Consider the following 88,574-nt stretch of genomic DNA (forward strand, 5'->3'; position numbering starts at 1 on the left):
GCCTCGGCGTCGTCGAAGAAGCCCGCCCCGGCGCGCAAGTCCGCCGTCGCGAAGAAGCCTGCGGCTGCTGCCGCCGCGCGCAAGCCCGCCGCCGCGAAGAAGCCCGCGGCCCCCGCGAGCAAGCCGGCCGCGAAGAAGCCGGCCGCGCGCAAGCCTGCCGCCGCAGCCCTCACCGGCCTCTCGGTGGCGCAGCTGCGCGAGCGGGCGAAGGCGGCCGGCGCGACCGGCTACTCGCGCCTGACGAAGCCGCAGCTGATCGAGCTGCTGGAGCGCTCCTGATCCACACGCCGCGACGGCACCCGCGCTACCGCCGGTTCACCTCCCGTCCACCCGTCGCCCCTAGCGTGCGGAGGCGTCGAGAGGACCCGAGTTCTGTGACTGGTGAGTCGATCCGTGACCGCTGAGACCGCATCCGCGTCGGCGGCCGCCGACCCCGAGCCGTCGCCGATCCTCGGCTCGCTCGACCTCGCGGCCCCGCCGCGCACCCTGCTCGACGTGCTGCGCGACACGGCGCAGCGGCATCCCGAGGCCTCGGCGATCGACGACGGCGAGCTCGCGCTCAGCTACCGCCAGCTCATGGCGCGCGTCGTCGCCCTCGCGGCGGCACTGCGCCAGGCGGGCGTGCGCCGCGGGGACCGCGTCGGCGTGCGCATGCCCTCGGGCAGCCACCGCCTCTACGTCGGAATCCTCGGCGTGATCGCCGCCGGCGCCGCCTACGTGCCGGTGGATGTCGACGACCCGCAGGAGCGCGCCGATCTGGTGTTCGGCGAGGCCGGTGTCGTCGGCGTGCTCACGGGTGACGGCGACTACACGCCGAGCGCCGGCAGCGCGAGCGGAGCTACCGCCTCCTTGCTCACGAGCACCGGCGCCGCGCATCCCAGCACCTCCGCGGTGCCGGTCATCGACCCGCCGACGCTCGACGACGACGCCTGGATCATCTTCACCTCCGGCTCGACCGGCACCCCCAAGGGCGTCGCCGTCAGCCACCGCTCGGCGGCCGCGTTCGTGGATGCGGAGGCCCGCCTGTTCCTGCAGTCCGAGCCGCTCGGCCCCGGCGACCGGGTGCTGGCGGGCCTCAGCGTCGCGTTCGACGCGAGCTGCGAGGAGATGTGGCTGGCCTGGCGCAGCGGCGCCTGCCTCGTGCCGGCCCCGCGCGCCCTCGTGCGCACCGGCATGGACCTCGGCCCCTGGCTCGTCGCCCGCAACGTGACGGCCGTGTCGACCGTGCCGACCCTGGCCGCGCTCTGGCCGGCCGAGACGCTCGAGAACGTGCGCCTGCTGATCTTCGGCGGCGAGGCCTGCCCGCCCGAGCTCGGGGAGCGCCTCGCGGTCGAGGGCCGCGAGGTCTGGAACACCTACGGCCCCACCGAGGCGACGGTCGTCGCCTGCGGCGCCCTGCTCGACGGCAGCGCCCCGGTGCGCATCGGCCTGCCGCTCGATGGCTGGGAGCTCGCGGTCGTCGGCGACGACGGACTCCCGGTCGCCGAGGGCGGCGTCGGCGAGCTGATCATCGGCGGCGTCGGGCTCGCCCGCTACCTCGATCCGGCGAAGGATGCCGAGAAGTACGCCCCGCACGAGGGTCTCGGCTGGGCGCGCGCCTACCGCTCGGGCGATCTGGTGCGCTTCGAGCGCGCGGGCCTCGTGTTCCAGGGCCGCGCCGACGACCAGGTGAAGATCGGCGGACGCCGCATCGAGCTGGGCGAGGTCGAGGCGGCTGTGCAGGCGCTCGACGGCGTCTCGGCGGCGGCCGTCGCCGTGCGCGAGACCGGCGCGGGCACGAAGATCCTGGTCGGCTACACGGTTCCCGCCGATCCGGAGGCGTTCAACCGTGCGGCGGCGATCGCCCGCCTGCGCGAGGAGCTGCCGGCGGCGCTCGTGCCACTGCTCGCGATCGTCGACGATCTGCCGACCCGCGTCTCGGGCAAGGTCGACAAGAACGCCCTGCCGTGGCCGCTGCCGTCGGCGGGCGGAGGCGAGGAGCCCGATGATTCGGCCCTCGATCCCGCAACGCGCGAGCTGGCCGGCCTCTGGCAGTCGGTCCTGGGCGTGCCCGTCACCGAGGCCGACGCGAACTTCTTCGAGCTCGGCGGCGGTTCGCTCGCGGCCGCGCAGCTCGTGACGCGGGTGCGCGAGCTCGACCCCGAGTTCACGGTCGCGCAGGTGTACGAGCATCCACGTCTCGGCTCGATGGCCGAGGAGCTGGCCGAGCACCTCGACGCGCGCGCGGCCGACGGTGGCGGAACAGCCGGCGGCAGCGGCGGTGCCCGCGAGTTCCACCGCACGACCCCCACCCCGCGCTGGTTCCTGACGGCGCAGACCCTGCTGGGCGCGCCGCTGCACATCCTCGCCGGCCTGCGCTGGCTCACCTACCTGTTCACGGCGACGACGATCCTGCACCTGTTCGGCGGCTTCGACGCGCTGCCGAGCATCCCGCTCGGGCTGCTGGCGATCGCGCTCGTGCTCTTCGTGACCCCGTTCGGGCGCATGGCGATCGCGGTCGTGATCGCCCGCGTGCTGCTCGCAGGCCTGCGCCCGGGCGACTACCCGCGCGGCGGCGGCGTGCACCTGCGGCTCTGGATGGCGGAGCAGGGCGCCGCCCTGGTCGGCGCCGCGAGCCTGTCGGGCGCCCCCTGGATCAGCTACTACGCCCGCGCCCTCGGCGCGAAGGTCTCGCGCGACGTCGACCTGCACGCGCTGCCCCCGGTGACCGGGATGCTCAGCATGGGCCGGGGCGCGGCGGTCGAGCCCGAGGTCGACCTCACCGGCTGGTGGATCGACGGCGACATCGTGCGCGTCGGCGGCATCCGCATCGGCGCCGGCGCGACCGTGGGAGCGCGCAGCACGCTCGCACCCGGAACCCACCTCGGCAAGCGCTCGGAGATCGCACCCGGCTCGAGCGTCTTCGGCCGGGTGCCCTCGGGTCAGCTCTGGGCCGGATCGCCCGCCGCGCGCATCGGCTCGGCCCGCGCCTGGTGGCCGGCCGAGCGCCCCGAGCGCCGCAGCCGGTGGATGCTCGCCTACGGCGCCTCGTCGATCGCGATCTCGTTGCTGCCCGTGCTCGCCATCGCGGCCGGTGCGGTCGTCGTCGCGGCGTTCGTGCGCGACGCGACCTCGGCGGGGCAGATCGTGCTGGGCGCGCTCGCCGCGCTCGTGCCGGCGACCCTCGTGACCGGCGTCGTGGCCGCGGGGCTCGTGCTCGCGGGCGTGCGACTGCTGGCGATCGGGCTGCGCGAGGGCGTGCATCCCGTGCGCAGCCGCATCGGCTGGCAGGCCTGGGCGACCGAGCGGCTGCTCGACCTGGCGCGCACGCTGCTGTTCCCGATCTACTCGAGCCTGTTCACCCCGATCTGGCTGCGGATGCTCGGCGCGAAGGTCGGCCGCGAGGTCGAGGCCTCGACCGTGCTGCTGATCCCCTCGATGACCGAGATCCGCGATGGCGCGTTCCTCGCCGACGACACGCTCGTGGCGCCCTACGAGCTCGGCGGCGGCTGGGTGCGCATCGCCCGCGCGCAGCTCGGCGCCCGCTCGTTCCTCGGCAACTCGGGGATCGCAGGCGGAGGACGCAAGGTGCCCCGCGACGCCCTCGTCGCGGTGCTCTCGGCCGCGCCGAGCAAGTCGAAGGCGGGCTCGTCGTGGCTCGGCTCGCCCGCCATGCGACTGCGACGCCAGGTGAACGAGGGCGACCTCGCGCGCACCTTCGCCCCGCCCGCGCACCTGCGCGTCGCCCGCGCGCTCTGGGAACTCGGCCGCATCGTGCCCGTGCTGCTCACCTGCGCGATCGGCCTCGCGGTCGTGCTGACCCTCGCCGCGATCACGGTCGCGTGGGGGCTCGGCTGGGCGATCGTGCTGTCGGGGCTCGTGCTGTTGGCCGCCGGGGCCGTGGCCGCGGCGCTGTCGACGGCCGCCAAGTGGATGCTGGTGGGTCGCATCCGCGCGGGCGAGCATCCGCTCTGGTCGTCGTTCATCTGGCGCAACGAGGTCGCCGACACCTTCGTCGAGATGATCGCGGCGCCGTGGTTCGCGACGACGGCGATCGGCACGCCCGCGCTCAACGTCTGGCTGCGCAGCCTGGGCGCGAGGATCGGCCGCGGGGTGTGGTGCGAGAGCTACTGGCTGCCCGAGGCCGATCTGGTGGTGCTGGGCGACGGATCGACGGTCAACCGCGGGTGCGTCGTGCAGACCCACCTGTTCCATGATCGGATCATGAGCATGGATGCCGTCGCCCTCGACCCCGGAGCCACCCTCGGCCCGCACAGCGTGGTGCTGCCCGCCGCCCGCATCGGCGCGCACGCGACCGTCGGCCCCGCCTCGCTCGTCATGCGCGGCGAGTCGGTGCCCGAGGGCAGCCGCTGGAGCGGCAACCCGATCGGGCCCTGGCGCGAGGTCGTCGTGGCGCCGTACTCGGCCCAGCCTTCCGGCCGATGACGGGCGCTCTGCGCTCGGCGATCTCGGGCGGCGTCGATCCCTACCTGCCGGGCATCGGCGACGACGGCTACGCGGTCGATCAGTACACCCTCGACCTCGACTACCGGGTGGCCGCGAACCGGCTCAGCGGCTCGGCGGAGATCTCGGCGATGGCGCTGCGGGCGCTGCCGCGCCTCCGCTTCGACCTGTCGGGTCTGCGCGTCAGCCGGGTGCGGGTCAACGGCCTCAAGGCCCGCCACACGCAGACGCCGCACCACCTCACGGTCACGCCGGCGACGCCGATCGCGGCCGGCGACCGCGTCACGGTGCAGATCGACTACGCGGGCTCGCCCCGCTCGCGGCGCAGCACCTGGGGTCCGGTCGGCTGGGAGGAGCTCGACGACGGGGTGATCGTGGCCGCGCAGCCCTCGGGCGCCTCCACCTGGTTCCCCTGCAACGACCACCCGAGCGACAAGGCCCACTACGACATCCGCATCGTCGCGGATGCCGGCTACACGGTCGTCGCGAACGGCCGCCAGGTCTCGTCGCGGCCGAGCGGCGGGCGTCGCGCCTGGCATTTCGTGCAGGAGCAGCCGACCTCGACCTATCTCGCGACCGTGCAGATCGGGCGCTACACGAGCACGAAGGTCGATCTCGACGGCGTCGCCGGCCACCTGGTCTATCCGCCGGCGATCGCGCCGCGGGTGAAGCACGACTTCCGCGAGCTGGGCGCCATGATGGCGCTCTACCGCCGCCTGTTCGGCGAGTACCCCTTCGACGGCTACACGGTCGTCGTCACGGCCGACGAGCTCGAGATCCCGCTCGAGGCGCAGGGCGCGGCGATCTTCGGCGCGAACCACGCCGCCGGCGACGACGCCTGGAACCGGCTCATCGCGCACGAGCTGGCGCACCAGTGGTTCGGCAACAGCGTCGGCGTGAGCGCGTGGGAGCACATCTGGCTCAACGAGGGCTTCGCCTGCTACAGCGAGTGGCTGTGGTCCGAGGATCGCGGCGGCCCCACGGTCGAGGAGTGCGCGCGCCAGCACTACGGCGGCCTCGAGGAGCAGCCCGAGGACATCGTGATCGGCGCGCCCGGCGCGGCCGACATGTTCGACGACCGCGTCTACAAGCGCGGCGCTCTCACCCTGCACGCGCTGCGGCGGCTGCTCGGCGACGACGCCTTCTTCGCGCTGCTGCGCGACTGGTGCGCCGACAACCGCTACGGCTCGGTCGGCACGGTCGACTTCCTGCATGCGGCATCGGCCGCGGCCGGCTCCGGGCGGGGCGGCGCGGTGCGCGAGCTGCTCGAGAGCTGGCTGTTCGCGACGGCGCTGCCGGCGTTCCCTCGGGGCTGAGCGCTCCGGGCTGAGCGCTCCGCCTGAGCTTCTCGGCCGAGCTAATCGCCGTCGGGCACCGCGAGGCTGACGAACAGCTCCTCGTCGTCGAGGTCGAACAGCCGCCAGGCCGGGCCGGGGCTCGACCCGGGCACCTGGATGCGCGCTCGCGCGGTCTGGCGCGGCAGCGGCGAGAACACGACATGACGCGGGTCGACGCGCAGCCCGCGGCCGTCGCCCTTGAGCACGGCCTCGATGCGCGTCCAGCGCAGCATCGGCTCGCCCCGCCCGGGAGCGATCTTGCCGATCGCCTCCACCCGGTCGGGCCGGGTCACCCGCAGCTCGGCGTCGACGCCGATCGCCCGTTCGCGCAGCGACGCCGCCACGACCGTCAGGTCGCCGGCATGGCTGATGCTGACGGCGGCCGGCAGAGCGGCCGTGGCCGAGATCACGAGCGCGGTCGGCCGACCGTGGTCGCCGCCGCAGAACGCGCAGCTCGTGTCGAGGATCACCGAGCCGGCACGCACATCGGCCAGCTCGGCGACCAGCTCGCGCGCGGCCGCGCGGGCCCGCTCGCGCCGCTCGGCGGGGTCGTCGGCGGCGGCGATCACCACGACGCGCACGCCGTCGGGGGTGTCGAGCTCTCGCAGCGCATCCACCCTCGAACCCTCTCACGTGCACATCTCTAGAGTGAGCGGGTGCGTTTCGAACCCGCCCTGCAGATCGCCCTCGTCGACGGGATCGGCGAGATCGAGCCGGGCGCCGACCTGCCGGCGCTGATCGCGGAGGCGGTGGCCGAGGCGGTGGCCGACGGCGACATCCTGGCCGTCACGTCGAAGATCGTCAGCAAGGCCGAGGGGCGTCTCGTGGCGGCCGACGACCGCGAGCAGGCGATCACCGACCAGACCGTGCGGCTCGTCGCCTCGCGCCGCAATCCCGAGACCGGCCACGTGATGCGCATCGTCGAGAACCCGCTCGGGCTCGTCATGGCGGCGGCGGGCGTGGATGCGAGCAACGTGCCCGAGGGCATGATCCTGCTGCTGCCCGAGGACCCCGACGCGAGTGCCCGCGCGATCGCCGCGGCCGTGCGCGAGCGTTGCGGCGCGCGCATCGGCGTGATCGTGACCGACACGATGGGCCGCGCCTGGCGCGTCGGGCAGACGGATGCGGCGATCGGCGCCGCCGGGGTGCGCGTCGTCGACGACCTGCGCGGCACGACGGATGCGAACGGCCGCGTGCTCGACGTCACGGTCGCCGCCGTCGCCGACGAGATCGCGGCCGCCGCCGACCTCGTGAAGGGCAAGGCCAGCGGGCGGCCCGTCGCGATCGTGCGCGGGCTCGGGCATCTGGTCGGCGACGCCGACGGAGCGGACGCGCTGTCCGGGGCACGCACACTCGTGCGCACGGGCGAGGGCGACCTCTTCCGGCTCGGCGCCGAGGAGGCCCGCGCGGAGGGCTACGCGGCGGGCTGGGCCGCCGGGCGCGCGGCGGGAGAGCACCGGGATTGAACCGGCACTGATCCGTGCCGGGGATGCTCACCGCATCCAGGGCGGATCTACAGGGCGGATCTACAAGGCGGATTTGCAGGGCGCGCAGAGCGCACACCGTGACAGACTCGGCAGACCATGACGTCGCCGAATCCTCACGACCAGGACCAGCGCACCACCCCGAACCCGTACTCGCCCGACGGGGTCGCGCACGCGGAAGCGATCGCGGCCGAGCAGGCACGCGCGCAACCCGAGACGATCGTCTCCGACGGCGTCCTCGCCGCCGACGCCTTCCAGACCCTCTCCGACCGTGTGATCAGCGCCGTCGAGACCGTGATCGACGGCAAGCGCGACGCCATCACGACCGCACTCACCGTGCTGCTCGCCGAGGGGCACCTGCTGCTCGAAGACGTGCCCGGCGTCGGCAAGACCGTGCTGGCCCGCGCGCTCGCCTGCAGCGTCGACTGCAGCGTGAACCGCATCCAGTTCACCCCCGACCTGCTGCCCGCCGACATCACCGGCGTCAGCGTCTACGACCAGACCCGCCGCGAGTTCGAGTTCAAGCCCGGTCCCGTGTTCGCGAACATCGTCATCGGCGACGAGATCAACCGCGCGAGCCCGAAGACCCAGTCGGCGCTGCTCGAGAGCATGGAAGAGAAGCAGGTCACGGTCGACGGCCGCAGCTATCCGCTCAGCGCCCCCTTCGTCGTGATCGCGACGCAGAACCCGATCGAGATGGAGGGCACCTACGCCCTCCCCGAGGCCCAGCGCGACCGCTTCATGGCCCGCATCAGCATGGGCTACCCGGATGCGGCCAGCGAGGTCGCGATGCTGCGCACCCGCGAGACCGAGAACCCCCTCGAGCAGCTGCGCCCCGTCGTCGACCTGGCCGGACTGCTCGGCATGATCCGCACCGTGCGCCATGTGTTCGTGAGCCCGGCGATCGAGCACTACGCCGTCGCGATCACCTCGGCCACCCGCACCGACCGCGAGCTGCGCCTCGGCGCGAGCCCGCGCGCCACCCTGCAGCTCGTGCGCGCCGCCAAGGCCCGCGCCGCGATCGCCGGCCGCGACTTCGTGCTGCCCGACGACATCGACGCGCTCGCCGTGCCCGTGCTCGCGCACCGTCTCTTGCCGGCGCGTGCCGTGGGCGGCTCGGCCGCGCTCGGCATGGAGGGCCTCGGCGAGGTCGTCTCGCGCATCGTCTCGATGATCCCCATCCCGCTCGGCGCGGGGCGCTGACGGCAGCGAGCCGAGAGCGCACCCCATGGCCCGTCGCCCCGACCGCACCCGCTCGGTGTGGACGACCGTGCGCGGAACCGTGACGCTCGTGATCGGGGCGCTCGTCATCCTGTTCGCCTACTTCGGCGCGTGGCCCGAGGCTCTCGTCGCCGGCGTCGCCGCGCTGCTGCTGTCGCTCGTCGGACTGCTGACCGTGCGCCTGACCCGGCCCAAGCTGACCGTGACGCGCGAGTTCAGCCCGCCGATCGTGTCGGCCGGAACCCCGGTGCGGGTCGTGCTGGGCATCGCCAACGCGGGCGCCCGCTCGACGCCGCCGGGGGAGTGGAATGACAGCCTGCCCTGGCACGAGTCGCAGCGCCCGCAGCCGCTGCCCGCGCTCGGCAGCACGATGGAGCAGGTGGCCGCCGGCGCAGGCTCGGGACGCCGCGCACGGGCGATCGCCTTCGAGTACGAGCTGCATCCCGAGCAGCGCGGCGTCTACCCGGTCGGCCCGCTCGCCGTCGAGCACCGCGACCCCTTCGGCATGGCCCGGTCGGTCACCGCGCAGGGCGGCCGCGACGACCTCGTCGTGGTTCCCGAGCTCGTGAGCCTGCCGCCCGGCGCGCTGTCGACGGCCGAGGCCGAGGGCAACGCCCTGCTCGTGCAGCGCCGCGTCACCGGCAACGACGACGACCTCACGACCCGCGAGTACCGACCCGGGGATGCGCTGCGCCGCGTGCACTGGCGGGCGTCGGCCCGCCACGGCGAGCTCATGGTGCGGCAGGAGGAGCAGCGCAGCTATCCGAAGGTGCGCCTGCTGCTCGACACCCGCCGCGACGGATACTCCGACGCCGCCCCCGATGGGCTCGCCGACAGCGCCGCCGACGAGAGCGAGAGCTTCGAGTGGATCGTGCGCTTCTTCGCGTCGCTCTCGCTGCACCTCTTCGATCGCGGATTCGACGTGCAGGTGCACGAGACGGCCGAGCCGCAGGTCGCGACCTTCGGCGACCGCTGGGAGGGCATGCAGCGCGACCAGCGGTTCCTGCGCAGCCTGGCCGGCATCCACCTGGTGACCACGACGTCGCGCGAGGCGCCCGAGCCGCCGCCGACCTCGGATGCGCCGGGCCCGGTCTTCGCCCTGCTCGCATCGCCCAGCACGCCCACCCTCGACTGGATGCGGCGACAGCGCCGGCCGGGCGAGGCGGCGGTGGCCTGGATGCTCGGCGGCCACAACGACGACGCCCGCGAGGTGCTGCGCGCCTCGGGCTGGACCGTCGCGAACCCGGCACTCTGGGACGACCCGGTCGAGGCCTGGCTGCAGGCCCACGAGATGTACGGGATCTCGCGTGGTTCTCGCTGACGGCCGCCGGACCGCTCCCGCCCCGCGTCCGAGTGGCGACGGCCGTGCGAGCGGTCCCGATCGCCGCCGCCGCATGCCCGGCACGAGCTCCTGGCCCGACTCGCTGCTCGGCCTGCTGGCGCTGAGCGTCGCTCTCGCGGCCCTGCATCCCCTGCTCTCGGGCATCGGCTGGTGGATCGCGGGCGTCTTCTTCGCCGGGATCGTGATGGGCGTCGCCGCGCTCGCCCGCCTGCTGCTGCGCAGCGTCATCCTGCCCCCGCTGCTCGGTGTCGCGGTCGGGCTGCTCGCCGTCGTCGGCGTCTTCCTGCGTGGGCAGGCGCTCGCCGGCTTCGTGCCCACCGCCCGCACCTTCCGCGCCGCGGGGGCGCTCGCCGACCAGGGCGTGCGCTCGATCGCCGAGCAGGCCGTGCCGGCCGAGCCGGTGCCCGGCATCCTCTTCCTCATCGTGCTCGGGGTCGTCGGACTCGCCTTCGCGATGGACCTGCTCGTCGTCGCCACGCGGACTCGCGCGCTCGCCGCGCTGCCGATGCTCGCGCTGCTGATGGTGCCGATGCTCGTGCTGGCCGGCAAGTCCGACGCCCTGGTCTGGATCGTCGCGGTGCTCGTCTACCTCGTGATCCTGCGCCGCGGCGCGCGCCCCACCTCGCGGCTCGCGACCGGTGGCATCGCGGCCGTCGTCGTGCTGGGCTCGCTGCTCATCCCGAACCTGCTGCCGCCCGTCGCGCAGACCGGCGGCGCCTCGGGCGGCCTCGAGACGCGCGTCAATCCGCTCGTCTCGCTCGGCCAGGATCTGCGCCGCGGCACCGCCGTGACCGCGCTCGAGTACCAGACGACCAGCAGCGAGCCGATGTACCTGCGCCTCGCCACCTACGACAGCTTCACCGGCGAGACCTGGTCGCCCACGGTGCCCGACGAGCAGGATCTGCGCAGGCTCGACGGGCTGCCGAGCGCGATGGGGCGTTCGAACGAAGTGCCGACGAACGACGACGAGGTGCGCATCCAGGTGCAGCGCGTGGGCGGGCAGTGGGCGCCGGTGCCGTATGCCGCGACGAGCATCCGGGGTCTCGACGGCGACTGGCGCGCCGACGCCAACGGGCTCACGGTGCGCTCGGGCGGCGCCGACATCAACGGCGCCCGCTACACGGTCGACTTCGAGTACCCGACGGTGACCCCCGAGGAGCTCGTCGCGACGAGCGACGACGGCGTCGGCCGCTACGACTTCGACGTGCGGCCCTACCTGGCGACCCCGTCCGGCATGGATGCGGTGATCGCCCAGACCGCGCTCGAGGTCGCCGGCGACCAGCCCTCGGCCTGGGATCAGGCGATGGCGCTGCAGGACTGGTTCCGCAGCGACTTCACCTACTCCGAGGAGACCCCGGTCGACGAGGACTACGACGGCTCGGGCGTCGGTGTCATGCCGGAGTTCCTCGAGGTGAAGTCGGGCTACTGCGTGCACTTCGCCTCGACCATGACGGTCATGGCGCGCACCCTCGGAATTCCGGCGCGCATGGTCGTCGGCTTCCTGCCCGGTGATCGCGTCTCGACCGACGAGAACGACGTCGTCACCTACCGCACGTCGTCGCACGAGCTGCACGCGTGGCCCGAGCTCTACTTCGAGGGCTACGGCTGGCTGCGCTTCGAGCCGACGCCGAGCCGCGGCGACATCCCCGCCTACGCCGTGCGCCCCGGCGACGACAGCGCCGAGACCGACCCCAGCGCCGAGCCGAGCGACACCCCCAGCTCCACGCCCTCCGACGCGGCCTCGCGTCCCGCCCGCGACGACACCCCCGCCGACAGCGCGGCCGCGCAGGCGCAGCGCAGCGCCGAGGGCGCGGTGCAGGCGGCCGGCATCGTGCTCGGCGTCATCCTCATCGTGCTCGTGCCCTTCCTCGTGCGGCGCGGCATCCGCCTGCGGCGCTTCTCGCGCATCCGACGCGGCCGCGACCCCGCGCAGGCGGCCTGGACCGAGCTGCGCGACACCGCGCGCGACCACGGCTGGGATGCGCTCGAGACCGAGAGCATCGAGCGCCTGACCGCGCGCCTCGTCGACGGGATGCGCGACGACGAGGCCCAGGCCGTGCGTCGCCTGGCGCGCGGCGTCGAGCGCACGGCCTACGCCCGCCCGGATCGCTCTGCCGTGAGCGTCGAGGACCTCGACGCGGCCCTGCACGCGATCGAGCGCGACACGCCCGCGGCGCTGCGGGTGCGCGCGGCGCTCGTGCCGGCGTCGCTGTTCCGGCGGGTGCTGGCGGTGGCGGACTCGTAGGTCTCGCCCGCGCCGTTCGGTCTACCTCAGCGGGCTCGCCGCGAGCACGGGCCTCCCCGTGTTCGGATCCGCCAGCCAGGATGCGCGCACCCCGTAGACCTCGGCGAGCAGCTCGGGCGTCAGGGTGTCGAGTGGCGCGCCCTCGGCGACGACCCGGCCCTCGTGCAGCACGACGACGTGGTCGGCCCACGCGGCCGCGAGCCCGAGATCGTGCAGCGCGGCCAGCACGGCCACGCCCTCGCCGACGAGCCCGCGCAGCAGCGTCAGCGCGGCGAGCTGCGCGGCGATGTCGAGGTGGTTCGTCGGCTCGTCGAGCAGCAGCAGACGCGGATGCTGCGCGAGCGCCCGCGCCAGCAGCACCCGCTGACGCTCCCCGCCCGACAGGCGGGTGATCTCGCGCCCGCGCAGGTGGTCGATTCCGGCGGCGGTGATCGCCGCATCCACGGCCGCCGCCGCATCGCGGTCAGGTCCGCCCAGCAGCGCGCCGTAGGGGGTGCGACCGAGCCCGACGACCGACTCGACGCTGAGCGGCAGCTCGGTGCCGGCATCCTGCTCGACGAAGGCGAGTCGGCGGGCGCGCTCGCGCCGTCCGAGTGCGGCGAGGTCGGCGCCGTCGAGGTGCAGGCTGCCCGCGGCGGGACGCTCGGCGCCCGCGATCGCGCGCAGCAGACTCGACTTGCCGGCGCCGTTCGGCCCGACGAGCGCCGTGAGCGCGCGCGGGGGAGCCGTGAAGGCGGCGGCGTCGACGACGGAGCGATCGCCGATGCGCACGGTCAGGCCCGCGACGGCGAGGCCGGGCGACGCAGCGCCCGCGCCGGTGCCAGCGCCCGTGCCCGTGCCAGCGCCGCTCACGCCTCGCTCCGCCGCCGCGCGAGCAGCAGCGCGAACACGGGCGCCCCGATGAGCGCCGTCACGATGCCGACCGGCAGCTCCCGCGGCGCGAAGGCGCTGCGGGCGAGCGTGTCGGCCCAGATCAGGAACACGGCGCCGACCAGCGCCGAGAGCGGCAGCAGCGTGCGGTGCCCCGGCCCGACCACGAGCCGGATCGCGTGCGGCAGCACGAGCCCGACGAAGCCGATCGACCCGCTCACCGCGACGAGCGCGCCGGTCAGCAGCGCCGTCGCGCCGAGCAGGATCCAGCGGGTGCGCTGCACGCCGATGCCCAGACTCGCGGCCGTCGTGTCGCCGAAGGCGAAGGCGTCGAGGATGCGCCCGCTCAGCAGCAGCGGGAGGCCGATCACCAGCACCGCCACCCCGGCGATGCCGACCGCCGGCCAGCGCGCCCCCGCGAGCGAGCCGAGCAGCCAGCCGAGGATCTCGCGGTAGCTGTCCTGCTCCGCGCTCCAGAAGATCGCGAAGCTCGTCGCCGCCCCGGCCAGACTCGACACGGCGACACCGGCGAGCACCGTGCGGGTCGGCGTGATCGCGCCGAGGGCGCCCGCCAGCCCGAGGGTGGCCGCGAGCGCGAGCAGCGCCCCGCCGAACGCGGCGACCGGCAGCACCACGGCGACCCCGAGCAGGATGACCGACACCGCCCCGAGCGACGCCCCCGACGAGAGGCCCAGCAGATAGGGGTCGGCGAGCTGGTTGCGGGTCAGCGCCTGCATCACGGCGCCGGCGATCGCCAGCCCCGCGCCGACGGCCGCCGCCGTCAGCACCCGCGGCACGCGCAGCTGCCAGACGATGCCGTCACGCAGCCGGTCGAGCGGGTTCGCTCCGATCAGCTCCCGCGGCACCCCGAGGTGCGACAGGATGCTGCGCAGCACGTCGCCCACGGCCAGGTCGGCCGAGCCGATCGTCGTCGCGACCACGATCGACGCCGCGAGCGCGAGCACGAGCAGCGGCGCCAGCACGGCGGTGCGGCGGCGCGCGCGGCGGCGCGCATCCACCTCGGGCCTGCCGCCCCGGGGTGCCGCCGTGCTCGCGATCGTCGCCATGCTCGCCTCAGAACTCCAGCTTCGCCAGCTGCGTCGCCAGCGAGCCCGCCGCCTCGACCGAGCGCACGCCGGCCTCGCTCGCCGCGAAGGGCAGCGTCAGGTAGCGGTGGTTCTTCACGGCCGACAGGTTCGCGGTCGCCGGGTTCGTCTCGAGCTGCTCGATCTTGCTCTTCGCCGTGTTCCAGTCGGCGTCGATCAGCACGATCACGTCGGGGTCGGCATCCACGATCGACTCCCAGCCGAGCGAGGTCCAGGTCTGCTTCACGTCGCCGGCGACGTTGCCGAGGCCGACCGCCTCGAGCACCATCTCGGGCGCGCCCGTGCCGCCGCCGACGTAGGGGGTGTCGGTGCCTGACGAGTACCAGAGGGCGGTCAGGCCGCGGTCGTCGGGCTGGATGCCGGCGAGCTGCTTCTTCTGCGCCGCCACCAGCTTCGTCGCGGTCGACTCGACGCCGAAGATGCGGCCGGCCTCGTCGATCTCGCTGAACACGTCGTCGAAGCCGAGCTTCGCCGGCGCGCCCTGGCTGCGGCAGGCGGCCGGCTGCACATAGCTCGCGATGCCGAGCTGCTGCAGCTCGTCGCGGGTGCCGGCGGCGTCGGCGCTGAACGCCGACTCCCAGCCCGAGTAGACGAGATCGGGCTCGAGATCGAGCACCGACTCGGGGCTCGGCATCTGGTCGCTCACGTCGTTGCGCTCGGGCGCATCCTTCTTCCACTTCGACGGCACGGCCCCGTCCTGGAAGGCGGTGCCGACGATCCGGTCTCCGACGCCGAGCGCCAGCATCATCTCGGTCGACGTCGACTTGACCGTGATCACGCGCTGCGGCGGCGCGGCGATCGTCTCGTCGAAGCCGCAGTTGTCGAGCGTGACGGCCGCGGCGCTCGCGCTCGAGTCCGGCGACGTCGAGCTCGACGCGGTCGCGCCGGAGGACGCGCATCCGGTCAGCAGACTCAGGGTCGTCGCGGCGACGGTCACGGCGGTCAGCGCGGATGCGGCGGGCACGGCGCGGAGGCGAGTGCCGCCGGGCGCGGCAGCGGTGCTCGGAATCGCGGCGGTGGATCGGGGGAGGGCGCGCAGTCGCACGGGGGACCTCTCGGTGGTGCCCGACCGACGATCGATCGCGCGGCGGGCAGGGGCGGACGGCGGACGCGAAACGGCCCGCAGGATCCGTGCCGCCCGAGAGCCGGGGCGGCGCACCGGACGCCAGAGTGGCGACCGGGGGTGCTGTCAGCGTAGCGGCGCGGGGGAGCGGCGCGCCGGTCGCGACGGGACGCTGCTCGCCCGATCCGGCGCGGCACGTCGGCGGCGCGCTCGGGCGCGGGAGAGGATGGGGGCATGCAGTGGCAGGTCATCGTCCCCGTGAAGCCCGCGGTCCAGGCGAAGACCCGACTCGGGGCGGATGCGCGCCTGGCCCGCGCGATCGCCCTCGACACGATCGCCGCCGCGCTCGAGACCCCCGAGGTCGACCGGGTCACGGTCGTGACCGGCGACGTGCGCCTCGCGGCGGAGCTGACCGAGGGATCCGACGCGACGCCTGATCGCGTGACCGTGATCCCCGAAGCCGAGGCGACCGGCATCGCCGCGGCGATCGCCCTCGCCCTCGACCAGATCGACGAGGATTCGCCGCGCGCCGTGCTGCTCGGCGATCTGCCCGCCCTCTCGCCCGCCGACCTCGGCACCGCGCTGCGCGCCGCCGAGCGCGTCGAGCGGAGTTTCGTGCCCGACCGCGACACGGGCGGCACGACCCTCGTCACCGCCGGCCCCGGCGTCGAGCTGCTCAGCCGCTTCGGCGACGGCAGCGCCGTGCGGCACGCCGCCCTCGGGCTCGTGCGCCTGCACGTGCCGCGCGACTCGACCCTGCGCCGCGACGTCGACACCCCCGATCAGCTCGACGCCGCCGCCGCGCTCGGCCTCGGCGTGCGCACACGTCAGGCGCTGCAGAACCCCGAGTCCTGACCGGGGCGCTACCCGCGGCGCGATCCGCCTCAGCGTCCGGCGAGCTCCAGCGCGTCCGCGACGAGCTGCACGCCCGTCGGCTCGTCGCGCAGCCACAGCGGCACCGCCGCCGAGCGGATGCCCTCCGCCTCGAGCGCGGGCACCGCATCCGCATCCACCTCGTCGACCAGCCAGGCGTCGAGCACGCCGTCGTTCCCCATGCCGCGCGCCCCCAGCAGCCGCGCGACCGCCGCCGCCGACGTCGGCACCCCGATCACGTCGAGGCAGGCGTCGGCCATGCCGCGCACGACCGCGCCGCCGATGATCGGCGAGATGCCGACCACGGGCGCCGGTGTCGACTGCAGCGCCGCGTGGATGCCCGGGATGTCGAGGATCGTGCCGATCGACACGACCGGGTTCGACGGCGCCAGCAGCACCACGTCGGCGTTCTCGATCGCGTCGAGCACGCCCGGCGCCGGGGCCGCGCCCGCCAGGCCTCGGCGCTCGAAGCCGTGCGTCACGACCGTCGCGCGGTAGCGGGTCCACCACTCCTGGAAGTGCACGACGCGCTCGACGGCGCCGGCCTCCGACTCCGGGTCGTCGATGCGCACCCAGGTCTCGACCTCGTCGTCGGTCGCCGGCAGCAGCCGCACGCCGAGATCCCAGCGCGACGTCAGCCGCGGCACGATCGAGCTCAGCGGAACCCCCTCGCGCAGCCACGCCGACCGGGCGATGTGCGCGCCCAGATCGAGGTCGCCGAGCGTGAACCACGGCCATCCCGCACCCCACTCGCGCAGCTCGGCCGACACCCGCTCGGTCTCGCCCACGCGGCCCCAGCCGCGCTCGGTGTCGTTGACGCCGGCGAGCGCATACATGATCGAGTCGAGATCGGGCGTGATGCGCAGCCCCACGTGCCACATGTCGTCGCCGGTGTTGACGATCGCCGTGATCTCGGCGTCGGGTCGGTGGACGCGCGCCCACGCCCGCACCGCGGAGAGGAAGCGGGCGCCGCCGACGCCGCCGGCGAGCACGGTGATGCGCGAGGGGAGGGGGAGCACGACGCTCACCCTAGGCGCAGGCCGGCGGCTGGTGCTGCCCGGCCCGCGCAGGCGGAACCGCCGCGCCCGGCGTAGGATCGAGCGCTATGCCTGCCTTCCGAGCCACGCCCTACACCGTGCCGGTGCACGACGTGATGCACCGCCCCGGCGAGATGCGCGAGCACGAGCTCGTCATCACCCTGCCCGAGCGTCTGGGCGAGGGCGCGGCGAGCGTTCCCGAGGGCTCCAAGCTCACGATCGACCTGCGCCTGGAGGGCCTGCACGACGGCGTGCTGGTCACCGGCGAGGTGGATGCGACGGCCCACGGGGAGTGCGGACGCTGCCTCGACCCGGTCACGATCCCGGTCGAACTCGAATTCCAGGAGCTTTTCGCGTATTCTCCTGACGAAGCTTTCGACTACTCGGTTCGCGATGATCACGTGGATCTCGAACCGGTGGTGCGGGATGCGGTGGTGCTGTCACTGCCGTTCCAGCCGGTCTGTCGGCCGGACTGCCCGGGCCTCGACCCCGAGACGGGGGAGAAGCTCACGGCCAGCCCGGATGCAGATGAGCGTGCGGTCTCCGACCCGCGCTGGGCGGCTCTCGAAGGATTCCGGGCAGCACACGATGACGTTGACGACGCCGCAGGCGTCGCAGGACAGGACGCCGCAGGCGTCGCAGAAGAGAAGGAATAACCATGGCTGTTCCCAAGCGCCGCCAGTCGCGAGCCAACACCCACGCCCGTCGTTCGCAGTGGAAGGCCACCGCGCCGACCCTGGTGAAGACCGTCGAGAACGGCCGCGTCACCTACAGCCTCCCGCACCGCGCCAAGGTGGTCGAGGACTCGGCGGGCACCCCGCTGTTCCTCGAGTACAAGGGCCGCAAGGTCGCCGACGTCTGAGTCGCCCCTCTCCGGGCTTCTCTCGTCGGAGTCGACGACGTCCACGTCTTCTGATGCTGCCGCCGCGAGCGTGAGTGCTCTCGGCGGCATCGTCGTGCCCGGGGATGCGGGCGCGGGCTCCGTGGATGCGGTGGCCGCCGAGCGCGCCGAGCTGACCGCCGCCCTCGGCCTCGTCATCGACGCCGAGCTGCTGCAGACGGCGCTGACGCACCGCTCCTACGCCTACGAGCACGGCGGCGTTCCGCACAACGAGCGCCTCGAGTTCCTCGGCGACTCGATCCTCGGCCAGGCCGTGACGGTCAAGCTGTTCCGCGAGAACCCCGACCTCGACGAGGGCGAGCTCGCGAAGCGGCGCGCCAGCCTCGTCTCGACGGTCGCGCTCGCCGAGATCGCCCGCGGGATCGGCCTGGGCCGCTTCCTGCTGCTCGGCCGCGGCGAAGAGCTCACGCGCGGCCGCGACAAGAACTCGATCCTCGCCGACACGGTCGAGGCGATCATCGGCGCCGCCTATCTCTCGGCCGGCCCCGACGCCGCGACCGCTCTCGTGCTGCACCTCGAAGAGCCGCTGCTCGCCGACCCGGAGCGCTTCGGCGCCGCGATGGACCCGAAGACGAGCCTGCAGGAGCTGGCCGCCCGCCGCGGCCGCGGCCTGCCGCACTACTCGGTGACCGACAGCGGCCCCGACCACGACAAGCGCTTCACCGCCGTCGTGCGCCTCGGCGACGAGGACCTCGCCGAGGGCTCCGGCACCAGCAAGAAGCAGGCCGAGATGGCCGCCGCGCTGGAGGCGTGGACGCGCCTGCAGGCCGGCCGCTGAGCCGGGCCGTCCTCCGCACCGTGACCGAGCGCATCCATGCCTGAACGGGCCGAGCATGCCTGAACTGCCCGAGGTCGAGGTCGTGCGCGCCGGCCTGGCGCCCGCCGTCTCCGGCGCCGTCGTCGAGCGCGTCGAGGTGCTCGACGAGCGCTCGCTCAAGCGCCACGCCGGCCCGAGCGAGGACTTCGTCGACCGCCTCACCGGCGCCACGCTCGCGCCGCCCTCGCGTCGCGGCAAGTTCCTGTGGGTGCCCATCGAGTCGGCATCCGGCGAGGCCAGCGCGCGCACCGAGGCGCTCGTGGTGCACCTCGGCATGAGCGGCCAGGTGCTGCTGCGCACCCCCGACGCGCCCCGCGACCGACTGACCCGCATCGTGCTCGACGTGCGGCATCCCGAGCACGGCCCGCTGCGCGTCGACTTCGTCGACCAGCGCATCTTCGGCTCGATGGCGGTGGATGCGCTGCTCCCGACCGCGGACGTGCCGGCCGAGCGCATCCCGAGCCAGGTCGCGCACATCGCCCGCGACCCGATGGACCCGCACTTCGACGACCGGCGCTTCCTCGCGGCGCTCGCCCGCAAGGACACCGGGATCAAGCGCGCGCTGCTCGACCAGACGCTCGTGAGCGGCATCGGCAACATCTACGCCGACGAGGCGCTGTGGGCCTCGCGCATCCACTACGACCAGCCGACCCGCGCGCTCAGCCGTGCGAAGGCGACCACGCTGCTGGCCGAGGTGCGCCTCGTGCTCGGCAAGGCGCTCGCCGAGGGCGGCACGAGCTTCGACGCGCAGTACGTCAACGTCAACGGCGCCTCGGGCTACTTCTCGCACTCACTCAACGCCTACGGTCAGGCGGGGGAGCCGTGCCCGCGCTGCGGCCGCGCGATCGTGCGCGAGCAGTTCATGAACCGCGGCTCGCACTTCTGCCCCTTCTGCCAGCGCGTGCGAGCCGCCCGCCCCGTGCGCTCGTGACATCGCGGATCGCGTTCGGCGCGGCTCTGATGGCCGCGCTCGCGGTGCTGCTCTGGGGCTCACTCGCCTTCGCGACGTGGCAGGGGCGAAACCCCGACTTCGACTGCCAGCAGAGCCTGAGCGTTCCCGACGACACGATCCCCGAAGGCGCGTCCGGCCACTGGTCGCCGTGGCCGCCCATCGGCCGGACGTGCTCCTATCCTCGCGAGGCCGGCGGCACGATCGAGGTGCCGCCGGAGCCGAGCCTGACCGTCGTGTTCTCCGCCGCCCTCGGCAGCAGCGTGCTCGCCGTCGCCCTGGCTGCGACGTCGCTGGCGATGGGGAGACGGTCGAGGGGCGTCGCGGCGCGGGCTGACCGGCTCAGTTGAACGTCGGCCCGACGGTCGGCTGCGGCAACAGGATCACGAAGACCGCGAAGGCGACCACGGTCACGCCGCAGAACAGCGCCGCTCTCGTGCGCGGCGGCGTGAACGGCACGGCTCCGACCGATGCGCCGATCAGCGCCGACCCGAAGAGCAGCACGATCCACGCAGGAAGCAGGTACTGGTTCTCCGGGAACCTCACCGGGCCGACGAGCACGAACCAGCGGCAGGCGCCCCAGAGCACCACGTCGATGGCGAGCGCCAGCGGCACGGTCCACAGGAGGTGGACGATCCGTCCGTCGACGCTCGACCAGCCTCGTTCCGCAGTCTGACGGACGGGTGTCTCCCCGATGCTCGACATGACGGGATCCTCGGTCAGAACGCTCGGGAGCACACTGCCCCCGACCGAGGGGCCGCCCTAGGCTGACTCCATGAGCGCCGTCGGAGTCGTCGTGTCCATCCTCTGCAAACCGGGTCGCGGCTCCGAGCAGATCGCCGCGTTCGACGAGGTCGCCCCGCTCGTGCGCGCCGAGGACGGCTGCCTGCACTACGAGCTGCACGAGGTCGTCGGCGACCCGGATCGCTTCGTGATCATCGAGTGGTGGGCGTCGGCGGAGGCGCTCGAGGTGCACGGAACGGCGCCGCACATCGTCGAGCTGGGCAAGCGCACGCCGCTGTTCCGCGCCGAGCCGGCGACCCTGACGCGCATCGAGCCGGCGCACCGCATCCCGAGCTGACGGAGGGCACGCTCGCGATGGGTGCGACCCTCGAGGGCCCAGGTCAATCGCGCTAGAATCGTGTACATGACCACGATCTCTGTCGCGGATGCGCGCAACGGCCTGTCGCAGCACATCGAGTCCGCTGCGTCGACACACGAGCGGTTCGACATCACGCGCAACGGATCGCGGGTCGCGGTGCTGCTCGGTGCCGACGATTTCGACGCGCTGCTGGAGACCGTGGACATCCTGAGCAGCTCCGACGAGATGGCGGCGCTGCAGTCGGCGATCCGCGAGATCGAGTCGGGAGACGTCTTCTCCGGCGATGAGGTCCGCGCCGCGCTCGCCGCGCGCCGGTCCGGCTCGAACCCGGACGCGACTCCCGCCGCGTGAGCGACCGCTACGAGGTCGTCTTCTCGCGTACGGCGAAGCGCGCGATCGCCGAGGAGCTGCCCGAAGGCGTCGCCGCAGCGGCGCTCGAGTTCATCCTCGGCCCGCTCGCCGAGAACCCACGCCGCGTCGGCAAGCCGTTGCGCAGCCCGTTCGAGGGCCTGCACTCGGCCCGCCGCGGCGAATATCGCGTGATCTACCGCATCGAGGATCGGAAGCTGATCGTGCAGGTGGCGAGCGTCAGTCACCGCCGCGACGCGTATCGCTCCTGATCTCGCGCCTCCCGGCGGCGAGTTGCCCAGTTCTGTCGCATTCCGAGGGCGGAACGCGACAGAAGTGGGCAACTCGCAAGGGGTGTGGAGGCCGGAGCCCGGCGCCCGCCTAGCTGCGACCCAGCGCCGCGAAGCGGAACTTGTACGTCGCGTCGAGCGTGTCCTTCAGGCCGGTCACGCCCTTCACCGCGACGACGGTCTCGCGACCCTGCAGCAGCGGGATGATGCCGGCCGACTGGGCGACGAGCGTCTGCATGTCCTCGATCGCCTGGGTGCGCGCCGCCGCGTCGGAAGCGGTCGCCTCCTTCTCGAGCGCCGCGTCGATCTCGGGGCTGGTGAGCCCGTTCGACACCGAGCCGCCGGTCGAGGAGTAGCCCGAGCGCAGGAAGTTGTCGGGGTCCGGGTAGTCCGGGAAGAACCCGAGCTGGTAGGCCGGGTAGCTGTCGCGCTGGCCGACGTAGCTCGTCCACTCGGTCGACTGCAGTGCCACCGTGAACAGATCCGACTCCTCGAGCTGCGACTTGATCGTGGCGTACTCCGTCGACGAGTCGGGACCGTAGTGGTCGCTCGTGTACTGGATGGGCAGGTCGACCGGGGTGCTGACCCCGGCATCCTCGAGGATCTGCTTCGCCTTGGCGACCGAGGGCTTCGCGCCGTACTGGTCGGCGAACGCCTCCGTGGCGCCGTTCTGGCCGTCGAGCACGAGGCTGTAGGCGGGCGCGTAGGTGCCCTTGAACACCGAGGTGGCGAGCTCATCGCGGTCGATCAGCGTGGCGACGGCCTGACGGATGGCGAGCTTCTGCGCGTCATCGGCGCCGGGCTGCGCATCCTTGTTGAAGACCAGGAAGCGCACCGAGCCACCGGGGCCCGAGACGACCTGCAGCTTCGAGTCCTTCTCGAGCGAGGCGACATCGGTGGAGGTCAGCGAGCGGTAGGCGACGTCGATCTCCTCCTTCGAGATGTCGAGCTTGAGGTTCGACGAGTCGGCGTAGCTCTTCAGCACCACGTTCGCGGTCTTCGGCGCGTCGCCGTCGTACTCGCTGTTGGCCGTCAGCGAGAGCAGGCCCTTCTTCGAGTAGTCGGCGATCTTGTAGGGGCCCGAGCCGATCACGTCGGCATCGGCGAGCAGCTCGTCGGCGGGGAAGACGTCTTCATCGACGATCGGACCGCCCATGCTCGTGAGCACGAAGGGGAAGGTCTGGTCGTTCGGGGTCTTCAGGGTGAAGACGACGCCGAGCTCGCCATCCTGCTTCACGCTCTCGATGCCCGAGAGCAGCGGCGCCGGACCGCTGTCGGCGTTGATCTTCACGGTGCGCTCGAACGAGAACACGACGTCCGACGCGGTGAGGTCGTCGCCGTTGCTGAACTTCAGACCCTTCTTGAGCGTGCAGCTGTAGGTCGTCGCGTCGTCGAAGCCGCACTCCTCGGCCGCCTCGGAAACGGGAGTCGTGTTGCCCGGCTCGTAGCTCAGCAGGTGCTGGTAGATCTGGTTCTGCGGCGTGAAGCTGCCGCGATCCCAGGCGCCGGCCGGGTCGAGCGAGACGATCGCGTCGGTCGTGCCGATCACGAGCTGGTCGCCGGCGGCGCTGTCGGAGCCGGCGGCGCAGGCGGTGAGCGCGAGCGCCGTGGCGCTCACGGCGAGGGCCGCGGTCGCGGCGCGGAGCAGGGGTCGGGTCATCTCGGGGTGCTTTCGATCGGGGTGGATGCGGTGGTGCAGTTCGTGGAAGCGGGCCGGGCCTACGCGCCGCGCAGCGCGTCGACCTCGCGCCGCGCGGGCATCGCGGCGGCGACGGCGGCCTCGTCGGTGACGTCGTAGTCGACGCCGTCGAAGCGGTCGGGCCGGTACAGCTCGGGGTCGCCCGCGCTCGGCGCGGCGCCGGTGACGAGCTCGGCGGCGAGGCGTCCGAGACCGGGACCGTGCGTGACGCCCGACTCGTTGTCGCCCGCGACGACCCAGAGGCCCGCGGCCTCGGGCACGGGGCCGACGATGAAGCGGCGGTCGGCGGTCATCGACACGATGCCCTGCGTCCACTCGGCCGTGTCGGCGTAGTCGCCGCCCGCGGGGATGAGCGCCGCGAGCCGGGGCGCGAGATCGGCGCGCATCGCGTCGATCAGGTCGGTGCGCTGCGGCCGGCGTTCGGCGGGCACATCGCGCGAGCCGAGCGCCTCGTAGCCGCCGCCGTGACCGTAGGTGAGGCCGCCGCGGTGCTCGCGCACCCACAGCCCCTGCAGCTCGGGCAGCATCAGCGTCGGGATCTCGCCGAGCCCGAACGGCTGGGTCGTGAGGCGCGAGGCGAGCACGCGCGCGAACGGCAGCTGGCGGCCGAGCGGCGCGAGCAGGGCGTTCGTCCACGAGCCCGAGGCGAGCACGACCTGGCCGGCGCGCAGCTCCTCGCCGGCGGCCGTGCGCACGCCCGTCGCGCGGCCGTCCTCGACGAGAACCGACGTCACCGCGGTGCAGCTCTGCACGCGCACCCCGGCGCGCACGACCTCGGCGGCGAGCGCGAGCGCCGCATCCGGGGCGCTGATCTGGATGCCGGCCGGATGCAGGAAGCCGCCGGTCACGGCCGCGGCCGACAGCCCCGGGATGACCTCGGCGGCCTCGTCGGGCGTCAGCAGCCGGGCGCCCTCGGGTTTCAGCGGGTGGCGGTCGAAGGGCAGGATGTGGTCGCGGTACCCCGCGTCGGTCACGCTCAGCCAGGCGTTGCCGCGGTCGCGGTAGCCGATGTCAGCCGTGCGGGCGAGCTCGCGGTAGAAGTCGATGCCGTACTGCTCGAGGTCGCGCTCCGATTCGTTCCAGTACCAGGCGTAGCCGGCGGCCCAGAGGCCCACGAAGCCGGCGCCGGCGGCGGTCGTGCCCGAGGCGGGCGTGCCCTCGTCGACCACGAGCACACGGCGACCGGCGCGCGCGAGGTGCAGCGCGGTCGAGAGTCCGAAGAGACCCGAGCCGACGACGAGCACGTCGGGCGGCGCATCCGGGTGCTCGACGCTGCCGCTGAGCGTGCTGCCGACGGCGGGGACGTGCGTGCTGGCGTCGGCGGACGACATGGCTGACCTCGGATTCGCGCTCGGGGCCGGTGCGCCGTCGGACCGACAGGTGTTGTGCTGCGGTCAGGCTAGCGGCGGACCCGGGCGCGCCGGGAAATCCTGTGACGCCGTGTGACGGTGCGAGACGCGCGGCGACGTCAGTTCAGGTCGAGCCGCCACGCACCTTCCGCCGCGACCGGCACGAATCCGACCGCCTCGTTCACGTCGAGCATGAAGCGGTTCTCCTCGGCGTTGAAGGTCAGCACGGCCGGATGCCCGGGCCGCTCGCGCTGCAGCTGATCGAGGTTCGCGACCTTGACGAGCATCCCGAGCCGATGCCCGCGGTGCTCGCGCAGCACGATCGTGTCCTCCTGCGAGACCGGGCGGCTCGGGTCGGCCGCGGCCTCGAAGTAGGTGAATCCGGCCAGCTCGCCGCTCGGCAGGTGCCGCGCGGCCGCGGCGATCCACTCGGTGCCCGACTCGGCCTGCTCGGCCTCCTCGTCGATGAGCCGCTCGACCGTCCACGGGTCGTCGGGCTCCTCCATGCCCGCCGAGGGCGCATCGGCCATGGCCGTCTTGAGGTGCACGACCTGCTCGCGCCACTCGGGCGGCGTCGCGCCGATCCAGGTGACGACGTCGTAGTCGGGCCCGGATGCGGCGCGGCCCGCCGCCAGGCGCTCGGCCAGCTCGTCGGCCGGCATGGGCAGCGGCACGGCGCTCGCGCGCTCGACCTGCTCGAGGCGGGCGCCGCGGCTCAGCGCGAAGCGCACGCTCGCGTGGTCGGCGGGCACTCGGCCGACGCCGGTCGGCGGCACCAGCACCTCGACGCCGGCGGCGACAGCGTCATCGTCGACGATCGGCGTCGCCGCCCAGGCCAGCATCTTCGTGACGCCGACGGCGCGCTCGAAGATGCTCGAGCCGGTCGGCGAGGGCGGCTCCGATGCCCTGGCGCCGCGCATCCTCGACCACCGACACGTGCACGAAGGCGGTCTCGGGGCTCGAGACGGGGCTGTGCGCGGCGCCGCGCCCGACGACGCGGCCGTCGAGCTTCGCCAGCAGCATCCGCCGGCGCTCCCAGCGCTGGTTGCGCCAGCTCGGCAGCGACTCCTCGGCCGCGCGCCGATCGGCGGCCGGCCCGAACGACTCGAGCTCGATGGCGTTCCAGATCTCGACCGCCGCTCGGAAGTCGTCGCCGCCGGGCGCATCCAGGGTCTCGGGGATGCTCAGCTCGACGATCTCGAGCCCGGCGGGCGGCGTCGTGGTCGACGGGTCGGCGGGCGTGGCGGGGGTCATCGCGGGATCCTCTCGCTGCCCGGTGGTGGAGCGGGCAGCGGACCAGGATGCGCCGGAACCGTTCCCCAGCGCAACCTCCATCGTGCGACAGCGTCCGCTGGCACCCGCGGGGCGACCCGGCCGATCCCCGTGATTCCGGTAGGTTCGACGGATCGTCCGAGCCGCGCCGTGCGGCCCCGACGACGGTCGTGAGACGGGAGCAGCGTGTACCTGAAGAGCCTGACCCTCAAGGGGTTCAAGTCCTTCGCGCAGCCGACCGTCTTCGCGTTCGAACCGGGCGTCACTTGCGTCGTCGGGCCCAACGGCTCGGGCAAGTCGAACGTCGTCGATGCGCTCGCCTGGGTCATGGGCGAGCAGGGCGCCAAGACCCTGCGCGGCGGCAAGATGGAGGACGTCATCTTCGCGGGCACCTCAACCCGTGGTCCCCTCGGCCGCGCCGAGGTGACGCTGACGATCGACAACAGCGACGGCGCGCTGCCGATCGAGTACGCCGAGGTGACGATCTCGCGCACCCTGTTCCGCAACGGCGGCAGCGAGTACGCGATCAACGGCCAGAACTGCCGCCTGCTCGACGTGCAGGAGCTGCTGAGCGACTCCGGCCTCGGCCGCGAGATGCACGTCATCGTCGGCCAGGGCCAGCTGGATGCGGTGCTCCACGCCTCGCCCGAAGACCGCCGCGGTTTCATCGAAGAGGCCGCCGGCATCCTGAAGCACCGTCGCCGCAAGGAGAAGACGGTGCGCAAGCTCGACGCGATGCAGGCGAACCTGACGCGTCTGAGCGACCTCGCGGGCGAGATCCGGCGTCAGCTGAAGCCGCTCGGCCAGCAGGCCGAGGTGGCGCGCGAGGCGCAGACGATCGCCGCGGTCGTGCGCGACGCCCGCGCCCGCCTGCTCGCCGACGAGGTCGTGACGCTGCGTCAGCAGCTCGGCGAGATGTCGAAGAGCGAGAGCGAGCGCAAGACCGAGCGCCTGGTGCTGCAGGAGCAGCTCGACCAGGCGAAGCTGCGCCAGGCCCGCCTCGAGCAGTCGATGAGCGGCGACGAGGTGGATGCGCACCGCCGTCTGGCCTTCGGGCTCGAGCAGGCGCAGGACCGCCTGCGCTCGCTGTCGTCGATGGCGACGCAGCGGCTCACCCTGCTGAGCCAGCAGTCGGAGCTGCCCGGCATGACGCAGACCGTCAGCACCGCGATGATCCAGGATGCGCGCGACGAGGCCGTGCGCCTGCAGGGCGAGGTGACGGTCGCCGAGGATGCGCTGGGCAAGTCGGGCGCCGTGACCGCGACCGCGCGCGCGAACCTCGACTCGCTCGACGAGGAGATCAGCGCCCAGAGCGCGCTCGTGTCGCAGCACGATCTCGAGCAGGCCCGCCTGGGCAGCCAGGTCGAGCTGGCGACGTCGCGCCTGACGGCCGCGCAGCAGCAGGTCGAGCGTCAGCGCACGGCCGCCGCGCAGGCCGAGGAGCGGCGCGAGCAGGCCCGCGCCGAGTTCCACGTGGTCGACGGCGACGAGGCCGCGCCCGAGGGCGACGCGCAGATCCTGGCCGAGCAGGTCACGGTCGCCGAGGCCGAGGTGCAGCGTCTCGACGACGAGGTCGACGAGCTGCGGGATGCGCTGCACGCCGCCGAGCGCGAGCGCGACGCCCTGGCAGCCCGCGTGAGCGCGCTCACGATGGCGGCGGATTCGCGCAGCGGCTCGGGCGCGATCGCCGAGGTCGACGGCATCGGCGGGCTCGTCAGCGACGCGATCAAGGTCGAGGCCGGCTGGGAGGCGTCGATCGCCGCCGCGCTCGGCTCGCTCGCCGAAGCGGTTCTGGCCGAGAGCCGGGATGCGGCGCTCGCCGCCCTGCAGCACGTGCACGGCACCGACGCGGGCCAGGTCGAGATCGTCGTCGCCGACGCCCGCGCGATCGACGCGCCCGCGGGGCTCCCCGACGGAGCGCGGGCCGCGGTCGATCTCGTCGACGCGCCCGACGGCATCCGGGGCCTGCTCGCCCGCGTCGTGATCGTCGACGACCTCGACGCCGCGCGCGCCGCCTGGCCGGCCCTGCGCGAGCACGACGGCGTGACGGTCATCACGCGCGACGGCGACGTGCTCGGCGAGCACGTGCTGCGCGGCGGCACCGGCGGCGCCCGCAGCCGGCTCGAGCTGCTGGCCGAGCGCGACGACGCGCAGGAGCGCCTCGTCGAGGTCTCGACGCAGATCGAGCGCAGCGGCTTCGAGCTGGGGCAGCGCCGCGAGGCGCTCGCCACGGCCCGCACCGCCGCCCGTGAGGCCGCGACCCGGCAGAAGGAGTTCGACGCCGAGCTCGCCGCCCGCAGCGAGGCGCTCGGGCGCTCGCGCGTGCAGCTCGAGGCGGCCGAGGCCGAGGCCGAGCGTCTGAGCGACGGCATCGCCGCGCTCGCCGAGGCCGTGCGCGAGGCCGAGAAGGCCGCCGAGCGCGCGACCAGCGCCCACGACGAGCACGCCGCGACGCCCCGCCCGATCCTGGATGTGTCGGCTCGCGACGGCATGCTCGCCGAGCTGGAGGAGGCCCGTCAGCGCGAGGTCGAGCTGCGCGTCACGCTCGAGACCGCCCGCGAGCGCGTGCGCGCCCAGCACGCCACCGCCGAGCAGCTGCAGAAGCAGCTCGAGGCCGAGCGTGCCGCCGCCGAGGAGGCCGCCCGCGTCGCCGTGCTGCGCCGCCGCCAGATCGAGACCGCATCCTCGGTGCTCGCCGCGCTGCCGCCCGCGATCGACGTCGCCGACCGCTCCGTCGCCGAGGCCCGCGCGCAGCTCGCCGTCGCCGAGCGCGAGCGCGCCGAGCAGAACGAGGAGCTGAGCGGGCTGCGCTCGGCCGAGTCGGGCCTGCGTGAGAAGCTCGCAGGACTCAACGAGAACGTGCACAGCCTCGAGATGCAGGCCTACGAGAAGAAGCTGCACCTGTCGCAGCTGCTCGAGCGCGCCGCCGGCGAGCTCGGCCTCGATGAAGACGTGCTGGTCGCCGAGTACGGGCCCGAGGTGCCGGTTCCGGTGGATGTCGTGGTGGCGGCTTCGGCGTCGCAGAAGACCGCAGAGAGCGATGCGGAACGGGAGACTGCCGAGCCCGAGCAGGAGCCCGAGCCCGAGCTCGACGTCGATGCGCCCGTCGAGGCTACCGGCGGTGCCGCCCCCGTCCGCGGCATCCCCTTCATCCGCCGCGAGCAGCAGACCCGCCTCGCCGCCGCCGAGCGCAAGCTCGGCCTGCTCGGCCGGGTCAACCCGCTCGCGCTCGAGGAGTTCGCCGCCCTCGAGCAGCGCCACAAGTTCCTGACCGACCAGCTCGCCGATCTCACCAAGACCCGCAAGGACCTGATGACGATCATCGAGGAGATCGACGAGAAGATGCAGGACATCTTCGCGTCGGCCTTCGACGACACGAAGGCGGCGTTCAACCGCGTCTTCCCGATCCTGTTCCCGGGCGGCACCGGCAGCATCCTGCTCACGAACCCGGATGACATGCTCACGACCGGCATCGAGGTCACGGTCAAGCCGGCGGGCAAGAAGATCGAGCGGCTGTCGCTGCTCTCGGGCGGTGAGCGCTCGCTGGCCGCGGTCGCGCTGCTGATCGCGATCTTCAAGGCCCGCCCCAGCCCGTTCTACATCATGGACGAGGTCGAGGCCGCCCTCGACGACGCCAACCTCGGCCGCCTGCTGACGATCTTCGACGACCTGCGCCAGAGCTCGCAGCTCATCGTCATCACGCACCAGAAGCGCACGATGGAGATCGCCGACGCGCTCTACGGCGTCAGCATGCGCCAAGACGGCGTGAGCGCCGTCGTCGGCCAGCGCGTGCAGACCGAGGCCGAGCGCGAGAAGGCCCGCGCCGAGCTCGGCCGCGACCTCGACTGAGCGCGCGACCGCGCCTCGACACGGCATCATGACGGCATGAGCCTCGATCGCGAGACCCGCCCCCTGCCCGGCGTGGCCGGCCGCATGCGCCGGATGCTCGGCCGCGACCCGCACGAGTCCGAGCGCGCGGCGACCCCGCTCGAGCTGCTGTTCGATCTCGCGTTCGTCGTCGCCTTCGGCATCGCGGGCGAGCAGATGGCGCACGCGCTCGCCGAGGGGCACCTCTCGACGGCACTCGGCGGCTTCGGCTTCGGGATGTTCGCGATCGTCTGGGCCTGGATCAACTTCTCCTGGTTCGCCTCGGCCTTCGACACCGACGACTGGGTCTACCGGCTCACGACGATGGTGCAGATGGTCGGCGTCGTGATCCTGGCGCTCGGGCTCTCGGACGTCTTCCACTCGCTCGACGAGGGCCACAGCGTCGACAACACGGTCGTCGTCGCCGGCTACATCGTCATGCGCGTCGCGATGGTCGCGCAGTGGCTGCGCCTCGCCGCCCAGTCGCCCGAGCATCGCGGCACCGCGCTGACCTATGCGGTGGCGATCGCGATCGCCCAGGTCGGCTGGATCGCGCTCGCCGCGCTGCACCTCGAGCTCACCCCGACCCTGATCGGCATGATCGTGCTCTACCTGGTCGAGCTGGCCGGGCCCGTGATCAGCGAGCGCCGCGCATCCACGCCCTGGCACCCGCATCACATCGCCGAGCGCTACGGACTGCTCGCGCTCATCGCCCTCGGCGAGGGCGTGCTCGGCACGGTTGCGGCCGTGCAGCCGATCATCGAGGAGCAGGGCTGGTCGGGCGACGCGATCGTGCTCGTCACGGCCGGCGTCGTGCTCACCTTCGGCCTGTGGTGGGCGTACTTCGCGGTGCCGTTCGGCGACCTGCTGCACCGGAAGCGCAGCGGCGCCTTCGCCTTCGGGTACCTGCACATCATCGTGTTCGCGGCGATCGCCGCTGTCGGCGCGGGGCTTCACGTCGGCGCCTACGTGATCGAGGGCGAGGCGCACGTCGGCTACGGCGCGGCCGTGCGGGCGGTCGCGATCCCCGTCGCGATCTTCCTGATCGGCTACCTGGCGATCGCCGACATCCTCACGCGCCGGGTGTCGCCCGCTCAGCTCGGGATGCTCGCCCTCGCCGTCGGCGTGCTCGTGCTGGCCGTGGCGCTCTCGGAGACCGGCACGCCCTTCGCGCTCGACATCCTGCTCGTCGCCGCGGCGCCGTGGATCGTCGTGATCGGCTCCGAGACCTTCGGGCGCCGGCACCTGGAGCGGCACCTGGCGGCTTCGTAGGCCGGGCAGATCAGGCGGGGCGGCCCACGAGCGTCGCGAGCTCGTGCGCACCGAACCAGCCGTGCATCCACGCCCCGATGCGCACGGTGCCGTCGTCGGCGACCGCGAGGCGCGCGGTGAGCGTCTGCGGCGTCGCCGTGAGGTGGATGCGCAGCAGCCACGAGTCGCCGATCCACGCCGCGCTGGCCGCGGCGGGCGTCGGCGCCCCGCCCTGCGTGAGGGAACCCGCGAGCGCGGACTCGGGATTCTCGGCCCAGGCGCCGGAGCCGATGCGCAGGGTCTCGGTGCGGGTCTCGGTCTCGATCGTCATCGTCCAGCCGCCGGTCTCGTCGGCATCGATCCGCAGTGCGCGCAGTCCGGCCGGCCCCGCCTCGACCTCGACGCGTCGACCGAGCAGGCGCGCGGCTGCGGGGGAGGAGCTCGCGCCGTGCTGCGGCGGCAGCGTGAGCGCGGCGAGCTGCGCCCTCAGGCGAGCCTGCGCATCCACACCGCCGGCGGCGACGGCGGTGCTCGTGGCGCCGCCGATGCCCGGCGTGTCGAACCCCGGCAGCAGGTGCTGCCACACCGCGTCGAGCACGGCCGCCATGTCGTCGAGTCCGGCTGTCGTGACGATGACCGCGTCAAGCTCGGGCAGCGCGACGATGAACTGCCCGAAGGCGCCGTCGGCACGGCAGGCGCCGTGCGAGGTCTGCCAGAACTGGAAGCCGTAGCCGAGCTCCCAGTCGCCGAGGGGTGCACCAGGATCCGACGGAACCGCCATCGTCTCCACATGCCACGACGTCGCCTCGTCGATCCACGCCGCGTCGACCAGCTGCCGGCCGTTCCACGATCCGCGCTGCAGCAGCAGCTGCCCGAGCAGAGCCAGCTCCTCGGTGCGCAGGTGCAGTCCGCTGCCGCCGAAGTCGACGCCGTCGGCGCTCGCATCCCACTCGCGCGTCGTGATGCCGAGGGGCTCGAACAGGCGCGGGGCGACCCAGTCGAGCAGCCGCTCGCCGGTCAGCCGCTGGATGATCGCCGACACCAGGAAGGTCGAGCCGGTCGAGTAGACGAACCGCTCACCGGGCTCGTGGTCGAGCGGCTCGTTCAGCACGAAGCGCACCCCGTCGGCGATCGCACCGGAGCGCACGCCGTCGAAGTCGGGCTCCGCGCATCCGCGGGTCATCGTCAGCAGGTGCCGCACGGTCAGCCGGCGCTGCCGGGCGCTCGGCTCGGCCGGCGCGTGGTCGGGCAGCAGGTCGAGCACGGCGTCGTCGAGGTCGAACAGGCCCTCGTCGAGGGCGATGCCGACCGCGAGCGCCGTGACGCTCTTGCTGACCGAGTTGAGCGTGTGCGGCAGCTCGGCGCGATACGGCGCCCACCATCCCTCGGCCACGACGTGCCCGTGCCGCACGAGCATCAGGCTGTGCACGGCCCCGGCCTGACCCGAGCCGGCGTCGCCGCCGCCGATGCGGCCCAGGGCGGATGCCAGCGCGGCGATCGCGCTCGGGTCGACTCCCTGCGCGGCCGGGGCCGAGCGGGGAAGCGAACCCGGGCGGGTCGTCGGTGCGGCGTCGGTCAGGAGGCCACCTCGACGGCGGCGCCGTTGACGGTGAGCACGGTCGCGGCGCTGGGCCGGTCGGCGCTGCGCGCGTCGTCGCCGATCTCGACGAGCGACACCGTCGCGTTCTCGATCGTGTCGACCTTGTAGCCCACGATGTCCGAGAGCGTGTAGCGGATGATCGTGCCGTGGCAGACGACGATGACGTCCTGCCCCGGGTGGTCGGCGCCGATGCGGGCCAGCGCGCGGTGGCCGCGCTCGACGACCGAGTCGAGGGTCTCGACGCTCGGCTCGCTCTTGCCCGGCCACAGGCGCTCGACCTCGCTCTCGGTCACGCCCTCGAGCACGCCGTAGTCGCGCTCGATCAGCTCGTCGTAGGTTCCGCCGAGCGGCACGCCGAGCTCTTCGGCCACGATCTCGGCCGTCACCCGCGCGCGGGCGAGCGGCGAGCTGACCACGACCGACCAGGCGACGCCCGCGTCGCGCAGCACCGCCACCGCATCCTGGGCCTGACCGCGGCCGGTCGCGTTGAGCGGGGTGTCGCTCGAGCCCTGCAGCAGACCCTGCAGGTTCCAGTCGGTCTGACCGTGGCGGATCAGCGCGAGCGTCGTCACGCCGACTCGACCTCGAGCTCGACCACCAGCGGCTCGCCGCCGAAGGTGTGCACGACCCAGCCGTTCTCGCCGGCGCTCAGTCGCGACGCCGAGGCGTTGGGCAGGAACCCGAGCTCCTGGCCGCTGAGCTCCATCAGCACGGTGCGGATGATCGTGCCGTGCGCGGCGACGATCACGTCCTGTCCGGCGAAGTCGTCGGCGACCTGCTCCAGCGCGCCCAGCGCCCGCACCTTCAGCAGGGCGTCGCTCTCGCGGCCCTTCGGGTCGCGGTTCGGCCAGCGGCGCAGGGCCTCCTCGACCGCGACGCCCTCCGCGTCGCCGAAGTGCTGCTCGAACCACTGCGGGTAGGTGCGCACGAACGGCACCTCGAGGCGCGCGGCGATGATCTCGCCGGTCTCGCGGGCGCGGATCGCGCTCGAGCTGACGACGGCGGCCCAGTCGTGCTCGCCGGCGGCGCGCTCGGCGACGAAGAGCTCGGCCGCGTCGCGGGCCTGCTGACGCCCGGTGTCGTTGAGGGGGATGTCGCTCGAGCCCTGCATGCGGTGGGCGGCGTTCCAGTCGGTCTCTCCGTGGCGGACGAGTGCGATCACGTGGATGTCTCCTTCAAGTCACCCCATTCTCCCGGATGCGCGGTGAACGGTTGCCGGGAGGCGCGTGAACGGGGCTCTCGGCGCTCGCGCTCGTCAACGCTCGGTGCGGCCCGCCGCGAGCCGCACCGCCACGATGCGCGCGAGCGCCCGCAGCTGCACGATCCCCGCGATGAGCAGCGGGATGCCGAACACGGCGAAGGCGGCGCCGAGCGCGGGATCCCGCACGGCCACGGCTGCGCTCGCCGCGCCGGTGAGGCCCAGCACGACGCACACGATCCCGCCCACGGCCCGCCAGAACACGAAGGGCTCGAAGGCGAACAGCCGCGCGGCGTCGGGGTCGTCGGCGCCGAGGCCGCGCAGTGAGCCGTAGCGGCGCATCCACCACTCCCAGGCGCGGACCATGCGCGCGTTCGACCAGGCCAGCAGCGCCAGGAGCAGCGCGGGGAGCAGCTGCAGCGCGAGTGCGCCGGCGACGCCCGAGATCGCGCTGAGCAGCAGAGTCGCGATGCTGAGCGCCAGGGCGACGGCGCCGAGCAGCACCCGCCGCATCCCGAGCCCGCGATGCAGCAGCCGGATCGCCGCGAGCGCATCGGCCGGTGCGCCCGCGTGCCGCTCGGCGGCCTCCACGACCGCCTCGACCCGGCGCGGCACCGGCGCGGTGCCGGCGCGGCGTGCAGCGCGCCCTGCGGCGTCGTCGGCGTCGGGGATCATTCCGTCACTGCAGGCGGGCGGGTGCGCGAGATCATGCCGAGCGGATCCGGATTCGGAGGGGATGATCAGCTCGTGTGCTCGAACGCGGCGAGCACGGCGGTGCCGACCTGCGCCGCGTCGTCGAGCATGAACTCCACTCGGTGCTCCAGCAGCGGGGTCATCCCGGCCGCCGTGCCGCCGTTCTGCTCGGGCGTGACCTTGATGAGCCCTGGCGTTCCCTCGGTGACGATGAACACCGACACCGAGCGCAGTCCGCGGATGTACTGCGCGTAATCGTCGAAGCCGAACTCGTCGAGAAGCGGCTTCGCCGGCGTCGAATCCCGCGTCAGCGGCGGCAGATCGTCGCGCGAGCGGTGCATCGCCGCGATCACGGCGGCGCCCAGGGCCTCGGCGCCGGACCCGGCCGGCAGACGGGTGATCGGTCCGTCGAGCACCCACGGGCCGCCGGCCCGGGACTCGGTCATGACGACGTACTCGCCGTCGGGGCGGCGATCGACGCTGGCGAGCTGGCGTTTCATGGCATCTCGATCTTAATGAGGGTCACCGGGGGCACCTTCCCCGCCGCGTACTCCGCCATCCTCGCGAACACCGCCGCCTGGCTCGCCGTCTCGCCCGGCGGGATCGCGACCTCGAGCGCGCGGTGCGAGATGTCGTCGACGTCGATCCGGGTGCCGTCGAATCGTGCGCCGTTGAAACCGCCCACCTTGTCGATGTACTCCGTCAGCCGGCGCTCGAGATTGCCGTCGACGGCGTAGGTCTTCGCTTTCAGGTCGATGCTCTTGATGCTGGTCACCGTCTCGGTCGCCGCGTCGAACCTGTCGATCGTCGGGAACGACCTCGGCAGGTTGCCACCCAGCTCCGCCTCGATCTCGAGCCCGCGCGTGAAGGGGTGGCTCTGCCAGAAGCTGCGCACCGGCGTGGGCGTCGCCCGCACCGGCGCACCCCCGGCGCGGTTCGGGATGAACTTCGCGAACGCTGCCGCCGCCCGCTCGAAGACCTCGATGAGCTGCTTCGCCAGCCCCGACAGCTTTCCGATGCTGCGCACCAGCGCCGTCACGAACCGCCCGACCTTCGCGGCGAGGGCGCTCACCCGCGCCGTCACCTGCGCGACCGCCGCCGGCGCCCCCACGCCGAAGGTCGCCGCGGTGGTGATCGCGGCGCTGATCACGCTGCCGACGATGCCCGCGAGAGCCTCGCGGGTGATGTCGTGAACGGCCTTCACGATCGTCGAGGCGATCTGCATGCCGGTTCCGATGGCGGTGGCCCAGTCGGCGGAGGCGGCGATCGCCGTCGCCGCGTCGGCGCGGCTCGCCCGATAGGCGTTCATCGTCGCGCCCGCCAGATTGGAGGCCTTCGCGAGCGAGTCCTGCAGCTCGACTCCGGTCTGCTGCAGGTAGGCGGCGACGTTCTGCCAGGTCTGGGCGAAGCCGGCGACTTCGCCCGCGTCGCCGGTCAGGTCGTTCATCCACCCCTTGAGCGGCTCCAGGTGCTCGAGCACCCAGCTCAGGCCGTAGGAGATGAGCGAGCCGATCGGATCGATCGCCAGCGCCGCGGCATCGAGCGCCATCGAGAAGGCGCCGATCCCGCCCTCGACCCAGTCGCCGTTCTGGATCGCGTGCGCGACCGTCTCGCCGTCTTCGACGACGCCGAGACCCGTCAGCGGTGTGCTCATCTCGACGGGCGCCGCGACGAGCTCCGGGGCGTCGCTCACGAGTCCGACATCCCCGCACCCAGCGCGCGCAGACCCTCGACCGCCCCGGCTTCGAGCCGATCGAAGTCGTCGACGGTGGCGCGCAGGGCCTCCGCCTCCCGCTCGAGCATCGACTGCGCCTCGACCAGGGTGCGGTCGGCCATCGCGGTCACGCTCTGCGCGATCGGCACCAGGAAGGCGCACATGATGCCGAAGGCCCCGCCTCCGAGGTCCATCGAGCCGACGGCGCCGCGCGCGTGCGCGATCGCTTCGGCCGCGCGCTCGGAATCGCGCGCCTGCGCGAGCAGCGTTTCGGCGTCGATGCTGATCTGCTCGCTCACCGGAGCCCTGCCTCCGGCGCCGCGCGAGGGGTGCTTCCGTCATCCTCGTCGGGCTCGCCGAGGTCGCCCAGGCGGCTCTCGTACTGACCCCGCAGCTGATCGACGAGACCGCCGCCGATCGACGACTCCGTGAGCCGCACGGCGGCACGAGCGGCCCGCTTCTGCGCGGCTGCCGAGGCCTCGAGCACGAGCTTCTCGAGCTGCTCGGGCCCCGATCGCAGGCTCTCCGCGGTGATGGCCACGCCCTGCAGTCGACCCGAGGAGTCGACCCGCACGGTGACCTCGCCGCCCGACGACGATCCCGCGGCTTCGATGCTCTCGATCTCGGTCACCAGCCGGGTCGCCGCGTCGGAGCGCGCCTGCGCGGCGAGCACCTGGCGTTCCACCTGCGCGACGATCTCGTCGGGGTCGCCGGACCAGAGTCGTGCATCGCTCACGATGTCACCCTAACGAGGGGTGCTCGGATCTGTCAGCCCCCGCAGCGCCGCCAGGATCCGGTGATCACTCGCCGGGGCGGCCGAGGAGGCGGTGCTGGATGGGGTCGCGCAGTGAGTGCGCCACGTTGATGCGGGTCGTCGCGATGAACAGCACGACCCCCTCGATCGCGAGCAGAGCACCCGCCGCGAGCATCCCGACTCCGGTCCCGACCGCGTCGGTCGCCAGCGCGCGACCGCCGATGCTGAGGAACATGATCGCGCCGAGCAGCGCCAGGGCGGCGACCGCGATCCGCCAGAACAGGTAGGGCTCGAAGACGTGCAGGCGAGCGCTGAGGGCATCTCCGGCGCCGCGCTGCCGCCGCCCGCCATGCCGGTCCTGCAGCGCGCGCGCGAGCGCCCGGCTCAGCACGCTGCCGCTGCGGGCGAAGGGCACGAGCCCCGCGACCGCGCCGCCGAACAGCAGGGCGCCGACGACGGCGGTCGCCACCCCGACCCAGGCGAGGCCCGAGGTAGCCCCGGTGAGTCCGGCCGCCAGCACCAGCGCGCCCAGCACCGCCACCAGGGTCAGCCCGACCTCGATCAGCAGCCGGGATGCACGGCCGTAGTCCTTGCGCAGCGCCTCGACGTCGCCGCTCATCGCCGGCGTCGCCAGCCGCTGTCGTGACGCGGGCAGGATGAGGCGGAACGGCATCCGGTCAGCCTAGGGAACGGCGAGCACCGCCCACGCCGTAGGCTCGGCGCATGGCTTCCTGGTCTCTCGGCGGCGCGCTGCGCGGCATGTTCGCCAAGCCCACGATCGACGCGACCACGTGGGAGGACCTCGAGGATGCGCTGATCGGCGCCGACTTCGGCCCCGATCTCACCGAGCAGATCGTCGACGAGCTCCACGCGAAGGTCGACCGCTATCGCACGACCGACCCGAAGGACCTGCAGCGGATGCTGCGGGAGACGATCGAAGAGCGTCTCGCCCGCCTCGACCCGACGCTCAAGCTCAGCGAGCGCCCCGCGGTCGTGCTCGTCGTCGGCGTCAACGGCGTCGGCAAGACCACCACGATCGGCAAGTTCGCCCGCTTCCTCGTCAACGCCGGCCGCACCGTCGTGGTCGGCGCCGCCGACACCTTCCGCGCCGCCGCCGTCGAGCAGCTCGCGACCTGGGCCGAACGCGCCGGCGCGACCGTCGTGCGCCCGCAGCAGGCGGGCCAGGATCCGGCGTCGGTCGCCTTCCAGACCGTCGAGCTGGCCAAGAGCCAGGGCATCGAGATGGTGCTGGTCGACACGGCCGGCCGCCTGCAGACCAAGAGCGGGCTGATGGACGAGCTGTCGAAGGTGCGCCGCGTGATCGAGAAGCAGGCGCCCATCAGCGAGGTTCTGCTCGTGCTCGACGCCACGACCGGGCAGAACGGACTCGCCCAGGCCGAGGCGTTCATCCAGCACGCCGGCGTCACCGGGCTCGTGCTCACCAAGCTCGACGGCTCGGCCAAGGGCGGCTTCGTGCTGGCCGTGCAGGAGAAGACGGGCATCCCGATCAAGCTCATCGGGCAGGGCGAGGGCATCGGGGACCTGACGGGCTTCACGCCGCACGTCTTCGCCCAGCAGCTCGTCGGCTGAGGGTCGCCCGCGAGAGCCGCGCCGTGTCGGCGGCCCGACCTACTCTGCCCGCATGGCCGAGGGAACGAACGAGAACCCGCACACCTACCCGCAGGGCGTGCCCTGCTGGATCGACACCGAGCAGCCCGACCCCGAGGCGGCCGCCCGCTTCTACGGCGAGCTGCTCGACTGGACCTTCGTCGAGGCGATGCCGCCGGGAGCGCCCGGCAGCTACCTGATCGCCCAGGCGGTCGGCGGCGACGGCGAGCGCAAGGATGCGGCGGCGATCGCGCCGGCCGCGGATGCCGGCGCCGACGACGCCGACGCCACGTGGACGACCTACATCGCCGTCGACGACGCCGACGCGATGGCCGCGCGCGCCGCGGAGCTCGGCGGCGAGATCGTCGAGCAGCCCGTCGACGCTGGCCCGGGCGGCCGCTACGCGACCGTGCGCGACCCCGGCGGCGCGGTGTTCCGGCTCTGGCAGGCGCGCCGCCGACTCGGCTCGCAGATCAACAACGCCGCCGGCAGCTGGAACTTCAGCTACCTGCACGTCGCCGACCCGGCCGCGGTGCTGCCGTTCTACCGCGAGCTGTTCGGCTGGCAGGTGTCCGACATGGGTCCGGATGCGGGAGCCATGATCGGCGTGCGCGGCTACGGCGACCACCTCCAGGCGACGGTCGACCCCGACATCCGCGTGCGTCAGGCCGACGCGCCGCCCGGGTTCGCCGACGTCGTCGCGCAGGCCGAGCCGAGCGCGCCCGGCGAGACGCCGCAGTGGCACGTCGCGTTCTCGGTCGCCGACCGCGACGCGAGCGCCGCCGTGGCCGAGCGGCTCGGCGGCACGGTCGTGTCGCGCGAGGATGGCGTGTGGACGCTCGCCGCGCGCATCCGCGACCCCTGGGGCGCCGAGTTCACGCTGAGCCAGTTCACGGGTCCGGGCGACTGAGACGCGCCGGCCCGCGGCGCCGACCGGCTACCAGCCGAGCACCTCGCCCGGGTGGCTCAGCCGCCACCAGGCATCGGGCTGGCGGATGCCGCCCTGCAGCACCACCGGAACCGTCTCCGAGCGCGCTCCCGCCGTGTAGGTGACGGTGCCGACCTTCTCGCCGTCGCGGCCCGTCTTCAGGGCGGTCGTCGTCAGTTTCGCCGTGATCGGAGCATCCGACCACGTCACGATGTTCGCGCCGCCGTCGAGCACCATCTCGGCCTTCGCGCCCCAGGCCGTGCGGTAGCTGCCGACGACCTCGCCCTTCGCCGCGAGCGGCACCGAGTGGAACCCCGCCTGCAGCGCCCCGAGCCAGTCGCGCACATCGGCGACGATCTGATCGCGATTGCTGCCGAGCACGACGCCGATCACCGTGAGCGGCTGGTCGACGCCCGTCACCGGCACGGTGGCCGAGAACAGCAGGTTCGTGCCGTAGTCCTCCAGCGTGCCCGTCTTGATGCCGTCGACCCCGTCGACCCCGAGCAGCGGATTCGTATTCGAGAAACCCTGCACCGGGGCGAAATCGAGACCCGTCTTGGCGACGATCGCCGTGAGCGCCGCATCCGCCTTGACCAGGCGGCCGAGGGCGATCAGGTCGCTCGGAGTGCTCGTGTTGCGTGCGTCCAGGCCCGTCGGCTCCGAGAACGTCGTCGCGTTCAGCCCCTGCTTCTTCAGCCACGAGCGGGCCGCCGACAGGAACGCCGACTGCGATCCGAACGCCCAGGTCGAGACGGCCTCGGCGTAGTTCGACGCCGAGGCGACCAGCATGGTCTCGATCGCGTCGTGCTCGCTCATCTGCGTTCCGGTCGGCATCGGCGCGATCGTCGCGTTCAGCAGGTAGTACTTGTCGTAGAGGTCGTGCGCGGCCTTGTCGAAGGTGATCGTCGGACCCGTCCCCGAGCTGCCGAGCGGCTTGCGGTCGAGCACGACGAGCGCCGTGACGAGCTTGCTGATGCTCGCCATCGGCTTCGCTGCGTCGCCGCCGCCGGCCTGGAAGACGCCGGCCGCGTCGGGGCCGAGGAACTCGTCGGCGCCGCTGACCGACACCGCGAACTCGCCGCGCACCGCCGGCCACGCCACGGCGCCGCCCGGCTCGGGCTTCGGCGCGGTCACGACGCCCTTCGGCAGGGCGAGCGGGGCGTTCAGCGCGGCCGAGACGTAGCCGCCGACGAGCGCCGCGATCACCGCGATCGCGACGACTGCGCCGATCACCTGCCGCCGGCGACGCCGGCGCCGGCGCCCGGGCTCCGCCGGGTCGTCGCCGTGGTCGGCGGCGGAGCCGGGATCGCGCTGCTCGGCGCGGCGCATCATCCAGTCGAGGCGGTCGAGATCGTCGTGGGGCACTGCGGTGGATCCGTTCGGAGGGAAGAGCCTGGCGCATCTCGAGGCTCCGTCGCACTCTAGGCTCGCGCGCCGAGGCCGTCGTCGGGGCTGGCCCTGCCGCCCGATCGTCGGCTCAGCAGGGCGGGGCTCGGCGGGGCTTCGCGACGGTTCCGGATGCGCGACCCGCGTCTCCCGCGATGCCGACGGCATCCGGGGTTCGAGACCCCCGAACGGGGTACATCCGGTGGGGCGAAACGCCCACCCGGGGCTGGCAAGCGCCCGGGAGGGGCCGGAGAAGAGGCCCGCGCGCGATCCATGCGCGTGCATCGAGTGTCAGCGTCGAGGCATGAGAACAGCTCCTGCGTCGATCGCCCTGCTCCTGCTCCGCGTCGTGCTCGGCGTGGTCTTCATCGCCCACGGCTGGCAGAAGCTCGCCACCCAGGGCATCCAGGGAACCTCCGAGGGCTTCGCCCAGATGGGCGTCCCGCTGGCCGAGATCGCGGGCCCCGCCGTGATCGCCCTCGAGATCGGCGGCGGCGTGCTGCTGATCCTCGGCCTCGCCACTCGCGTCGTCGGCGCCCTGCTCGCGATCGACATGATCGTCGCGTGGGCGCTCGTGCACGCGGGCTCCGGATTCTTCGCGCAGGACGGCGGCTTCGAGTACGTGCTCGTGCTGACCGTGATCGGCGCCGCGCTCGCCGTGGCCGGCCCCGGCACGATCGCGCTCGACGCGGCCGTCGGCGGCGCCGTGCGGTCGCGCCGCACCCGCCGCGGACTCACACCGGCGCGCGCCTGACCCCGCTCCGACGGCGACGTCCCGTCGCCGGACCTCACGGCCTCAGCCCTCGATCGGGCTCACGACTCGATCGCGCTGAGGCCGCGATGCACGTCGGCCAGTCCGCGGTACTGCACGGCGTTGCGGGCGATGCGGTCGCGCATCCCCTCGTCGGTGATCTCGCCGCGCACCTTGGCCGGCACGCCCGCGGCGATGTGGTCGTCGGGCACCTCGTGTCCTTCCAGCAGCACCGCGCCGGCGGCGAGCAGTGCCCGCGCGCCGAGCTTCGACCCGCTGAGCAGCCGCGAGCCCATGCCGACCAGGGCGCCGTCGCCGATGGTCGTGCCGTGGATGATCGCCGCGTGCCCGATGCCGACGCCCGCGCCGATCACGGTCGGGTTGCCGAGATCGGTGTGCACGACCGAGTTGTCCTGGATGTTGCTGCCCTCGCCGAGGTCGATCCACTCCAGGTCGCCCCGCAGCACGGTGCCGTACCAGACGCTCGCGTGCGCGGCGATGCGCACGCGGCCGATGATCGTGGCGTTCGGGGCGACGAATGCGGTCGGGTGGATCTCGGGGGTGTCGCCCTCGAAGGGCAGGATCAGCGCCATGGGCCGAGCCTAGGGCGGGCGATGCCGCTCCTGGAGCGGGCGATGCCGCGCGCGCCCGGCGCCATCATCCGCCCCGCGTAGAATCGGCGGATCATGGCCGCTTTCGCCTCCCTCTCCGATCGCCTCACCGCGACCTTCCGCAACCTGCGCACCAAGGGCAAGCTCACGCCCGCCGACGTCGACGGCACCGTGCGCGAGATCCGCCGCGCGCTGCTCGACGCCGACGTCGCGCTCGAGGTCGTGAAGCAGTTCACCGGCACGGTGCGCGAGCGCGCCCTCGGCGACGAGGTCAACAAGGCGCTCAACCCGGCGCAGCAGGTCGTGCAGATCGTCAACGAGGAGCTCGTGGGCGTGCTCGGCGGGCAGCAGCGCCGCCTCGAGTTCGCGAAGCAGCCGCCGACCGTGATCATGCTCGCCGGCCTGCAGGGCGCCGGAAAGACGACGCTCGCCGGCAAGCTCGCGAAGCACCTCAAGAAGGAGGGGCACACGCCCCTGCTGGTCGCGAGCGACCTGCAGCGCCCCAACGCCGTGACCCAGCTGCAGGTCGTCGGCGAGCAGGCCGGCGTGCCGGTCTGGGCGCCCGAGCCGGGCAACGGCGTCGGCGACCCGGTGACGGTCGCCCGCGACGGCGTCGCCGAGGCGCGGCGCCGCCAGTTCGACACCGTGATCGTCGACACCGCCGGCCGCCTCGGCATCGACGCCGAGCTCATGAAGCAGGCCTCCGACATCCGCAAGGCCGTCGACCCCGACGAGGTGCTGTTCGTCATCGACGCGATGATCGGACAGGATGCGGTGACGACCGCGCGCGCCTTCCAGGAGGGCGTCGACTTCACCGGCGTCGTGCTGTCGAAGCTCGACGGCGACGCCCGCGGTGGCGCCGCCCTCTCGGTCGCCTCGATCACCGGCCGACCGATCATGTTCGCCTCGACGGGGGAGGGACTCGACGACTTCGAGCCCTTCCACCCCGACCGCATGGCGAGCCGCATCCTCGACCTCGGTGACATCCTCAGCCTCATCGAGCAGGCCCAGCAGGCCTTCGACGAGGAGCAGGCGCGCGAGGTCGCCGAGAAGTTCGCGACCGACAGCTTCACGCTCGACGACTTCCTCAAGCAGATGCAGCAGCTCAAGAACATGGGCTCGCTGAAGGGGATGCTCGGCATGCTGCCGGGCGCGCGCGGCATGCGCGAGCAGCTCGACAACTTCGACGAGCGCGAGATCACCCGCACCGAGGCGATCATCCAGTCGATGACGCTGAAGGAGCGCCAGCAGCCCAAGCTGCTCAACGGCTCGCGCCGCCTGCGCATCGCCAAGGGATCGGGCACGACCGTCACCGAGGTCAACGCGCTCATGCAGCGCTTCGAGCAGGCCTCGAAGATGATGAAGACCGTCGCCAAGGGCGGGATGCCGCAGGTGCCCGGCATGGGGCCCATCCCAGGCATGGGCGGCGGCCGCGCCTCGGCGAAGAAGGCCGCCCAGGCCAAGAAGAAGGGCGGCTCGAAGAGCGGCAATCCGGCGAAGCGCGCGGCCGAGAACGCGGCGATCGCCTCGGGCAAGCCGACCGGCCCCACGACCGCGGGCGGCTCGGGCTTCGGCCTCGGCGGCGGAGCCGGTGCCGGGGGCGCGGGCGGCGCGAACGGGCAGCCGAGCGACGACGACCTGGCGGCGCTGGGCAAGTTCCTCGGCCGCTGAGCGCGCCGCGGGCGCCTCGGCCCGGGGCCGAGGCGACCTGCTCTGAGGGGTGAACCGGGGGGAGTCCGGGATGCCACGGAACCCGACAGGTGTCGGGGTGAGGTAGTCTCAGCTCGCCGGTGCGTCCTCATCGGCGATTCACAGCATCCCTCCGCCCGAAAGAGAACAGCTCCGTGCGCTCCCGCTCCCGCCTCCTGCTCGTCCCCACCCTCCTCGCCGCGGCCATCGCGCTCGCCGGCTGCTCGATCGGGGGCGGCTCGTCGGCCGACGACTCCGGCTCCTCGAAGTCCGACTCGAGCTCGTCGAAGGACGACGCCAGCCCCGCCGCCGACGACACCGCCGCCTCGGGCGGCTGCCCCGCGTCGATCACGACGGCGCTGAAGTCGCAGACCGACTCCTCGACCACCACGGCCGAGGGCACCGTCGACGACCTCGCCTTCCCCGGCGACCCGGCGCTCGTCGCCGAGGCCTGCATCCTCACCGTCGACACCGGCGCCGGCACCTCGGTCATGGCCTTCGTGCCCGGCGAGGCCGACGCGGCCGCCGGCATCAGCGCGGCGATCGAGACCGCCGGCTTCACGGTGCTGACCTCCGACGAGAACAGCACCTTCTACACGAAGGACAAGGAGAGCTGGATCGTCGCGACCAGCGCCGCCAGCAACCCGCTCTCGTCGGCTTTCGGCGACAAGTTCTCGGGGCCGATCATCACCGTGATGCACATCGTCACCACCTGATCGGCTGCTGATCGCGCCATTCCTGCGAGGGGATGCCCGGCCCGCCCAGCGGTGCCGCGCATCCCCTCGCTAGCGTGTGGCCATGACCACCAACCGCCCCGTTCGCATCGGCGTGCAGGTTCAGCCGCAGCACGCGCTCTACCCCGACATCCGCGACACCGTGCGCGCCCTCGAGGACCTCGGCGTCGACATCGTCTTCAACTGGGACCACTTCTATCCGCTGAGCGGCGAGCCCGAGGGCCTGCACTACGAGTCGTGGACGATGCTCGCCGCGATCGCCGAGCAGACCGAACGCGTCGAGCTGGGCGCGCTCGTCAACTGCAACTCGTACCGCAACGCCGACCTGCAGGCCGACATGGCCCGCACGATCGACCACATCAGCGCCAAGAACGGCACCGGCCGTTTCATCTTCGGCACCGGCTCGGGCTGGTTCGAGAAGGACTACGACGAATACGGCTACGAATTCGGCACCGTCGGCTCGCGCCTCGACGCCCTCGCCGAGTCGCTGCCGCGCATCGAGGCCCGCTGGGCGAAGCTCAACCCCGCGCCGACCCGCGAGATCCCGGTGCTGATCGGCGGCGGCGGCGAGAAGAAGACCCTGCGCCTGGTCGCGAAGCACGCCGACATCTGGCACAGCTTCGCCGACCCCGAGACCCTGCAGCACAAGATCGGCGTGCTCAAGGAGTGGTGCGCCAAGGAGGGTCGCGACTTCGACGAGATCGAGCTCTCGAACGAGCAGCGCCAGAAGGACCTCGGCCTCGCCGACCAGCTGCACGAGGCGGGCGTGACCCTGTTCACGATCGGCATCGGCGGCCCCGACTACCCGCTCGAGCAGGTGCGCGACTGGGTGCGCTGGCGCGACGAGCTGAACGGCTGACCCGGCCGGTCGCCGCCTCGTGCTGAGGTGAGCCCTCGGCGTCAGACCGTCGAGGGCTCGCCCGTCGCGAACTCCGCGACGAGCGCCGCGACCACCGCGCGGGTGTCGCCGCCGTGCGCCTCGGCGATGCGGCGCTGGCGCTGGTAGCTGGCGCCGCGATCCAGGATGAGCTGCACATCCGCCAGCTCGCCGGCGCAGTCGAGACGCTCGGCGATCGGCGCGAGCCGCTCGAGGGTCTCGGCCAGGTGCTCGGTCACGAGCCGCTCGTCGCCCGCGCGATTCACGATGACGATCGCATCCAGGCCGTAGCGCGCCCCGCGCCACTTGTTCTCGCGCACGAACCACGGGGGCATCGACTCGAGGTCGCCGCCCGCGTCGAGCGTCTGCTCCGCCTCCTCGATCAGGCACTGGGCGAGCGCCGTCAGCGCGCCCACCTCGCGCAGGGTCGACAGCCCGTCGCAGAAGCGGATCTCGATCGTGCCCCACTTCGGCGAGGGCCGCAGATCCCAGCGCAGCTCGGAGTGGTCGTCGATCACCCCGACATGGGTGAGCTCGGCGACGATGCGCTCGTACTCCTCCCAGGCACCGAGCTGCGGCGGGAGCCCCGCGGTCGGCAGCTGCTGGAACATGAGCGCGCGGTTCGAGGCGTAGCCAGTGTCGATGCCCGTCCAGAAGGGGCTGGATGCCGACAGTGCCTGGAAGTGCGGGTAGTAGGTGAGCAGGGCGTTGAGGATCGGCAGCACGCGCTCGCGGCGGTCGACGCCGACGTGCATGTGCACGCCCCAGATCAGCAGCTGGCGGCCCCAGTACTGCGTGCGGTCGATGAGCGTCTGGTAGCGCTCCTTGCCGGGCGTGACCTCCTGGTGCTGCCACAGCGCGAAGGGATGCGTGCCCGAGCACATCAGCTCGACGTCGAGCGCGCGGGCGGCGTCGAGCGCGGCACGTGACTCGCCCGCCAGATCGGCCACCGCATCCGCGACCCGGGCGTGCGGACCGCTGACCAGCTCGACCGTGTTCGTCAGGAACTCGCCCGTGGCGTGCGGGAAGGCGGAGTCGTCGCTGTCGAGCGCCGCGAGGATCGCGGGGGCGGCCCCGGAAAGGTCGCCGGTCGCGCGATCAATGCACTGCAGCTCCCACTCGATGCCGACGCTCGAGCGGGGCGAACCGGCGAAGGGGATGCCCATGGCCCGAGTCTGGCAGGAGACCGCGCGCGGATGGCGCTTCTGCGTCTTCGGATGTCGTCGGCTCTCCCTAGCGTTCTGCTGTGAGCACGAACGACGTCCCCTCCTCAGCCGGTATGCGCCGCGAGAAGCTGCTGCTCGGCGGCGCGATCATCTTCACGGTGCTCGCGTGGGCGAGCGCGTTCCTCGTGATCCGCGGCGTGGCCCCGCACATCCACCCCGGCGGCCTCGCCTTCGGCCGACTGCTGGTCGGCGCCGTCACGCTCGCCGTGCTGCTCGCGTTCTCGCGGCGCTGGGTGCGCCCCACCGGGCGCGAGTGGGCGCTGCTCGCCGGTTACGGCGTGCTCTGGTTCGGCCTCTACAACGTCGCCCTCAACACGGCCGAGACCACGCTCGACGCCGGCACGACCGCGATGATCGTCAACGTCGGCCCCATCCTCATCGCGCTCGGCGGCGGCCTCATCTTCCACGAGGGCATCTCCCGCTGGCTCGCGATCGGCTTCGTCGTCGCCTTCGCCGGCATCGTGCTGATCGGCATCGGCAGCGGGGCGCACTTCGGCGACCTGAGCGGGATGCTGTGGTGCCTGGTCGCGGCCGTCACCTACGCCGCGGGCGTGCTCACGCAGAAGCCGACGCTGCGACGGCTGCCGGGCATCCAGGTCACCCTGCTCGGCTGCCTGATCGGCGCCGTCGTGACGACGCCCTTCGCCGGGCAGCTGGTCTCCGGCGTCGAGGGCATCGCCGCGGGAGATGCGCCGCCCGCCGCGCTGGTGGGCATCGTGTACCTCGGCGTCGTGCCGACGGCTCTCGCCTTCACGACCTGGGCCTATGCGCTCGGCCGCGTCCCGGCCAGCCGCCTTGGGATCAGCACCTACGTCGTGCCGCCGATCGCCGTGGTGCTCGGCTGGGTCGCCTTCGGCGAGGTGCCCGCGCCGCTCGCGCTCGCCGGTGGCGTGGTCTGCCTGGTGGGCGTCGCGCTGAGCCGTCGGCGCTCGCGCCCGGCGGTCGTCGTGGCGGAGCAGGCGCCCGTCTCCGAGGCGGCGCCCGGGCGCTGAGCGCGAGCTCGCGTGGCGATCCCCGCCGCGGCGCTCAGCGCAGCACGCGACGCCGGTGCCGCGCGGGCGAGTGCCCGTAGCGGCGCCGGAACGCGTCGATGAACGCGGTCGGAGCGGAGTAGCCGACACGGGCGGCGACGCTCGTGACGGGCACACCGCGCTCCAGCAGCGGCAGCGCCGCGCTCAGCCGTGCCGCGCTGCGCCACTGCGGGAACGTCATCCCCGTCTCGGCCCGGAAGCTGCGCTGCAGCGTCTTGGCGCTCGTGTGCACCAGGGCCGCCCACTCCTCGAGGCTGCGCGCCGAGTGCGGCTCGGTCAGCAGCGCCTCGGCGACCTGGCGGGCGCGGTCGTCGTGCGGCAGGCACAGCGCCGCGGCCGCGGTGATCAGGCTCGGCAGCAGCTCCCGCACCTGCGCGCGCACCGGCTCGGGGTCGCGGTGCTCGCTGAGGCCCGGCTGCAGCAGCTCGCGGCAGAGCCGGTCGAGCTCGGCCGTGCGACGCACGGGCGCGGTGCGGCGCACCAGGTCGGGCGCATCGACGATGCCGATCGGGAGGGGGAACACGAGGCTGTCCTCGCGGGGGAGCACCTCGTGCTCGACCCCGGCCGGGATCCACAGCGCGGTCTCGGTGTCGACGCTCCAGGTGACGCCGTCGATGCGGATCGCGCTGCTCCCGCTCGCGACCCAGGTGAGCTCGTCGCCGTCGTGCACCGTGAGGGTCGTCGCCAGCATCCTGCCTCCTCCGCCTCGTCGGCGCCGTTCGTCCGTCGGTCTCGGGGCGTCGTCGGCCGAGTTCCGTCCAGTCAGCGGAGGGTCGCGTCCAGACAGCCGAGCTCCGCGATCTTAGGCGAGCCTAACCTGATCTCGACCCCGGGAGATGCTCTGTGACCCTGCCCTCGACCTCGCTGTCGGCCCTCGACCTCGCGCCGAGCCGCGCCGGCATCCGCACCGTGACCCGGCCGCTGCGCCGCCGCGTGCTGACCGTCGTCGCCGTGCACGACATCAGCGCGAGCCTGGTGCGCGTCGTGCTGGCCGGCGAGGCGGTGGATGAGACGACCCTCGCGCCGTTCGCGCCGGTCGACCACGTCAAGCTGTTCTTCCCGGATGCGCAGGGCGAGCTGCACCTGCCCGAGGTCGTCGACGACCGCCCGGCGCACCTCGACCGCACGCGCGCGATCTTCCGCGACTACACGGTGCGGGATGCCGATCCCGACGCGGGAACGCTCACGATCGACTTCGTGCGGCACGACCACGGCCCCGCCGGGCGGTGGGCGATCGCGGCGCGACCCGGCGACGAGATCGGCGTGCTCGGGCCCCGCGGCTCGCACGTGTATCCCGACGGCCACGCCCGCTACGTGCTGGTCGCCGACGAGACGGCGATCCCGGCGCTCGCGCGCTGGCTCTCGGCACCGCTCGCCGAAGCCGAGGTGCACGCGGTCGCCGTCGTGGCGAGCGCCGACGACGTGCCCGAGCTGCCGTCCCCGCCGCTCGGTCAGCGCCGCAGCATCCAGGTCGTCACCGCACCCCAGTCGGAGCGAGCGGAGGCGCTCGCCGCCGCGGTGAAGGCGCTCGACCCCGCGCATCCCGACACCTTCTGGTGGATCGCCGGCGAGGCGGGATCGATCGCCCCGCTGCGACGGACGCTGCGCGACGCCGGCGTCGACCGCGGCCGACGCGACATCGACGGCTACTGGCGCGTCGGCGTCGCCAACCTCGACCACCACGTCGAGGACGACGACTGAGCCGGTCCTGACGCCGCACCCGGCGGTCTCGGCTCGCCGCCGTGCCGCGACCGCGAGCGCCCGCATCCATCGCACCACTCCTGCAGCACCACCCCCACAGAACCGAGGTACCCATGTCCCACGCCCGACCCCGCCTGCGCACCGCGCTCGTCGTGCTCGCCGCCGCGACCGCCCTCGCGCTGACCGGATGCTCGGCCGAGACCGTCGACGCCGGCGACTCGGCCGACAGCGGCTCCTGGCCGCGCACGATCGAGCACGAGAACGGCAGCACCGAGATCCCGGCGAAGCCCGAGAACATCGTCTCGACGTCGATCACCCTGACCGGCACCCTGCTCGCGATCGACGCGCCCGTCACCGCCACCGCGACGACCACGCCGAGCGAGATCACGGATGACGACGGCTACTTCGCGCAGTGGGCCGACGTCGCCGCCGACCGCGACGTCGTCGAGCTCTACCCCGACCTGACCTTCGACGAGGAGGCCGTGATCGCCGCGGCCCCCGACCTGATCGTGGTCTCGGCGTCGGGCGCCGACTCGACCGTCGAGCAGTACGACCAGCTGAGTGCGATCGCGCCGACGATCGTGCTCGACTACGGCTCGCACACCTGGCAGGAGCTCGCCGAGCAGCTCGGCGAGGCGACCGGCCACGAGGACGAGGCCGAGGAGGCCGTGAGCGACTTCGATGCGCGCGTGGCCGAGGTGGCCGATGCGATCACCGTGCCGGAGGGCACCGCGAACGCGATCGTCTGGAACGGCACCGAGAACGACACGGCTTTCGCCAAGCCCGAGGGATCGCACGGCAAGCTGCTCGAGGCGCTCGGCTTCGACATCCAGGGCGCCGACGACAGCCTCGACACGAGCACTCAGAGTCGCAACGACTTCGCCTTCGTGTCGATCGAGAACGCGGTGGGCGCGCTGACCGGCGAGACCGTGTTCCTGATCAGTGGCGGCGACGCGAAGGTCGACGACCTGAAGAGTGCCGCGGTCATGGCCAACGCCCCCGCCGTCGCCTCCGGTGCGCTGCACCCGCTCGGCGACACCTCGTTCCGCATCGACTACTACAGCGGTCTGCAGATCGTCGACGCGGTCGAGAAGCAGTTCGGGTGAGACGAGGTCTCATCCTCCTGATCGGGATGCCGGTGCTGGCCCTGCTGGGCTGCGCCGGCATCCTGATCGGATCGCGGGTCATCGACCCGGCCACGGCCTGGCAGGCGCTGACCGCCTTCGACCGCGCCGATGACGCGCAGCTGATCGTGCGCGAGCTGCGGGTGCCGCGCACCCTGCTCGCGATGCTCGTCGGCGCCGCGCTCGGCGCGGCCGGGGCGATCATGCAGGCGCTGACCCGCAACCCGCTCGCCGAGCCGGGCCTGCTCGGCATCAACGCCGGGGCGGGCGCCGCCGCCGCGACCGGCATCGGGCTCGGCTTCACGGTCGGGGCCTTCGGCCACGTGCTCTTCGCCTTCGCCGGCGCCGCGATCGCCGCGGTGCTGGTCGCCGCGCTCGGCGGGGCGTTCGGCGCCGGCTCCGATCCGGTACGGCTCACGCTCTCGGGCGCGGCCCTCAGCGTCGTGCTCGGCGCCTACACGCAGGCGCTGCTCATCAACTACCCCTCGGTATTCGAGGACTTCCGTTTCTGGGTCGTCGGCTCGCTGCAGGGGCGCGACTGGGAGCTCGTCCCGGCCGCCGCGGCGGTCATCATCCCGACCCTGATGGTCGCTCTGCTGCTCACCCGCTCGCTCAACGCCGCCGCCCTCGGCTCCGACCTCGGCCGGGCCCTCGGCGCCGACCTGCGCCGCACCTGGATCGTGTCGGCCCTCGTGGTGATCGTGCTGTGCGGCGCCGCGACCGCCGCGGCCGGGCCCATCGGGTTCCTCGGCCTCGTCGCGCCGCTCGCCGCGCGCCAGCTCGCGGGCCCCGACTACCGCTGGATCGTGCCGCTGTCGATGGTCGGCGCCGCCGCGCTGCTGACCGCGGCCGACGTCGTGGCGCGCGTGGTGACCCCGCCCGCCGAGACCCGCACGGCCATCCTCATGGCGCTCATCGGCGCGCCCGTGTTCATCGCGGTCGTGCGCCGCCGCCGGCTGGTGCGGCTGTGAGCGGGGCGACCTCGCGCTCCTGGCGCGCCTGGCGCTCGCCGGGCGACGCGCTGTCGTGGCGCTGGCGGCCGCGCGCCCTCGTCGTGGCGCTCGTGATCGCCGCGCTGCTCGTGCCGCTCGGCGCCGTCGTGCTGACGACCGGCACGCTGCGGATCGAGCTCGGCGACGTGCTGCCCGCCCTGTTCGGGCAGGGCGAGACCGCGGATGTGCGGGTGCTGCAGCTGATCCGCGCGCCCCGCCTCGTCGCCGGTCTGGCCGTCGGGGCCGCACTCGGCATCAGCGGTGCGCTGTTCCAGTCGCTCTCGCGCAACCCGCTCGGCTCTCCCGACATCGTGGGCTTCCTCACCGGCGCCGCGAGCGGCGCGATCGTGGCGATCCTCGTGCTGGGCGCACCGCCGCTCGGCATCGCGGCGGCCGCCGTCATCGGCGGGGTCGTGACCTCGGCGCTCGTCTACGTGCTCGCGTTCCGCCGCGGCGCGACCGGCGGCTACCGCCTGGTTCTCGTCGGCATCGGCGCCGGCGCGCTGCTCGGCGCCCTCAACGACCTGCTGATGACCCGGTCGGCCGCCGAGAACGCGATCGTGGCGCAGCTCTGGCTCACCGGCACGCTCAACGCCCGCACCTGGGCGCACGCGCTGCCGGTGCTGATCGCCGTGCTGGTGCTCCTCGTGCCCGCGGTCGCCCTCGCGCGCGGCCTCTCCGCTCTGGAGCTCGGCGACGACGTCGCCACCCAGTCGGGGATGCGCGTCGAGGCCGTGCGCATCGGCACCCTCGCGGTCGGCATCGGCCTGGCGGCGCTCGCCGTCGCCGCGGCCGGACCCGTCTCGTTCGTCGCGCTCGCGGCCCCGCAGATCGTCAAGCGCCTGAGCGGAGGGGGCGGCCCGTCGATCGTCGGATCGGCGCTGCTCGGCTCCGCGCTGCTCGTCGGCGCCGACGTGCTCTCGACGACCCTGCCGCTGCCCGTCGCCGTGCCCGTCGGGCTCATGACGGGACTGCTCGGCGGCATCTACCTGATCTGGCTGCTCGGCCGGGGGCGCCGGTGAGCGCCCACGACGACGGCCGCCGAGGAGGGACCATGACCACCGCATCCACCCGCCTCGAGGCGCGCGACGTGACCCTCGGCTATGAGCAGCGCGTGGTCGCCGAGGGGCTCACGCTCGCTGTGCCCGACGGGCGCGTGACCGTGATCGTCGGGCCGAACGCCTGCGGCAAGTCGACCCTGCTGCGAGCGCTCGCGAGGCTCCTCGCCCCGTCGGCGGGCACGGTCGTGCTCGACGGCGGCGATGTGCGCGGCTACCGCACCAAGGAGGTCGCCCGGCGACTCGCGCTGCTGCCGCAGGCCGTCGAGGTGCCCGACGGCATCTCGGTGCTCGATCTCGTGGCGCGCGGGCGCTTCGCCCATCAGCGAATGCTGCGGCAGTGGTCGCGCGACGACGCGACCGCGGTGCGGGCGGCGATGGCGGCGACCGGCGTCGACGAGCTCGCCGATCGCGGCGTCGGCGAGCTCTCGGGCGGGCAGCGGCAGCGCGTGCTGCTCGCCATGGTGCTGGCCCAGCAGAGCGGGCTGCTGCTGCTCGACGAGCCGACGACGTTCCTCGACCTCGCCCATCAGTACGAGGTGCTCGAGCTCTGCCGCCGCCTCAACCGCGAGCGCGGCGACACGATCGTGGCCGTGCTGCACGACCTCAACCAGGCTGCGCGCTACGCCGACCACCTCGTGGTCATGTCGGCGGGGCGCATCGTCGCCGAGGGACCACCGGCCGAGCTGCTGGATGCGGAGCTCGTCGAGCGCGTCTTCGGTCTGCCCGTGCAGGTGATCGCCGACCCGGTCACGGGGTCGCCGCTGGTCATCCCGCTGCCGGGATTGGATGCTGGAGCTGGTCCGGGCGCCGGCGCTGCCGCGCACGCGGGCGGCGCGCCGTGATCGGCACCGCGCTGCGGGCCACTGCGACTCCGCGCGATTACGACGGCGGCCCGCTGCGCATCGACAGCGCCGCCCTCCGCGCTCTACGGGCGGGTGTCCCGCTCGACGAGATCGCCGCCGCCGGACACCATCCGGGGGAGTGGCCGGTCATCGGCCCGCTCGTCGAGCGCGAGGGCGTGCGCCTGCGCGAGGTGACCTTCGTGGCCGACGACACCGGCATCCCGACGCTCGTGCACCTCAACGGCATCACGGATGCGCACCGCCGCGACGTGCGCCCCGCGCTGCTGCACCCGGTCCCCGGCCGCGACCTGCGCGCCCTCGCCTACCTGCTGCCCGAGGGGCTGACGGCCTCGTACCGGATCGCCGCGGTGCCCGAGCTGCCGGTCGACGCGGGCTCGACCCGCGAGGGGTGGATGCGCGTCCACCGTGCCGGCCAGCCCGACCCCCGCAATCCGCACGGCATCCGCACGCCGCTCGGCGGCGCCTCCTCGCTGCTGCGGATGCCGGGGTGGGAGCCGCATCCGGCGCGGGCGTCCGCACCGCTGCGCGACCTCGCCACACGAGAGCTGCGCATCCCGGGCCCGTCGGGCGAACGCTCGGTCTGGGTCATCACTCCGCGCGCCGAGCCGGTGCCCGACACCCTGCTCGTGCTGTTCGACGGCGACACCTGGATGGACGCCGGCATCGAGCGCCTGCTCGCCGCCCGCACCGGCCCGGCCGTCGCGGTCGCCGTGGTGTCGTCGATCTCGCTCGCCGTGCGCTCGGCCGAGCTGCCGCATCTTGCCGTCATCGCCCGCGTGCTCGCCGACGAGGTGCTGCCGGCCGTCGCGTTCTCGCTCGGCCGGCGTCACGGCTCCGAGCAGGTCATCGTCGCGGGGCAGAGCTACGGCGGGCTCGCCGCCGCTGCGCTCGTCGCCCGGCATCCCGAGATCACGCGCACCGGCATCGTGCAGTCGGGCTCGTTCCACTTTCGCGCGGCGGCCGCCGATCATCCTCCGGCCGAGCGGCCCGGTGACCTGGTCGAGTGGATGCGCGATCGAGCGCTCAGCGGCCGTCTCGTCGTGCAGGTGGGCACCGAGGAACCCGACCTGCACCGTCTCGCCCGCGAGTTCGTCGCGGTCGCCGAGAGCGCCGGGATGGACCTCAGCTCGCGCCTGGTCGCGGGCGGTCACGACTACGCGTGGTGGGTCGACGGGGTGCTCCACGCGCTCGATGAACTGCTCATCCGGAACGTGGTTGGAGCACAGCCCCGGGATCTGTCAGAATAGGCAGTCGAGTCTGCGCGCCGTCCGACCCTCTATCCGACCCGCTGCAGGCCCCATCAGAGCCTCGCGTCCGAGCGTGCACCCCACGAGCACGGCCGCTGTTCGACTTTCAAACACTCACCACTTTGGAGAATCGTGGCTGTCAAGATCCGCCTGAAGCGGCTCGGTAAGAAGTTCGCCCCGTACTACCGCATCGTCGTCGCCGACTCGCGCACCAAGCGCGACGGTCGTGTGATCGAGGAGATCGGCAAGTACCACCCGACCGAGAACCCCTCGTTCATCGAGGTCGACTCGGAGCGCGCGCAGTACTGGCTCGGCGTCGGCGCGCAGCCGACCGAGCAGGTCGCCGCCATCCTCAAGCTCACCGGCGACTGGGGCACCTTCAAGGGCGACAAGAACGCCAAGTCGACCGTCCAGGCGCCCGAGGGCAAGGTCGAGTTCGTCGCCGACGAGAAGAAGAAGGCCGTTCTCAAGCCCAAGGCCGAGAAGAAGGCCGAGGAGGCCCCCGCGGCCGCCGAGGCTCCGGCTGAGGAGGCGCCCGCCGAGGATGCCGCCGCCGAGACCGCGACCGACGCCGACCAGGCCTGATCGTCGTGCTCGCTCCCGCGCTGGAACACCTCGTCAAGGGGATCGTCGATCACCCCGATGACGTCCGCGTGGACTCGATCGACTCCTCGCGCGGCGAGGTCCTCGAGGTGCGTGTGCACCCCGAGGACCTCGGTCGCGTGATCGGGCGCTCGGGACGCACCGCGAAGGCGCTCCGCACTCTCGTCACCGCCCTCGCCGACGGCCGCCGTGTGCGCGTCGACGTCGTGGACACCGACGAGGCGTGAGTCCCCGCAAGCCTCCCCGCCCGCCCCGCACGCAGCTGCGGGTCGCGCGCCTGGTCAAGGCCCATGGCCTCAAGGGCGCGCTCAAGCTCGAGCTCTACACCGACGACCCGGAGCGGCGTTTCACGCCCGGCGCGTCGTTCGCGCTGCAGGTGCCGACCTCGTCGTCGTGGCACGGCAAGTCGCTCGAGCTCGCCGAGCTGCGCTGGTACAACGGCAGCCCCGTCGGCTTCTTCGTCGACGTCGACGACCGCACGGCCGCCGAGTCCCTCGTCAAGGCTGTGCTCTGGATCGATCACGACCCGGATGAGCTCACCGACGAAGAGGACGCCTGGTTCGACCACCAGCTCGTCGGTCTCGCCGCCGTGCGCGACGGCGAGAAGCTCGGCCAGGTCGCCCGTGTCGAGCACCTCCCCGCGCAGGACCTGCTCGTGATCGCGACCGACGCCGGCGAGGTCATGGTGCCGTTCGTCAAGGCGATCGTGCCGAGCGTCGACATCGACGCCGGCACGGTCACGCTGACCCCGCCGACCGGCCTCTTCGAGGAGCTGCCGGCCGACGACGACGCCGAGGCCCCGGCAGCCGGCGACGAGGCGGCCGACGACGCGGCGAACGGCAACCGGCGCCCGCCGGCGCCGCGCCGCCGCACGGCACGCCGCCGTCCCGCCGCCGACAGCTCCAGCTCGGACGACGCTTCGGCCGCTGCCCAGACCGGCGCCGACGCAGCCGACGCCGACTCCGCCGAGTAGCGCCCTGCCGCGCGGCTACGCTGGGCCGGTGCGCGTCGACATCTTCACGATCTTCCCGGAGTTCTTCTCCGTGCTCGACGTCTCGCTGCTCGGCAAGGCCCGCACGAGCGGACTCCTCGACCTCGGCGTGCACGACCTGCGCGAGTTCACGACCGACCGTCACCGCAGCGTCGACGACACGCCCTACGGCGGCGGCGCCGGCATGGTCATGAAGCCCGAGCCGTGGGGGCAGGCCCTCGACACGGTCGTGACGGCCGCATCCACGGTCATCTTCCCGAGCCCCGCCGGCGAGGTCTTCACCCAGCGCCGCGCGCGCGATCTGGCGACCCGCGAGCACCTCGTCTTCGCCTGCGGCCGCTACGAGGGCATCGACCAGCGCGTGATCGACGACACCGCCGGCCGCGCCGAGGTCATCGAGCTGAGCCTCGGCGACTACGTGCTCAACGGCGGCGAGGTCGCCACGATGGCCGTCGTCGAGGCGGTCGGACGACTCGTCCCGGGCGTCGTCGGCAACCCCGAGAGCCTCACCGAGGAGAGCCACGAAGACGGCCTGCTCGAGTACCCGAGCTACACGAAGCCGGCCAAGTGGCGCGGGCGCGAGGTGCCGGCCGTGCTCTTGAGCGGGCACCACGCGCAGATCGCGGCCTGGCGCCGCGAGCAGCAGATCGAGCGCACCCGCCGCGTGCGGCCGGAGCTGCTGCCCGAGGAGCTGCGCTAGCGAGCCCGACCCGAGGCCGGCCCGCCGCGAGCGTCAGCTCGAGCGCGCCGTCAGGATGATCGGCCCGTCTTCGGTGATCGCGACCGTGTGCTCCCAGTGGGCGCCGCGCGAGCCGTCGGCGCTGCGGAGAGTCCAGCCGTCGGGGTCGGTGAAGATCTCGTCGGTGCCGAGCATGAACCAGGGCTCGATCGCGAAGACCAGGCCCGGACGCAGGGGGAGTCCGCGCTTGCGGCGGCCGTCGTTCGGCACGTGCGGGTCGCCGTGCATGACCCGGCCGACCCCGTGGCCGCCGAAATCGAGGTTGACCTCGAGCCCCGCATCCGCCGCCACGTCGCCGATCGCGGCCGAGATGTCGCCGATGCGCTTGCCGACGACCGCCTGGGCGATCCCGGCATCCAGCGCCTGCGAGGTCACCTCGATCAGGTCGAGGTCCTCCTGCCGCGCCTCGCCGACGACGAGCGAGAGGGCCGAGTCCGAGACCCAGCCGTCGACGCTCGCCGCGAAGTCGAGGCTGAGCAGATCACCATCCTTCAGCCGGTAGTCGTGGGGGAGGCCGTGCAGCACGGCGTCGTTGACCGAGGTGCAGATGACCTTGCCGAACGGCGAGGCGCCGAACGACGGGTGGTAGTCGATGTAGCAGCTCTCGGCGCCGGCCGCGCGGATCAGGTCGTGCGCGAGCTCATCCAGCTCGAGCAGGTTCACGCCGACCGCGGCGGCGTCGCGGGTGGCCTCGAGCACGCTGGCGACGAAGGCGCCCGCGGGGCGCATCTGCTCGATCTCGGAGGGGGTGCGCAGTTCGATCACCCCGAGAGCCTAGCCGCCGAGGGCGCGGGCGACGCGGGATGCGCGGCCCTCGCTTTGCCAGAACGCCCGGTCATCTGGCAAACTGATCGCTTGTGCCCGGCGCGGCTCTGCCACAGGGGAGCCCGGATCATCGGAGCACACGACTTCTTCCCTTACTTCTACCGCGTGCGACCTGTGGCGGGCGCAGAGAGCGATATCGAAATGCACCTCCTCGACGCCGTCGACGCTGCATCCCTCCGGTCCGACGTTCCGGACTTCCGCCCCGGTGACACCATCAAGGTGCACGTGAACATCATCGAGGGCAGCCGCTCCCGCATCCAGGTCTTCCAGGGCGCCGTCATCGGCCGCTCGGGCGAAGGCGTGCGCGAGACCTTCACGGTCCGCAAGGTCAGCTTCCAGGTCGGCGTGGAGCGCACCTTCCCGGTGCACTCGCCGGTCATCGACCACATCGAGATCGTCACCCGCGGTGACGTCCGTCGCGCCAAGCTCTACTACCTGCGCGAGCTGCGCGGCAAGAAGGCCAAGATCAAGGAGAAGCGCGACGCCTGAGCGTCCCGCTGAACCGCGCATCGCGCCCGCATCCTTCCGAGGATGCGGGCGCGAGCTCGTTAAGGCGCGGCGCGATGCGGCTGCGGCGCGGCGCGATGCGGCTGCGGCGCGGCACGGCCGGCGCCGGTGCGGCGCGGGGTGCGTCCCGAGCCGATTGCCGGGATGCGCGGCCTATGCTTGCCGGGGGCCGCTCCGGCCCGCACGACCCAGGGGAGCGCATGAGCACGGCCGACGAGAGCGCGAGCGCATCCGAGAACAGCGTCGGCGCCGACGACGAGGTCGTCGAGCGCCCGGTGCGCCGCGGAACCGAGCCGCGAACGGCCCACCTCGACAAGCGCAAGCCGCGCGGCTGGAAGCTGTTCCTGCGCGACCTGGTCGTGATCGTGGTCGCGGCGGTCGTGATCTCGTTCCTGATCAAGACCTTCCTGATCCGCTCGTTCTACATCCCGTCGGAGTCGATGGAGTCGACCCTGATCGTGAACGACCGGGTCATCGTCAACGAGCTGCAGCCGAAGGCCTTCGGCCTCTCGCGCGGCGACATCGTCGTCTTCAAGGACCCGGGCGGCTGGCTCGACGGCACGACCGCGACCGAGCAGCCGACGGGCGTCGCCGGATTCTTCAACGAGGCCCTCGGCGTGATCGGCCTCACCGCGCCCGACAGCGACGACCACCTCATCAAGCGCGTCATCGGCCTGCCGGGCGACACGGTCAAGTGCTGCAACAGCCTCGGCCAGATGACCGTCAACGACGTGCCGCTCGACGAGCCCTATGTGAAGCTGCCCGACGGCACTTCCCGCGTCTCGGCGATGGACTTCGAGGTGACGGTGCCGAAGGACTCGCTCTGGGTCATGGGCGACAACCGCTACAACTCCAAGGACTCCCGCTACAACCAGCAGAACCCCGGCAACGGCTTCGTGCCCTACGACAACGTCGTCGGGCGGGCGTTCGTGATCAGCTGGCCGACCAGCCGCTGGACCTGGCTCGACGACTACCCGCTGACCTTCGAGGGCGTGCCCGACCGTTCGTCGTCGGCGAAGTCGGCATCCGGATGACGTCCGCCGTGACGCTCGCCGGGTCGACCGGATCGACGACGGGGCTGCCGCGACGATGACCGTCGTCGATCCCGACCTGCGCTTCGAGAAGAAGCTGCTGCGCGAGCGCGCCGAGCTCGTGATCGGCGTGGATGAGGTGGGTCGCGGCGCGATCGCCGGTCCGGTCGCGGTCGGCGTGAGCGTGATCGATGCACGGGTGGCGCGCATCCCGGTCGGTCTGCGCGACTCGAAGCTGCTCAGCGAGAAGCGGCGCGAGCAGCTGCATCCGCTCGTGCAGCGCTGGGCGCGGCATTCGGCCGTCGGCGTCGCCTCGAACGAGGAGATCGACCGACTCGGCATCATCGCCGCCCTCGGTCTGGCGGGGACGCGGGCGCTCGCGTCGGTCGTCGACGGCGGCGTGTCGCTCGGCGGAGCCCGGGTCATCCTCGACGGCTCGCACGACTGGCTGACGCCGGCCCTGGGCGCCGCGGGACTGAGCGGCGCGGGCGCCCCGACCGGTCTCGCCGTCACGACCCGCGTCAAGGCGGACATGACCTGCGCGAGCGTCGCCGCGGCATCCGTTCTCGCGAAAGTGCAGCGCGATCGCTTCATGATCGAGTCGCACGCGCGCCTGCCCGAGTACAACTGGGTGGCCAACAAGGGCTACGCCTCCTCCGACCACTACGCGGCGATCGACCGCGTGGGTGCGAGCGATCTGCACCGCTGGTCGTGGCTGCGCCAGCCGACGCTGCTCGACCTCTGAGGCGGCGCCGCCGACGGCCGCGCCGGTGCACGGCGTCGGGCCTGTGCACGGCGTCGGCGACACCGTCGCGGCGGAACTAGACTGACGCCGATGGATGACGAGGATCTCGACGACTACGACCGCGAGGTCGAGCTCGCCCTGTATCGCGAGTACCGCGATGTGGTCGGGCAGTTCAAGTACGTGGTCGAGACCGAGCGGCGCTTCTATCTGGCCAACGAGGTCAGCTTCGAGCGCAAGGACACCGAGCACGACTTCTACTTCGAGCTCGAGATGAAGGACGTCTGGGTCTGGGACGTCTACCGCGCCGACCGCTTCGTGAAGAGCGTGCGCGTGCTGACCTTCAAAGACGTCAACATCGAGGCGCTGGGCGAGCGGGAGCTCGAGCTGCCCAAGGAGCTCGCGATCGACGAGTAGGCGGTTCCGCCTCCTCGGGTGACGGCGCTGCGCGTCGGCGGTGCTCCGTCGTCAGCAGGCGCCCCACAGACCCGCTCCGGATGCGCGCGCCCGAGCCTCGGCATCCTGGAACTGCTGCCATCGCGCGTGCCGATCGCGATACGCCTCGGCGGCACCCTCGTCGACGAGCTGCAGGTTGATCAGCGTCCCCGACGTCGCGGACCCCGCAGCGGGCGCGTCGGCGGCCGGGACCCACAGATAGCGCAGCAGGCGCCCGTAGCGGTCCGCGTCGCCCTGCGTCGGGTCCGGCTCGAGCCGCACCGCCGTGCCGACGGGGAGCAGCGCGTGCGCGCGGTCGCTCGCCTCGGGACCCCAGCACTCGACCGGGCTGTTCGGCTTGACCGTCTCGGGGGTGTCGATGCCCGCGAGCCGCACCGTCTCGTCGTCGGTGCGCCCGGCGCGACGCACGACGACGGTGTCGCCGTCGACGACGCGCACGATCGTCGCCGCCTCGGCGGAGGCCGGCATCGCGGTGTCCGAGCCGACAGCCGGACCGGACGGCGTGGTCGGCGGCGCGCTCGGCGTCCTGCTCGGCCCGGCGCCGGCGCCGGCGTCCGATCCGGAACTCGTGCCGGTTCCGAGCACGCTGACCAGGTCGTCGAGCTTCAGCGCCCCGGTCAGCACGCCGATCACGACGAGCGCGACCGCCGCGACGAGCACGATCATGCGCCGGTGTCGACGAGTCATCCGCACCTCCATCTCGATCATGGCGGATGCGGCCGACACGGCCTCGCGGTCGCTCTCTCCGCGCGCTCCTGTTCGTAACTCGGGCTTCGCCGCTGCGGCGGATACGGGTGCCGCCGGGCCCGCCGCGCCCGCCACCCTCGACCCATGGCAGCGAAAGACGAGCTCGGACGCCACGGCGAACGCCTGGCCGAGCAGCACCTGACCGGGCGCGGCATCCGCGTCGTCGACCGCAACTGGCGGTGTCCGCTCGGCGAGATCGACCTGGTGGCGCGCGATGGCGACGACGTCGTGTTCGTCGAGGTGAAGACGCGGCGGGGCGTGGGCTACGGGCATCCACTGGAGGCGATCACGGCCGTCAAGCTCGCACGACTGCGCCGGCTCGCGGGGGCCTGGTGCGCCGCGCATCCCGAGGTGCGGGGATCGGTGCGCATCGACGCGATCGGCATCGTCGCCGTGCGCGGCGCGGAACCCCGCATCGAGCACCTGCAGGGGGTGTACCGATGAGCGTCGCCCGCACCCGCGCGATCGCCCTGCTCGGCATCGAGGGCGCGATCGTCGAGGTGGAGGCCGACCTGCAGCAGGGCGCGCTGCCCGGCTTCTCGCTCATCGGCCTGCCCGACACCTCGCTCGGCGAGGCGCGGGAGCGGGTGCGCGCCGCCGCGGCGAACTCGGGGCATCCGCTCTCGCCGAGGCGCATGACGATCAACCTGTCGCCCGCGTCGCTGCCGAAGCACGGCTCGGCCTTCGACCTGGCGATCGCCGTCGCGGCACTGGCCGCCGAGGGCGTCGTGTCGCCCGAGTCGGTCGAGCGGGTCGCGCACCTCGGCGAGCTCGGGCTCGACGGCCGTCTGCGGCCGATTCCCGGCGTGCTGCCGGCCGTGCTGGCCGCGGCTCGCGCGGGCGTCGAGACGGTCATCGTGCCGAGCGGCGACGAGCCCGAGGCCTCGCTCGTGCCGGGCATCCGGGTCGTCGGCATGCCGAGCCTGCGCGAGACGTTGATCTTCCACGGCGCCGAGCTCGAGTCCGAGCCGGTCGAGCCGATCCTCCGCGCGCTCGGCGGCGACGACGACACGGCGACGACGCGCACGGAGGAGGCGCTCGACCTCGCCGACGTCGCGGGCAACCGGGAGGCGGTCGAGGCTCTGCGCATCGCCGCGGCCGGCGGACACCACCTCTTCCTGCTCGGACCACCCGGAGCCGGCAAGACGATGCTCGTCTCCCGGCTGCCCGGCATCCTGCCCGACCTCAGCGCCGAGCAGGCGCTCGAGGTGGGATCGCTGCGCTCGCTCTCGGGTCTGCCGCTCGGCGCGAGCCTCTCCCACCGGCCGCCGCTCGAATCGCCGCATCACACGGCGACGACGGCCTCGATCGTGGGCGGCGGGTCGCGGGCGATCCGTCCGGGCGCCGCGGCGCGCGCATCCCACGGCGTGCTCTTCCTCGACGAGGCGCCCGAGTTCTCGCCGGCGACCCTGGATGCGCTGCGCCAGCCGCTCGAATCGGGCACGCTGACCGTGCATCGCGCCAGCGCGACCGCGCGCTTCCCTGCGGCGTTCCAGCTCGTGCTGGCGGCGAACCCGTGCCCCTGTGGCCAATCCGGCGCTCCCGATGCCGAGTGCGTCTGCACGCCGACGGCGCGACGGCGCTACCTGCAGCGGATGAGCGGTCCGCTGCTCGATCGCGTCGACATCCGCCTGCGCGTGCACCGGGTGACGGCCGCGCAGCTGCGCCTGGCCGCCGAGACGCCGACCATGTCGACAGCCCAGGCTCGCGAGGCCGTGCTCGCCGCGAGAGAGCGGGCCCGCCAGCGGCTGCGGGGCACGCCGTGGCGGCGCAACGTCGAGCTGCCCGGCACGTGGCTGCGTTCATCCGCGGGCGCACCGAGCCCCGGCTCGACCGATCCGCTGGAGCGCGCCCTCGAGCGCGGTGTGCTCAGCATGCGCGGCTTCGATCGCGTGCTGCGCGTGGCCTGGACGATCGCCGACCTCGATGGCGTCGATCGGCCGGGACGCGACCAGATCGGCCGTGCCCTGCACCTCCGGCAGGCCGCGGCATGAGCGCGCTCGGACTCTCGCGCGCGGCGATCGCGCAGCTCGTGCGCGGTGTCGCCGACGACCCGGGGGAGTGGGCCGGCGTCGAGGAGCGGTTCGCTCGCGGCGTCTGGAGCTGTCTGGTCGAGCCGGGGGATCGGGTCGCAGGTGCGCTCGTCTCCGTGCTGGGGGCGCCCGCGGCTCTGCGTCCGCTCGTCGACGACAGCGGGGTCGACGGGTGGATCGCGCTGCTCGAGCGCGCCGTCGCCGACGCGACGGGCGCCGAGACCGTCGCCGACGGCGCCGGCTCGGATCCCGGCGAGCTCCTCGCACGGGAGGAGCTCGCGGCGGCGGCCGCGCGCTGGTCGCCGCGCTTCGCGACTCGTGCGGTCGAGCTCGCCTTCCGCCAGGCGGAGCGCTTCGCGACACGACTCGTCGTACCCGACGACGCGAGCTGGCCGGAGCGGCTCGACGATCTCGGAGCTCACCGTCCGCTCGCGCTCTGGTCGCGCGGCGACGCGGCGCTGCTCGGCGGCCTGGATGACGCGATCGCCCTCGTCGGGGCCCGCGCGGCGACGGGCTACGGCGAGCATGTGACGGCCGAGTGCTCGGCTGGGCTCGTGGATCGCGGCTACGCGATCGTCTCCGGCGCGGCCTACGGCATCGACGGGGTCGCTCACCGCGCCGCTCTCGCCTCGGGAGGAACGACGGTCGCCGTGCTCGCGGGCGGACTCGACCGCTTCTACCCCTCCGGACACGAAGCGCTGCTGCAGCGCATCGTCGACCGCGGCGTCGTCATCTCGGAGGTGCCCGCCGGCTCGGCACCCACGAAGTGGAGGTTCCTGCAGCGCAATCGGCTGATCGCCACGCTCGCCGGCGCCACCGTCGTGGTCGAGGCCGGGCGCCGCTCGGGTTCGCTCAACACCGCCGGTCACGCCGCCGAGCTCGGACGGCCGCTCGGAGCGGTGCCGGGCCCGGTCACGAGCACGGCGTCGGCGGGCTGCCACCGGCTGCTGCGCGACTACGGCGCGACGTGCGTCACGAACGCCGACGAGATCGCCGAGCTGGCTCCGCACAGCGGTGCGGCGTCAACGCCTGGTGCCACGAGCGGCGAGCATGCGGCCGACGGCGCCTCGAGCGGCAGCGGGCGGCGCTCCGTCGGCGAGGTCGACGGCGCGACGCTGCGCGTGCTCGACGCGCTCGCGCCGCGGGCCGCGCGCACGGTCGCCCAGCTCGCCGCCGCGAGCGGACTCGCCCCCGATCGGGTGAGCGCCGTGCTCGGGATGCTGGAGCTCGAGGGCGGCGTCCGTCAGGCGGGAGCGGGCTGGGTGCGCTCGCCGCGCGGATCTGCAACATAGACGCGGTGAGGACTCGCATAGGATCCTCATGATGTCGACGACGAGTCCCGGCCGTGTCGCGCGGCCGTTTAGGCCGCGCCTCGAGCATTCCCGGTTCCTGACTGAGCGCCACTTCGGCGCTTTCGACGGCGTGCGTGCGATCGCCGCCGCCATGGTCGTGCTGTTCCATTTCGGGGGTGCCGCCACCGCGCCGATCAACGGGTGGCTCGGAGTGCATCTGTTCTTCGTGCTGTCCGGCTTTCTCATCACCACTCTGCTTCTGCGGGAGGAGGCCCGTCGCGCGCGCGTCTCGCTAGTCGAGTTTTGGATCCGGCGTCTCTTCCGCATCGTCCCGGCCTATGCCGTGGTCCTCGCGATCGCTCTCGTCTTCGTCGCGCGGCTCGGGCCGGCCGACTACTCGTCGCTGCCGTACTACCTCTCATTCTCGGTCGAATGGGCGCCACCCGGTCCTGGGCTGGGCGCGTATTACGGACACGCGTGGACGATCGGGATCGAGCAGAAGTTCTATCTAATCTGGCCGGTCATGGCCTTCGTCGCGGTGCCTGTCGCATTCCGGCGCCCCGCATGGCGCCTCGGTGTCATCACCGGCCTCGGGTTCGCGACGATCTGGTTCCCGGGCGTGCTCGTGCACTACCTGGTCATCGGGTTCGGCTGCGCGATCGCCGTCCTGATGAATTCCCGCCGCGGTTTCGCCGTGGTCCGACCGCTGACCACTCCCGTCGGCGGCGCGGCCGCGCTGAGCGCGCTGATCGTCGTTCAGATCGTCGCCCGAAGTGCCGCCGATTCGCTGGGAAGCGAGGTTCCGGTGGTGCTGGCCTACGGCGCCTGCGCCGCTCTCGCGATCCCCGGGTTCGTCGTGCCGAGCGGCTTCGTCACCGCCGTTCTCTCCGCCGCTCCGCTGCGCTGGATCGGCGCGCGCTCGTACTCGCTCTATCTGATCCAGACGGTCGCCGCGGTCACGGTGGGCCAGGTCATCCGCCCCGCACACATCGGTTGGGGGGGCGCGCTGGTCGCACTCGCCGCGTCGCTTCTGGCCGCCGATCTGATCTACCGGTATGTCGAGCAGCCGATGATCCGAGTCGGCAAGCGCCTCGTCGGCAGGCATCGGGAGCGCTCCGAGCGGGATCGCGGGCTGACCTCCGAGCCTGGCGGAGGCGCCGTCTCTGAGATCGGGTGACGCCGCCGCACGATAGGAGACCGTCCGGCCCCGGTGTCACCGCTCAGCGCGATCAGGGCTTGGTGACGAAGCCGTTCTTCTCGAGGAAGTCGAAGGCGACATCGCCCGGGTCCTCGCCGCCCTCATCCACCCGCAGGTTCAGCTCCTGCAGCGTCTCGTCGGTGAGCTTCGGGCTGATCTGCTCGAACACGTCGGCGAGGCCCGGGTACCTCTTCAGCGTGTCGGTGCTCACCACGGGAGCCACGTTGTAGGCCGGGAAGAACCCGAGATCGTCCTCGAGCACCGTCAGGTCGAGGCTCTTGATGCGGCCGTCGGTCGTGAAGACCTCGCCGAAGTTGCACGCCGTGCCCTTGTCGGTCGCCGTGTAGACCGCGCCGGTGTCGTAGATCTTGATGTTCGAGTTCGGCACGCCGTCGGCCGAGCCGCGCTCGAGGCCGTACTTCTTCAGCATCGGGGTGAGTCCGTCGCTGCGGGAGTTGAACTCGGACTCGACGCAGATCGTGCGCTCGTCGACCGGCAGCTTCGCGATGTCGCTCAGCTTCGACACCCCGAGCTCCTCCGCGGCCTCGGACCGCACGGCGAGGGCGTAGGTGTTGTTCATCGGCGCCGGCGGCAGCCAGCTCAGTCCCGACCTCGCGTCGGCGTCCTTGACCGCCTGGTACTGCTCCTGCTTGTCGGGGATGCCCTGCTCGTGCCCGAGGAAGGTCAGCCAGGCGGTGCCGGTGTACTCCCACGTCATGTCGGCGTCGTGCGACAGCATCAGCTGCCGCACCGGCACGCTGCCCGGCACGTTCGTCTTGTCGACGACGTCGAAGCCGGCGGCCTTCGTCGCGATGACGGCGATCTTGCCCAGCACGAGCTGCTCGGTGAAGTTCTTCGACGTGATCGTCAGCTTCGCGTCGGCCGGCAGGTCGTCGATCTTCTCGATCGAGCCGGGCGCCGCGTCGGGGGCGTAGGCGGCGGCCGACTGCAGTCCGCATCCGGTCAGCGCGACGAGCGCCGTCGCGGCGAGCGCCGAGGCCGAGACCGCCCGCGCACGGAGGCGGGCGGGAGTCGACGTGGATGCGGCGCCGCGGCCGCGGAGTCGGGTGCTGCGAGCGGTGGGCATCAGAGTCCCTTCGGTCGGGCGACGTGCTCGACGACACGGCCGGCCCAGTCGACGACGAGGGCGAGCAGGGCGACGATGACGGCGCCGGCGATGAGCACGGAGTACAGGTACAGGCTCACGCCCGTGGTGATGAGGAGGCCCAGGCCGCCGCCGTTGACGAACGCGGCCAGGGTCGCCGTGCCGACGAGCAGCACGAGCGCGGTGCGCACGCCCGAGAGCATCACGGGCACGGCCAGCGGCAGCTCGACGCGGAACAGCACCGCGGCGGCGCTCATCCCCATGCCGCGACCCGCCTCGATGAGGCGCTGGTCGACGGCGCGGATGCCGAGCATCGTGTTGCGCAGCACCGGGAGCGCCGCGTAGAGCACGAGCGCCGTGATCGACGCCCAGTAGCCCGAGCTGATGAACACCGACAGCAGCACCACGAGCCCGATCGCCGGGGCGGCCTGGCCGAAGTTCGCGATCGCGAGGATCGGCCCCGACGCCTTGCGCAGAGGACCGCGCGTGAGCAGCACGCCGAGTGGGATCGCGATCACGAGCACGATCACGCCCGAGACGAAGGTCAGGGAGAGGTGCTGCACGGTCGAGTTCCAGAGCGCCGCGGGCGCGAGCGTCCCCCGCTCGGTCGCGCTGAGCGGGGCGACGGTGATCCAGATGCAGACCGCGGCCAGCACCGCGAGGATCGCGACGATCTGGATGATCAGCAAACGCCAGCCGCTCTTCCGGCTGGATTCGACGCGCGTGGCGGTGTCGCTCATCCGGCGGCGCCTCGCTCGGTGTCGGTGGTCCCCTCCGTCGACCCGGCAGCGCCCGCAGCGGAGTCGCTGCCCGCGTCGGGCGCGACCTGCGCTGCCTCGCCGGCGGCGACGAGCGACGGGGTCAGCCCGATCGAGCCGGAGTTCATGCCGACGGGCGCGCCCTCGGAGTTGGCGGCATTCGCGCGCGCGTCGCGGATCGCATCCATGACGGTCTCGACGTCGATGACGCCCTCGAAGCGGTCGCGGCGTCCCGTCACGAGGGCCGCGCCCGCGCTCGAGACGAGCATGGTGTCGAGCGCGTCGTTGAGCGTCGCGCTGCTGCCGACGACCGGCAGCGCCGGGTCGGCCTTCGCGTCGATCGTCTCGATGCGGGCCAGCTGACGACGAGACAGCCACTGCAGCGGACGCTCCCGCTCGTCGACGACGACCACGTGGCCGTGGCCGGCGTTCTCGGCCTTCTGCAGGGCGTCCTTGCCGCTCGTGCCGGGGCTGACGGTCACGGCGGACGCGACGTCGACATCCCGCACGCGGCGCAGCGTCAGCTGCTTGAGTCCGGCACCCGAGCCGATGAAGTTCTCGACGAACTCGTTCGCGGGCTCGGCGAGGATGCGCTCCGGGGTGTCGTACTGCACGATCCGGGCGCCCTCCTCGAAGACCACGATCCAGTCGCCGAGCTTCACGGCCTCGTCGAAGTCGTGCGTGACGATGACCATCGTCTTCTGCACCTCGTCCTGGATGCGGATCAGCTCGTCCTGCAGGCGCTGGCGCGTGATCGGGTCGACGGCGCCGAAGGGCTCGTCCATGAGCAAGACGGGCGGGTCGGCGGCGAGCGCGCGGGCCACGCCGACGCGCTGCTGCTGGCCACCCGAGAGCTCGCGCGGGTAGCGGTCGCGATAGGTGTCGGGGTCGAGCGAGACGAGCTCGAGCAGCTCGTCGACGCGCGCCGCGATGCGCTCCTTGTCCCAGCCGAGCATCTTCGGCACGAGCCCGATGTTCGTCGCGACGGTCATGTGCGGGAACAGTCCGCCGGCCTGGATGACGTAGCCGATGCGGCGGCGCAGCTCGTCGCCATCGATCGCGGTGACGTCCTCGTCGCCGAGCACGATGCGGCCCGTCGTCGGCTCGATCAGCCGGTTGATCATCTTCAGGGTCGTCGTCTTGCCGCAGCCCGACGGGCCGACGAACATGACGACCTTGCCGGCCGGGATCTCGAGCGTGATGCCGTCGACCGCGGGCTTGGTCTGCCCGGGGTAGCGCTTCGTGACGTCGTCGAGGCGGATGGGGCGCCCGCTGACCTCAGCGGGAGCCTGCTCGATCGTCGTGGTCGTATCAGACACGGATTCCTCTCGGGGTGGTCAGCCGGCCGAGGCCGACGAGAAGCAGGTCGAGCACGAGCGCCAGCAGCACGACGCCGACGACGCCGACGACGATCGACTCGGTCGCTCCAGCGCCGCCGAGTCGCGACAGGCCGGAGAAGATGAAGCCGCCGAGGCCGGGGCCGAGCACGTAGGCGGCGACGGCGGCGATGCCCATGATCATCTGGGCCGAGACGCGGATGCCGCCGAGGATGACCGGCCAGGCGAGGGGCAGCTCGACCCGCACGAAGGTGCGCATCCGGCTCATCCCGATTCCGCGGGCCGACTCGACGAGCGCGGGGTCGACGCCGCCGAGCCCGACGATCGCATTGCGCAGCACGGGGAGCACGGCGAAGAAGGTGACCGTGACGACCGCCGGGGTCACGCCGAAGCCGAGGGGCGCGATCATGAGACCCACCAGCGCGAAGGCCGGGATCGTGAGTCCGATGGCCGAGACGCTGTTCGCGACCGAGGCGAGCGCCGGGCGGCGGTAGACGAGCGCGGCGATCACGACCGCGATGACGACCGCGAGGATCAGGCACTGCGCGACGAGGGAGAAGTGCTGCCAGGCCGAGAAGCCGATGGCTTCGAGCCGGCTGGAGATGTAGTCCCACATCGTCGCGATCGCGCCATCCGTTCCGTGTTCGTGTGCGTTCCGTGCCGTGCTGCGTCGTGGATGCGGTGATCACGGCACTGCGGAAGCGCGCCGTGGCCCGGCTCCGGACGACCCGTCGAACCTAACGAGAAGACGGAAGCTCAGGTCGGCTCCCGCGGACGAACCGATCTGTCTGCCCCGATTCGCCGCGCGGTGAAACCCCAGTTCAGGGCGCCGATGACGCGCGAAGGTCCACGAATCCTGGGAACCTCGGCGCCGAATGAGAGGTCGTGCTGGTATCGCGCGCACGCGCCGACGCGCGGGAGAAGCGGGAGACGCTGTGCGGCGCGACTCGACGACGTCGACGGCCGGCGTCGGGCCTGCACGGCATCCCGGTCACGTCGCTGGCGGCCGGTACAGTGACCGCGTCGCCGCGCACGGGAGCCGCGGCGCCGACCGCAGGAGGCATCGTGGTCCAGCTCGGGCAGCATCCGGAACCGCTGCACACCATCGCGCACATCAGCGACACGCACTTCCTCGATGGGGCCCGACCCCTCTACGGGGCGCTGAGCTCCGAGGCGACGCTGCAGCGGGCGCTCGAGCAGCTCGAGATCTCGGGTCTCGACATCGAGGCGATCGTGTTCACCGGCGACCTCGCCGACCTGGGTGAGACAGATGCCTATCAGCGGCTGCGCGCGATCGTCGATCCTGCCGCGGAGCGGCTCGGCGCGCGCCCGATCTGGGTCATGGGGAATCACGACGAGCGCGAGCCCTTCGCCGAGCACATGCTCGGTGCGGCGCCGTCGAGTGCGCCGCAGGACGCCGTCTACGACGTGAACGGCCTGCGCATCGTGGCGCTCGACTCGACCGTGCCCGGCTATCACCACGGCGAGCTCACCGCGGAGCAGCTCGACTGGCTGCGCGGAGTGCTCGCCGAGCCGGCGCCCCACGGCACCCTGCTCGCTCTGCACCACCCGCCCATCCCGTCGCCCGTCGAGATCATGGCGATCCTCGAGCTGCAGGACCAGCCCGCGCTGGAGGCGGTCGTGCGCGGCAGCGACGTGATCGGGATCGTCGGTGGTCACCTGCACTACTCCACGCACTCGACCTTCGCCGGGGTGCCCGTGGCCGTCGCGGCGGCGACCTGCTACACGATGGACGTGCTCGCGCCCGTCGGCACGCTCGCCGGCGTGGACGGCGGGCAGTCGGTGCATCTGACGCAGGTCTATCCCGACCGTGTCGTGCACTCGATCGTGCCCGTCGGCTCTCCGCCTCGGGTGTCCGGCTTCAGCGGGCGGGTGCTCGAGCGACTGGCGGCGATGACCCCGGATGCGCGCCGCGAGGCCTTCTCGAACAAGAGGTCGGTCTGGAAGCTGCCGCCGGAGGCGTGAGCGGGTGACGAGCTCGGCGGGGCGCCCGACGGCTGAGCACGTGGCGCGCGACGATGGGGGCATGCGCCTCGACGCGGCGATCGACGCCTACTCCCGCCACCTGGCGGCCGAGCGCGCCTACAGCGACCACACGATCGCGGCCTACCGCGCCGACCTGAGGGCTCTGGCCTCGCACGCCGAAGAGCGCGCCGCCGAGGAGGTCGAGCACCTCGATCTGGAGCTGCTGCGCGACTGGCTGTGGGCCTCGACCCAGCAGGGGCTCGCGAAGTCCACGCTCGCGCGCCGTGCCGCCTCGGCGCGCGGCTTCACGCGCTGGCTGACGACCACCGGTGTGCTCACGAGCGATCCGGCGGCCCGCCTGAAGTCCCCGCGTCGCGACAGCCGGCTGCCGCGGGTGCTCGGCCGCGAGCAGATGGATCGGATCATCGCCGGGCTCGCGCAGCGCGCCGCCGACGGCGATCCGGCCTCGCAGCGCGACCTGGCCGTCATCGAGCTGCTCTACGCCTCGGCGCTGCGCGTGAGCGAGCTGACCGGCCTCGACCTGCCCGACATCGACAGCGAACGCCGCACGGTGCGCGTCGTCGGCAAGGGCTCGAAGGAGCGAGTCGTGCCGGTCGGCGCTCCCGCGCTGCGGGCGATCGAGACCTGGATGCGCGAGGGCCGGCCGGCGATCCTCGCAGCGACGACGGCATCCACGACTCCGACGCGAGCCGTCTTCCTCGGCTCCCGTGGCGGACGCCTCGGCAGTCGCGCCGTCTACCAGCTCGTCTCGACCCTGCTCGCCGAGGTCCCGGGTTCGGGTCCCGCCGGGCCCCACGCGCTGCGGCACACCGCGGCGACGCACCTGCTCGACGGCGGTGCGGACCTCCGCGCGGTGCAGGAGATGCTCGGTCACGCCAGCCTCGGCACGACGCAGATCTACACCCACGTCTCCGCCGAGCGGCTCAAGCAGGTCTATGCGCAGGCGCACCCCCGCGCCTGACGGCGACTCCGGAGCGGACGCGTCGATCGCGCTCACCGCGATCGCGCTCACCCCGATCGCCGTCATCCCGACCGACCCGTCGGCAACAGCACCGCCCGCGGCACGCCGCCGAGCCACAGCAACGGCGAGACGTACTCGCCGTCGACCCGCACGCCGAGGTGCACGCACGCGGAGTCGCCGCAGTGCCCGGGCTGCAGGGTGCCGATCACCTGCCCGCGCACGACCGCATCCCCCTTCGCCACCAGGGGCTCGACCGGCTCGAGACTGCTGAGCACACCGCCGCCGTGGTCGATCGACACGAGGGGCCGATCGACCACGACGCCGGCGAAGTGCACCACGCCGTCGGCGGGGGCGAGCACGGGGGAGCCCGCCGCCGCGCCGATGTCGATCCCGCGATGCCCCGCCGAGTACGGCGTCGGGGGCGCCGCGTAGGGGTTCACCACGGGATGCGGTGCCGCGACCGGCCACAGCCAGCCGCCCGTCGCCACGGCGACGGCCGCGAGCATCCGCAGCAGCCGGCCGGGCGCCACAGGCGACCGTTCGGGGGAGAGGTGGCCGTTCCGCATGGGACCACGGTGGCGAGTCGGCGTCGCGGGCGGAGCCGCGCGGACCGGATCGGTGCAGAACCCGATCTGACCAGGGGTTGGGGAGGAGAGTGCAGTGCGGCGACGACATGAGCGCAGGCGCGGAGAGCGCCCGCCCCGGTGCTATGCTTCCCCCAGCACCTCGCTTGCGGGGTGACTTCGCGCGCCCACAGCGTCGCCGCTCCAGCCTCCGGTCACCGGAAGCCGAGAGCAGCGACGCGGCAGCACATCCATCAGTCTCCGATCCGTCGGAAGCGGATGCGCGCCGGGCGCCAGGGACCAGGCCGCCGGCCCGGTCGACAACTGAGAACGCGCGGGACGCGGCCGACGGCCGTGCCCGCCAGAGAAGGAGAACGGCCATGGCCGTCGTCACCATCCGCCAGCTGCTCGACAGCGGCGTGCACTTCGGACACCAGACCCGCCGCTGGAACCCGAAGGTGAAGCGCTTCATCCTCACCGAGCGCTCGGGCATCCACATCATCGACCTGCAGAAGTCGCTGGCCTACATCGACCGCGCCTACGACTTCGTCAAGGAGACCGTCGCGCACGGCGGCACCGTGCTCTTCGTGGGCACGAAGAAGCAGGCCCAGGAGGCCATCGCCGAGCAGGCGACCCGCGTGGGCCAGCCCTACGTCAACCAGCGCTGGCTCGGCGGTCTGCTCACCAACTTCCAGACGGTCTCCAAGCGCCTCGCGCGCATGAAGGAGCTCGAGGAGATCGACTTCGACGACACGACGAAGGGCTTCACCAAGAAGGAGCTCCTCATCAAGAAGCGCGAGCTCGACAAGCTGCACAAGACCCTGGGTGGTATCCGCAACCTGACGAAGACCCCCAGCGCGATCTGGGTCGTCGACGCCAAGCGCGAGCACCTCGCCATCGACGAGGCCACCAAGCTCGGCATCCCCGTGATCGGCATCCTCGACACGAACGCCGACCCCGACGAGCTGCAGTACCCGATCCCGGGCAACGACGACGCGATCCGCTCGGTGGGCCTGCTCACCCGCATCATCGCCGACGCCGCCGCCGAGGGCCTCGTGCAGCGCCACCAGGCTCCCGCCGAGGCCGGCAACGTCTCGGCCGTCGAGCCGCTCGCCGAGTGGGAGCAGGAGCTGCTCGCCGCCAGCGAGACCCCCGCGTCGACCGCCGAGAAGATCGAGGCCGTCGACCAGGGCGCCGACGCCGCCGAGAAGGTCGCCGAGGTCGTCGAGGCCGAGACGCCCGTCGCCGAGAACGACGCGGATGCCGCCGCGGAGGCCGACCTGGCCGCGCAGGCCGACGAGTCGGTCGTCGCCGAGCACGCCCCGGAGTCGGACGAGGCCACCGAGGCCCGCATCGAGGCCGAGGCGACCGAGGCCGAGAAGAAGCCCGCGAAGAAGTAGTCCAGGCGTTCTCCGCCTGTTCATCACGACTCAGTAAGGAATAGTCCATGGCCAACTTCAGCCTGGAAGACGTCAAGACCCTCCGCGAGCGCCTCGGCACCGGCATGGTCGACACCAAGAACGCCCTGGTCGAGGCCGAGGGCGACATCGAGAAGGCCGTCGAGATCCTGCGTCTCAAGGGTGCGAAGGGCAACGCGAAGCGTGCCGACCGCTCCACGAGCGAGGGCCTCGTCGCCGTCGTCGAGAGCGCGACCGCCGTCACCCTGATCGAGCTCGCCTGCGAGACCGACTTCGTCGCCAAGAACGACAAGTTCGTCGCGCTGGCCGAGAAGGTCGTGCAGGCGCTGGCCGACTCGGGCGCCGAGACCGTGGATGCCGCTCTCGCGGTCGCGGTCGACGGCGGCACCGTCGGCAGCCTCATCGAGGACCAGGCCGCGACCATCGGCGAGAAGATCGAGCTGCGTCAGGTCGCTCGCATCGCCGGTGACAAGTTCGCCGTCTACCTGCACCGCACCTCGAAGGACCTGCCGCCGCAGATCGGCGTCGTCGTGTCCTACACGGGTGACGACGCGGAGACCGCCCGCAGCATCGCCCAGCACATCTCGTTCGCCGCTCCGACCTACCTCTCCAAGGACGAGGTGCCGGAGGCCGACGTCGCCAACGAGCGTCGCATCGTCGAGGAGATCAGCCGCGGCGAGGGCAAGCCCGAGGCCGCCCTGCCGAAGATCGTCGAGGGTCGTCTCGGCGCCTACTTCAAGCAGGTCGCCCTGCTCGAGCAGGACTACGCCCGCGACAACAAGCTCGCGGTCAAGAAGGTCGCCGAGGACGCGGGCCTGACCATCAACGGCTTCGCCCGTTTCAAGGTCGGCGCGTAAGCAGAACCACCACACGAGGGGCCCGGATGCGCAAGCATCCGGGCCCCTCGTGCGTGCGCCGGGCCGTGTGCTGCGCCTCGGGCCGGCGCGAGCGTCATCCGTCGCGGCTAGCATCGAGGCGTGAGCGACCCTCAGCCGCCGTTCGGCTATCCGCGCGACGATCGACCGCCGCATCCGCACGCCGGAGTCCCCGCGAGCGCCCAGCAGAATCCGTACTTCCCCGGGCCCGGAGCACCGGGAGGGCCGGCAGTCCCCGGAGCGCCGTACGGCTTCGCCCCCGCCCCGCCCCGCCGCGGGCTCTCGGCGGGCGGCATCATCGCGATCGTGCTCGGCTCGGCGGCGCTCATCCTCGTCGCGGGATGCGTCGTGCTGGCTCTCGTGCTCGGCTCGATCTTCGCCGCACCGCGCAGCGGCTCCCCGGTCGCCGGTGCGTCGCCGACCGCGCAGTCCACCTCGCAGCCCCCGTGGCCCGGACCGGGCTCGAACTCGGGGTCGGGCAGCTACAGCATCGTCGATCGCCCCGCCTACGCGACCTACGCGCTGCGCGTGCGCGACATGCACCTCAAGTACCAGACCGCGCTCAAGGACGGCAGCATCCACCAGTGGGTCGTCGACTCCCCGACGGGCGACACCTACGCGCAGGCGTTCGTGTACTTCCTGACCGACAAGAAGGTCGCCCTGCTCTGGATCTCCGACTCGAGCGACGACCCGGCCGAGCTGGATGCGACGGTCGCCGAGTGGGACGCCGAGCTCACCGAGCTCGAGCGCAAGTTCCTGGCCGGCGAGCCCTTCGGCGGCGACGTGACGATCACGAAGTCCGACGGCACGACGTTCCACTACGACAGCGCCGCCGGACCGAACGGCTGACGCCCAGCCGGCTCCACGGCATCGGACGGCTCCCGCCCAGGCGGCTCCGCGATCCCGCCTCTAGGGTGACCGCATGACGCGTTCTCCCGGGCTGTCGGCGCTCGTCGCCGACGGCGTGTTCCTCGCCCACGAAGCCCAGCTGCACCTCACCGACCTCTTCGGCGAGCACGAGCGCTGGGATGTCGACCTCGAGAACCGGCAGTTCCGCTTCACCGGGCCGACGCCCGCGACCCTGCCGCTGCAGCTGCTCGGCTCGGCGGCGCCGGGTCCGCGCAGCTGGCTCTGGGGCTGGGCGAATCCCTCCGGCTACGGCCCCGAGGTGCTGGCCGGCGCGAACGCGGCCCGGGCGCTGGGGGAGCGGTACCGCATCCCCGAGCTCGTCGGCGGCGAGGTGCCCTTCGACGATCCCGCCCCCGAGCAGGAGCCAGAGCCCGGCTACGAGCTCGGCTGGGATCTCTCGATCGCCGCCCGCGTCGCGAGCGGGATCTGGTTCGGCTACAGCGGCCGGGTGCAGGGCGGCACTCGGGTCTGGATGCTGCTGGAGGGCCTCGAGCTGCCGGCGCCCTCGACGCCGCGGGTCGCCCGGATCATCGGCGAGGCGCTGATGACGACGACGGTGACCGATCATCGCCGCGCCGTGTCGAGCTATGCGGCCCTGCGCGGCATCGCGTGGGACGGCGCGACGCTGACGCTGCCCGACGGCCGCCTCTCCGTGACCTTCGATGAGCAGGGGCGCCTGGCGGGCCTGAACGGAACGGCCGGACCGGCCTGAGCGCTGCACGACCCGGCCCTCCGCGGGTCCGCCCCGACGAGCCGCCCACCCGCGTTCCGGTAGCCTGAACCGACCCCCGACGGAAGGACCCCTCGCGATGACCGATCGCCGACGCCGCGTGCTGCTCAAGCTCTCCGGAGAGGCGTTCGGCGGTGGCTCCCTCGGCGTGAATCCCGACGTCGTGTCGGCGATCGCCAAGGAGATCGCGGTGGCGACGACCGACCCCGACGAGTCGAAGCGGGTCGAGGTCGCGGTGGTCGTCGGCGGCGGCAACTTCTTCCGCGGCGCCGAGCTCAGCCAGCGCGGCATGGACCGCGGGCGCGCCGACTACATGGGCATGCTCGGCACCGTCATGAACGCCCTCGCGCTGCAGGACTTCCTCGAGCAGGCCGGCGCCGCGACGCGCGTGCAGTCGGCGATCCAGATGACCCAGGTCGCCGAGCCGTACATCCCGCTGCGCGCCGAGCGCCACCTGGAGAAGGGCCGCGTCGTGATCTTCGGCGCGGGCGCCGGTCTGCCCTACTTCTCGACCGACACGGTCTCGGCGCAGCGCGCGCTCGAGATCGGCGCCGACGAGGTGCTGGTCGCCAAGAACGGCGTCGATGGCGTCTACACCGCCGACCCGCGCCTCGACCCGACCGCGACGAAGATCGACGAGATCACCTACGCCGAGGCGCTGCAGCAGGGCCTCAAGGTCGTCGACTCGACCGCGTTCAGCCTCTGCATGGACAATCGGATGCCGATGCACGTGTTCGGCATGGAGCCCGCGGGCAACGTCACCGCCGCCGTGCGCGGCGAGCGGCTCGGCACCCTGGTCACGGCCTGAGCCGCGCATCCCGCGCCTTTCGACCCCGACCGAGACCGCCTGCACCATGGCCCGCCGCGACGACGTCTTCCCGTTCAAGGCCACGCACGACCCCGAGAGGGAGCGCCGAGAGCGCGGCCCGATCAAGACGGGGGATGTCGCGCTCTCGATCCTGCTCGTGATCGTCGGCGCGAGCGGGGTGGGCATCGCGATCGCCCTCGCGCTCGTCGAGGCCGCCCTGACGACGGGCACCCCGGATGCGCAGGACGGCTCGATCCACGCCGCCATCGCGCTCACGGTGGTCGGCCCGGCGCTGAGCTGGGCGATCGGCTCGCTGATCGTGCTGGTGCGGGCGGTGCGCCGTCAGCGCTCGTGGCGCGTCGCGCTGATCTCCCTCATCGTCGGGCTCGTCAGCGGCGCCGCGGGTGCGCTCTGGTGGGCGGCGCAGGCGGGCGTGCTGAACTGAGCGTCGTCGCCGCGCAGACCCGCTCGGGATGCGCCCACTAAGCTGGGGCGACGCAAGGCGTGAAGGAGTGCACCCCGTGATCAGCGACGTGATGTCCGAGACCAAGGACAAGATGCTCAAGGCCGTCGAGGTCGCCAAGGACGACTTCTCGACGGTGCGCACCGGCCGTGCCAACCCGGCGCTGTTCGAGCGCATCAACGTGGAGTACTACGGCACCCCGACGCCGCTGCAGCAGCTCGCGAGCCTGCAGAACCCCGAGGCGCGCACGATCATCATCACGCCCTACGACAAGACCGCCCTCAAGGACATCGAGAAGGCCATCGTCGCCTTCCCGAACCTCGGCGCCGCCCCCTCGAACGACGGCAACATCATCCGCGTCACCATGCCCGAGCTCACCGAGGAGCGCCGCAAGGAGTACGTGAAACTCGCCCGCGCCAAGGGCGAGGACGCGAAGGTCGTCGTGCGCAACCTGCGACGCAAGGCGAAGGACGACCTGGATGCGCTGAAGAGCGAGGTCGGCGACGACGAGGTGGCGCGCGCGGAGAAGGAGCTGGAGGCGATCACGAAGACCCACACCGACGCGATCGACGAGGCCCTGAAGCGCAAGGAAGCCGAACTGCTCGAGGTCTGAGCGTGACCGACGACGACCACCACGGTCACTCCGACCCGGAGCACAAGCGCCACACCCGCGCCGAGTTCGAGGCGAAGGCCCGTGCCAACGTCGCGGAGTTCGAGGCCCAGGTGCGCGCGACCCGTGCGCAGTTCGAGGAGGCGAACGCGCGCATCGAGGCGCGCGCCGGGCGCAACCTGCCGTTCGCGATCGGGGTCGGCATCCTGCTCGGCGGGCTGCTGATCGTCAGCCTCGTCATCCTGAAGTGGCTGTTCATCGTCTTCGGCGCCGTGCTCGTCGCCTTCACGATCTTCGAGCTCGCGAGCGCGCTGCGCTTCGCCGGGCGCGACGTGCCGCGCGTGGCTTCGGTGGTCGTCGGCGTCGCCGTGATGCCGGCCGCGTTCTTCCTCGGCGTCGAGGGGCTCTGGCTGGCGACGCTGGCGGCGATCGCGATCATCTCGCTCTACCGTCTGATCGAGCTGGCGTCCCCCCGCGGCCGCGCACCGGCGCGCGAGGTGATCCTCGACCTGGTCTCGGGTGCCTTCATCCAGCTCTACGTCACGTTCCTGGCGGGTTTCCTTGTCGTGCTGACCAGCGAGGAGAACGGCCAGTTCTGGACGCTGACGTCGATCATCGTGGTCGTCGGCGCGGACATCGGCGCCTACCTGTTCGGCGTGCTCTGGGGCAAGAACCTCATGGCGCCGAAGATCAGCCCCAAGAAGACCTGGGAGGGCTTCGGCGGGGCCGCGGTCTTCGCGATCGGCACGGCCGTGCTCTGCTCGTGGCTCATGCTGGGGCAGCCGTTCTGGCTGGGCATCCCGCTTGGCATCCTGCTGCTGCTGACCGGCACCGGCGGCGACCTGGTCGAGTCGCTGATCAAGCGCGACCTCGGCATCAAGGACATCTCGAGCTGGCTGCCGGGGCACGGCGGCTTCCTCGACCGCCTCGACTCGATCCTGCCCTCGGCGGCGATCGCCTACGGCGTGTACCTCGTCGCCACTCAGCTCGGCGGCTGACGGCCCGCCCTAGACTGACCCCGTGAGCTCGACCTTCCCGCACGCCCGCCGCTCACGGCAGGGCTACGACGTCGACGAGGTGGAGCAGTTCCTCGCCGACGCGCGCAGCTCCTATCTCGCCGAGCCGGGGGCCCGCGAGATGAGCTCCGACGACATCCGCACCACCGGCTTCACGCTGCGCAAGGGCGGCTACGCCACCGAGCACGTGGATGCGGCCCTCGCCCGCCTCGAAGACGCCTTCGCGGGCCGCGAGAAGCAGCGCGCCCTCGCCGCCGACGGCGACAAGCACCTCGCCGAGGCCCGCGATCTGGCGCAGGTCATCCTCGACCGTCTGGTGCGGCCGCACCACCACCGCTTCCGCCGCACGAGCCTGTTCACGGTCGGCTACGCCCCGGTCGAGGTCGACGCCTTCGTCGATCGCATCGCGGAGTACCTGCAGGGCGGCGAGGCCGTGACGGCCGACGAGATCCGCGAGGTCGCGTTCCGTCCGAAGCGCGGCGGCTACGACGAGACCCAGGTCGACGTCGTGCTGGATGCGATGGTCGACGTGATCCTCGCGGTGCGCTGAGCCGACCCCGTTCGCGACGTCGTCGCCTGGTCGTCCCCTGAACCGGGCTGGGCTTACGTCCAGGTCCTCGGGTAAACTCGTCGGATCGTGAGCAGACACCGGACTTCCCGCGCGCCCGGCGCTCTCGTCACCCGACCCCGATTCAGCACGGCCGTCGCGATCCCGCGCCACGTGCGCCGGCGCCACTCGCTCCCGCTGTTCGCGGGCCTCGCGACGCTGGCCTTCGTGCTCGTCTCGATCGTCGATCCCTACAGCGGCGCCTACGCCTCGGCCGATGTGGCCCCGGGCCAAGACGGCCGGTTGCAGACCTACCAGGCGGGCTCGGACTTCCAGAACTCGACTCAGCGCGACGGCTACCAGGTCATCAAGCCGCAGCCGGTCGTCGTCGCGGCGAAGAGCGGCGGCGGCTCCGCCCCCGCGGCGGGCACGCCCGATCCGGGCACGGCGAAGGCGATCGCCTACGACATGGTCATGGCCCGCGGCTGGGGCCAGGGCGAGTACGACTGCCTCGTGTCGCTCTGGAACAAGGAGTCGCACTGGAACGTCTACGCCCACAACTCGGGCAGCGGCGCCTACGGCATCCCGCAGGCGCTTCCGGGATCGAAGATGGCGAGCGCCGGCGCCGACTGGCAGACGAATCCCGCGACGCAGATCACCTGGGGCCTCGGCTACATCACGGGCCGCTACGGCACGCCGTGCGGGGCGTGGGGCAAGAGCCAGGCCTCCGGCTGGTACTGAGCCCGGCCGACGCGGAGCACCGCCCCGTAGACTCGAGCGCATGCCTCGCTCGAACCGCCCGCGCCAGCAGCGCCGGGCGGAGACCGAGCCGCTCGATCTGAGTCGCGTGATGGGCGGCCTGCGCCGCACCGAGTCGAAGCGCGACGGCGAGTGGAACGTGCAGCCCCAGTCCGCGGGCGCCGCCGTCAAGGTGTACACGTGCCCCGGATGCGGTGGCGAGATCGCCGAGGGGATCGCGCACGTGGTCGCCTGGCGCGCCGACGGCATCATGGGCGAGGCCGACGATCTGGCTGCCCGCCGCCACTGGCACAGCCGCTGCTGGAGGATGCGCGCATGAGCGACCCGAGTCCCACGCCCGACGCGAGCGCGACCGCGCCGGCACCGACCGAGCCGACCGCATCCGCGCCGATCGAGATCCGCGGCGCCGTCGACCTGCCCGCCCGCCGCGAGGACGTGACGTTGTCGACGGACGACGGCCTGACCCTCGTCGGCGAGCTCGCCCTGCCCGAGTCGGCCGCGCCGGCCGGCACGCTGCTCTTCCTGCACCCGCTGCCGACCGCCGGCGGGTTCATGGACTCGCACATCGTGCGCAAGTCGTCGGGGCGGCTGCCCGCGCTCGCCGACCTGGCCGTGCTGCGGTTCAACTTCCGCGGCGTCACCTCGCCGCGCGGCACCTCCGAGGGCGTCTTCGGCGAAGGGGTGGATGAGCGCCACGACCTCGAGGCGGCACTCCGCCTCGTCGCCGAGCGCGGCCTCCCGAAGCCCTGGCTGGTCGGCTGGTCGTTCGGCACCGAGGTGCTGCTGAAGCACGGCCGCGACGCCGACATCGCCGGCGCGATCCTGCTCTCGCCGCCGCTGCACCGCACGAGCGACGCCGAGCTGGCCCGCTGGCGCGACTTCCCGCATCCCCTGGTCGCGCTCGTGCCCGAGCACGACGACTTCCTCAAGCCCGCCGAGGCGACCGAGCGCTTCGCGATCGTGCCGAACCTCGAGCTCGTCGCGGTCGAGGAGGCCAAGCACCTCTGGGTGGGCGAGAAGCAGACCTACCGCGTGCTGAGCGAGATCGTGCAGCGCGTGAACCCGGCGGCGCTGCCGCTGCCGACGCAGTGGCCGGCCGGCTGAGCCGGCCCGCCGAACGAGAGGAGCGCCCCGTGCGCAGCATCACCGTCCAGCAGCTCAGCGAGCTCGACGCCCCCAGCGTGATCGACGTGCGCGAGCCCGACGAGGTCGCCGCCGTGCGCGCGGTCGGCGTCACGCCCATCCCGATGGCGACCGTGCCGACCCGGCTCGACGAGCTGCCCGACGGCACCGTCTACCTGATCTGCAAGTCGGGCGGCCGCAGCGGTCGCGTGGCCGAGTACCTCGAGCAGCAGGGCTACGACGTGGTCAACGTCGAGGGCGGCACGGATGCCTGGGTCGCCGCGGGCCTGCCGACGGAGTCGGGGGCGGCCTGACCGCCGGGCCTTCTCGCTAGAGCTCGTTCTGGCGGGGGATCACGACCTGCTTGACGATCAGCAGGATCGACGCCGCCACCGGGATGGCGATGAGCGCGCCCAGGATGCCGAGCAGGGTTCCGCCGGCCAGGGCCGCGACCACGACGACGACGCCGGGCACCTTGACCGCGCGGTTCATGATGTTCGGGCTGAGCACGTAGGCCTCGACCTGCATGTAGACCACGTAGTAGATCGCGACCGCGATGACCGAGGGCGAGCCGTTGAACAGCCACACGGCCAGGGTGATGACGACCGAGCCCGAGATCGTGCCGACGAGCGGGATCAGCGAGAACAGGAATGCGATGAACGCCAGCAGCGCCGAGTACTTCGCCCCGACGATGAAGGTCAGGAAGATGAAGCTCAGGATGCCGTTGCAGAGGCCGAGCGCCACCTGTCCGACGACGTAGCGGCCGACCGAGGCGGTGATCTGCTCGGAGATGTCGACGAAGCGCTCGCGCTTGGTCGCGGGGACCAGCTGGTACAGCCCGCGCTTGATGCTCGCCAGCGAGGCGACGAAGTAGAGGGTCAGGATCAGCACGATCAGCCCGCCGAACGCGCCGTTCGCGATCGTGAAGACGGTGTTGAGCGCCGCGCCGGTGATGCCGCCGAGGTTCTTCGTCAGCTCGTTCTGCACCGTCGTGAGGGTGTCGTTGAAGTCGAGCCAGGGCAGCGTCGCCTCGAACCACTTCTGGATGTCGTTGTTCTCGAAGGCCTTGACGATCGTCGGGATCTGGTCGATCAGGGCGCCGACCTGGTCGCTGACGACCGGGATGATCGCGAACACGAGCCCGGCGAAGATGCCGAGGATCACGACGAGCACGATGAGGATCGCGAGCCAGCGGGGCAGCTTGCGGCGCTCGAGGAACGAGACGGCCGGGTCGATGCCGAGAGCGAGGAAGATCGCGGCGCCCACGTAGGTGAGGATCGTGGCGAGCGAGCCGATCGCCGAGCCGATCACGATCGCGACGAGCACGCCGAGCCCGCCGAACAGTCCGAGACGGAACGCGTTCTGGATCTTCATCTGCCGTCCTTCGGATCGGTGAGCTGGCGGGTCACCCGCGCCGGGGCGGCGCGGATGAGCCTGTCAGCGGTGACGAGGCCGGAGCCGGGGCTCCGGGCCGGGATTCAGCTTCCGCTTCCGATCTTCTCAGCCTGGCCCAGCATCCCGCGCAGGCTCTCGAAGTAGTTCGCGACCGCGTCGCGCTCGACGCGGATCTTCTCGAGGCGCTCCTCGGCGTCGGCGAGCAGCTCGGCGGCCCGCTTCTCGGCGTCGGAGATGATCGCGGTGCTGCGCTTCTCGGCGTTGGCGAGGATCTCGGCGGCTGTCGTGCGCGACTCGTCGAGACGCTGCTTCGACTCGCGGTTCGAGCCGGTCGTGAGCTTCTCGGCCTCCTCGCGGGCGGCGGCGGCGCGCTCGGTCGCCTCGGCCAGCTGCGCGTTGGCCTCGTCGAGGTAGGTCTTGGTGGATGCGGCGGCCGCCTGGTGGGCCGTCTGGTACTCCTTCTCGGCCTCGTCGCGGCGCGCGGTCAGCTCGACCTCGAGGTCGGCGCGCGCCTGCTCCGCCTCGCGGGCGAGGGTCGTGCGCTGCTCGTCGGCCTCGTGCTCGAGCGTCGCCCGGGTCGTGGCGGCCTCGGCGGCCAGCTTCTCGCGCTGCCGCGTCGTGTCGCGCTCGAGGTCGGCGCGCTCCTTGGCGATGTCGGATTCGAGCTTGCTGCGCACGTCGGCGAGGTCGTGATCGATCTCGGCGCGGCCGGCCGCGATGTCGGCGTCGAGCTCGGCCCGGCGTCCAGTGATCTCGGCCTCGAGGGTCTCGCGTGCGGCGGCCGACTCGGCGTCGAAGGCCCCGCGCTCGGTCTTGAGCGCCGCCTCGTGCTTCTCGCGGCCGGTCGCGATCTCGGACTCGAGCGCGGCGCGGGCCTCGGCGAGCTCGCGGTCGAGCTCGGTGCGGGCGTGGGTCAGCTCGGCCTCGAGGGTCGTGCGGGCCTGGGTCGTCTCGGCTTCGAGGGCGGCGCGCTCGCGCTCGGTGTCGGCGGTCAGGGCGGCGCGCGCATCCGTCACCTCGGTCTCGAGGGCGGCGCGGGTCTCGGCGACCTCGGCCTCGAGCTCGGCGCGGGCGCGCTCCTGCTCGGCCTCGAGCGCGGCGCGGCCGGTGGCGACGTCGGCCTCGAGCTTGCGGCGGGTGCGGGTGTCTTCGCCCTTGAGCTTGGCGCGACCGCTCGTGAGCTCCTTCTCGAGCGCGGCGCGGGCGTCGCCGACCTCCTTCTCCAGCGCGGCGCGCGTCTCGGTGACCTCGCGATCGAGCGCCTCACGGCCCTCGGCGTCGTCTTTCTCGAGCTTCGCGGTGACGGCGGCGACCCGGGCCTCGAGCTCGGCGCCGGTCGTGCTGACGTGCTCGTCGTGCGCGGCCTGCGTCTCGGCGAGGTGCTTGTCGTGCGCGGCCTGCGTCGTCGCGAGGTGCTTGTCGTGCGCCGTCTGCGTCTCGCTGATGTGCTTGTCGTGCTGCGCGGTCGACTCGGCCAGGTGGGTGTCGTGCTCGGTGCGGGCGGCGCGCAGCTCCGTCTCCTGCGCCGTGCGCGCGGCGCCGAGCTCCTGCTCGAGCTGGGCTCGCGCGGCGGCGAGCTCATCGGCCAGCGCGTCGCGGGCGTTCGCGACCTCGGTCTCGAGCGCGGCCTTCGTCGTCGACACCTCGGTCTCGAGGGCAGCCCGGGTCGTGGCGACCTCGTCGGCGAGCTCGGCGCGGGCGCTCGTCACGTCGGCATCGAGGGCTGCCTTCGTGGTCACGACCTCGTTCTCGAGCTGGATGCGCGTCGACTCGATCTGGTTCGCCAGCTCGGCCGAGCGCGCCGAGATCTCGTTCTCGAGCGCGGTGCGGCGGCTGCCGACCTCGGTGTCGAGCTCGGTGCGGGTGCGCAGCACGTGGTCGTCGATGCCGGCGCGCTCGCGGGCGACGTAGGCGTCGACCTCGGCGGTGTCCTGGCCGATCTTCGCCTCGAGGGCCGCCGTCTTCTCGGCGACCTCGGCGTCCACCTCGGCGCGGCGCTCGGCGAGCTCGGCGTCGAGGGTGGCGCGGGTCTCCTTCTCGAGCGTCTCGACCTCGGCGGTGCGGCGCGCGACGTCGGTGTCGAGCTGGATGCGCGTCGAGTTGAGGTGCGAGTCGTGCGCCGAGCGCTCGCCGGCGATCGCGGCGTCGTGGTCGGCGCGGGCCTGGCCCAGCTCGCCCTCGAGCTCGGCGCGGCGCTGGGCGAGCTCGGCGTCGAAGGCCTCGCGCACCTGGGCGATCTCGGTCGCGAGCTCGGCGCGGGCGGCCCGCAGCTCCTCGGCGAGGTCGGCGCGGGCGATGCGCTGCTCGGCCTCGAGCGCCTCGCGGGCGGCGGCGGTCTCGCTGCCGAGCGCGGCGCGGGCCGTGGTGGTGTCGTGCTCGAGCGCGGCGCGCTGCTTCGCGGTCTCGGCGTCGAGCGCCGCCCACTTCGCGGTCGACTCGTTCTCGAGGGCCGTGCGGTCGTCGGCGAGGGCGCGCTCGTGGTCGGTGCGGCCCTGCTCGATCTCGTGGGCCAGCTCGGTGCGGGCCTGCTCGCTCTCGGCGGCGAAGGCGGCGCGCTCGCGCTCGGTGTCGCGGGCGAGGGCGGCGGCGGCCTCGCGGGCCTGGGAGCTCTCGCGCTGGGCGACGACGCGCAGCTCGGCGATCTCGCGCTCGGCCTCGGCGCGCAGGGCGGCGGCCTCGCGCTTCGCGGCGGCGCGCGCATCCGCCGATTCGGTGGCGACGGCGCCGCGGATCGAGGCGGCCTCGCGGATCGCATCCTGGGTCGTGGCCTCGGCGGCGACGCGGGCCGAGGTGCGGGCCTGCTCGGCCTCGTCGCGGGCGTCGTCGAGCATGCGGGCGGCGCGCTGCTCGGCGTCGGCGATCGTCGTGGCGGCGTGAGCGGCGCTCTCCTCACGAAGCTTCTGCACCTCGCTCGAGACGCTGCCGCGCAGCTTCTCGGCGTCGATGTCGGCCTGGCTGATCAGGCGGGTGGCCTGCTCCTCGGCGGTGCGCAGCGTGCTCTCGAGCTTCGTGCCGAGGCCGCTGTAGGTGGGGGAGCCGACCTCGTCGATCTCGGCCTGCAGGTCTTCGACCACCGCCTGGAGGCGCTTGATCTCCTTGGCCGACTCGGTCTTGTCGGTGTTGGCCTTGATGAGGTCGCGGCGCAGGGTGCCGAGGGCCTTGTCGACCTCGTCCTTGCGGTATCCGCGCAGCTCGGTGCCGAATCCGGTGTCGTCTGCCGCCACTGTCAGCTCTCCTGTCGTCGACCCCGTCCCGGGCCGGCCGTCGTCACGAACCCGGAAAGTCTAGCGAGGACGGTGATCGCGGGCATCGAGGGGCCTCTCGCCCGCGCGGGAGCAGTCGGCGGCGTCGTCGAGCACCCGCAATCGGAGGCACCTCCCACCGCGCATCCAGGCTGCTCTTGGGTGGCGGGCGACTCGCCCGGTATCCTGGGTTGTCTTTGTCTGCTGCCTGACGCGGATGAGCGCCTCGCGCTCGCCGTGGGGACTCCCCGCCGGAACCCCGGCGCACTGCCGGAGTGGGGCGGGCCACGAGCCGCTTCGCAGCACGAGAGGAGTTCACCCGTGAGATTCGTCCTCGCGATCGTGCTGTTCGTGTGCGCGCTCGCGTCCGCCGGTCTCGGCATCGCCCAGCGCACCGTGCTCGCCGGTCCCGACCAGCTGACCGTGTCCGCCGACGTGCGCTCGACCGCGCCCATCACCGTCATCAGCGGCAAGACCCTGAGCGCCCTCGACGGCACGCAGCAGCTGACCATCGGCGGCTCCGACGAGGTCAACGTGGCCTACGGGCGCACCGCGGATGTCATGGCCTGGGTCGGCGACAGCAGCTACAACACGGTCTCGTTCGACAGCGAGGAGCGCACGCTCAGCGGCAAGACGGTCGACGGCTCCGACGACGACGCGATCCCGTCGGCCATCGGCAGCGACCTCTGGCTCGACGAGAAGAGCGGCGAGTCGAGCGTGAGCTGGCCGCTGAAGCTGTCGAGCGACTACTCGGTCATCGTGACGGGGGCGAAGGATGCCGCGGCACCGGGCGAGGTCGGCATCCGCTGGCCCATCGACAACTCCGCGCCGTATTCGGGTCTGCTGATCCTCATCGGCGCCGGCCTCATGATCCTCGGCCTGCTGGCGTTCATCTGGGCCCTCGTGCACGCGCGCCGTCGCCGCGGTCCGCGCCGCAAGCAGCCGAAGCTGCCTCGCGCGCCGCGGCCCAAGGCCATCACCGCGCGGTCGGCTCGCGCGCTCCCGGCCGGCCCCAGCGCCTCCCGCGGTCGACGCCGCGGCTTCGTCGTGGTGCCCGGCCTGCTCGCCGGCGCGCTCGTGCTCTCCGGCTGCTCGGTCGTGGGCGACCTCACCTCGAGCGCCGGCTCGGCCTCGCCGTCGCCGAGCGCCTCCGGCTCGGCCAAGGCCGCCGACACCCCGCCGGTCGCCGTCACGGCGCCGCAGCTCGACCGCATCGTGAAGCGCGTCAGCGAGTCGGTCGGCAAGGCCGACGCGGCCCTGGATGCGACCCTCGCCGAGGACCGCCTCACCGGCCCCGCCCTGCAGACCCGCACGGCGAGCTACACGATCCGCAAGGCCGACGGCAACCAGGCCGCCGAGCCCGCCATCCCGGCGAGCAAGGTGCAGGTCGACCTGCCGCAGCAGAACGCGAAGTGGCCGCGCACGGTGTTCGCGGTCGTCGCCGATCCCGAGCAGCCGACCGTGGCGCCGATCGCGCTCATGCTCATGCAGGAGACGCCGCGCGACCAGTACAAGGCCGAGTACGTGCTGCCGCTCGAGCCGAAGGCCGAGGTGCCCGAGCTGGCGCCCGCCGACGTGGGCGCGGCGCGGGTCAAGTCCGACGTGAAGTACCTCAAGCTCGAGCCGAGCAAGATCGTCGACGCCTACGCCGGCATCCTGCTGCAGGACACCGCGGCCGCCGACTACGACCTGTTCGACGCCGACGGCGACGGACTGCGTCAGGCGCTCGGCGCCGCCTACAAGCAGCAGCGAAAGTCGAGCCTGCCCGCGTCGGCGACGATCGACTTCACGCACGCGCAGGGCGCGGGGGAGACGATCGTGTTCGGCACGAACGACTCGGGCGCGATCGTCGCGGCCGACCTCAACGACATCGAGACGGTCAAGCCCGCCGAGTCCGGCGCGGCGATCAACCCCGACGGCCGCGTCAAGCTGCTGTCGGGCATCTCGCAGACCACCAAGGGCATCCAGTCGACCTACGACGTGCAGCTGCTCTTCTACGTGCCTCTCGCGACCGACACGAAGGCCAAGATCAAGCTCCTCGGGTTCTCGCAGGTGCTGTCCGAGGCGAAGGAGCTGCCATGACCGACCCCCGACTCGCCGGAGCCAACCTGCGTGGAGCCGTCGACCTCAG

At 72.7% G+C, this 88,574-nt stretch carries 90 protein-coding genes; 58 read left to right on the top strand and 32 right to left on the bottom strand.

Features of this window, described 5'->3' with window-relative positions:
- Positions 1-393: 393 nt before the first annotated feature.
- The gene (locus FJ658_RS08470; protein WP_141144952.1) at positions 394-4,425 is read left to right on the top strand and encodes a Pls/PosA family non-ribosomal peptide synthetase; all 4,032 of its coding nucleotides are present in this window, start codon (positions 394-396) and stop codon (positions 4,423-4,425) included.
- Positions 4,422-5,759 carry a M1 family metallopeptidase gene (locus tag FJ658_RS08475; RefSeq protein WP_181408388.1) on the top strand — a complete coding sequence of 446 codons (1,338 nt, stop codon included), beginning with the start codon at positions 4,422-4,424 and terminating at the stop codon, positions 5,757-5,759. Before FJ658_RS08470 ends, FJ658_RS08475 begins: the two co-directional genes overlap by 4 nt.
- 41 nt (positions 5,760-5,800) lie before the next feature.
- Here FJ658_RS08475 and FJ658_RS08480 read toward each other — a convergent pair whose 3' ends face one another.
- The gene (locus FJ658_RS08480; RefSeq protein ID WP_141144953.1) at positions 5,801-6,397 is read right to left on the bottom strand and encodes a hypothetical protein; all 597 of its coding nucleotides are present in this window, start codon (positions 6,395-6,397) and stop codon (positions 5,801-5,803) included.
- A gap of 39 nt (positions 6,398-6,436) precedes the next feature.
- On the opposite strand from FJ658_RS08480, the gene cofE reads away from it, so the two are divergent.
- From cofE to FJ658_RS08500, 4 genes are all read left to right on the top strand, one after another.
- Complete coding sequence (gene cofE, locus FJ658_RS08485; protein ID WP_141144954.1) at positions 6,437-7,246, top strand: coenzyme F420-0:L-glutamate ligase; 810 nt, start codon at positions 6,437-6,439, stop codon at positions 7,244-7,246.
- 117 nt (positions 7,247-7,363) lie between these two features.
- A complete protein-coding gene (locus FJ658_RS08490) occupies positions 7,364-8,467 on the top strand; it encodes a MoxR family ATPase (protein WP_141144955.1) in 1,104 nt (367 codons plus the stop codon).
- Positions 8,468-8,492: 25 nt separating this feature from the next.
- A complete protein-coding gene (locus tag FJ658_RS08495) occupies positions 8,493-9,806 on the top strand; it encodes a DUF58 domain-containing protein (RefSeq protein ID WP_141144956.1) in 1,314 nt (437 codons plus the stop codon).
- A 73-nt stretch (positions 9,807-9,879) separates the two neighbouring features.
- Positions 9,880-12,072: a DUF3488 and transglutaminase-like domain-containing protein gene (locus tag FJ658_RS08500; RefSeq protein WP_141144957.1), complete on the top strand. Its 2,193-nt coding sequence runs from the start codon at positions 9,880-9,882 to the stop codon at positions 12,070-12,072.
- Positions 12,073-12,093: 21 nt separating this feature from the next.
- Here FJ658_RS08500 and FJ658_RS08505 read toward each other — a convergent pair whose 3' ends face one another.
- From FJ658_RS08505 to FJ658_RS08515, 3 genes are read right to left on the bottom strand one after another with little or no spacing between them, the layout of a single operon-like run.
- Entirely contained in the window at positions 12,094-12,924 is an 831-nt protein-coding gene (locus tag FJ658_RS08505) for an ABC transporter ATP-binding protein (RefSeq protein ID WP_255447641.1), read from the bottom strand.
- Entirely contained in the window at positions 12,921-14,009 is a 1,089-nt protein-coding gene (locus tag FJ658_RS08510; RefSeq protein WP_141144958.1) for a putative F420-0 ABC transporter permease subunit, read from the bottom strand. The genes FJ658_RS08505 and FJ658_RS08510 overlap by 4 nt, the downstream gene beginning before the upstream one ends.
- Positions 14,010-14,016: 7 nt before the next feature.
- Entirely contained in the window at positions 14,017-15,012 is a 996-nt protein-coding gene (locus tag FJ658_RS08515) for a putative F420-0 ABC transporter substrate-binding protein (protein ID WP_141144959.1), read from the bottom strand.
- A 333-nt stretch (positions 15,013-15,345) separates the two neighbouring features.
- On the opposite strand from FJ658_RS08515, the gene cofC reads away from it, so the two are divergent.
- A complete protein-coding gene (gene cofC, locus FJ658_RS08520; RefSeq protein ID WP_141144960.1) occupies positions 15,346-15,966 on the top strand; it encodes a 2-phospho-L-lactate guanylyltransferase in 621 nt (206 codons plus the stop codon).
- Between the two features lie 29 nt (positions 15,967-15,995).
- On the opposite strand, the gene cofD is transcribed toward cofC, so the two are convergent.
- Positions 15,996-17,003 carry a 2-phospho-L-lactate transferase gene (gene cofD, locus FJ658_RS08525; protein ID WP_141144961.1) on the bottom strand — a complete coding sequence of 336 codons (1,008 nt, stop codon included), beginning with the start codon at positions 17,001-17,003 and terminating at the stop codon, positions 15,996-15,998.
- 86 nt (positions 17,004-17,089) lie between these two features.
- Here cofD and FJ658_RS08530 point away from each other — a divergent pair, with 86 nt between their 5' ends.
- From FJ658_RS08530 to FJ658_RS08550, 5 genes are all read left to right on the top strand, one after another.
- A complete protein-coding gene (locus FJ658_RS08530; protein ID WP_141144962.1) occupies positions 17,090-17,677 on the top strand; it encodes a DUF177 domain-containing protein in 588 nt (195 codons plus the stop codon).
- Between the two features lie 2 nt (positions 17,678-17,679).
- The gene (rpmF, locus tag FJ658_RS08535) at positions 17,680-17,883 is read left to right on the top strand and encodes a 50S ribosomal protein L32 (RefSeq protein ID WP_141144963.1); all 204 of its coding nucleotides are present in this window, start codon (positions 17,680-17,682) and stop codon (positions 17,881-17,883) included.
- Positions 17,884-18,004: 121 nt separating this feature from the next.
- On the top strand, positions 18,005-18,700 hold the full coding sequence (rnc, locus tag FJ658_RS08540; RefSeq protein ID WP_141145041.1) for a ribonuclease III: 696 nt from the start codon (positions 18,005-18,007) through the stop codon (positions 18,698-18,700).
- Positions 18,701-18,755: 55 nt separating this feature from the next.
- Positions 18,756-19,670 (top strand): bifunctional DNA-formamidopyrimidine glycosylase/DNA-(apurinic or apyrimidinic site) lyase, encoded by a 915-nt coding sequence (mutM, locus tag FJ658_RS08545; RefSeq protein WP_141144964.1) that lies wholly within the window; start codon positions 18,756-18,758, stop codon positions 19,668-19,670.
- 29 nt (positions 19,671-19,699) lie between these two features.
- On the top strand, positions 19,700-20,038 hold the full coding sequence (locus tag FJ658_RS08550; protein WP_141144965.1) for a hypothetical protein: 339 nt from the start codon (positions 19,700-19,702) through the stop codon (positions 20,036-20,038).
- Here the strand turns inward: FJ658_RS08550 and FJ658_RS08555 are convergent.
- A complete protein-coding gene (locus FJ658_RS08555) occupies positions 20,031-20,393 on the bottom strand; it encodes a hypothetical protein (protein ID WP_141144966.1) in 363 nt (120 codons plus the stop codon). The two genes, FJ658_RS08550 and FJ658_RS08555, sit on opposite strands and share 8 nt — an antisense overlap.
- 70 nt (positions 20,394-20,463) lie before the next feature.
- Here FJ658_RS08555 and FJ658_RS08560 point away from each other — a divergent pair, with 70 nt between their 5' ends.
- The 3 genes from FJ658_RS08560 (at position 20,464) to FJ658_RS08570 (ending at position 21,410) form a co-directional block, all read left to right on the top strand.
- Positions 20,464-20,769, top strand: coding sequence for a putative quinol monooxygenase (locus tag FJ658_RS08560; RefSeq protein WP_141144967.1), 306 nt, complete (start codon positions 20,464-20,466; stop codon positions 20,767-20,769).
- 66 nt (positions 20,770-20,835) lie between these two features.
- Positions 20,836-21,141, top strand: a complete 306-nt coding sequence (locus FJ658_RS08565) for a type II toxin-antitoxin system Phd/YefM family antitoxin (protein ID WP_219995746.1) — start codon at positions 20,836-20,838, stop codon at positions 21,139-21,141.
- Entirely contained in the window at positions 21,138-21,410 is a 273-nt protein-coding gene (locus tag FJ658_RS08570) for a type II toxin-antitoxin system RelE/ParE family toxin (protein WP_141144969.1), read from the top strand. Before FJ658_RS08565 ends, FJ658_RS08570 begins: the two co-directional genes overlap by 4 nt.
- Positions 21,411-21,519: 109 nt before the next feature.
- Here the strand turns inward: FJ658_RS08570 and FJ658_RS08575 are convergent, their stop codons facing one another.
- The 4 genes from FJ658_RS08575 to FJ658_RS08590 all read right to left on the bottom strand — a co-directional run bounded on the left by FJ658_RS08575 (position 21,520) and on the right by FJ658_RS08590 (position 25,730).
- A complete protein-coding gene (locus FJ658_RS08575; RefSeq protein ID WP_141144970.1) occupies positions 21,520-23,088 on the bottom strand; it encodes an ABC transporter substrate-binding protein in 1,569 nt (522 codons plus the stop codon).
- A 59-nt stretch (positions 23,089-23,147) separates the two neighbouring features.
- On the bottom strand, positions 23,148-24,458 hold the full coding sequence (locus FJ658_RS08580; RefSeq protein WP_141144971.1) for an FAD-binding oxidoreductase: 1,311 nt from the start codon (positions 24,456-24,458) through the stop codon (positions 23,148-23,150).
- 137 nt (positions 24,459-24,595) lie between these two features.
- Entirely contained in the window at positions 24,596-25,318 is a 723-nt protein-coding gene (locus FJ658_RS08585) for a hypothetical protein (protein WP_141144972.1), read from the bottom strand.
- Positions 25,281-25,730: a GNAT family N-acetyltransferase gene (locus FJ658_RS08590; protein ID WP_181408389.1), complete on the bottom strand. Its 450-nt coding sequence runs from the start codon at positions 25,728-25,730 to the stop codon at positions 25,281-25,283. Before FJ658_RS08590 ends, FJ658_RS08585 begins: the two co-directional genes overlap by 38 nt.
- 204 nt (positions 25,731-25,934) lie before the next feature.
- Between FJ658_RS08590 and smc the strand changes: the two genes are divergently transcribed.
- Positions 25,935-29,597 carry a chromosome segregation protein SMC gene (smc, locus tag FJ658_RS08595; RefSeq protein WP_141144974.1) on the top strand — a complete coding sequence of 1,221 codons (3,663 nt, stop codon included), beginning with the start codon at positions 25,935-25,937 and terminating at the stop codon, positions 29,595-29,597.
- Between the two features lie 36 nt (positions 29,598-29,633).
- The gene (locus tag FJ658_RS08600; RefSeq protein WP_141144975.1) at positions 29,634-30,887 is read left to right on the top strand and encodes a low temperature requirement protein A; all 1,254 of its coding nucleotides are present in this window, start codon (positions 29,634-29,636) and stop codon (positions 30,885-30,887) included.
- 10 nt (positions 30,888-30,897) lie between these two features.
- On the opposite strand, the gene FJ658_RS08605 is transcribed toward FJ658_RS08600, so the two are convergent.
- The 9 genes from FJ658_RS08605 to FJ658_RS08645 all read right to left on the bottom strand — a co-directional run bounded on the left by FJ658_RS08605 (position 30,898) and on the right by FJ658_RS08645 (position 37,498).
- The gene (locus tag FJ658_RS08605; RefSeq protein WP_141144976.1) at positions 30,898-32,295 is read right to left on the bottom strand and encodes a serine hydrolase; all 1,398 of its coding nucleotides are present in this window, start codon (positions 32,293-32,295) and stop codon (positions 30,898-30,900) included.
- A gap of 146 nt (positions 32,296-32,441) precedes the next feature.
- A complete protein-coding gene (locus tag FJ658_RS08610) occupies positions 32,442-33,038 on the bottom strand; it encodes a histidine phosphatase family protein (protein ID WP_141144977.1) in 597 nt (198 codons plus the stop codon).
- Entirely contained in the window at positions 33,035-33,628 is a 594-nt protein-coding gene (locus FJ658_RS08615; RefSeq protein ID WP_181408390.1) for a histidine phosphatase family protein, read from the bottom strand. The genes FJ658_RS08610 and FJ658_RS08615 overlap by 4 nt, the downstream gene beginning before the upstream one ends.
- Positions 33,629-33,721: 93 nt before the next feature.
- Complete coding sequence (locus tag FJ658_RS08620; protein ID WP_141144979.1) at positions 33,722-34,339, bottom strand: hypothetical protein; 618 nt, start codon at positions 34,337-34,339, stop codon at positions 33,722-33,724.
- A gap of 65 nt (positions 34,340-34,404) precedes the next feature.
- On the bottom strand, positions 34,405-34,857 hold the full coding sequence (locus tag FJ658_RS08625) for a hypothetical protein (protein ID WP_141144980.1): 453 nt from the start codon (positions 34,855-34,857) through the stop codon (positions 34,405-34,407).
- Complete coding sequence (locus tag FJ658_RS08630) at positions 34,854-36,050, bottom strand: hypothetical protein (RefSeq protein ID WP_141144981.1); 1,197 nt, start codon at positions 36,048-36,050, stop codon at positions 34,854-34,856. The genes FJ658_RS08625 and FJ658_RS08630 overlap by 4 nt, the downstream gene beginning before the upstream one ends.
- Positions 36,047-36,370, bottom strand: coding sequence for a hypothetical protein (locus FJ658_RS08635; protein WP_141144982.1), 324 nt, complete (start codon positions 36,368-36,370; stop codon positions 36,047-36,049). Before FJ658_RS08635 ends, FJ658_RS08630 begins: the two co-directional genes overlap by 4 nt.
- The gene (locus FJ658_RS08640; RefSeq protein ID WP_181408391.1) at positions 36,367-36,807 is read right to left on the bottom strand and encodes a YbaB/EbfC family nucleoid-associated protein; all 441 of its coding nucleotides are present in this window, start codon (positions 36,805-36,807) and stop codon (positions 36,367-36,369) included. The genes FJ658_RS08635 and FJ658_RS08640 overlap by 4 nt, the downstream gene beginning before the upstream one ends.
- 64 nt (positions 36,808-36,871) lie before the next feature.
- Positions 36,872-37,498 carry a hypothetical protein gene (locus FJ658_RS08645; protein ID WP_141144984.1) on the bottom strand — a complete coding sequence of 209 codons (627 nt, stop codon included), beginning with the start codon at positions 37,496-37,498 and terminating at the stop codon, positions 36,872-36,874.
- 50 nt (positions 37,499-37,548) lie between these two features.
- Between FJ658_RS08645 and ftsY the strand changes: the two genes are divergently transcribed.
- Entirely contained in the window at positions 37,549-38,415 is an 867-nt protein-coding gene (gene ftsY / locus FJ658_RS08650) for a signal recognition particle-docking protein FtsY (protein WP_141144985.1), read from the top strand.
- 52 nt (positions 38,416-38,467) lie between these two features.
- On the top strand, positions 38,468-39,343 hold the full coding sequence (locus tag FJ658_RS08655; protein ID WP_141144986.1) for a VOC family protein: 876 nt from the start codon (positions 38,468-38,470) through the stop codon (positions 39,341-39,343).
- A gap of 27 nt (positions 39,344-39,370) precedes the next feature.
- Here the strand turns inward: FJ658_RS08655 and FJ658_RS08660 are convergent, their stop codons facing one another.
- The gene (locus FJ658_RS08660; protein WP_141144987.1) at positions 39,371-40,726 is read right to left on the bottom strand and encodes a D-alanyl-D-alanine carboxypeptidase family protein; all 1,356 of its coding nucleotides are present in this window, start codon (positions 40,724-40,726) and stop codon (positions 39,371-39,373) included.
- A gap of 325 nt (positions 40,727-41,051) precedes the next feature.
- Between FJ658_RS08660 and FJ658_RS08665 the strand changes: the two genes are divergently transcribed.
- A complete protein-coding gene (locus FJ658_RS08665; protein WP_141144988.1) occupies positions 41,052-41,501 on the top strand; it encodes a DoxX family protein in 450 nt (149 codons plus the stop codon).
- A gap of 59 nt (positions 41,502-41,560) precedes the next feature.
- Here the strand turns inward: FJ658_RS08665 and FJ658_RS08670 are convergent, their stop codons facing one another.
- Positions 41,561-42,091 carry a gamma carbonic anhydrase family protein gene (locus tag FJ658_RS08670; protein WP_141144989.1) on the bottom strand — a complete coding sequence of 177 codons (531 nt, stop codon included), beginning with the start codon at positions 42,089-42,091 and terminating at the stop codon, positions 41,561-41,563.
- A gap of 93 nt (positions 42,092-42,184) precedes the next feature.
- On the opposite strand from FJ658_RS08670, the gene ffh reads away from it, so the two are divergent.
- The 3 genes from ffh to FJ658_RS08685 all read left to right on the top strand — a co-directional run bounded on the left by ffh (position 42,185) and on the right by FJ658_RS08685 (position 45,391).
- Positions 42,185-43,780, top strand: a complete 1,596-nt coding sequence (ffh, locus tag FJ658_RS08675; RefSeq protein ID WP_141144990.1) for a signal recognition particle protein — start codon at positions 42,185-42,187, stop codon at positions 43,778-43,780.
- Positions 43,781-43,953: 173 nt separating this feature from the next.
- Positions 43,954-44,514: a hypothetical protein gene (locus tag FJ658_RS08680; RefSeq protein WP_141144991.1), complete on the top strand. Its 561-nt coding sequence runs from the start codon at positions 43,954-43,956 to the stop codon at positions 44,512-44,514.
- Positions 44,515-44,596: 82 nt separating this feature from the next.
- On the top strand, positions 44,597-45,391 hold the full coding sequence (locus tag FJ658_RS08685; RefSeq protein ID WP_141144992.1) for an LLM class F420-dependent oxidoreductase: 795 nt from the start codon (positions 44,597-44,599) through the stop codon (positions 45,389-45,391).
- Positions 45,392-45,432: 41 nt separating this feature from the next.
- Here the strand turns inward: FJ658_RS08685 and FJ658_RS08690 are convergent, their stop codons facing one another.
- Positions 45,433-46,575: a glutamate--cysteine ligase gene (locus FJ658_RS08690; RefSeq protein ID WP_141144993.1), complete on the bottom strand. Its 1,143-nt coding sequence runs from the start codon at positions 46,573-46,575 to the stop codon at positions 45,433-45,435.
- Between the two features lie 80 nt (positions 46,576-46,655).
- Between FJ658_RS08690 and FJ658_RS08695 the strand changes: the two genes are divergently transcribed.
- The gene (locus FJ658_RS08695; protein WP_255447642.1) at positions 46,656-47,627 is read left to right on the top strand and encodes a DMT family transporter; all 972 of its coding nucleotides are present in this window, start codon (positions 46,656-46,658) and stop codon (positions 47,625-47,627) included.
- 34 nt (positions 47,628-47,661) lie between these two features.
- Here FJ658_RS08695 and FJ658_RS08700 read toward each other — a convergent pair whose 3' ends face one another.
- Positions 47,662-48,357, bottom strand: coding sequence for an AraC family transcriptional regulator (locus FJ658_RS08700; protein WP_141144994.1), 696 nt, complete (start codon positions 48,355-48,357; stop codon positions 47,662-47,664).
- 152 nt (positions 48,358-48,509) lie between these two features.
- Between FJ658_RS08700 and FJ658_RS08705 the strand changes: the two genes are divergently transcribed.
- The 10 genes from FJ658_RS08705 to trmD all read left to right on the top strand — a co-directional run bounded on the left by FJ658_RS08705 (position 48,510) and on the right by trmD (position 56,948).
- The gene (locus FJ658_RS08705) at positions 48,510-49,367 is read left to right on the top strand and encodes a siderophore-interacting protein (RefSeq protein WP_141144995.1); all 858 of its coding nucleotides are present in this window, start codon (positions 48,510-48,512) and stop codon (positions 49,365-49,367) included.
- Positions 49,368-49,480: 113 nt separating this feature from the next.
- On the top strand, positions 49,481-50,473 hold the full coding sequence (gene fepB / locus FJ658_RS08710; RefSeq protein ID WP_141144996.1) for a Fe2+-enterobactin ABC transporter substrate-binding protein: 993 nt from the start codon (positions 49,481-49,483) through the stop codon (positions 50,471-50,473).
- Entirely contained in the window at positions 50,470-51,462 is a 993-nt protein-coding gene (locus tag FJ658_RS08715; protein ID WP_219995747.1) for an iron ABC transporter permease, read from the top strand. The genes fepB and FJ658_RS08715 overlap by 4 nt, the downstream gene beginning before the upstream one ends.
- Positions 51,459-52,505, top strand: coding sequence for an iron chelate uptake ABC transporter family permease subunit (locus FJ658_RS08720; protein ID WP_141144997.1), 1,047 nt, complete (start codon positions 51,459-51,461; stop codon positions 52,503-52,505). The genes FJ658_RS08715 and FJ658_RS08720 overlap by 4 nt, the downstream gene beginning before the upstream one ends.
- 32 nt (positions 52,506-52,537) lie before the next feature.
- The gene (locus tag FJ658_RS08725; protein ID WP_141144998.1) at positions 52,538-53,386 is read left to right on the top strand and encodes an ABC transporter ATP-binding protein; all 849 of its coding nucleotides are present in this window, start codon (positions 52,538-52,540) and stop codon (positions 53,384-53,386) included.
- Positions 53,383-54,654 (top strand): enterochelin esterase domain-containing protein, encoded by a 1,272-nt coding sequence (locus FJ658_RS08730; protein WP_181408392.1) that lies wholly within the window; start codon positions 53,383-53,385, stop codon positions 54,652-54,654. The genes FJ658_RS08725 and FJ658_RS08730 overlap by 4 nt, the downstream gene beginning before the upstream one ends.
- Positions 54,655-54,786: 132 nt before the next feature.
- Positions 54,787-55,239, top strand: coding sequence for a 30S ribosomal protein S16 (gene rpsP, locus FJ658_RS08735; RefSeq protein WP_141145000.1), 453 nt, complete (start codon positions 54,787-54,789; stop codon positions 55,237-55,239).
- 5 nt (positions 55,240-55,244) lie between these two features.
- On the top strand, positions 55,245-55,484 hold the full coding sequence (locus FJ658_RS08740) for an RNA-binding protein (RefSeq protein WP_141145001.1): 240 nt from the start codon (positions 55,245-55,247) through the stop codon (positions 55,482-55,484).
- Entirely contained in the window at positions 55,481-56,230 is a 750-nt protein-coding gene (gene rimM / locus FJ658_RS08745) for a ribosome maturation factor RimM (RefSeq protein WP_370454781.1), read from the top strand. The genes FJ658_RS08740 and rimM overlap by 4 nt, the downstream gene beginning before the upstream one ends.
- Before the next feature lie 28 nt (positions 56,231-56,258).
- Complete coding sequence (gene trmD, locus FJ658_RS08750; RefSeq protein WP_141145002.1) at positions 56,259-56,948, top strand: tRNA (guanosine(37)-N1)-methyltransferase TrmD; 690 nt, start codon at positions 56,259-56,261, stop codon at positions 56,946-56,948.
- A gap of 33 nt (positions 56,949-56,981) precedes the next feature.
- Here the strand turns inward: trmD and map are convergent, their stop codons facing one another.
- Positions 56,982-57,752: a type I methionyl aminopeptidase gene (gene map / locus FJ658_RS08755; RefSeq protein ID WP_141145003.1), complete on the bottom strand. Its 771-nt coding sequence runs from the start codon at positions 57,750-57,752 to the stop codon at positions 56,982-56,984.
- Between the two features lie 201 nt (positions 57,753-57,953).
- On the opposite strand from map, the gene rplS reads away from it, so the two are divergent.
- The 4 genes from rplS (at position 57,954) to FJ658_RS08775 (ending at position 60,509) form a co-directional block, all read left to right on the top strand.
- Positions 57,954-58,301: a 50S ribosomal protein L19 gene (gene rplS, locus FJ658_RS08760; protein ID WP_141145004.1), complete on the top strand. Its 348-nt coding sequence runs from the start codon at positions 57,954-57,956 to the stop codon at positions 58,299-58,301.
- Positions 58,302-58,519: 218 nt separating this feature from the next.
- Positions 58,520-59,353 (top strand): signal peptidase I, encoded by an 834-nt coding sequence (gene lepB / locus FJ658_RS08765; RefSeq protein WP_141145005.1) that lies wholly within the window; start codon positions 58,520-58,522, stop codon positions 59,351-59,353.
- 55 nt (positions 59,354-59,408) lie between these two features.
- Positions 59,409-60,095: a ribonuclease HII gene (locus tag FJ658_RS08770; protein ID WP_141145006.1), complete on the top strand. Its 687-nt coding sequence runs from the start codon at positions 59,409-59,411 to the stop codon at positions 60,093-60,095.
- Positions 60,096-60,185: 90 nt separating this feature from the next.
- Positions 60,186-60,509, top strand: a complete 324-nt coding sequence (locus tag FJ658_RS08775; protein ID WP_141145007.1) for a DUF2469 family protein — start codon at positions 60,186-60,188, stop codon at positions 60,507-60,509.
- Between the two features lie 51 nt (positions 60,510-60,560).
- On the opposite strand, the gene FJ658_RS08780 is transcribed toward FJ658_RS08775, so the two are convergent.
- Entirely contained in the window at positions 60,561-61,274 is a 714-nt protein-coding gene (locus FJ658_RS08780; protein WP_141145008.1) for a thermonuclease family protein, read from the bottom strand.
- Positions 61,275-61,379: 105 nt separating this feature from the next.
- Here FJ658_RS08780 and FJ658_RS08785 point away from each other — a divergent pair, with 105 nt between their 5' ends.
- Genes FJ658_RS08785 through FJ658_RS08800 form a run of 4 tightly spaced genes read left to right on the top strand, consistent with a single transcriptional unit; the run spans position 61,380 to position 65,797 of the window.
- On the top strand, positions 61,380-61,739 hold the full coding sequence (locus FJ658_RS08785; RefSeq protein WP_141145009.1) for a YraN family protein: 360 nt from the start codon (positions 61,380-61,382) through the stop codon (positions 61,737-61,739).
- A complete protein-coding gene (locus tag FJ658_RS08790; RefSeq protein ID WP_141145010.1) occupies positions 61,736-63,289 on the top strand; it encodes a YifB family Mg chelatase-like AAA ATPase in 1,554 nt (517 codons plus the stop codon). Before FJ658_RS08785 ends, FJ658_RS08790 begins: the two co-directional genes overlap by 4 nt.
- Positions 63,286-64,620: a DNA-processing protein DprA gene (dprA, locus tag FJ658_RS08795; RefSeq protein WP_141145011.1), complete on the top strand. Its 1,335-nt coding sequence runs from the start codon at positions 63,286-63,288 to the stop codon at positions 64,618-64,620. The genes FJ658_RS08790 and dprA overlap by 4 nt, the downstream gene beginning before the upstream one ends.
- 31 nt (positions 64,621-64,651) lie before the next feature.
- Positions 64,652-65,797 carry an acyltransferase gene (locus FJ658_RS08800; RefSeq protein ID WP_181408393.1) on the top strand — a complete coding sequence of 382 codons (1,146 nt, stop codon included), beginning with the start codon at positions 64,652-64,654 and terminating at the stop codon, positions 65,795-65,797.
- 52 nt (positions 65,798-65,849) lie between these two features.
- Here FJ658_RS08800 and FJ658_RS08805 read toward each other — a convergent pair whose 3' ends face one another.
- Genes FJ658_RS08805 through FJ658_RS08820 form a run of 4 tightly spaced genes read right to left on the bottom strand, consistent with a single transcriptional unit; the run spans position 65,850 to position 69,634 of the window.
- On the bottom strand, positions 65,850-66,905 hold the full coding sequence (locus FJ658_RS08805) for a glycine betaine ABC transporter substrate-binding protein (RefSeq protein ID WP_141145013.1): 1,056 nt from the start codon (positions 66,903-66,905) through the stop codon (positions 65,850-65,852).
- On the bottom strand, positions 66,905-67,663 hold the full coding sequence (locus tag FJ658_RS08810; RefSeq protein ID WP_141145014.1) for an ABC transporter permease: 759 nt from the start codon (positions 67,661-67,663) through the stop codon (positions 66,905-66,907). The genes FJ658_RS08805 and FJ658_RS08810 overlap by 1 nt, the downstream gene beginning before the upstream one ends.
- Positions 67,660-69,000 (bottom strand): ATP-binding cassette domain-containing protein, encoded by a 1,341-nt coding sequence (locus FJ658_RS08815; RefSeq protein ID WP_141145015.1) that lies wholly within the window; start codon positions 68,998-69,000, stop codon positions 67,660-67,662. The genes FJ658_RS08810 and FJ658_RS08815 overlap by 4 nt, the downstream gene beginning before the upstream one ends.
- Positions 68,993-69,634: an ABC transporter permease gene (locus FJ658_RS08820; protein ID WP_141145016.1), complete on the bottom strand. Its 642-nt coding sequence runs from the start codon at positions 69,632-69,634 to the stop codon at positions 68,993-68,995. Before FJ658_RS08820 ends, FJ658_RS08815 begins: the two co-directional genes overlap by 8 nt.
- 449 nt (positions 69,635-70,083) lie before the next feature.
- Between FJ658_RS08820 and FJ658_RS08825 the strand changes: the two genes are divergently transcribed.
- Positions 70,084-71,004, top strand: coding sequence for a metallophosphoesterase (locus FJ658_RS08825; RefSeq protein WP_141145017.1), 921 nt, complete (start codon positions 70,084-70,086; stop codon positions 71,002-71,004).
- A gap of 61 nt (positions 71,005-71,065) precedes the next feature.
- The gene (locus FJ658_RS08830; protein ID WP_141145018.1) at positions 71,066-71,986 is read left to right on the top strand and encodes a tyrosine recombinase XerC; all 921 of its coding nucleotides are present in this window, start codon (positions 71,066-71,068) and stop codon (positions 71,984-71,986) included.
- Between the two features lie 62 nt (positions 71,987-72,048).
- Here FJ658_RS08830 and FJ658_RS08835 read toward each other — a convergent pair whose 3' ends face one another.
- Positions 72,049-72,516, bottom strand: a complete 468-nt coding sequence (locus FJ658_RS08835; protein WP_255447643.1) for a murein hydrolase activator EnvC — start codon at positions 72,514-72,516, stop codon at positions 72,049-72,051.
- Between the two features lie 413 nt (positions 72,517-72,929).
- Between FJ658_RS08835 and rpsB the strand changes: the two genes are divergently transcribed.
- From rpsB to FJ658_RS08900, 13 genes are all read left to right on the top strand, one after another.
- Positions 72,930-73,949 carry a 30S ribosomal protein S2 gene (gene rpsB, locus FJ658_RS08840; protein ID WP_141145020.1) on the top strand — a complete coding sequence of 340 codons (1,020 nt, stop codon included), beginning with the start codon at positions 72,930-72,932 and terminating at the stop codon, positions 73,947-73,949.
- Between the two features lie 47 nt (positions 73,950-73,996).
- Positions 73,997-74,824, top strand: coding sequence for a translation elongation factor Ts (tsf, locus tag FJ658_RS08845; RefSeq protein ID WP_141145021.1), 828 nt, complete (start codon positions 73,997-73,999; stop codon positions 74,822-74,824).
- A 120-nt stretch (positions 74,825-74,944) separates the two neighbouring features.
- A complete protein-coding gene (locus tag FJ658_RS08850) occupies positions 74,945-75,691 on the top strand; it encodes a hypothetical protein (RefSeq protein WP_141145022.1) in 747 nt (248 codons plus the stop codon).
- 73 nt (positions 75,692-75,764) lie between these two features.
- Positions 75,765-76,463 (top strand): DUF6882 domain-containing protein, encoded by a 699-nt coding sequence (locus tag FJ658_RS08855; protein ID WP_141145023.1) that lies wholly within the window; start codon positions 75,765-75,767, stop codon positions 76,461-76,463.
- A 97-nt stretch (positions 76,464-76,560) separates the two neighbouring features.
- Positions 76,561-77,289 carry a UMP kinase gene (gene pyrH, locus FJ658_RS08860; RefSeq protein WP_141145024.1) on the top strand — a complete coding sequence of 243 codons (729 nt, stop codon included), beginning with the start codon at positions 76,561-76,563 and terminating at the stop codon, positions 77,287-77,289.
- 46 nt (positions 77,290-77,335) lie between these two features.
- Positions 77,336-77,734: a hypothetical protein gene (locus FJ658_RS08865; protein WP_141145025.1), complete on the top strand. Its 399-nt coding sequence runs from the start codon at positions 77,336-77,338 to the stop codon at positions 77,732-77,734.
- 91 nt (positions 77,735-77,825) lie between these two features.
- Positions 77,826-78,365 carry a ribosome recycling factor gene (gene frr, locus FJ658_RS08870; protein WP_370454782.1) on the top strand — a complete coding sequence of 180 codons (540 nt, stop codon included), beginning with the start codon at positions 77,826-77,828 and terminating at the stop codon, positions 78,363-78,365.
- A 2-nt stretch (positions 78,366-78,367) separates the two neighbouring features.
- Positions 78,368-79,360: a phosphatidate cytidylyltransferase gene (locus FJ658_RS08875; protein WP_141145027.1), complete on the top strand. Its 993-nt coding sequence runs from the start codon at positions 78,368-78,370 to the stop codon at positions 79,358-79,360.
- A 22-nt stretch (positions 79,361-79,382) separates the two neighbouring features.
- The gene (locus FJ658_RS08880) at positions 79,383-79,928 is read left to right on the top strand and encodes a DivIVA domain-containing protein (RefSeq protein ID WP_141145028.1); all 546 of its coding nucleotides are present in this window, start codon (positions 79,383-79,385) and stop codon (positions 79,926-79,928) included.
- Positions 79,929-80,015: 87 nt separating this feature from the next.
- Positions 80,016-80,666 (top strand): lytic transglycosylase domain-containing protein, encoded by a 651-nt coding sequence (locus tag FJ658_RS08885; RefSeq protein ID WP_255447644.1) that lies wholly within the window; start codon positions 80,016-80,018, stop codon positions 80,664-80,666.
- A gap of 40 nt (positions 80,667-80,706) precedes the next feature.
- Entirely contained in the window at positions 80,707-81,003 is a 297-nt protein-coding gene (locus FJ658_RS08890; RefSeq protein ID WP_141145029.1) for a hypothetical protein, read from the top strand.
- Complete coding sequence (locus tag FJ658_RS08895) at positions 81,000-81,788, top strand: alpha/beta hydrolase (protein ID WP_141145030.1); 789 nt, start codon at positions 81,000-81,002, stop codon at positions 81,786-81,788. The genes FJ658_RS08890 and FJ658_RS08895 overlap by 4 nt, the downstream gene beginning before the upstream one ends.
- A gap of 29 nt (positions 81,789-81,817) precedes the next feature.
- The gene (locus tag FJ658_RS08900) at positions 81,818-82,120 is read left to right on the top strand and encodes a rhodanese-like domain-containing protein (protein ID WP_141145031.1); all 303 of its coding nucleotides are present in this window, start codon (positions 81,818-81,820) and stop codon (positions 82,118-82,120) included.
- Between the two features lie 16 nt (positions 82,121-82,136).
- Here the strand turns inward: FJ658_RS08900 and FJ658_RS08905 are convergent, their stop codons facing one another.
- A complete protein-coding gene (locus FJ658_RS08905; RefSeq protein WP_141145032.1) occupies positions 82,137-83,180 on the bottom strand; it encodes an AI-2E family transporter in 1,044 nt (347 codons plus the stop codon).
- Between the two features lie 104 nt (positions 83,181-83,284).
- Entirely contained in the window at positions 83,285-86,425 is a 3,141-nt protein-coding gene (locus tag FJ658_RS08910) for a hypothetical protein (RefSeq protein WP_141145033.1), read from the bottom strand.
- 339 nt (positions 86,426-86,764) lie between these two features.
- Between FJ658_RS08910 and FJ658_RS08915 the strand changes: the two genes are divergently transcribed.
- Positions 86,765-88,525 (top strand): hypothetical protein, encoded by a 1,761-nt coding sequence (locus FJ658_RS08915; RefSeq protein ID WP_141145034.1) that lies wholly within the window; start codon positions 86,765-86,767, stop codon positions 88,523-88,525.
- The last annotated feature ends 49 nt before the right edge of the window (positions 88,526-88,574 follow it).

It is taken from the genome of Schumannella sp. 10F1B-5-1 (assembly GCF_006517535.1).
GTDB lineage: Bacteria > Actinomycetota > Actinomycetes > Actinomycetales > Microbacteriaceae > Schumannella.

Excerpts from the sequence above, each read along its gene's own strand:
- FJ658_RS08475 (WP_181408388.1), top strand. The coding sequence starts at position 4,422 with ATGACGGGCGCTCTGCGCTCGGCGATCTCGGGCGGCGTCGATCCCTAC.
- FJ658_RS08490 (WP_141144955.1), top strand. The coding sequence starts at position 7,364 with ATGACGTCGCCGAATCCTCACGACCAGGACCAGCGCACCACCCCGAAC.
- FJ658_RS08495 (WP_141144956.1), top strand. The coding sequence starts at position 8,493 with ATGGCCCGTCGCCCCGACCGCACCCGCTCGGTGTGGACGACCGTGCGC.
- FJ658_RS08500 (WP_141144957.1), top strand. The coding sequence starts at position 9,880 with ATGCCCGGCACGAGCTCCTGGCCCGACTCGCTGCTCGGCCTGCTGGCG.
- FJ658_RS08510 (WP_141144958.1), bottom strand. The coding sequence starts at position 14,009 with ATGGCGACGATCGCGAGCACGGCGGCACCCCGGGGCGGCAGGCCCGAG.
- cofC (WP_141144960.1), top strand. The coding sequence starts at position 15,346 with ATGCAGTGGCAGGTCATCGTCCCCGTGAAGCCCGCGGTCCAGGCGAAG.
- FJ658_RS08530 (WP_141144962.1), top strand. The coding sequence starts at position 17,090 with ATGCCTGCCTTCCGAGCCACGCCCTACACCGTGCCGGTGCACGACGTG.
- rpmF (WP_141144963.1), top strand. The coding sequence starts at position 17,680 with ATGGCTGTTCCCAAGCGCCGCCAGTCGCGAGCCAACACCCACGCCCGT.
- mutM (WP_141144964.1), top strand. The coding sequence starts at position 18,756 with ATGCCTGAACTGCCCGAGGTCGAGGTCGTGCGCGCCGGCCTGGCGCCC.
- FJ658_RS08550 (WP_141144965.1), top strand. The coding sequence starts at position 19,700 with ATGGCCGCGCTCGCGGTGCTGCTCTGGGGCTCACTCGCCTTCGCGACG.
- FJ658_RS08555 (WP_141144966.1), bottom strand. The coding sequence starts at position 20,393 with ATGTCGAGCATCGGGGAGACACCCGTCCGTCAGACTGCGGAACGAGGC.
- FJ658_RS08560 (WP_141144967.1), top strand. The coding sequence starts at position 20,464 with ATGAGCGCCGTCGGAGTCGTCGTGTCCATCCTCTGCAAACCGGGTCGC.
- FJ658_RS08565 (WP_219995746.1), top strand. The coding sequence starts at position 20,836 with ATGACCACGATCTCTGTCGCGGATGCGCGCAACGGCCTGTCGCAGCAC.
- FJ658_RS08575 (WP_141144970.1), bottom strand. The coding sequence starts at position 23,088 with ATGACCCGACCCCTGCTCCGCGCCGCGACCGCGGCCCTCGCCGTGAGC.
- FJ658_RS08580 (WP_141144971.1), bottom strand. The coding sequence starts at position 24,458 with ATGTCGTCCGCCGACGCCAGCACGCACGTCCCCGCCGTCGGCAGCACG.
- FJ658_RS08585 (WP_141144972.1), bottom strand. The coding sequence starts at position 25,318 with ATGCTGGCCTGGGCGGCGACGCCGATCGTCGACGATGACGCTGTCGCC.
- FJ658_RS08590 (WP_181408389.1), bottom strand. The coding sequence starts at position 25,730 with ATGACCCCCGCCACGCCCGCCGACCCGTCGACCACGACGCCGCCCGCC.
- FJ658_RS08600 (WP_141144975.1), top strand. The coding sequence starts at position 29,634 with ATGAGCCTCGATCGCGAGACCCGCCCCCTGCCCGGCGTGGCCGGCCGC.
- FJ658_RS08620 (WP_141144979.1), bottom strand. The coding sequence starts at position 34,339 with ATGATCCCCGACGCCGACGACGCCGCAGGGCGCGCTGCACGCCGCGCC.
- FJ658_RS08625 (WP_141144980.1), bottom strand. The coding sequence starts at position 34,857 with ATGAAACGCCAGCTCGCCAGCGTCGATCGCCGCCCCGACGGCGAGTAC.
- FJ658_RS08645 (WP_141144984.1), bottom strand. The coding sequence starts at position 37,498 with ATGCCGTTCCGCCTCATCCTGCCCGCGTCACGACAGCGGCTGGCGACG.
- ftsY (WP_141144985.1), top strand. The coding sequence starts at position 37,549 with ATGGCTTCCTGGTCTCTCGGCGGCGCGCTGCGCGGCATGTTCGCCAAG.
- FJ658_RS08655 (WP_141144986.1), top strand. The coding sequence starts at position 38,468 with ATGGCCGAGGGAACGAACGAGAACCCGCACACCTACCCGCAGGGCGTG.
- FJ658_RS08665 (WP_141144988.1), top strand. The coding sequence starts at position 41,052 with ATGAGAACAGCTCCTGCGTCGATCGCCCTGCTCCTGCTCCGCGTCGTG.
- FJ658_RS08670 (WP_141144989.1), bottom strand. The coding sequence starts at position 42,091 with ATGGCGCTGATCCTGCCCTTCGAGGGCGACACCCCCGAGATCCACCCG.
- ffh (WP_141144990.1), top strand. The coding sequence starts at position 42,185 with ATGGCCGCTTTCGCCTCCCTCTCCGATCGCCTCACCGCGACCTTCCGC.
- FJ658_RS08685 (WP_141144992.1), top strand. The coding sequence starts at position 44,597 with ATGACCACCAACCGCCCCGTTCGCATCGGCGTGCAGGTTCAGCCGCAG.
- FJ658_RS08690 (WP_141144993.1), bottom strand. The coding sequence starts at position 46,575 with ATGGGCATCCCCTTCGCCGGTTCGCCCCGCTCGAGCGTCGGCATCGAG.
- FJ658_RS08700 (WP_141144994.1), bottom strand. The coding sequence starts at position 48,357 with ATGCTGGCGACGACCCTCACGGTGCACGACGGCGACGAGCTCACCTGG.
- fepB (WP_141144996.1), top strand. The coding sequence starts at position 49,481 with ATGTCCCACGCCCGACCCCGCCTGCGCACCGCGCTCGTCGTGCTCGCC.
- FJ658_RS08725 (WP_141144998.1), top strand. The coding sequence starts at position 52,538 with ATGACCACCGCATCCACCCGCCTCGAGGCGCGCGACGTGACCCTCGGC.
- rplS (WP_141145004.1), top strand. The coding sequence starts at position 57,954 with ATGCACCTCCTCGACGCCGTCGACGCTGCATCCCTCCGGTCCGACGTT.
- lepB (WP_141145005.1), top strand. The coding sequence starts at position 58,520 with ATGAGCACGGCCGACGAGAGCGCGAGCGCATCCGAGAACAGCGTCGGC.
- FJ658_RS08770 (WP_141145006.1), top strand. The coding sequence starts at position 59,409 with ATGACCGTCGTCGATCCCGACCTGCGCTTCGAGAAGAAGCTGCTGCGC.
- FJ658_RS08775 (WP_141145007.1), top strand. The coding sequence starts at position 60,186 with ATGGATGACGAGGATCTCGACGACTACGACCGCGAGGTCGAGCTCGCC.
- FJ658_RS08785 (WP_141145009.1), top strand. The coding sequence starts at position 61,380 with ATGGCAGCGAAAGACGAGCTCGGACGCCACGGCGAACGCCTGGCCGAG.
- FJ658_RS08790 (WP_141145010.1), top strand. The coding sequence starts at position 61,736 with ATGAGCGTCGCCCGCACCCGCGCGATCGCCCTGCTCGGCATCGAGGGC.
- dprA (WP_141145011.1), top strand. The coding sequence starts at position 63,286 with ATGAGCGCGCTCGGACTCTCGCGCGCGGCGATCGCGCAGCTCGTGCGC.
- FJ658_RS08800 (WP_181408393.1), top strand. The coding sequence starts at position 64,652 with ATGTCGACGACGAGTCCCGGCCGTGTCGCGCGGCCGTTTAGGCCGCGC.
- FJ658_RS08805 (WP_141145013.1), bottom strand. The coding sequence starts at position 66,905 with ATGCCCACCGCTCGCAGCACCCGACTCCGCGGCCGCGGCGCCGCATCC.
- FJ658_RS08810 (WP_141145014.1), bottom strand. The coding sequence starts at position 67,663 with ATGAGCGACACCGCCACGCGCGTCGAATCCAGCCGGAAGAGCGGCTGG.
- FJ658_RS08820 (WP_141145016.1), bottom strand. The coding sequence starts at position 69,634 with ATGTGGGACTACATCTCCAGCCGGCTCGAAGCCATCGGCTTCTCGGCC.
- FJ658_RS08830 (WP_141145018.1), top strand. The coding sequence starts at position 71,066 with ATGCGCCTCGACGCGGCGATCGACGCCTACTCCCGCCACCTGGCGGCC.
- rpsB (WP_141145020.1), top strand. The coding sequence starts at position 72,930 with ATGGCCGTCGTCACCATCCGCCAGCTGCTCGACAGCGGCGTGCACTTC.
- tsf (WP_141145021.1), top strand. The coding sequence starts at position 73,997 with ATGGCCAACTTCAGCCTGGAAGACGTCAAGACCCTCCGCGAGCGCCTC.
- FJ658_RS08855 (WP_141145023.1), top strand. The coding sequence starts at position 75,765 with ATGACGCGTTCTCCCGGGCTGTCGGCGCTCGTCGCCGACGGCGTGTTC.
- pyrH (WP_141145024.1), top strand. The coding sequence starts at position 76,561 with ATGACCGATCGCCGACGCCGCGTGCTGCTCAAGCTCTCCGGAGAGGCG.
- FJ658_RS08865 (WP_141145025.1), top strand. The coding sequence starts at position 77,336 with ATGGCCCGCCGCGACGACGTCTTCCCGTTCAAGGCCACGCACGACCCC.
- frr (WP_370454782.1), top strand. The coding sequence starts at position 77,826 with ATGTCCGAGACCAAGGACAAGATGCTCAAGGCCGTCGAGGTCGCCAAG.
- FJ658_RS08890 (WP_141145029.1), top strand. The coding sequence starts at position 80,707 with ATGCCTCGCTCGAACCGCCCGCGCCAGCAGCGCCGGGCGGAGACCGAG.
- FJ658_RS08895 (WP_141145030.1), top strand. The coding sequence starts at position 81,000 with ATGAGCGACCCGAGTCCCACGCCCGACGCGAGCGCGACCGCGCCGGCA.
- FJ658_RS08905 (WP_141145032.1), bottom strand. The coding sequence starts at position 83,180 with ATGAAGATCCAGAACGCGTTCCGTCTCGGACTGTTCGGCGGGCTCGGC.